The 113002-nt window shown below is 68.3% G+C and carries 110 protein-coding genes, 1 tRNA gene, 1 pseudogene and 1 riboswitch; of the genes and pseudogenes, 65 read left to right on the plus strand and 47 right to left on the minus strand.

The window, feature by feature from the left end; translation table 11 throughout:
• From U0R18_RS07190 to U0R18_RS07210, 5 genes are all read left to right on the plus strand, one after another.
• Positions 1-2212: cadherin-like domain-containing protein (locus U0R18_RS07190; protein ID WP_526367519.1), on the plus strand; the 2212-nt coding region annotated here is incomplete at its 5' end.
• Positions 2213-2356: 144 nt separating this feature from the next.
• Positions 2357-2770 (plus strand): Zn-ribbon domain-containing OB-fold protein, encoded by a 414-nt coding sequence (locus U0R18_RS07195; RefSeq protein WP_526367521.1) that lies wholly within the window; start codon positions 2357-2359, stop codon positions 2768-2770.
• Between the two features lie 18 nt (positions 2771-2788).
• A complete protein-coding gene (locus tag U0R18_RS07200) occupies positions 2789-3934 on the plus strand; it encodes a thiolase family protein (RefSeq protein WP_526367523.1) in 1146 nt (381 codons plus the stop codon).
• Between the two features lie 337 nt (positions 3935-4271).
• Positions 4272-10337, plus strand: a complete 6066-nt coding sequence (locus U0R18_RS07205; protein WP_526367525.1) for a beta strand repeat-containing protein — start codon at positions 4272-4274, stop codon at positions 10335-10337.
• A gap of 82 nt (positions 10338-10419) precedes the next feature.
• On the plus strand, positions 10420-10896 hold the full coding sequence (locus tag U0R18_RS07210) for a VOC family protein (RefSeq protein WP_526367527.1): 477 nt from the start codon (positions 10420-10422) through the stop codon (positions 10894-10896).
• Between the two features lies 1 nt (position 10897).
• On the opposite strand, the gene U0R18_RS07215 is transcribed toward U0R18_RS07210, so the two are convergent.
• Together U0R18_RS07215 and U0R18_RS07220 are read right to left on the minus strand one after the other, a co-directional pair.
• Positions 10898-12547, minus strand: a complete 1650-nt coding sequence (locus U0R18_RS07215) for a DNA repair helicase XPB (protein ID WP_526367529.1) — start codon at positions 12545-12547, stop codon at positions 10898-10900.
• Positions 12548-12576: 29 nt separating this feature from the next.
• A complete protein-coding gene (locus tag U0R18_RS07220; RefSeq protein ID WP_526367531.1) occupies positions 12577-14847 on the minus strand; it encodes a helicase-associated domain-containing protein in 2271 nt (756 codons plus the stop codon).
• Between the two features lie 64 nt (positions 14848-14911).
• Here U0R18_RS07220 and U0R18_RS07225 point away from each other — a divergent pair, with 64 nt between their 5' ends.
• The 4 genes from U0R18_RS07225 to U0R18_RS07240 are packed head-to-tail and all read left to right on the plus strand — an operon-like array spanning position 14912 to position 16494.
• Positions 14912-15106, plus strand: coding sequence for a hypothetical protein (locus tag U0R18_RS07225; protein ID WP_526367533.1), 195 nt, complete (start codon positions 14912-14914; stop codon positions 15104-15106).
• 4 nt (positions 15107-15110) lie between these two features.
• Positions 15111-15596 carry a cyclic pyranopterin monophosphate synthase MoaC gene (moaC, locus tag U0R18_RS07230; RefSeq protein WP_526367535.1) on the plus strand — a complete coding sequence of 162 codons (486 nt, stop codon included), beginning with the start codon at positions 15111-15113 and terminating at the stop codon, positions 15594-15596.
• The gene (locus U0R18_RS07235; protein ID WP_526367537.1) at positions 15593-16072 is read left to right on the plus strand and encodes a MogA/MoaB family molybdenum cofactor biosynthesis protein; all 480 of its coding nucleotides are present in this window, start codon (positions 15593-15595) and stop codon (positions 16070-16072) included. The genes moaC and U0R18_RS07235 overlap by 4 nt, the downstream gene beginning before the upstream one ends.
• Positions 16069-16494, plus strand: coding sequence for a molybdenum cofactor biosynthesis protein MoaE (locus U0R18_RS07240; protein ID WP_526367539.1), 426 nt, complete (start codon positions 16069-16071; stop codon positions 16492-16494). The genes U0R18_RS07235 and U0R18_RS07240 overlap by 4 nt, the downstream gene beginning before the upstream one ends.
• A 75-nt stretch (positions 16495-16569) precedes the next feature.
• Here U0R18_RS07240 and U0R18_RS07245 read toward each other — a convergent pair whose 3' ends face one another.
• From U0R18_RS07245 to U0R18_RS07260, 4 genes are all read right to left on the minus strand, one after another.
• The gene (locus U0R18_RS07245; RefSeq protein WP_526367541.1) at positions 16570-17856 is read right to left on the minus strand and encodes a transglycosylase family protein; all 1287 of its coding nucleotides are present in this window, start codon (positions 17854-17856) and stop codon (positions 16570-16572) included.
• 8 nt (positions 17857-17864) lie between these two features.
• Positions 17865-18011, minus strand: a riboswitch (cyclic di-AMP (ydaO/yuaA leader).
• 290 nt (positions 18012-18301) lie between these two features.
• On the minus strand, positions 18302-18550 hold the full coding sequence (locus U0R18_RS07250) for a MoaD/ThiS family protein (protein ID WP_526367543.1): 249 nt from the start codon (positions 18548-18550) through the stop codon (positions 18302-18304).
• A gap of 1 nt (position 18551) precedes the next feature.
• Positions 18552-19604, minus strand: a complete 1053-nt coding sequence (moaA, locus tag U0R18_RS07255) for a GTP 3',8-cyclase MoaA (RefSeq protein ID WP_526367545.1) — start codon at positions 19602-19604, stop codon at positions 18552-18554.
• On the minus strand, positions 19601-20008 hold the full coding sequence (locus U0R18_RS07260; RefSeq protein ID WP_526367547.1) for a YccF domain-containing protein: 408 nt from the start codon (positions 20006-20008) through the stop codon (positions 19601-19603). Before U0R18_RS07260 ends, moaA begins: the two co-directional genes overlap by 4 nt.
• 155 nt (positions 20009-20163) lie before the next feature.
• Here U0R18_RS07260 and U0R18_RS07265 point away from each other — a divergent pair, with 155 nt between their 5' ends.
• From U0R18_RS07265 to U0R18_RS07275, 3 genes are read left to right on the plus strand one after another with little or no spacing between them, the layout of a single operon-like run.
• A complete protein-coding gene (locus U0R18_RS07265) occupies positions 20164-20577 on the plus strand; it encodes a cold-shock protein (protein WP_526367549.1) in 414 nt (137 codons plus the stop codon).
• A 24-nt stretch (positions 20578-20601) separates the two neighbouring features.
• Positions 20602-21609 carry a glutathione S-transferase family protein gene (locus tag U0R18_RS07270; protein WP_526367551.1) on the plus strand — a complete coding sequence of 336 codons (1008 nt, stop codon included), beginning with the start codon at positions 20602-20604 and terminating at the stop codon, positions 21607-21609.
• A gap of 10 nt (positions 21610-21619) precedes the next feature.
• Entirely contained in the window at positions 21620-22396 is a 777-nt protein-coding gene (locus U0R18_RS07275; protein ID WP_526367553.1) for a deoxyribonuclease IV, read from the plus strand.
• A 5-nt stretch (positions 22397-22401) separates the two neighbouring features.
• Here U0R18_RS07275 and U0R18_RS07280 read toward each other — a convergent pair whose 3' ends face one another.
• Both U0R18_RS07280 and U0R18_RS07285 read right to left on the minus strand, forming a co-directional pair.
• Positions 22402-22842 carry a DUF2771 family protein gene (locus tag U0R18_RS07280; protein WP_526368251.1) on the minus strand — a complete coding sequence of 147 codons (441 nt, stop codon included), beginning with the start codon at positions 22840-22842 and terminating at the stop codon, positions 22402-22404.
• Positions 22843-22892: 50 nt separating this feature from the next.
• Positions 22893-24455 (minus strand): MFS transporter, encoded by a 1563-nt coding sequence (locus U0R18_RS07285; RefSeq protein WP_526367554.1) that lies wholly within the window; start codon positions 24453-24455, stop codon positions 22893-22895.
• Between the two features lie 128 nt (positions 24456-24583).
• Between U0R18_RS07285 and U0R18_RS07290 the strand changes: the two genes are divergently transcribed.
• Positions 24584-25453 (plus strand): DUF3027 domain-containing protein, encoded by an 870-nt coding sequence (locus U0R18_RS07290; RefSeq protein WP_526367555.1) that lies wholly within the window; start codon positions 24584-24586, stop codon positions 25451-25453.
• A 79-nt stretch (positions 25454-25532) separates the two neighbouring features.
• Here the strand turns inward: U0R18_RS07290 and U0R18_RS07295 are convergent, their stop codons facing one another.
• Together U0R18_RS07295 and U0R18_RS07300 are read right to left on the minus strand one after the other, a co-directional pair.
• Positions 25533-25991, minus strand: coding sequence for an SRPBCC family protein (locus U0R18_RS07295; protein WP_526367556.1), 459 nt, complete (start codon positions 25989-25991; stop codon positions 25533-25535).
• A 47-nt stretch (positions 25992-26038) separates the two neighbouring features.
• Positions 26039-26332 (minus strand): DUF2530 domain-containing protein, encoded by a 294-nt coding sequence (locus tag U0R18_RS07300; RefSeq protein WP_526367557.1) that lies wholly within the window; start codon positions 26330-26332, stop codon positions 26039-26041.
• A gap of 78 nt (positions 26333-26410) precedes the next feature.
• Here U0R18_RS07300 and U0R18_RS07305 point away from each other — a divergent pair, with 78 nt between their 5' ends.
• The 3 genes from U0R18_RS07305 to U0R18_RS07315 are packed head-to-tail and all read left to right on the plus strand — an operon-like array spanning position 26411 to position 27964.
• Positions 26411-26842, plus strand: coding sequence for a MarR family winged helix-turn-helix transcriptional regulator (locus tag U0R18_RS07305; protein WP_526367558.1), 432 nt, complete (start codon positions 26411-26413; stop codon positions 26840-26842).
• A gap of 31 nt (positions 26843-26873) precedes the next feature.
• Positions 26874-27689: a TrmH family RNA methyltransferase gene (locus tag U0R18_RS07310; protein ID WP_526367559.1), complete on the plus strand. Its 816-nt coding sequence runs from the start codon at positions 26874-26876 to the stop codon at positions 27687-27689.
• Positions 27686-27964: a DUF2537 domain-containing protein gene (locus U0R18_RS07315; protein WP_526367560.1), complete on the plus strand. Its 279-nt coding sequence runs from the start codon at positions 27686-27688 to the stop codon at positions 27962-27964. Before U0R18_RS07310 ends, U0R18_RS07315 begins: the two co-directional genes overlap by 4 nt.
• 9 nt (positions 27965-27973) lie before the next feature.
• Here the strand turns inward: U0R18_RS07315 and sepH are convergent, their stop codons facing one another.
• Together sepH and serC are read right to left on the minus strand one after the other, a co-directional pair.
• Positions 27974-28831 carry a septation protein SepH gene (gene sepH, locus U0R18_RS07320; RefSeq protein ID WP_526367561.1) on the minus strand — a complete coding sequence of 286 codons (858 nt, stop codon included), beginning with the start codon at positions 28829-28831 and terminating at the stop codon, positions 27974-27976.
• 255 nt (positions 28832-29086) lie between these two features.
• Complete coding sequence (gene serC / locus U0R18_RS07325; RefSeq protein WP_526367562.1) at positions 29087-30205, minus strand: phosphoserine transaminase; 1119 nt, start codon at positions 30203-30205, stop codon at positions 29087-29089.
• A gap of 163 nt (positions 30206-30368) precedes the next feature.
• Here serC and U0R18_RS07330 point away from each other — a divergent pair, with 163 nt between their 5' ends.
• Together U0R18_RS07330 and U0R18_RS07335 are read left to right on the plus strand one after the other, a co-directional pair.
• Positions 30369-31421 carry a diiron oxygenase gene (locus U0R18_RS07330; RefSeq protein WP_526367563.1) on the plus strand — a complete coding sequence of 351 codons (1053 nt, stop codon included), beginning with the start codon at positions 30369-30371 and terminating at the stop codon, positions 31419-31421.
• Positions 31422-31430: 9 nt separating this feature from the next.
• On the plus strand, positions 31431-33095 hold the full coding sequence (locus tag U0R18_RS07335; RefSeq protein ID WP_526367564.1) for an FAD-dependent oxidoreductase: 1665 nt from the start codon (positions 31431-31433) through the stop codon (positions 33093-33095).
• A gap of 52 nt (positions 33096-33147) precedes the next feature.
• Here U0R18_RS07335 and U0R18_RS07340 read toward each other — a convergent pair whose 3' ends face one another.
• Entirely contained in the window at positions 33148-34266 is a 1119-nt protein-coding gene (locus U0R18_RS07340) for a citrate synthase (RefSeq protein WP_526367565.1), read from the minus strand.
• A gap of 73 nt (positions 34267-34339) precedes the next feature.
• Between U0R18_RS07340 and pdxH the strand changes: the two genes are divergently transcribed.
• The 6 genes from pdxH (at position 34340) to U0R18_RS07370 (ending at position 40375) form a co-directional block, all read left to right on the plus strand.
• Positions 34340-35011: a pyridoxamine 5'-phosphate oxidase gene (gene pdxH / locus U0R18_RS07345; protein WP_526367566.1), complete on the plus strand. Its 672-nt coding sequence runs from the start codon at positions 34340-34342 to the stop codon at positions 35009-35011.
• Entirely contained in the window at positions 35008-36276 is a 1269-nt protein-coding gene (locus tag U0R18_RS07350) for an MFS transporter (RefSeq protein WP_526367567.1), read from the plus strand. The genes pdxH and U0R18_RS07350 overlap by 4 nt, the downstream gene beginning before the upstream one ends.
• 76 nt (positions 36277-36352) lie before the next feature.
• A complete protein-coding gene (locus U0R18_RS07355) occupies positions 36353-36991 on the plus strand; it encodes a TetR/AcrR family transcriptional regulator (protein ID WP_526367568.1) in 639 nt (212 codons plus the stop codon).
• A gap of 87 nt (positions 36992-37078) precedes the next feature.
• Entirely contained in the window at positions 37079-38380 is a 1302-nt protein-coding gene (locus U0R18_RS07360) for a citrate synthase (RefSeq protein ID WP_526367569.1), read from the plus strand.
• A 125-nt stretch (positions 38381-38505) separates the two neighbouring features.
• Entirely contained in the window at positions 38506-39960 is a 1455-nt protein-coding gene (locus tag U0R18_RS07365; protein ID WP_526367570.1) for an MFS transporter, read from the plus strand.
• Positions 39941-40375 carry a MarR family winged helix-turn-helix transcriptional regulator gene (locus tag U0R18_RS07370; RefSeq protein WP_526367571.1) on the plus strand — a complete coding sequence of 145 codons (435 nt, stop codon included), beginning with the start codon at positions 39941-39943 and terminating at the stop codon, positions 40373-40375. Before U0R18_RS07365 ends, U0R18_RS07370 begins: the two co-directional genes overlap by 20 nt.
• On the opposite strand, the gene U0R18_RS07375 is transcribed toward U0R18_RS07370, so the two are convergent.
• Complete coding sequence (locus tag U0R18_RS07375; RefSeq protein ID WP_526367572.1) at positions 40372-41937, minus strand: phytoene desaturase family protein; 1566 nt, start codon at positions 41935-41937, stop codon at positions 40372-40374. The genes U0R18_RS07370 and U0R18_RS07375 overlap by 4 nt on opposite strands.
• An 88-nt stretch (positions 41938-42025) precedes the next feature.
• Here U0R18_RS07375 and U0R18_RS07380 point away from each other — a divergent pair, with 88 nt between their 5' ends.
• The 4 genes from U0R18_RS07380 to arfC all read left to right on the plus strand — a co-directional run bounded on the left by U0R18_RS07380 (position 42026) and on the right by arfC (position 44416).
• Positions 42026-42388 carry an FKBP-type peptidyl-prolyl cis-trans isomerase gene (locus U0R18_RS07380; RefSeq protein ID WP_526367573.1) on the plus strand — a complete coding sequence of 121 codons (363 nt, stop codon included), beginning with the start codon at positions 42026-42028 and terminating at the stop codon, positions 42386-42388.
• 133 nt (positions 42389-42521) lie between these two features.
• A complete protein-coding gene (gene arfA, locus U0R18_RS07385; RefSeq protein WP_526367574.1) occupies positions 42522-43511 on the plus strand; it encodes a channel-forming protein ArfA/OmpATb in 990 nt (329 codons plus the stop codon).
• 12 nt (positions 43512-43523) lie between these two features.
• On the plus strand, positions 43524-43676 hold the full coding sequence (gene arfB, locus U0R18_RS07390) for a channel accessory protein ArfB (protein ID WP_526367575.1): 153 nt from the start codon (positions 43524-43526) through the stop codon (positions 43674-43676).
• Positions 43676-44416: a channel accessory protein ArfC, sunset domain variant gene (arfC, locus tag U0R18_RS07395; protein WP_526367576.1), complete on the plus strand. Its 741-nt coding sequence runs from the start codon at positions 43676-43678 to the stop codon at positions 44414-44416. The genes arfB and arfC overlap by 1 nt, the downstream gene beginning before the upstream one ends.
• 161 nt (positions 44417-44577) lie before the next feature.
• On the opposite strand, the gene prrA is transcribed toward arfC, so the two are convergent.
• A complete protein-coding gene (gene prrA / locus U0R18_RS07400) occupies positions 44578-45279 on the minus strand; it encodes a two-component system response regulator PrrA (RefSeq protein WP_526367577.1) in 702 nt (233 codons plus the stop codon).
• 145 nt (positions 45280-45424) lie between these two features.
• Between prrA and U0R18_RS07405 the strand changes: the two genes are divergently transcribed.
• From U0R18_RS07405 to U0R18_RS07430, 6 genes are all read left to right on the plus strand, one after another.
• The gene (locus U0R18_RS07405) at positions 45425-46414 is read left to right on the plus strand and encodes a phospholipase D-like domain-containing protein (protein WP_526367578.1); all 990 of its coding nucleotides are present in this window, start codon (positions 45425-45427) and stop codon (positions 46412-46414) included.
• The gene (locus U0R18_RS07410) at positions 46407-46967 is read left to right on the plus strand and encodes a chromate transporter (RefSeq protein ID WP_526367579.1); all 561 of its coding nucleotides are present in this window, start codon (positions 46407-46409) and stop codon (positions 46965-46967) included. Before U0R18_RS07405 ends, U0R18_RS07410 begins: the two co-directional genes overlap by 8 nt.
• A complete protein-coding gene (locus U0R18_RS07415) occupies positions 46964-47509 on the plus strand; it encodes a chromate transporter (RefSeq protein ID WP_526367580.1) in 546 nt (181 codons plus the stop codon). Before U0R18_RS07410 ends, U0R18_RS07415 begins: the two co-directional genes overlap by 4 nt.
• 180 nt (positions 47510-47689) lie before the next feature.
• Positions 47690-49603 (plus strand): ABC transporter ATP-binding protein, encoded by a 1914-nt coding sequence (locus U0R18_RS07420; protein WP_526367581.1) that lies wholly within the window; start codon positions 47690-47692, stop codon positions 49601-49603.
• Positions 49557-51392: an ABC transporter ATP-binding protein gene (locus tag U0R18_RS07425; protein ID WP_526367582.1), complete on the plus strand. Its 1836-nt coding sequence runs from the start codon at positions 49557-49559 to the stop codon at positions 51390-51392. Before U0R18_RS07420 ends, U0R18_RS07425 begins: the two co-directional genes overlap by 47 nt.
• 76 nt (positions 51393-51468) lie before the next feature.
• Positions 51469-51657 (plus strand): hypothetical protein, encoded by a 189-nt coding sequence (locus U0R18_RS07430; RefSeq protein WP_526367583.1) that lies wholly within the window; start codon positions 51469-51471, stop codon positions 51655-51657.
• A 31-nt stretch (positions 51658-51688) separates the two neighbouring features.
• On the opposite strand, the gene U0R18_RS07435 is transcribed toward U0R18_RS07430, so the two are convergent.
• Positions 51689-53224 carry a carboxyl transferase domain-containing protein gene (locus U0R18_RS07435; protein ID WP_526367584.1) on the minus strand — a complete coding sequence of 512 codons (1536 nt, stop codon included), beginning with the start codon at positions 53222-53224 and terminating at the stop codon, positions 51689-51691.
• A 111-nt stretch (positions 53225-53335) separates the two neighbouring features.
• Here U0R18_RS07435 and U0R18_RS07440 point away from each other — a divergent pair, with 111 nt between their 5' ends.
• The 7 genes from U0R18_RS07440 to U0R18_RS07470 all read left to right on the plus strand — a co-directional run bounded on the left by U0R18_RS07440 (position 53336) and on the right by U0R18_RS07470 (position 60293).
• Positions 53336-54070 carry an enoyl-CoA hydratase gene (locus U0R18_RS07440; protein WP_526367585.1) on the plus strand — a complete coding sequence of 245 codons (735 nt, stop codon included), beginning with the start codon at positions 53336-53338 and terminating at the stop codon, positions 54068-54070.
• Positions 54071-54078: 8 nt separating this feature from the next.
• The gene (locus tag U0R18_RS07445; RefSeq protein WP_526367586.1) at positions 54079-55206 is read left to right on the plus strand and encodes an MBL fold metallo-hydrolase; all 1128 of its coding nucleotides are present in this window, start codon (positions 54079-54081) and stop codon (positions 55204-55206) included.
• Complete coding sequence (locus U0R18_RS07450) at positions 55194-56801, plus strand: serine hydrolase domain-containing protein (RefSeq protein WP_526367587.1); 1608 nt, start codon at positions 55194-55196, stop codon at positions 56799-56801. Before U0R18_RS07445 ends, U0R18_RS07450 begins: the two co-directional genes overlap by 13 nt.
• A complete protein-coding gene (locus U0R18_RS07455) occupies positions 56798-59194 on the plus strand; it encodes a cation-translocating P-type ATPase (protein ID WP_526367588.1) in 2397 nt (798 codons plus the stop codon). Before U0R18_RS07450 ends, U0R18_RS07455 begins: the two co-directional genes overlap by 4 nt.
• 87 nt (positions 59195-59281) lie before the next feature.
• Positions 59282-59545 (plus strand): hypothetical protein, encoded by a 264-nt coding sequence (locus tag U0R18_RS07460; protein ID WP_526367589.1) that lies wholly within the window; start codon positions 59282-59284, stop codon positions 59543-59545.
• Between the two features lie 109 nt (positions 59546-59654).
• Positions 59655-59837, plus strand: a complete 183-nt coding sequence (locus tag U0R18_RS07465; protein WP_526367590.1) for an Rv0909 family putative TA system antitoxin — start codon at positions 59655-59657, stop codon at positions 59835-59837.
• Between the two features lie 18 nt (positions 59838-59855).
• The gene (locus U0R18_RS07470; RefSeq protein ID WP_526367591.1) at positions 59856-60293 is read left to right on the plus strand and encodes a type II toxin-antitoxin system Rv0910 family toxin; all 438 of its coding nucleotides are present in this window, start codon (positions 59856-59858) and stop codon (positions 60291-60293) included.
• A 38-nt stretch (positions 60294-60331) separates the two neighbouring features.
• Here the strand turns inward: U0R18_RS07470 and U0R18_RS07475 are convergent, their stop codons facing one another.
• Together U0R18_RS07475 and U0R18_RS07480 are read right to left on the minus strand one after the other, a co-directional pair.
• Complete coding sequence (locus U0R18_RS07475; protein ID WP_526367592.1) at positions 60332-61912, minus strand: GAF domain-containing sensor histidine kinase; 1581 nt, start codon at positions 61910-61912, stop codon at positions 60332-60334.
• Complete coding sequence (locus U0R18_RS07480) at positions 61905-62561, minus strand: response regulator transcription factor (RefSeq protein WP_526367593.1); 657 nt, start codon at positions 62559-62561, stop codon at positions 61905-61907. The genes U0R18_RS07475 and U0R18_RS07480 overlap by 8 nt, the downstream gene beginning before the upstream one ends.
• Positions 62562-62598: 37 nt before the next feature.
• Between U0R18_RS07480 and U0R18_RS07485 the strand changes: the two genes are divergently transcribed.
• Complete coding sequence (locus U0R18_RS07485; RefSeq protein WP_526367594.1) at positions 62599-62976, plus strand: phage holin family protein; 378 nt, start codon at positions 62599-62601, stop codon at positions 62974-62976.
• Positions 62977-63029: 53 nt separating this feature from the next.
• On the opposite strand, the gene U0R18_RS07490 is transcribed toward U0R18_RS07485, so the two are convergent.
• Positions 63030-64724 (minus strand): NAD-binding protein, encoded by a 1695-nt coding sequence (locus U0R18_RS07490; RefSeq protein WP_526367595.1) that lies wholly within the window; start codon positions 64722-64724, stop codon positions 63030-63032.
• 106 nt (positions 64725-64830) lie between these two features.
• On the minus strand, positions 64831-65268 hold the full coding sequence (locus tag U0R18_RS07495; protein ID WP_526367596.1) for a cupin domain-containing protein: 438 nt from the start codon (positions 65266-65268) through the stop codon (positions 64831-64833).
• A gap of 36 nt (positions 65269-65304) precedes the next feature.
• Here U0R18_RS07495 and U0R18_RS07500 point away from each other — a divergent pair, with 36 nt between their 5' ends.
• Positions 65305-65748, plus strand: a complete 444-nt coding sequence (locus tag U0R18_RS07500; protein ID WP_526367597.1) for a hypothetical protein — start codon at positions 65305-65307, stop codon at positions 65746-65748.
• On the plus strand, positions 65745-66359 hold the full coding sequence (locus U0R18_RS07505; RefSeq protein ID WP_526367598.1) for a GNAT family N-acetyltransferase: 615 nt from the start codon (positions 65745-65747) through the stop codon (positions 66357-66359). The genes U0R18_RS07500 and U0R18_RS07505 overlap by 4 nt, the downstream gene beginning before the upstream one ends.
• On the opposite strand, the gene U0R18_RS07510 is transcribed toward U0R18_RS07505, so the two are convergent.
• Positions 66329-67879: a carotenoid oxygenase family protein gene (locus U0R18_RS07510; protein WP_526367599.1), complete on the minus strand. Its 1551-nt coding sequence runs from the start codon at positions 67877-67879 to the stop codon at positions 66329-66331. The genes U0R18_RS07505 and U0R18_RS07510 overlap by 31 nt on opposite strands.
• A gap of 159 nt (positions 67880-68038) precedes the next feature.
• Between U0R18_RS07510 and U0R18_RS07515 the strand changes: the two genes are divergently transcribed.
• Positions 68039-68722, plus strand: a complete 684-nt coding sequence (locus U0R18_RS07515) for an ANTAR domain-containing protein (protein WP_526367600.1) — start codon at positions 68039-68041, stop codon at positions 68720-68722.
• An 80-nt stretch (positions 68723-68802) separates the two neighbouring features.
• Here the strand turns inward: U0R18_RS07515 and U0R18_RS07520 are convergent, their stop codons facing one another.
• Positions 68803-70365: a PTS transporter subunit EIIC gene (locus U0R18_RS07520; RefSeq protein WP_526367601.1), complete on the minus strand. Its 1563-nt coding sequence runs from the start codon at positions 70363-70365 to the stop codon at positions 68803-68805.
• Between the two features lie 106 nt (positions 70366-70471).
• Here U0R18_RS07520 and U0R18_RS07525 point away from each other — a divergent pair, with 106 nt between their 5' ends.
• Genes U0R18_RS07525 through U0R18_RS07540 form a run of 4 tightly spaced genes read left to right on the plus strand, consistent with a single transcriptional unit; the run spans position 70472 to position 73423 of the window.
• The gene (locus tag U0R18_RS07525) at positions 70472-70942 is read left to right on the plus strand and encodes a PTS sugar transporter subunit IIA (RefSeq protein ID WP_526367602.1); all 471 of its coding nucleotides are present in this window, start codon (positions 70472-70474) and stop codon (positions 70940-70942) included.
• A complete protein-coding gene (nagB, locus tag U0R18_RS07530; protein ID WP_526367603.1) occupies positions 70942-71727 on the plus strand; it encodes a glucosamine-6-phosphate deaminase in 786 nt (261 codons plus the stop codon). Before U0R18_RS07525 ends, nagB begins: the two co-directional genes overlap by 1 nt.
• Positions 71728-72870 (plus strand): N-acetylglucosamine-6-phosphate deacetylase, encoded by a 1143-nt coding sequence (nagA, locus tag U0R18_RS07535; RefSeq protein ID WP_526367604.1) that lies wholly within the window; start codon positions 71728-71730, stop codon positions 72868-72870. It abuts the gene before it with no gap.
• A gap of 46 nt (positions 72871-72916) precedes the next feature.
• Complete coding sequence (locus U0R18_RS07540) at positions 72917-73423, plus strand: hypothetical protein (RefSeq protein WP_526367605.1); 507 nt, start codon at positions 72917-72919, stop codon at positions 73421-73423.
• Positions 73424-73434: 11 nt separating this feature from the next.
• Here the strand turns inward: U0R18_RS07540 and U0R18_RS07545 are convergent, their stop codons facing one another.
• Positions 73435-74166: a hypothetical protein gene (locus tag U0R18_RS07545; RefSeq protein ID WP_526367606.1), complete on the minus strand. Its 732-nt coding sequence runs from the start codon at positions 74164-74166 to the stop codon at positions 73435-73437.
• 763 nt (positions 74167-74929) lie between these two features.
• Here U0R18_RS07545 and U0R18_RS07550 point away from each other — a divergent pair.
• The gene (locus U0R18_RS07550) at positions 74930-76231 is read left to right on the plus strand and encodes a hypothetical protein (protein WP_526367607.1); all 1302 of its coding nucleotides are present in this window, start codon (positions 74930-74932) and stop codon (positions 76229-76231) included.
• Positions 76232-76794: 563 nt separating this feature from the next.
• Here the strand turns inward: U0R18_RS07550 and U0R18_RS07555 are convergent.
• A tRNA-Arg gene (locus U0R18_RS07555) sits at positions 76795-76870 on the minus strand.
• 182 nt (positions 76871-77052) lie between these two features.
• Between U0R18_RS07555 and U0R18_RS07560 the strand changes: the two genes are divergently transcribed.
• Positions 77053-78420: a TIGR01777 family oxidoreductase gene (locus tag U0R18_RS07560; protein WP_526367608.1), complete on the plus strand. Its 1368-nt coding sequence runs from the start codon at positions 77053-77055 to the stop codon at positions 78418-78420.
• On the opposite strand, the gene U0R18_RS07565 is transcribed toward U0R18_RS07560, so the two are convergent.
• Complete coding sequence (locus U0R18_RS07565) at positions 78407-78892, minus strand: TspO/MBR family protein (protein ID WP_526367609.1); 486 nt, start codon at positions 78890-78892, stop codon at positions 78407-78409. The genes U0R18_RS07560 and U0R18_RS07565 overlap by 14 nt on opposite strands.
• Positions 78893-78927: 35 nt before the next feature.
• Positions 78928-79542, minus strand: coding sequence for a heme-binding protein (locus U0R18_RS07570; RefSeq protein ID WP_526367610.1), 615 nt, complete (start codon positions 79540-79542; stop codon positions 78928-78930).
• Between the two features lie 177 nt (positions 79543-79719).
• Between U0R18_RS07570 and U0R18_RS07575 the strand changes: the two genes are divergently transcribed.
• Positions 79720-80301, plus strand: coding sequence for a fasciclin domain-containing protein (locus U0R18_RS07575; RefSeq protein ID WP_526367611.1), 582 nt, complete (start codon positions 79720-79722; stop codon positions 80299-80301).
• 35 nt (positions 80302-80336) lie between these two features.
• Here the strand turns inward: U0R18_RS07575 and U0R18_RS07580 are convergent, their stop codons facing one another.
• The 9 genes from U0R18_RS07580 to U0R18_RS07620 all read right to left on the minus strand — a co-directional run bounded on the left by U0R18_RS07580 (position 80337) and on the right by U0R18_RS07620 (position 88891).
• Positions 80337-81158, minus strand: a complete 822-nt coding sequence (locus tag U0R18_RS07580; protein WP_526367612.1) for a TIGR03621 family F420-dependent LLM class oxidoreductase — start codon at positions 81156-81158, stop codon at positions 80337-80339.
• Between the two features lie 345 nt (positions 81159-81503).
• On the minus strand, positions 81504-82190 hold the full coding sequence (locus U0R18_RS07585; RefSeq protein WP_526367613.1) for an anti-sigma factor: 687 nt from the start codon (positions 82188-82190) through the stop codon (positions 81504-81506).
• Positions 82187-82762: an RNA polymerase sigma factor gene (locus tag U0R18_RS07590; protein ID WP_526367614.1), complete on the minus strand. Its 576-nt coding sequence runs from the start codon at positions 82760-82762 to the stop codon at positions 82187-82189. Before U0R18_RS07590 ends, U0R18_RS07585 begins: the two co-directional genes overlap by 4 nt.
• Positions 82759-83535, minus strand: coding sequence for a DUF1295 domain-containing protein (locus tag U0R18_RS07595; RefSeq protein WP_526367615.1), 777 nt, complete (start codon positions 83533-83535; stop codon positions 82759-82761). Before U0R18_RS07595 ends, U0R18_RS07590 begins: the two co-directional genes overlap by 4 nt.
• On the minus strand, positions 83529-84803 hold the full coding sequence (locus U0R18_RS07600) for an SAM-dependent methyltransferase (protein WP_526367616.1): 1275 nt from the start codon (positions 84801-84803) through the stop codon (positions 83529-83531). The genes U0R18_RS07595 and U0R18_RS07600 overlap by 7 nt, the downstream gene beginning before the upstream one ends.
• Positions 84800-85507 carry a DUF1365 domain-containing protein gene (locus tag U0R18_RS07605; protein ID WP_526367617.1) on the minus strand — a complete coding sequence of 236 codons (708 nt, stop codon included), beginning with the start codon at positions 85505-85507 and terminating at the stop codon, positions 84800-84802. Before U0R18_RS07605 ends, U0R18_RS07600 begins: the two co-directional genes overlap by 4 nt.
• Complete coding sequence (locus U0R18_RS07610; RefSeq protein ID WP_526367618.1) at positions 85504-86790, minus strand: NAD(P)/FAD-dependent oxidoreductase; 1287 nt, start codon at positions 86788-86790, stop codon at positions 85504-85506. Before U0R18_RS07610 ends, U0R18_RS07605 begins: the two co-directional genes overlap by 4 nt.
• Before the next feature lie 61 nt (positions 86791-86851).
• Positions 86852-88078 carry an Nramp family divalent metal transporter gene (locus U0R18_RS07615; protein WP_526367619.1) on the minus strand — a complete coding sequence of 409 codons (1227 nt, stop codon included), beginning with the start codon at positions 88076-88078 and terminating at the stop codon, positions 86852-86854.
• Positions 88079-88099: 21 nt separating this feature from the next.
• Entirely contained in the window at positions 88100-88891 is a 792-nt protein-coding gene (locus U0R18_RS07620; protein WP_526367620.1) for an SDR family oxidoreductase, read from the minus strand.
• A 58-nt stretch (positions 88892-88949) separates the two neighbouring features.
• On the opposite strand from U0R18_RS07620, the gene U0R18_RS07625 reads away from it, so the two are divergent.
• The 3 genes from U0R18_RS07625 to U0R18_RS07635 are packed head-to-tail and all read left to right on the plus strand — an operon-like array spanning position 88950 to position 91558.
• Positions 88950-90038 carry a type III polyketide synthase gene (locus U0R18_RS07625; protein ID WP_526367621.1) on the plus strand — a complete coding sequence of 363 codons (1089 nt, stop codon included), beginning with the start codon at positions 88950-88952 and terminating at the stop codon, positions 90036-90038.
• 4 nt (positions 90039-90042) lie between these two features.
• Positions 90043-90555, plus strand: a complete 513-nt coding sequence (locus U0R18_RS07630; RefSeq protein WP_526367622.1) for an isoprenylcysteine carboxyl methyltransferase family protein — start codon at positions 90043-90045, stop codon at positions 90553-90555.
• Positions 90542-91558, plus strand: coding sequence for an NAD(P)/FAD-dependent oxidoreductase (locus tag U0R18_RS07635; protein ID WP_526367623.1), 1017 nt, complete (start codon positions 90542-90544; stop codon positions 91556-91558). The genes U0R18_RS07630 and U0R18_RS07635 overlap by 14 nt, the downstream gene beginning before the upstream one ends.
• 38 nt (positions 91559-91596) lie before the next feature.
• Here U0R18_RS07635 and ku read toward each other — a convergent pair whose 3' ends face one another.
• Together ku and U0R18_RS07645 are read right to left on the minus strand one after the other, a co-directional pair.
• Positions 91597-92502 carry a non-homologous end joining protein Ku gene (gene ku, locus U0R18_RS07640; protein WP_526367624.1) on the minus strand — a complete coding sequence of 302 codons (906 nt, stop codon included), beginning with the start codon at positions 92500-92502 and terminating at the stop codon, positions 91597-91599.
• 20 nt (positions 92503-92522) lie between these two features.
• The gene (locus U0R18_RS07645) at positions 92523-92780 is read right to left on the minus strand and encodes a hypothetical protein (RefSeq protein WP_526367625.1); all 258 of its coding nucleotides are present in this window, start codon (positions 92778-92780) and stop codon (positions 92523-92525) included.
• Between the two features lie 34 nt (positions 92781-92814).
• Between U0R18_RS07645 and U0R18_RS07650 the strand changes: the two genes are divergently transcribed.
• A complete protein-coding gene (locus tag U0R18_RS07650; RefSeq protein WP_526367626.1) occupies positions 92815-95052 on the plus strand; it encodes an ATP-dependent DNA ligase in 2238 nt (745 codons plus the stop codon).
• Between the two features lie 6 nt (positions 95053-95058).
• Here U0R18_RS07650 and rnhA read toward each other — a convergent pair whose 3' ends face one another.
• The 3 genes from rnhA to U0R18_RS07665 are packed head-to-tail and all read right to left on the minus strand — an operon-like array spanning position 95059 to position 98130.
• Complete coding sequence (rnhA, locus tag U0R18_RS07655) at positions 95059-95589, minus strand: ribonuclease HI (protein WP_526367627.1); 531 nt, start codon at positions 95587-95589, stop codon at positions 95059-95061.
• Positions 95582-96250: a VOC family protein gene (locus U0R18_RS07660; protein ID WP_526367628.1), complete on the minus strand. Its 669-nt coding sequence runs from the start codon at positions 96248-96250 to the stop codon at positions 95582-95584. The genes rnhA and U0R18_RS07660 overlap by 8 nt, the downstream gene beginning before the upstream one ends.
• A 2-nt stretch (positions 96251-96252) precedes the next feature.
• Positions 96253-98130: a propionyl-CoA synthetase gene (locus tag U0R18_RS07665; protein WP_526367629.1), complete on the minus strand. Its 1878-nt coding sequence runs from the start codon at positions 98128-98130 to the stop codon at positions 96253-96255.
• 224 nt (positions 98131-98354) lie between these two features.
• Between U0R18_RS07665 and U0R18_RS07670 the strand changes: the two genes are divergently transcribed.
• Positions 98355-99602 carry an IS30 family transposase gene (locus U0R18_RS07670; protein WP_526366064.1) on the plus strand — a complete coding sequence of 416 codons (1248 nt, stop codon included), beginning with the start codon at positions 98355-98357 and terminating at the stop codon, positions 99600-99602.
• Between the two features lie 66 nt (positions 99603-99668).
• Here the strand turns inward: U0R18_RS07670 and U0R18_RS07675 are convergent, their stop codons facing one another.
• Together U0R18_RS07675 and U0R18_RS07680 are read right to left on the minus strand one after the other, a co-directional pair.
• Positions 99669-100538: a TIGR03619 family F420-dependent LLM class oxidoreductase gene (locus tag U0R18_RS07675; RefSeq protein WP_526367630.1), complete on the minus strand. Its 870-nt coding sequence runs from the start codon at positions 100536-100538 to the stop codon at positions 99669-99671.
• Between the two features lie 4 nt (positions 100539-100542).
• The gene (locus U0R18_RS07680; RefSeq protein ID WP_526367631.1) at positions 100543-101010 is read right to left on the minus strand and encodes a DUF2231 domain-containing protein; all 468 of its coding nucleotides are present in this window, start codon (positions 101008-101010) and stop codon (positions 100543-100545) included.
• Positions 101011-101146: 136 nt separating this feature from the next.
• Here U0R18_RS07680 and U0R18_RS07685 point away from each other — a divergent pair, with 136 nt between their 5' ends.
• A complete protein-coding gene (locus U0R18_RS07685; protein WP_526367632.1) occupies positions 101147-102319 on the plus strand; it encodes an MFS transporter in 1173 nt (390 codons plus the stop codon).
• Here U0R18_RS07685 and U0R18_RS07690 read toward each other — a convergent pair.
• Both U0R18_RS07690 and U0R18_RS07695 read right to left on the minus strand, forming a co-directional pair.
• Positions 102314-102949, minus strand: coding sequence for a DUF4873 domain-containing protein (locus tag U0R18_RS07690; protein WP_526367633.1), 636 nt, complete (start codon positions 102947-102949; stop codon positions 102314-102316). The two genes, U0R18_RS07685 and U0R18_RS07690, sit on opposite strands and share 6 nt — an antisense overlap.
• The gene (locus tag U0R18_RS07695) at positions 102946-103845 is read right to left on the minus strand and encodes a diiron oxygenase (protein WP_526367634.1); all 900 of its coding nucleotides are present in this window, start codon (positions 103843-103845) and stop codon (positions 102946-102948) included. The genes U0R18_RS07690 and U0R18_RS07695 overlap by 4 nt, the downstream gene beginning before the upstream one ends.
• Positions 103846-103965: 120 nt before the next feature.
• Here U0R18_RS07695 and cobF point away from each other — a divergent pair, with 120 nt between their 5' ends.
• Positions 103966-104709, plus strand: coding sequence for a precorrin-6A synthase (deacetylating) (cobF, locus tag U0R18_RS07700; protein ID WP_526367635.1), 744 nt, complete (start codon positions 103966-103968; stop codon positions 104707-104709).
• Here cobF and U0R18_RS07705 read toward each other — a convergent pair.
• The gene (locus tag U0R18_RS07705; protein ID WP_526368252.1) at positions 104686-105138 is read right to left on the minus strand and encodes a TetR/AcrR family transcriptional regulator; all 453 of its coding nucleotides are present in this window, start codon (positions 105136-105138) and stop codon (positions 104686-104688) included. The genes cobF and U0R18_RS07705 overlap by 24 nt on opposite strands.
• A gap of 71 nt (positions 105139-105209) precedes the next feature.
• On the opposite strand from U0R18_RS07705, the pseudogene U0R18_RS07710 reads away from it, so the two are divergent.
• Both U0R18_RS07710 and U0R18_RS07715 read left to right on the plus strand, forming a co-directional pair.
• A pseudogene (locus U0R18_RS07710) lies at positions 105210-105446 on the plus strand (DNA-formamidopyrimidine glycosylase family protein); the annotation flags it as partial.
• Positions 105447-105605: 159 nt separating this feature from the next.
• The gene (locus U0R18_RS07715; RefSeq protein ID WP_526368253.1) at positions 105606-106073 is read left to right on the plus strand and encodes a zinc finger domain-containing protein; all 468 of its coding nucleotides are present in this window, start codon (positions 105606-105608) and stop codon (positions 106071-106073) included.
• Here the strand turns inward: U0R18_RS07715 and U0R18_RS07720 are convergent.
• On the minus strand, positions 106066-106662 hold the full coding sequence (locus U0R18_RS07720) for a chorismate mutase (protein WP_526367636.1): 597 nt from the start codon (positions 106660-106662) through the stop codon (positions 106066-106068). The two genes, U0R18_RS07715 and U0R18_RS07720, sit on opposite strands and share 8 nt — an antisense overlap.
• Before the next feature lie 17 nt (positions 106663-106679).
• On the opposite strand from U0R18_RS07720, the gene U0R18_RS07725 reads away from it, so the two are divergent.
• Positions 106680-107429 (plus strand): SDR family oxidoreductase, encoded by a 750-nt coding sequence (locus tag U0R18_RS07725; RefSeq protein ID WP_526367637.1) that lies wholly within the window; start codon positions 106680-106682, stop codon positions 107427-107429.
• 43 nt (positions 107430-107472) lie between these two features.
• Complete coding sequence (locus tag U0R18_RS07730) at positions 107473-107889, plus strand: hypothetical protein (protein WP_526367638.1); 417 nt, start codon at positions 107473-107475, stop codon at positions 107887-107889.
• A gap of 82 nt (positions 107890-107971) precedes the next feature.
• Here U0R18_RS07730 and pgi read toward each other — a convergent pair whose 3' ends face one another.
• Positions 107972-109612 (minus strand): glucose-6-phosphate isomerase, encoded by a 1641-nt coding sequence (gene pgi / locus U0R18_RS07735; protein ID WP_526367639.1) that lies wholly within the window; start codon positions 109610-109612, stop codon positions 107972-107974.
• Between the two features lie 91 nt (positions 109613-109703).
• Here pgi and U0R18_RS07740 point away from each other — a divergent pair, with 91 nt between their 5' ends.
• Both U0R18_RS07740 and U0R18_RS07745 read left to right on the plus strand, forming a co-directional pair.
• Positions 109704-111152, plus strand: coding sequence for an NAD-dependent succinate-semialdehyde dehydrogenase (locus U0R18_RS07740; RefSeq protein WP_526367640.1), 1449 nt, complete (start codon positions 109704-109706; stop codon positions 111150-111152).
• A gap of 147 nt (positions 111153-111299) precedes the next feature.
• The gene (locus U0R18_RS07745; protein ID WP_526367641.1) at positions 111300-112946 is read left to right on the plus strand and encodes an ABC-F family ATP-binding cassette domain-containing protein; all 1647 of its coding nucleotides are present in this window, start codon (positions 111300-111302) and stop codon (positions 112944-112946) included.
• Positions 112947-113002: the final 56 nt, after the last annotated feature.

The following is a 113002-nucleotide window of genomic DNA, read 5'->3' on the forward strand; positions in this document are numbered from 1 at the left end:
CAATCAGGCTCCGACGGTGGCGGCCGCTGCGACGGTGACGAATCCGTCGACGGGCACGGCGAAGATCACGGCGGTGGCCTCCGATCCCGAGGGTGGTCCGGTGACGCTGTCGGCGTCGGTGGATCCGAGTCTGGGTTCGTTGACGTCCAACGCCGATGGGTCGTGGACGTTCGTGGCCTCGGATGCGGCGCGGCACGCGGCTGCGGACACGGGTCTGATCTCGGGGTTGTTCACGCCGAAGTCGGCGACCATCACGGTCACCGCCACCGATGACAAGGGCGTCTCGAAGTCGGCGTCGGTGTCGGTGGATCTTGTTGCGCTGAACACGAATCCGACGTTGACGCTGGGCAGCGGGCCGGCGCTGAACGCGTTGCACACCTCGTTTACGGGCACCGTGAGTGGTGCTGACGCGGACGGTGATTCGTTGTCGTACGGCGGCTCGACGATCACGAGCACGGGTGGGACCGTGCTGGTCCTGGGCAACACGTACACCTACACCCCGTTGGGGTCGGCGTGGTTCAACGGTGGCTCGGATTCGTTCAACGTCACCGTTGATGACGGACACGGCGGCACCGCGACGGTGACGGTGGTCATCAACGGCGCGAACAAGGCGCCGACGTTCACGACGCCGGCGACGGCGACGGTGACCAATACCTCGACGGGGACGGCGAAGATCACTGCGGTGGCCACCGATCCCGATGGTGACCCGGTGACCTACACGGCCCAGGCCGACAACGGCCGGGGCACCGTGACGGCCAATGCGGACGGGTCGTGGACATTCGTGGCCTCGGATGCCGCGCGGCACGCGGCGGCGGACACGGGTCTGATCTCGGGACTGTTGGCGCCCAAGACCGAGACGATCACGATCACCGCGACCGACAGCTATGGCGCGTCGAAGACCTCGAGCGTGACGGTGAATCTGGTTGCGTCGAACACCAATCCGACGTTGACGCTGGGCAGTGGTCCGGCACTGAACGCGTTGCACACCTCGTATACGGGCACGGTGAATGGTGCTGACGCGGACGGTGACTCGCTGTCCTACGGTGGTTCTACCATCACCAGCGCCGGTGGGACGGTCGTCGTGCTGGGTAACACCTACACCTACACCCCGTTCGGGTTGGCGTGGTTCAACGGTGGCTCGGATTCCTTCAACGTCAACGTCGATGACGGACACGGCGGCACTGCGACGGTGACGGTGGTCATCAACGGGGCGAACAAGGCGCCGACGTTCACGACGCCGGCGACGGCGACCGTGACGGATTCGTCGACGGGGACGGTGAAGATCACTGCGGTGGCCACCGATCCCGATGGTGACCCGGTGACCTACACGGCAACGGCCGACAACGGCCGGGGCACGGTGACGGCCAATGCGGATGGGTCGTGGACGTTCGTGGCCTCGGATGCGGCGCGGCATGCCGTGGCGGACACGGGTCTGATCTCCGGGTTGTTGGCGCCCAAGACCGAGACGATCACTGTCACCGCGACCGACTCCAGAGGTGCGTCGAAGACGTCGAGTGTGACAGTGGACATCGTGGCGAAGAACGCCCTGCCGGCAGCCACCGTCACCACCACGATCACGAGCACCAGTCCGGGCGATCCGGAAACCATCAAGGGCAAGGTCGTCGGGTCTGACACCGACGGCGACTCGCTCTCATATGCTTCCGGCATTCTCGGATTCGACACCCGGTCCACGGCCAAGGGCGGCAGCGTCACCATCTATTCGGACGGCACGTTCACCTATACCTCCGACAGTGGCGACACCCACGCCGCGTCGTTGCCCACGGCGACCGCCGCCGACAAGCAGGACTCGTTCGTGGTCACCATCACCGACGGACACGGCGGCAGCCGGGACGTCACGGTGAACGTCAACCTGGATCCGTACAACCGGGCGCCGTCGGCATCGAGCAGTGATTCCAGTACCCGGGATGTCAACTACGTGCTGTTCCACACGTACAGCAACAGCACCACGTACCACGTGACGGTCAACGACGCTGATTCCGATGGCATTACCTACACGGGAGTGAGCGCGACGTCCAAGGGCACCGTGTCGGTGGTGGCCAACACCACGCTCGGCGACTCCATCCTGGGGCTGAAGGGCTTCGACGTCACGTACACGTCGAACACCAACAACAAGCCGAATCCGACGGAGACGTTCACCGTCTCGTTCTCCGACGGACATGGTGGCACCACGTCGCAGACGCTCACGTACTAGCCGCAACAAGAGGCCGTTCGCCGGGCACGAACTCGGTGAGCGGCCTCTTGTCGATCCCGATGAGAATGACCTTTCCACTTTTTGCCAATGCTGTTGTACGATCCGGAAAACGCATTATTGGCCCATGACTGCGGAGGACCGTCCATGCAAAAGGCGCTGGCGCCCGAGATCTCGACCTGGCCCGAGGAGAACCCGCAGCTGATCGGCAGTCAGTGCGCCACCTGTTCGGCCACCGTCTTCCCGGCCCAGGACCACTGCCCGAAGTGCAGCGGCAGCGACATGGGCGAGGTCAAGCTGCCGCGCCGCGGCACCGTGATCGCCTGGACCACGCAGGGCTTCGCCCCGGGAGCCCCGTACGCCGGGCCCACCGGCAAGGAGTTCGTCCCGTTCGGGGTGGGCCTGGTGCAACTCGGCGACGTGATCCGCGTCGAGGGCCGGCTGACCGAGAACGACCCCGCCAAACTGAAGTTCGGCCAGGAGGTCGAGCTGACCATGATCCCGTTCACCACCGACGCCGACGGCAATGAGGTCGTCACGTTCGCGTTCAAGCCGGTCTAGACCGAAGAGGTAGCCAATATGACCAACGACGTTGCCATCATCGGTGTCGGCCTGCACCCCTTCGGCCGGTTCGACAAACCTGCCGTCCAGATGGGGGCGGAGGCAATTCGGTTGGCGCTCACCGACGCCGGGGTGGAATGGAAGGACATCCAGTTCGGCTTCGGCGGCAGCTATGAGGTGTCCAACCCGGATTCGGTGACTCGACTGGTCGGCCTGACCGGCATCACCTTCACCAACGTCTTCAACGCGTGCGCCACCTCGGCCAGCGCCATCCAGCAGACCGCCGACACCATTCGGCTGGGTAAGTACGACATCGGTGTGGCGGTCGGTCTCGACAAGCATCCGCGGGGTGCCTTCACCGACGATCCGGCCAAACTGGCCCTGCCGCAGTGGTACGCCGAGAACGGCCAGTTCGTCACCACCAAGTTCTTCGGCATGAAGGCCAACAAGTACATCCACGACCACAACATCAGCCAGGAGACCCTGGCCCGGGTGGCCAACAAGAACTTCCGCAACGGGGCCCTGAATCCGAATGCGTTCCGCCGCAAGGAGATCAGTGTCGAGGAGATCCTCAACTCGCCGGCCCTGAACTACCCGTTGACGCAGTACATGTTCTGCGCCCCCGACGAGGGTGCGGCCGCGGTGATCATGTGCCGGGCCGACATCGCGCACAAGTTCACCGACAAGCCGGTGTATGTGCGGGCCAGCGAGATCCGTACGCGGACGTTCGGCGCCTACGAGGTGCACGCGACGTCGGCGCCGCTGGACGAGGATCCCTCGCCGACGGTGTACGCCGCCAATGCCGCCTACGAGGCCGCCGGCATCGGGCCCGAGGACGTGGACATCGCCCAACTGCAGGACACCGACGCCGGTGCCGAGGTCATCCATATGGCCGAAACCGGTCTGTGCAAGGACGGTGAGCAGGAGAAGCTGCTGGCCGACGGTGCCACCGAGATTCACGGTTCCATCCCCGTCAACACCGACGGCGGCCTGATCGCCAACGGTGAGCCCATCGGTGCGTCGGGCCTGCGGCAGGTGCACGAGCTGGTCCGCCAGTTGCGCGGCGAGGCCGGCGAGCGCCAGGTGCCGGGGCAGCCCCGCGTCGGCCTGGCACAGGTCTACGGCGCGCCCGGCACCGCCTCGGCGACCATCCTCAGCGTGTAGGCGCCGACCCGGTTATCGGGACACCAATCGAGTGAATTGCTCGATTGGTGTCTCTGCCTGCAAATTCACATTGGCTGCTATTTTAGAATTTTATTCTAAAAGCAGTATCACGGCGCCCCTGACCACTTAGGCTGCCGACAAGCTGTGTGGTGGCTGATCGCTGTCGCCACCCACGGCCCGTCAATAATCAGCACGGCCGTCGGGGAGCGTGATGACAATGCGGTTGGTCCTGCGTGGACTCAGCATGTGTTTCCCGTCGATTCTCTTGCCGCCCTTGGGGTGAGCGGCGCAATGGCGAAATGGTCGGGGGACCGCTCGCCCGAACGAAGGGAACACCATGTCTGCACGTCCGGCGAGGCACAACGCCGCCCGTATCACCGACGGCCGCGAAGTAGGACGGTCGTTCTGGGCGGCGAGTGACCTGGTTGGGTCCGCCGAGCAGAGCAGTGGCCCCCGGCATGCGCGTCAGTCATCCGCCTCGAAGTACGCCGCCCACATCGGGCGGGTCGGCGCGCTGGCGGTGTTCCTCGGCGTAGGGCTGGCCGCGGCCAACGGCCCCGGCATCGCGGTCGCGTTCGCCAGTTCCGACGCGGATTCGGCGTCGGGCGCGGCGTCGGGTGGTACTGCCGGCGGCAGCGGTTCGTCGGACTCCGGTAGCGCCGGCACGGCCGGCGGCTCCGGTGCGGGCGGAGCATCCGACGCCGGAGACGGGTCGGGCACCTCGGCCGGCGCCAGTGGCTCCGGGTCGACCTCCGATTCGGATTCCGGTGACACGGCCGGCGCGGACGCGGACGCGGGTGCGGCCGATCAGGACACGGACACGGGTGCCTCGGGCTCGGATGATGCGGATGGCGGCGGTTCCACGGCCGACGATGGCGCGTCAGCCGGCGGCAGCGGGACAACCGAAGAGTCGACGGATCCGCAGGAGCCCGACAGTTCGGTCGATCCGGAAACGCCGTCGGCGGTGGCCACGCCGGACGCGCATTCGGGAAGTGCCGCGGACGCCGGCCAACCGCAGGCGACGGGCTCGACCGGTGCCACCGCCGCGGCCACTGACGCCGCTGACGACGCCGACGCCGCGGACAAGGCGCCCGCGCAGGTCGACGAGCAGGTTTCGGCGGCGAGCGCACCGACGAAGGAAACCGTCGCGGCCGTGAGTGCCCTGTCGGTGGAGCCCACCAGCATCGAGAGCGCGGCTCCGGAGCAAGCTGCCAGGGCCCTGGTGGTTGCCGCCGCACTCGACCCCATCTTCGTGCCCTACACGTTGCCCTCGATCCCGACCGGAGGATCGTGGCTCGACGTGCTGATCGCGTCGGTGTGGCGCGACATTTCGCACACCTGGTTCAACAAGAAGCCGGTGGCGACGTACACCAGCGAACAGGTGCTGCTGACCACCACGTACACGGTGGACGTCGTTGACCCCAATGGTGATCCGCTGAGTTTTGCCATCATTCAGCCTGAGCACGGGCTTGTCACCTGGGTGCCCTTCACGAACAAATTCCTCTATACCCCGGACCTGTTCTACACCGGCGACCCGGTGACCGAGACGTTCCAGATCATCTTCAGCGACTCGGTACAGAACGACAAGACCGACTGGCTCCACACGTTCTCCCACAGCCTGGCCCGCAGCTGGGGTCTCGCTGAGGAGGACGACCTGACCCTGACCATCCCGGTCACCGTCACGCCGCTCTACGCGGCGCCGTTGGTGACCACCTTGGGCGCTCCGAGCTTCATACTTCAGGGCAACCCGGTGAAGGTGCTGTCCGCGGTGTCGATCGCCGATGCGGATTCCGACGAGATGTCGGGTGCGGTGGTGAAGCTGACGACGCTGTCGCAGGACGGCGATGTGTTGGGTTACACCGCGCCGGAGGACAATCCGATCACCGGGACCTGGGATGCGGCGACCAAGACGTTGACGCTGACCGGCGCGGGAACCAAGGCCCAGTACGAGGAGGCGCTGAAGGCGGTGACCTTCAGCGCGACACAGGGCCCGCTGTTGGTGCGTGGGGTCGAGTTCTGGGTCACCGACGATACGCAGACCAAGAGTCTGACGCCGGGCATCGCGTTGGTGAACGTGTTCAATCCCCTTGCGCCGGCGGTGGGCGTGCTGGGTACGCCGACGTTCACCCTCGAGGGTGAACCGGTGAAGGTGCTGTATTCGGTGACCATCACCGACGCGGATTCCGACACCCTGTCTTCGGCAGCGGTGAAGCTCACAACGTTGTCGCAGGACGGCGATACGCTGAGTTACACTGCGCCGCAGGATAATCCGATCACCGGGACCTGGGATGCGTCGACCAGGATATTGACGTTGAGCGGAACGGGCACGATCGACCAGTACGAGGAGGCACTGAAGGCGGTGACCTTCAGCGCGACCCAGGGTGCCCTGCTGGTACGCGGCGTCGAGGTATGGGTCACCGACTCGACCCATATGACGAGTCTGCTCCCGGGCATCGCCTTGATCAATGTGTCCGCTGCCCCGCTGATCCCGTTGGTGAGCACCCTGGGGGCCCCGAACTACGTTATCGGCAAGGACCCGGTCACGCTGCTCGCGTCGGCCACGATCGCCGACCTCGATTCGGAGACCATGTCCGGTGCGGTGGTGAAGATCAATACGTTTGGCCAGACCGGTGATGTACTGGGTTACACTGCGCCGCAGGACAATCCGATCACCGGCACCTGGGATGCGGCGACCAAGACGTTGACGCTGAGCGGCGCGGGAACCAAGGCGCAGTACGAGGAGGCGCTCGAGGCGGTGACGTTCAGCGCCACCACGGGTGCGGGCCTGGTCCGTGGCTTCCTGATCTCGGTGACCGACAGCACGGGGATGAGCAGCGGGTGGAGCGGTGCGGCCACCGCAACCGTGTCCACCCCGTTGCCGCCGGCGATCGGGACCCTGGGCGCGCCGACCTTCACCATCAGCGGTGCCCCGGTGACCGTGCTCGCATCGGTGACGATCACCGACCTCGACTCGGATACCCTCTCGGGTGCCACGGTGAGGATCAACACGCTGGGTCAGACTGGTGATGTGCTGGGATACACTGCGCCGCAGGATAATCCGATCACAGGCGTCTGGGATGCGGCAACCAAGACGTTGACGTTGAGCGGAACGGGCACGATCGACCAGTACGAGGCGGCACTGAAGGCGGTGACCTTCACCGCCACGCAGGGTGCCGGCCTGGTCCGCGGCCTACTGATCAATGTCACCGATGACATGGGTGTGCAGAGTCTGGCGGCCGGTGTCGCGACGATCATCGTGAACGCGCCGCTGATCCCGTTGGTGAGCACCCTGGGTGCCCCGAACTACGTGATCGGGAAGGACCCGGTCACGCTGCTCGCATCGGTGACGATCACCGACCTCGACTCGGACAACATGTCCGGTGCGGTGGTGAAGATCAACACCCTGGGCCAAACCGGTGACGTGCTGGGTTATACCGCGCCACAAGATAATCCGATCACGGCCACCTGGGATGCGGCGACCAAGACGCTGACACTGACCGGTACGGGAACCAAGGCGCAGTACGAGGAGGCGCTGAAGGCGGTGACGTTCAGCGCCACCACGGGTGCGGGCCTGGTTCGCGGCTTCCTGATCTCGGTGACCGACAACACGGGGATGAGCAGCGGGTGGAGCGGTGCGGCCACCGCGACCGTGTCCACCCCGTTGCCGCCGGCGATCGGGACCCTGGGCGCTCCGACGTTCACCATCGACGGTGACCCGGTGACCGTGCTGGCGTCGGTGACGATCACCGACGGTGACTCGACCTCGCTGTCGGGTGCGACGGTGAAGATCAACACGCTGGGTCAGACCGGTGATGTACTGGGATACACTGCGCCGCAAGACAATCCGATCACAGCGACCTGGGATGCCGGCTCGAAGACGCTGACACTGACCGGCGCGGGGACGATCGATCAGTATGAGGCGGCACTGAAGGCGGTGACCTTCACCGCGACGCAGGGCGCCGGTCTGGTCCGCGGTCTGCTGATCAACGTCACCGATGACATGGGTGTGCAGAGCCTGGCGGCCGGCATCGCGACGATCGTCGTGAATGCGGCTCCGCTGATCCCGTTGGTGAGCACCCTGGGCGCCCCGAACTACATCATCGGGAAGAGCCCGGTGCAGCTGCTGGCGTCGGTGACGGTCACCGATCTCGATTCGGACAATATGGCCAGCGCCACGGTGAAGATCAACACCTTCGGCCAGACCGGTGATGTACTGGGTTACACAGCGCCGCAAGGAAATCCGATCACAGCCACCTGGGATGCCGCGTCGAAGACGTTGACGCTCAGCGGTACGGCGACCAAGGCGCAGTACGAGGAGGCGCTGAAGGCGGTGACGTTCAGCGCCACCACGGGTGCGGGCCTGGTTCGTGGCTTCCTGATCTCGGTGACCGACAGCACCGGTCTGAGCAGCGGGTGGAGCGGCGCGGCCACCGCAACCGTGGCCACCCCGTTGCCGCCGGCGATCGCAACCCTGGGCTCGCCGACGTTCACGATCGGCGGTTCGTCGGTGACGGTGTTGGCGTCGGTGACGATCACCGACGGTGATTCGGCCACCCTGTCGGGTGGCACGGTTAAGATCAACACGTTGGGTCAGGGTGGTGATGTGCTGGGTTACACTGCGCCGCAGGGCAATCCGATCACGGCCAGCTGGGACGCCTCATCGATGACGCTGACGTTGTCGGGAACCGGAACCATCGCTCAGTACGAGGCGGCGCTGAAAGCGGTGACCTTCACCGCCACGCAGGGTGTGGCCCTGGTCCGCGGGCTCCTGATCAATGTCACCGATGAGATGGGAGTGCAGAGCCTGCTTCCCGGTGTCGCGACCGTCAACGTCACAGGGCTGACCCCGTTGGTGAGCACGCTGGGTGCCCCGAATTACGTCATCGGGAAGCCTGCCGTTCAACTGCTCGGCTCGGTCACGGTGACCGACGGTGATTCGGCCACCATGTCGGGCGCCAAGGTGAAGATCAATACGCTGGGCCAGCCGGGTGATGTGCTGGGTTACACTGCGCCGCAGGGTAATCCGGTCACCGGCGTCTGGGATTCCTCGTCGATGACGCTCACCCTGTCCGGCACGGCCACCAAGGCGCAGTACGAGGAGGCGCTGAAGGCGATCACGTTCAGCGCGACCCAGGGTGCGGCGCTGGTGCGTGGGTTCCTGATCTCGGTGACCGACAGCACCGGGTTGAGCAGCGGGTGGAGCGGTGCGGCCACCGCAACCGTGGCCAACCCCGTCGGCCCGGCGATCGCGACGCTGGGCGCGCCGACATTCACGCTCTTCGGTTCGCCGGTGACGGTGTTGGCGTCGGTGACGATCACCGATTTGGACTCGGACACCTTGTCGGGGGCCGCGGTGAAGATCAACACGTTGGGTCAGGGCGGTGATGTGCTGGGTTACACTGCGCCGCAGGGCAATCCGATCACGGCCAGCTGGGACGCGTCATCGCTGACGCTGACGTTGTCGGGAACCGGAACCATCGCTCAGTATGAGGCGGCGCTGAAAGCGGTGACCTTCACCGCCACGCAGGGCGCCGGTCTGGTTCGCGGTCTGCTGATCAATGTCACCGATGACACCGGCCTGCAGAGCGCGGCCGGTATCGCGACCGTCAACGTCAATGCGCCGCTGATCCCGTTGGTGAGCACGCTGGGTGCCCCGAACTACGTCATCGGGAAGCCTGCCGTTCAACTGCTCGGCTCGGTCACGGTGACCGACGGTGATTCGGCCACCATGTCGAGTGCCCGGGTGAAGATCAATACGTTCGGTCAGCCCGGTGATGTGCTGGGTTACACCGCGCCACAGGGCAATCCGATCACGGCCAGCTGGGACGCGTCGTCGATGACGATCACCCTGTCCGGTACGGCGACCAAGGCCCAGTACGAGGCGGCGCTGAGGGCGGTGACCTTCAGTGCCACTCAGGGTGCCGGCCTGGTGCGTGGGTTCCTGATCTCGGTGACCGATAACACCGGGATGAGCAGTGGGTGGAGCGGTGCGGCCACCGCAACCGTGGCCAACCCGGTCGGGCCGGCAATCGGAGTCTTGACGGGGCCCAGCGGATCCTTGGGCGGCGCCAAGACGAATCTGTTCAGCAGTGTGACCATCACCGATCTGGACTCGGACTACATGACCGGGGCCACCGTCAAGATCACGGTGTCTGCGCAGAGCAACGACAAGCTGTACTTCGACGGCATCTCCGGGATCCCGGTCAGTGCCTCGTACGACTCGGGTAGCAAGACGCTGACGCTGACCGGGACAGCGACCAAGGCGCAGTATGAGCAGGTGCTCCGAGCAGTCACCTGGTCATCGACGCAATGGTGGGGCGTCGTTCGTAGCTTCGAGGTCAGGGTTACCGATGACTCCGGCCTGACCAGTCCGTTCGGGTTCGTCTCGCTCGCGCCGTACTGATGGTCGGCTCGCTGGGAGTCAGCTCGCAGAACGAGGTGACTCCCAGCGATGAGTTCGCAACGCCGTGACAGTCTGTATCAGCATGCCCACAATCACACCCTGCCTCTGGTTCGACAACGACCTCGAAGAGGCCGCGCAGTTCTACGTCTCGGTCTTTCCCAACTCGTCCATCGAGGGGTTCGCGCCGTACACCGAGGCCGGTCCGGGCGAAACCGGTTCCGTTGCCTACGGCACCTTCGTGCTCGACGGCCAGCGCTTCATGGGGATCAACGGCGGTCCGCATTTCCAGTTCACCGAGGCGGTGTCCTTCGAGGTCCGGTGCGCCGACCAGGCCGAGGTCGACTACTACTGGGATGCGCTGCGCGCAGACGGCGGCGAGGAATCGCAGTGCGGCTGGCTGAAGGACCGTTTCGGCCTGAGCTGGCAGATCGTGCCGGAACGCCTGTACGAACTGGTCAGCGATCCCGACCACGCCAGGGCCGACGCCGCCAACAAGGCGATGTACGGGATGCGCAAGATCGTCGTCGCCGACCTCGAGGCGGCCGTCGCCGCGGTGTAGGTCAGATCGCCGGACCCAGCAGGTCGTCGGCGTCCTTGATGACGTAGCCGTAACCCTGCTCGGCCAGGAATCGCTGCCGGTGCGCGGCGTACTCGGCGTCCAGGCTGTCGCGGGCCACCACCGAGTAGAACACCGCGCCGCCGCCGTCGGCCTTGGGGCGCAACAGCCGTCCGAGCCGCTGTGCCTCTTCCTGGCGCGAGCCGAAGGTACCCGAAACCTGCACGGCCACAGATGCTTCCGGCAGGTCGATGGAGAAGTTGGCCACCTTCGACACCACCAGCCGGCGGATCTCACCACGCCGGAACGCATCGAAGAGGGCTTCGCGTTCGGCGTTCTTGGTGGCCCCCTGGATCACCGGGGCATCCAGTTCGGCACCCAATTCGTCGAGCTGATCGAGGTACGCGCCGATCACCAGCGTCGGCTCGTCGGGGTGGCGTTCCAGGATCGACTTGACCACCGCGATCTTCGAATGCGCGGTGGAGCACAACTTGTAGCGCTCCTCGGGTTCGGCCGTCGCGTACGTCATCCGCTCGTTGTCGGTCATCGTGACCCGGACCTCGATGCACTCGGCGGGGGCGATCCAGCCCTGGGCCTCGATGTCCTTCCACGGCGCGTCGTAGCGTTTCGGCCCGATCAGGGAGAAGACGTCGCCCTCGCGGCCGTCCTCGCGGATCAGCGTCGCGGTCAGGCCGAGCCGGCGACGCGACTGCAGATCGGCGGTCATCCGGAACACCGGTGCGGGCAGCAGGTGCACCTCGTCGTAGATGATCAGGCCCCAGTCCCGGCTGTCGAACAGCTCGAGGTGCTTGTATTCACCCTTGGTGCGCCGGGTGATCACCTGGTAGGTCGCGATGGTGACCGGGCGGATCTCCTTGCGTTCACCCGAGTACTCGCCGATCTCCTCCTCGGTCAGTGAGGTGCGGGCGATCAACTCCCGCTTCCACTGCCGGCCGGCGACGGTGTTGGTGACCAGGATCAGCGTCGTGGCTCCCGCCTTGGCCATGGCCGCGGCGCCGACGATGGTCTTGCCCGCGCCGCACGGCAGCACCACCACACCCGAGCCGCCCGCCCAGAACGAATCGGCGGCCATCTCCTGATAGTCGCGCAACTCCCAGCCGTCCTGGCGGAGGCTGATGGCGTGGGCCTCGCCGTCGACGTACCCGGCGAGATCCTCTGCCGGCCAACCGATCTTGAGCAGCATCTGCTTGACCCGGCCGCGCTCGGAGGGGTGCACGATCACGGTGTCGTCGTCGATGCGGGCGCCGAGCATCGGTGTGATCTTCTTGTTCCGCAGCACCTCTTCGAGGACCGCGCGATCCAGGCTGACCAGCGTCAGGCCGTGCGCCGGATGCTTGATCAGCTGCAGGCGGCCGTACCGGGCCATGGTGTCGACGATGTCGACCAGCAGCGGCTGCGGAACTGCGTACCGGGAGAAGCTGACCAGCGCGTCGACCACCTGCTCGGCATCGTGGCCGGCGGCGCGGGCGTTCCACAGCGCCAGCGGCGTGATGCGGTAGGTGTGCACATGCTCGGGAGCCCGCTCGAGCTCGGCGAACGGGGCGATGGCGGCCCGGGCGGCACCGGCCTGCTCATGGTCCACCTCGAGCAGGACGGTCTTGTCGGACTGGACGATCAGCGGTCCGTCGGTCATCTGAACACTATATTTGCGATCCCGACAAGCTAACCGTCCGCGGCGACCACCGAGGTCACCCGGTGTACGGCGAAGTCCCGCACCCGCCCGGAGGCCGAATCGAAGGCCACCAGCTGACCGCCCCGGACGTTGATCGGGGACACCACCCGCTGGGTCGCGACGCCGGCGGCGTCGGTATAGCCGATCACCACATCGGCCTGCTGCAGGGCCGCTTGCTGCAGCAACGTCATGGCGCGCGACGGATCGAGCTTGCCGTTGCCGAACGGTGCGGTCACCACCTTGCGCAGCACGGCCACCACGCCGGCCAGGGTGTCGCGATTGGGCGTGGTCGGCGTGGGCCGGTACAGCCGGCGGTACTGCGGAGTGGGCACCCGGGCGCCGCGGGGCCGCAGATCGACGACCGCGCCGGTGGAGTCCTCGGCCGCCGGGGCCAGGCCCGCCGACCGCAGCGCGGCGAGGACGTCACCGATCGGCGCCTGCGAGACCGCCACGGTGGGGGCCAGCAACCGCAGCTGCAGGGCCTGCGCGGCCGGGGTCGCGATCGCCTGCGTCAGCAACGCGGGATCCTCACAGCGCACGAACGACGAGGCCATTCCCACCCGCAGCTGGCCGTGCCGGCGCGCCACGTCGTCGATCAGATAGGTCAGCCCCTGCGGCACGGGGGTCCGGGAATGCTTCTTGAAGAACGCGTGCAGCAGCCCGGCACTGCGCCCGGTATCCAGGGCGTGCCGGATCGACGCCTCGCTGATTCGGTAAACCCTTGCCGCACCGGCAGATTCGATGGTCGCGACCACGTCGAGTTCGTCGGCCAGATCGCGGATCAGCGGACCCGGGACCACCACTGTGAGGTCGGCCTGCAGCAGGAAGTGGTTGATCGGTGCGGGCAGCGCTCTGGTCATCGCCGTCACCGCTGCATCCGTGTCGCCGGCCAGCAGGGCGCGCGCCGGCGTGCTGATCGCGCCGCGGCCGACGACGCCCAGGGCGTGCGCTTCGTCGAGCAGATGGCCGACGGGTTCGGGTTGCAGCCGCGCCGCCCACCGGGGGCGCCGCCAGATTATCGCACGGGAGGCGGCCTCGGCGTCGGTGGCGGTGCCGGGCGGCAGGTCGGCCAGCAGCGTCAGCAGCAGCCGGCGATCCAGCGGCGCGGCCGTCGAGTACAGCGAATCCGACAGTGCCCCATAGGGTTTACCCTCGGGGTTGCGGCTCCCGATCAGCCCCGGCCGGGCCGGAAGATCCAGCCAGGTGTCGGCCAGCAGCTGCCAGCGCTCGGCCGTCGGAGCCTCGGCGAACCGATCGGCGGCCACCGTCGGGGCCCAGTAGGGGCCGGCGCCGGCGGGGCCGTCCCGGGGCTCCGGATCGGGAATGCCGCTGTGGATCAATCCTGCGGCAGAAGCGATTTCGAGGATCAGCCCCAGCCGGCCCTCGTCGATCCCCGTGGTCTTCGCAAGTCGTTTGAGGTCCCGCACACCGAGGCCGCCGTTGCGCAGCTCGGCGATGGGCGCCGCGCCCAGCGCCTCGATCACGACCTCGAACTGGTGCAGGATCTCGATCACCGCCCCGGCGGCCGTCGCGTCGGCGTCGTGGGCCGCCTTGGCGCCGGCGGTACCGGTGGCCGGGTCCGGCGCGCTGAATCGCACCGGTCCGGCGAGGTCGCCGCGCAGCACCTGCGCGACCTGCCGGGGCAGGATCACCGTTTCCTCGTCGACGGCCCGCAGCAGCCCGGCCGCCAGCAGGCGCTGCACCGGTCGGTCCCCGGGCGTGCCGGGGGCCGCGTCGCGGGTACGCCCGACCGGCGAGCCTTCCAGCAGCCTGTGCAGCAGCTCGGTCTCCGGCGCGTCCAGCCCTGCGATCCGCTCGGCGATCTCGGTGGGGTCGGCCGACGGATCCTCGAGCACCACCTGCCCGGGGTACCAGGGCAGGCCCGCGCTGGCCTCTGCGGCCACCCGCAGCAGTTCGTCGCCCCAGACCAGGGCCCGGTCGCGCAGGTCGGCGACGGCGGCGGCCACCGCGGGCTCCTCGGCCCGGCTGCCGATCAGGTCGACCAGCGCGGGGAAGGCGACGGGCTGGACGTTGGCGTGCAGGGTCAGCAAGGCATCCAGTACCGCGAGTCGCAGAAAGTCCAGGTCATCGGCGGCAGCTTTGACCGACTGGCGCGCCTGGGCGCGCGCGGCCAGCGCCGAGATGCTGCCCGGGGGCGGCTGGGTGAGATCGGGCCGAAGCTCGAGCAGCCGGATCAGCCGATCGTCGGGAAGGTCGGCCAGCCAGGCGCCGAGGGGCACACCCGTGGTGTGTTTGGTCATTGCCGACCAGCGTAAAACAGCCTCTGTTACGCGCCGGTGCTTCATAACTGTCACAATGACTGCCGTGGCTGACATTGTTGAGACCAAGACGGGGCGCTACGTCGATCCAGGCTGGCCCACCACCGACCCCGACGACCACGCGGTGAGCGAGCTCGTCGCCGATCGCGTGGGAGCGCTGTCACCGTTCGGGGAGACCACCTTCCCGCTGCCGGCCGACGAACTGCCGTATCTGCACCCGGTCACCGTCGTCAACAAGTAACCGCGTGGTCAGGGTGCCGGGCTCCCAGCCGCTGTCGCATCTCGACGAGCAGGGTGCCGCGCACATGGTGGACGTCTCGGAGAAGGCGGTCACCAAGCGGACGGCGGTCGCTGCCGGCACGCTGCACACCACCGCCGAGGTGATCACGCTGATCTCCGCCGGCGGCCTGCCCAAGGGCGATGCCCTGGCAACCGCGCGGGTGGCCGCGATCCTGGCCGCCAAACGCACCAGCGAACTGATTCCGTTGTGCCACCATCTCGCGCTCACCGGGGTCGACATCGAATTCGAGATCGGTGCCGCCGACATCGCGATCACCGCGACGGTGAAGACCACCGACCGAACGGGCGTCGAGATGGAGGCGCTGACGGCCGTCAGCGTGGCCGCGCTGACGCTCTACGACATGATCAAGGCGGTCGACCGGGCAGCGCGCATCGACGACATCCGCATCCTGAGCAAGGCGGGCGGACGTACCGGAGAATGGACCAGATGACCCGCACTGGCCGAATCATCATCGCCTCCACCCGCGCCGCCGCCGGCATCTACGACGACCGCAGTGGTCCGATGATCGCCGAATGGTTTGTGGATCAAGGGTTTTCGAATCCTGGTGTGGTTGTGGTCCCCGACGGCGATCCGGTGGGCCGGGCGCTGCGCATCGCGGTTGCCGACGGCGTCGACGTGGTGATCACCTCCGGCGGCACCGGCATCTCGCCCACCGACGAGACGCCGGCCCAGACCAAGCCGCTGCTGGACTTCGAACTCCCCGGACTGGCCGAGGCGATCCGCCGCAGCGGGCTGCCCAAGGTGCCGACGGCCATTCTGTCCCGCGGGCTGGCCGGGGTGTCGGGTCAGACGCTGATCGTGAACCTGCCCGGCTCGCCGGGCGGCGTGCGCGACGGCCTGGACGTGCTCACCGGCGTCGTGCACCACGCGCTGGATCAGTTGGGCGGCGGGGATCACCCGCGATGACGGTGGTCCTGCGCAGTGCGCTGAGTCACGAGCCGATCTCCCTGATCGAGCACGAACGGCTCGTCGCTCACCCGGCCGCCGGCGCAGTGGTCGGGTTCGCCGGTGTGGTGCGCGATCACGATGGGGGCCGTCAGGTCATCCGTCTCGAATATTCCGCGCATCCCAGTGCCGAGCAGACCCTGGCCGAGGTACTCGCCGAGATCGGCGGTCGGGCGGCCGGGGTGCGGGCGATCGCCGCCAGCCACCGGGTGGGCACCTTGCAGATCGGCGATGCCGCCCTGGTTGCCGCGGTCTCCGCCGACCACCGGGGCGCGGCGTTCGAGACGTGCGCACGGCTGGTGGATGCGGTCAAGGAGCGGCTACCGGTGTGGAAGCACCAGTTCTTCGTCGACGGCACCGACGAATGGGTCAACTCGGCCTGAAATCCAATCAGCGCCCACTGCGACGAACTTCGAGTTCGCGTCGCGGTAGGCGCTGACTGGATTCGGGGTGAGGCGTCAGGCCGGCGGCAGCGGCACCAGCGGCGCATCGCCGGGTGCTGCGGGCGCATCGCCGGGGGCCGGTGCAGCCGGAACCAGTGGGGTGTTCGGCGCCGGCGGTCCGGCCGGCGCGGGCCCCTGTGCCGTCAGCGGCCGCTGGGCGATGGCCAGCAGCAGGGCATCCTTGCCGCTGATCTCCTGGGTCTGCACGGCCTGCCACAGTTCCTGCGCGTAGCTGCGGTACGGGCTGTCCTGCGGACCGGTCGGCTCGCCGGTGGTGCCGGGCGGCAGGTTCTCCGGGCTCGCCAGATGCGGCACGCCGTCCTGCGGTGCGGCCAGCGGCGCGAGCGGGTCGGGAGCGGCCACCGGCGCGGGGGCGGCCGCATCGGGACCGGGCAGCGGAGCGGGGACCGGGGTGGTCGGATCGGCCGGTGCGGGCGCCAGCGGGGCCCACAGCGCCGTGCTGACGACGACGGGTTCCTCGCCGGGCGGGGGAGCGTCGACCGGCAGCGGCGCGTCCGCCGGCGGCGGAGCGTCGGCGGGTACGGGTGCGGGCGCATCGGCTACCGGAGCCGGCAGGTCGGCCGGTGCGGGCGCGGGGGCTTCGGGAGCCGGGGCCGCGTCCAACGGTGCGGGCGCTTCCGGCAGCACGGGGGCGTCCGGCAGAACCGGTGCGGGCGCGTCGGGGGCCGGGGCGGCGTCCAGTGGTGCGGGTGCTTCCGGGGCGGGCGCGATGTCGACGGGCGCGGGGGCCTCCGGCAGCACGGCGTCGACCGGTGCCACCTCGGGGGCCGGGGCAGGGGCTTCCGGGACCGGCAGGTCGACCGGGGCCGGGGCCTCGGGAGCCGGGATGTCCATGGCGGCCGGGGTGACCACGGGGGCGTCCTGCGCCGGGGCCTCGTTGGTGGCGGGTGCGGCGGTCACATTGCGGGGACTGGCTCCGGAGAGTCCGGTGCCGCACACCGGCCACGCGCCGCGGCCCTGCGAGGCCAGGACGCGCTCGGCGACGGCGATCTGCTCGTCCTTGGAGGCCAGGTTCGCCGCGGAGGCGTACTGGCCGCCGCCGTGGGCCGACCAGGTGCCCGGCGAGAACTGCAGGCCGCCCTGGTAGCCGTTGCCGGTGTTGATCGCCCAGTTGCCGCCGGACTCGCAGCGGGCGACGGTGTCCCACTCTGCGTCGGTTGCCGCCGCCGCGTGGCCCGCCAGGGCCATGCCGCCGCCGCCCAGGACCGCGCCGGTGACGGCGATCTTGGCGGCCTGCTTGGCCGGGGCTGATGTCGTGGGCTTGCGATGCCGTCCACTCATAGGTCAGCGAATCCTCTCTGCACACGCCTGCGAGGTCAGCTGTCGGGTTCGGGCTGGAGAGGTTGCCCGGCCGGTGGCTCCCGAGGGAACTGCTCGGCTTCACCCCGAGAAGGAACGGCCTCGTTCCTTCGGGTCGATCTCGGCGGACCGGTTGGGTCCCCCGCCTCCATCCGCGATGGTTCGGTGGTGCCCCTGCCGTTACGGATGGAGTTCGGCGCGTACGGAGGGGAGGCCTGCCGCTGACTGACTTCGCAGCTGGCTTGGCAGTGACGGTATCGGCTGCCCGGGGGTCCGTCATCTTTTGACAAACCGGGCGATTCTCGCTACGGCAAAACCTAAAGGGCTTCTAAAACGCCATTTGGGCGTCGCGTTTCACCTGCTCACGGAAGCCCGCTACCGCGGCGTAGCCAGCTCGTTATGGAAATGTTATGTGAGGTAAATCACATCAACCGCCGGCGAATGGCGGAAGGATATCGACAATCTGCCCGGACTCCAGCTCAACGTGCAGATCGCGCACCGCGAGGCCGTCCCGAAGGTAAGAACACTTCTGCAACACCCGCCCCAACTGTCCATCGCGTCTCGTGAGAAGGTCGGTCAGATCGGCCAGGGTGGCACCCGTCGGGAGCGCCATGTCCTCCTCGTCGAGGCCGGCCGCGTCGCGCGCCGCGGCGAAGTACCGCACGGTCACCGTCACCTCAGCCGCCGATCGCACTCATCGGCCGGGTGGGCTGGACGAAGGCGGGATCGTTGATGCCGTGGCCGGCCGCCTTGGCCCACATCGCCGCCCGCCAGGCCGCCTCGAGCTCGTCGTCGCTGCCGCCCCCGCGCAGCAACCCCCGCAGATCGGTCTCCGTCGAGGCGAACAGGCAGTTCCGTACCTGACCGTCGGCGGTCAGGCGGGTGCGGTCGCAGGCCCCGCAGAACGGCTGCGACACCGACGCGATGATGCCGACCGTCGCCGGTCCGCCGTCGATCAGCCACAGCTGGGCCGGCGCCGACCCGCGCGGGCGTGGGTCGGGCGTCAGCGTGAAGTGCCGTCCCAGCACGGCCAGGATCTCGTCGGCCATCAGCGCGGTGCCGCGGTCCCACCGATGCTCGGCGTCCAGCGGCATCTGTTCGATCACCCGGAGGTGATATCCGCCGTCCCGGCTGAACCGCACCAGCGGCACGACGTCGTCGCGCCCCGTGACCGGATCGAGCACGGCGTTGAGTTTCACCGGGTTCAGCCCGGCCGCGGTGGCGGCGCGCAACCCGGCCAGGACGTCGTCGAGCCGGTCCCGGCGGGTGATGGCCGCGAAGTGCACGGGATCGACGCTGTCGAGCGAGACGTTGACGCGGTCCAGACCGGCGGCGGCCAGGGCCGCCGCGCGATGCCGCAGACCGATTCCGTTGGTGGTCAACGAGATCTCGGGCCGGGGCCGCAGGGCCGCCGTGGCCGACACGATGTCCTCGAGGTCCCGCGCCAACAACGGCTCGCCGCCGGTGAAGCGCACCGCAGTGATCCCCAGCCGGGTCACGGCGATGCGCAGCAACCGGGCAAGTTCGGCCGGGGCCAGCAGCTGATCGCCCGGCAGCCAGTCCAGCCCCTCGGCGGGCATGCAGTAGGTGCAACGCAGATTGCACCGGTCGGTCAACGACACCCGCAGGTCGGTGGCGATCCGGCCGAACGTGTCGACCAGGGGCCCCGTGCGGGGTGCGGGGACGGTCGGGCGGGCCGGCGACGGCAGGCCCAGTGCGGTCACCGTCATCGCGGCACGCCGATCCGGTCGTCGCGAACCTGGCCGACCGGGACGATCTCCTTGCCCAGGGGCATGAGTGAAACCGGGATCAGCTTCAGGTCGGCCAGCGCCAATGGGATGCCGACGATGGTCACGGCCATCGCCACCGCGCTGACCAGATGACCCAGCGCCAACCACCAGCCGAACAGGATCACCCAGATGATGTTGCCGACCAGGGCACCCGCACGGGTGCCGGGCTTGTCGATGATCGTCCGGCCGAACGGCCACAACGCGAACGACGCGATCCGCAGCGACGCGAATCCGAACGGGATGGTCACGATCAGAACGAAGCAGATCAGCGCCGCGAGCAGGTAGCCCAGCGCCAGCCACAGGCCGCCGAAGACCAACCAGATGACATTCAGGATCAGGCGCATCTCTCCTCCAGCGGTACGGCAAGCGTACCGAGCAAACTGGCGTGCTGGGCGCCGGGCCGTCCGAGTAGGATCGGTGCGCGATGCGTCCTGCGATGGCGGGGCGCTCAACTTTGTTGCCCGACCGGGGCAACCCGTGAGACAAGCAGGTGAGACCAGTGCCTACCGGCCGGGTGAAGTGGTACGACGCCGAGAAGGGGTTCGGCTTCCTGTCCCAGGAAGAGGGAGAGGACGTCTACGTCCGTTCGTCGTCGCTGCCCGACGGTGTCACCGAACTCAAGGCCGGCCAGAAGGTCGAGTTCGGCCTCGCGTCGGGCCGGCGCGGCCCGCAGGCATTGAGCCTCAAGCTGATCGACCCGCCGCCGAGTCTGACCCGGACCCGCCGCGAGGCCGCCGGCCCGGCCGAGCACAAGCACACGCCCGACGAACTGCACGGCATGGTCGAGGACATGATCACGCTGCTCGAGGGCACCGTGCAGCCGGAACTGCGCAAGGGCCGCTACCCCGACCGCAAGGTGGCGCGCCGCGTCTCCGACGTGGTCAAGGCCGTCGCCCGCGAACTCGACGCGTAGCCACCGGCGGGGCACCCTGGGGTCATGGCCCCGTCATACGTCGCTTCCGGCGGTGAGTTCAACCGCGATACCGCCTACATCACCACCCGCATCACCGCGGACGGCCGCGACGGCTTCCCCGTCGAGCCCGGACGCTATCGACTGGTGGTCGCCCGGGCGTGCCCCTGGGCGAACCGGGCGATCATCGTGCGGCGGCTGCTGGGTCTCGAGGACGCGCTCTCGATCGGCTTCTGCGGCCCCACGCACGATGCGCGCAGCTGGACCTTCGACCTGGACCCCGGTGGCGTCGACCCGGTGCTGGGCATCCACTGGCTGCGCGACGCGTACGACAAGCGCATCCCCGATTACCCCAAGGGCGTCACCGTGCCCGCGATCGTCGACGTGACCACCGGCGCCGTGGTGACCAACGACTTCGCGCAGCTGACCCTGGATCTGTCCACCGAGTGGACCGCCCTCCACCGAGCCGGCGCCCCGCAGCTGTACCCCGAACCGCTGCGCGCCGAGATCGACGAGGTCGCACGGCACATCTACACCGAGATCAACAACGGCGTGTACCGCTGTGGATTCGCCGGTTCGCAAGAGGCGTACGACGCTGCCTTCGAGCGGCTGTTCGCTGCCCTGGACCAAGTGTCGGCCCGGCTGGCGACCCGGCGCTACCTGGTGGGCGACACGATCACCGAGGCCGACGTCCGGTTGTTCACCACGCTGGTGCGGTTCGACCCGGTCTATCACGGCCACTTCAAGTGCAACCGGCAGAAGCTCAGCGAGATGCCGGTGCTGTGGGCATACGCACGCGACCTCTTCCAGACCCCCGGCTTCGGCGACACCGTGGACTTCGCGCAGATCAAACGCCACTACTACGTGGTGCACGCCGATATCAACCCCACCCGGATCGTGCCCGCGGGGCCGGATCTGACCAACTGGCTCTCACCGCACGGCCGGGAAGCGTTGGGCGGCAATCCGTTCGGTGACCGCACCCCGCCCGGACCGCCGCGCGAGGGGGAACAGGTGCCGGTCGGGCACGGCGCCTAGGCTGCACGGCATGGCTCTGATAGGCGCGCACGTCGACTCCGAGGATCCGCTGGACGCCGCCGCCGCGGCCGGCGCCGAGGTGATCCAGTTCTTCCTCGGTGACCCGCAGAGCTGGAAGAAGCCCGTCGAGCACCAGTTCGCCGACGACCTGCGCGGGACGGATCTGGCGATCTACATCCACGCCCCTTATCTGATCAACGTCGCCTCCTCCAACAACAAGATCCGCATCCCCAGCCGCAAGATCATGCAGCAGCACGCCGAGGCCGCGGCGGCCATCGGCGCCCGCGGCCTGGTTGTGCACGGCGGTCACGTCACCGCCAAGGAGGATCCCGGGGTCGGAGTGGAGAACTGGCGCAAGGTATTCGAGCGGGCGGAGGAGGCCGGCGGCTTTCCGCTGCCGATCCTGATCGAGAACACCGCCGGCGGCGAGAATGCGATGGCGCGCAAGTTCGACCGGTTGGCGATGCTGTGGGACGCCGTCGGTGATTACGGCCCGGGCTTCGTGCTCGACACCTGCCACGCGTGGGCCGGCGGTGAAGAACTGCACGACGTCGTCGACCGGGTCATGGCGATCACCGGACGCATCGATCTGGTGCACGCCAACAACTCTCGTGATGCGTTCGACTCCGGGGCCGACCGGCACGCGAACTTCGACGCGGGCACCTTCGACTCCGAACTGATTGCGGCGGTGTGCCGCGATGCGGGGTGTGACGTGATCATCGAGACCCCGTCGGACGGCCACCTGACCGATTTAGCGTTTTTGCGAAAGCGGCTGCGCGAGAACTGAATTCGTCAGTTCCAGGCGGTCCGGACCGACCATTCGGCGTGTGGCAGGTCGTGCAGTTCGCCCTTCTCGTCGACGCCGAGGGTCATCAGCTGGACGACGAACCCGTGCAGCCGGCCGCGTTGCGCGTCCACCGTCGGGATGGTGACCGCCAACCGGGCATGCGGCCGGAACACCGCGGTGGTGGTGTCGGCGGGGTCGTCGTAGACCAGCATCAGTCGCCACGGCGCGGCGCCGATGGCCGACGGCACCGACAGCTGTATCGGGTGACGCTCGTCGACCACGAGTTCGCCCTGGGTGCCCGGGTTCTGGCAGTCCGCGAGGTTGAGCACGTTGCAGTAGAAGTACGGCCCGACCCGGGTGGTCCTGTTGTGCGAGAACGCGCTGATCTCGGGGAGATCCGAGCCGCCGTGCCCGGCCCACGCCCAGGCGCCGACGCCGGCGGCCATGGCGGCCAGCAGGACCAGCACGGCGGCCAGCGCCGTCACGGTGCGCTTCGTCACGGTCGCGGCACCGCCGTCGCGGCGCTGGCTTGCGGGCCGACTTCCTGGCCCACCATGACCGGTCGATTGCCGCCGAGACCCGGGATCAGCGACGCGCCGCGGAAACTGAGGACGGTCTGGGCCAGTCCCGGGATCAGCAGGGCAGTCACCGCGGTGAAGCCGATGAACAACACGGGATGGACCAGCACCCCCAGGGCGCCGCCGAGCACCCACGCCAGCTGCAGTGCGGACTCCGAGCGCCCGAACGCCGACGCGCGGGACTCCTCGGGCAGGTCGTCCTGCAGGGAGGCGTCCAGCGACGCCTTGGCGATGGCGCTCGCACCGGCCGTGATCAGTGCGGCCAGTGCGGCGACGAGCAACTTGCCGGAGACGGCCGCGGCCAGCGCCGCCACCGTCACCGCAATGGTGCAGCGGACCACCAGAACGGACGGCCGACCCAGTTTCAGACGCGCCGCGGTGAAGTTTCCGGCGAAGTTGCCGATCGCCGCGGCAGCGCCGATGAGGCCCAGCATCTGGAGCTGTTGCCAGCCGCTGGCGTCATGGGTCTTGGCGACGAACGCGGGGTACAGGAACAGGAACCCGACCATGGCCTTGATGGTGCAGTTTCCCCACAGGGCGGTGATGATGTTGCGGCCCAAGGGTTGTCGGACGGCCTCGGGGGCGCGCTGGCGGTGGATCGGCCGCGTGGCGGTGTCGTGATAGCTCAGCGTTGCCGGGACCTCGCCGGCGGTGATCTCGACCCAGCTCGGGATTCGCATCGACAGCCAGACACCGGCGATCGTGACCGCGATGACCACGAGCAGGGCGCCGGGCAGGCCGAACAACGTGGTGCAGGCGAACTCGAGGCCCGAGGCCACGGCCCCGCCCACCATGGTGCCGCCCAGCAGCCCGAACATGGTCAGCCGTGAATTGACCCGGACCAGATCGATGGTGGGCGGCATGACGCGCGGGGTGACGGCGCTGCGCAGCACCGAGAACGACTTGGACAGCACCATCATCCCCAGGGCGCACGGGTAGAGCACCCAGGGCGGGAAACTGCCGGTGGCGCCGTCGTAGTTGAGGATGAGCACGACGGCGAGCAGGGTGCGCAGCCCGAACGAGGCGGCCAGCGCGACCCGGCGCCCGTGCTGCAGCCGGTCCAGCGCGGGTCCGATCAGCGGTGCGATGACGGCGAACGGCGCGATGGTGATCAGCAGGTACAGCGCGACCTTGCCCTTGCTCTCGGACGTGGCGGCCGCGAAGAACAGCGTGTTGGCCAGCGCGACCGCCATGGCCGCGTCGACGGCGAAGTTGGCCACCACCGGCCAGGTCAGCGCGGTCAGGCCGGACTTGTCGGCACCGTCGGCGGTGGCCGCGCGGTGGACCAGGCCGTACATCTTGGAGCCCATCTCCCGGCTGCGGTACGCCGCGGCTCGGGTCACGGTGATGCGGGGCTGCTCCTCGCCGTGGGGGCGTCGGTCGTCGTCCTGCCCGGCCGGTTCGGGTCGCCTGCGGCGGGCGTCTTCCAGCGGGGGCAGATAGCGGTTCGAGCTGGACTCGGCGCTGGGGTAACTGGTCATGCCCGGATGTTCGCGGGAAGCGTCCGATGCCCCGGAGCGTTGGCCCGGGGCCGGCCGTCCACGCCGCGGTCCTGACACGTCATCGATTCTTCCCTATCCGGGGACCGGCGGAGGTATCGGCGACCGGTGTGGCTCGACCGCGTCATGTTCGGGCAGTATGTGAGGCGATGGACACCGCAACCCCAATCGCCGATACCTGGACCGGCCCGTCGTCCGAGGATCTGACGGCCGTGCTCGACGCGGCCGTCGATGCCGCGCGGGCGGCGGTCGTCGAGTTCAGCGGTGAGACGGTCGGGGAGTACCTGGGTGTCACCCACGAGGACGCCAACGCGGCGACGCATCGCTTCCTGGCGGAGGTGCCCGGCTACGGCGGCTGGCAGTGGGCGGTGGTGGTCGCGGCGTACCCGGGTTCCGGCCACGCCACGATCAGCGAAGTGGTGCTGGTGCCGGGGCCGACGGCCCTGCTGGCGCCGGAGTGGGTGCCCTGGGACCAGCGGATCAGGCCCGGCGACCTGAGCCCCGGTGATCTGCTCGCCCCGCCGGCCGAGGATCCTCGGCTGGTCCCCGGATACGTGCTCAGCGGCGATCCGGCCGTCGATGACGTCGCTGCGGAAGTCGGTTTCGGGCGCCGACAGGTGCTCAGTGAATGGGGGCGTGCCGACGCCGCCCAGCGGTGGCACGACGGTGACCACGGTCCGGAGTCCGCGATGGCACGCGGCACCCGGCGGGTCTGCCGCGACTGCGGCTACCTGCTGCCGCTCGCTGGGACGCTGGGCACGATGTTCGGTGTGTGCGCCAACGAGTTCGCCGCCGACGGTCAGGTGGTCGATTTCACCTACGGCTGTGGTGCACATTCGGACACCCCGGCTCCCGCCGGTGCGGGCTCACCGCTGTACGACCCTTACGACGACGGGGTCCTCGACGTCTCCGAGAACCCCGAAAGTCCCCTGCCGCCGGAGCCGGTGGCCGCCGAGGGCGCTGAGCCCGGCGACAGCTGACCCCTCACCCTCGCGAACGTCCGCGTTTGTACGGAGACACGCCGTGCGTCATGTACAAAGGCGGACGCTCGCGGCTGAATCATCGTCGCTCGGCGGCCGCCTTGATCCGGGACAGTGACGCGTTCATCCCGTCCACGAGTTCGTGTTCGAAAACATCCATGCCGCCGAGCACCGTCCGCGTGAGGAAGGCCGAGATCGGCTTGACGACACCGTTGGCGGCGCGCCGGGTCTCGGTGACGCGGGTTCCGGTGGCCGTCGGCTCCAACTCGTAGCTCCACTCGGTGCCGTTCTCGTTGACCACGAACGCCAACTTCTTCTCCGGTGTCACCTCGGTGAGGACCGACGTGGTCGGCCAGAACAGCATCCCGCGGCGATTGAGGTTGATGGTCTTGGTGCCCGCCCGCAACGGTCCCCGAGCCTTCATCCGCCGGCACTGCGGGCTCCACTCGGGCATCCGGTTGAAATCGCTGATCAGATTCCACACCGTGGCGACGGGGGCATCAATATCAATCTGGGCCTGCAAAAGTGGCGCTGCCATTTACGCTCCTCGATCCTTTTATCGACGGGTCAGAAAATTTGCTGTATTTACGTATTTGTACGCTTTTCCCCAATGGGGAGGCCTGTTTGGGCCCCCCGCGCACCGCGCTGTGCCGCGCGGCGCTGCCACAGGAAGATGGATGTCCCCACCACGCCGGTGGCCAGCCCGGCCAGGCTCACCGGCCGCCAGCCCTGCATTGCCGGAATCGCGAAGGCCAAGCCTGTGACGACCAGCCAGGCAACCGCGCCGACGGCGATAACCCGCCAGGGCTCGAGCAGACCTGGCGACAGTGGCGGCGGAACGGGTTCGTCCGGCCCGCCGGCGGGACCCTCCGGAGTCATTGCGGACCAACGTAACCCATTGGGCCACTCACCGGATTGGCAGGTGGCGGGGAGGGAATGTGCGTATTGTTTTGTGACGTGAGGGATGGGGACAATCAGCTTGCTAGCGACCTTTCGCTCGCGGTTGTCCGACTGGCGCGCCAATTACGTTTTCGGCGAAATGAATCGGCCATATCGTTGTCGCAATTGTCCGTTCTCATGACGCTGCAGAAGGAGGGCCCGCTGACGCCGGGTGCACTGGCACTGCGCGAGCGGGTTCGTCCGCCGTCGATGACGCGGGTGATCGCGGCGCTGGCCGAACAGGGCCTGGTCGTGCGTGCCGCCGACCCGCAGGATCGTCGTCAGATCGTCGTCTCGGTCTCGAGCGCCGGACGCGATCTGGTGGATGCCGAACAACGCGCCAGCCAGGAGTGGCTGCAGCGGCGCTTGGGCGAACTCGACGGCGACCAACGCGACACCCTGCTGCGCGCGGCCGGCCTGATCTCTGCTTTGATTGACGAAAGTGCTTGATTCCAGCCGTATTCCAGCAGCGTAGCCAATTTTGACGAACATCGTAGACATCACCGATCCGGGTGATCCGCGCCTGGACGACTTTCGCGACCTCAACAGTGTCGACCGTCGACCGGATCTGCCGACCGGCAAGGGTCTGGTGATCGCCGAGGGCGTGCTGGTGGTGCAGCGAATGCTGGCCTCGCGATTCGTTCCGCACGCGATGCTCGGCACCGATCGGCGATCTGTCGAACTCGCAGGCGATCTGACCGACGTGTCCGCGCCGTACTACCGCGCCAGCGCCGAGGTGATGGCGGACGTGGTCGGGTTCCATCTCAACCGTGGTGTGCTCGCGGCGGCCCGGCGCCCGGTGGAGCTGACGCTGCCCGAGGCCCTGGCGGGTGCGCGCACGGTGGCGGTGCTCGAAGGTGTCAACGACCACGAGAACCTCGGTTCGATCTTCCGCAACGCGGCCGGCCTGGGTGTCGACGCCGTGATCTTCGGCGCGGGGTGTGCCGATCCGCTGTACCGGCGGGCTGTCCGGGTATCCATGGGCCATGCGCTGCTGGTTCCCTTCGCCCGCACACCCGAATGGCCCGCCTCATTGAACATATTGCGCGACAAAGGATTTCAGATTCTGGCGATGACCCCGAGCGCCGGCGCGGTTCCGCTGCCCGACGCGATCGTCGCCGTCGGCGACGCCAAGGTCGCGATCCTGGTCGGAGCGGAGGGCCCTGGCCTGACGGAGACGGTGATGCGGGCCAGTGACCTACGTGTGCGGATCCCGATGTCGCGCGGGACGGACTCGCTCAACGTCGCGACGGCGGCGGCGCTCGCGTTCTACGAACGCATTAGGCTCGCGCCGTGACCGACGAGCCGACACCCTGGGGCACCGGGCTGACCGTGGCCGGTTTTGTGGCAGCGATCCTGGGTGCGGCCGTGGTGGTTCTCGGCCTGGGTCTCATCCGGGTGCACCCGCTGTTGGCGGTCGGACTCAACCTCGTCGCCGTCGGCGGGCTGGCGCCGACCATCTGGGGTTGGCGGTCGATCCCGGTGCGCCGCTGGTTCGCCCTGGGCGCCCTCGCCGGCGTTGCCGTCGGCTGGGTGGTGCTGCTGGCGCTGGGGCTGGGCGGAGTTCGATAGGCGAACCGGTCAGCGGTCGCCGGCCGAACGGACCCCGAGCAGGACGTCCTCCCACCCGGGCACGGTCGGGCGAGACCGCTTGGCCCGGGCCGGACGTGCCGCCCGCTGTGGTTCGGGCTCGTCGGCGAAGAGTTCCGGCTGGTGATCCGGCTCGGGCTGGACCGTCTCGGCGCGTTCGACGACCGGGGGCGCCGGCTCGGGCTCGGGAACGATCGCCGGCTCCTCGGCGAGTACCAGCTCGGGGACCGCCGGGTGGAGCCTCGGCGCTACCCGCAACGGACGTTCGAAGCGGGGGTTCACCAACTCACCCGCCGCTTCGTCGATGGGGCTGACGGTGCCACCGTGGGCGCCGGGTGCGTAACGGAAGTGGGCGAAGTTCTCCGAGCAGCCCGCCTTCCAGGCGATCTGGACCGTCCACCGGCCGTCCTCGTTGCGCCACGAGTCCCACTGCGTGTCGTCGGGATCCAGACCGCGGGACACCAGGGCGGCGGTGATGGTCTCGAGCAGGGTCAGCACCGAGGGTCCGTCGTCGAGCACCGGATGTGCCGCCGAGGCGAGTTCCGCCGCGCGGGCCCGTTCGAGAAGCACCGGGTTGGCGAACCGGGCGATTCGCGAGACGTCGACCCCGGCGGCGCGCGCGAGTTGTTCGACGGAGGCGCCGGCGCGGATGCGGGCCTGGATGTCGCGGGGCCGCAGCGTGTTCTTCGGCTCCGGCTCTATGGGGGTGTGTCGGACGCGGATCCCGTCGCCGCGCACGGCCGCGCGCAACTGGTCTTCGACCAACAGCTTGTAGCGGTCCTGCTGGTCGTCCTCGCACAACACGTGCTTGCCGTCGACGTCGAGTCCGACGACCGTGAGTTCCCGCATGACGACCCTCCTCTGGGCTACCGCGCCGAGCCCGATTGATCGGCACCCTACGCGCGCCGGGCCCTCATCCGAGGTTGACACGCGGGCCGCGGGCCAGCGCATTTGGGTTTTTCAGCGGGTGAACGACGGCGCGACGGAATCAACTGTCACATGCGTCACAGTCGATGGCCGTGTTGGCGGATCTGCTCAGCGCTCATCGACAAGAACGGCGAGTGGACAGCGCACGGAGTTCTGGACAGATCGCTCGGCGGCGCACTAGAGCCGTTCGACGACCCAGTCGACGCATGCGGTCAGCGCGGAGACGTCGTCGGGTTCGATCGCCGGGAACATCGCGACCCGCAATTGGTTGCGGCCCAGCTTGCGATAGGGCTCGGTGTCGACGATGCCGTTGGCGCGCAATGTTGCCGCCACCGCTGCTGCATCGACCTCCTCGGAGAAGTCGATCGTGCCGACCACCTGGGAGCGCAACGCCGGGTCGGCCACGAACGGCGTCGTGAACGATGCGGCCTCGGCCCAGGAGTACAGCCGCGACGACGAATCGGCGGTGCGCTCGACGGCCCAGTCCAGCCCGCCGTTACCGTTGAGCCAGTCCAGCTGCTCGGCCATCAGCACCAGCGTGCCGATCGCCGGGGTGTTGTAGGTCTGGTTCTTGGTGCTGTTGTCGATCGCGATCGGCAGCGACAGGAACTCGGGGACCCAGCGGCCGGAGGCCGAGATGCTCTCGACGCGCGCCAGGGCCGCCGGGCTCATGATCGCGATCCAGAGCCCACCGTCGCTGGCGAAGTTCTTCTGCGGCGCAAAGTAATAGGTGTCGACGTCGTTGATGTCGACGGGCAGCCCGCCCGCGCCGGAGGTGGCGTCGATGACGATCAGCTTGCCGTCGGAGCCGGCGGGCCGCCGGACCGGTACGGCAACGCCCGTCGAGGTTTCGTTGTGCGCCCAGGCGATCAGGTCGACCGAGGGGTCCGACTGGGGCTCGGGAGCGCTGCCGGCATCGGCCTTGATGACGATGGGATCGCCGACGAACGGGTTGTTGGCGACGGCCGAGGCGAACTTGGAGCTGAATTCGCCGTAGGTCAGGTGCAGCGACCGCTGATCCACCAGGCCGAATGCGGCGGCGTCCCAGAATGCCGTCGACCCGCCATTGCCGAGGACGACCTCGTAACCATCGGGGACGGTGAACAGTTCGCGCAGCCCGGTGCGGACGCGCCCGACGAGGTCCTTGACGGGGGCCTGACGGTGGGACGTGCCGAACAGGGCCGCGCCCTTGCTGACCAGTGCGTCCAATTGCTCGGGGCGGACCTTGGACGGCCCACACCCGAAACGCCCGTCCGCGGGTTTGAGCGAATCGGGGATCGTCAATCCATCAGCCATGCCGGCAAGCCTAATGAGCGGCGTTCGGGCGGGGCGAATCGCCTGTTCGCAGGGCATTCCGCGGCCGATCGAACGCGCTATGGCTTTTACCCGGTACCTCCGGTACCGTTGGACACCACGCACCTGTATGTAAACCTCAACCCGAGGCTCTGGAGGGCAACGAATGGCTCGCACCAAGATGATTCGCCGGTGGCGGCGCAACATGGACGTCACCGACGACCAGGTATACGTCGACAAGCTGATGACGCTGTCCGAGGGTTCGGTGCGGCGCAACTTCAACCCCTACACCGACATCGACTGGGATTCCCCCGAGTTCGCGGTGACGCCCAACGACCCCCGCTGGGTGTTGCCGGCCACCGATGCCTTCGGTCAGCACCCCTGGTACCAGGCCCAGTCGCTGGAGCGCCAGATCGAGATCGGCATGTGGCGTCAGGCCAATGTCGCCAAGGTCGGTCTGCACTTCGAGTCGATCCTCATCCGCGGCCTGATGAACTACGCGTTCTGGGTGCCCAACGGCTCTCCGGAGTATCGCTACTGCCTGCACGAGTCGGTCGAAGAGTGCAACCACACCATGATGTTCCAGGAGATGGTCAACCACATCGGGGTGGACGTCCCCGGCATGCCGCGCCTGCTCAAGTGGGTCTCGGCACTGATCCCGATGGCCGCCGGGCCGGCGCCCATTCCGTTCTTCTTCGGCGTGCTCGCCGGTGAGGAGCCCATCGACCACACCCAGAAAGCCGTTCTGCGCGAGGGCAAGTCGCTGCACCCGATCATGGAGCGGGTGATGGCGATCCACGTCGCCGAGGAGGCCCGACACATCTCCTTCGCACACGAGTACCTGCACAAGCGGGTGCCCAACCTGCCGCGCCGCAAGCGATTCATGCTGTCGCTGTACGTCCCGGTGGTGATGCGGTTGCTCGCCTCGGCGATCCTGGTTCCGCCGCGCGCGTTCTGGAAGGAGTTCGACATCCCGCGTTCGGTGCGCAAGGACGTCTTCTTCAAGTCCGCGTCCTCGCGGAAGTGGTTGTCGGACATGTTCTCCGACGTTCGGATGCTGTGCCATGACACGGGCTTGATGAACCCGCTGGCCAAGGTCATCTGGCGGATCTGCAAGATCAACGGCGCGCCGTCACGGTTCCGCAGCGAGCCGCAGCGTCAGCATCTGGTATCCGTTCCGGAGATCGCCGAGCAACGGCGCGAGCCCGTTTCGGCCTGAGCGAACCAGATGCCTCACGTCATCACCCAGTCGTGTTGCAGCGACGGGTCCTGTGTCTATGCCTGTCCGGTCAACTGCATCCATCCCTCGCCGGATGAACCGGGCTTCGCCACCGCCGAAATGCTCTACATCGACCCGGTGGCATGCGTCGACTGCGGCGCGTGCGTCAGCGCCTGTCCGGTGGGTGCGATCGCGGCCGACACCAGGCTGACCGAGCAGCAGCTGCCGTTCGTCGAGCTGAACGCGGCCTACTATCCAGTGCGCCCGGCGGGCGAAAAGTTACCGCCCACTTCGAAACTGGCTCCGGTGCTGCCCGCGCCGGTGGTGCGACACGATATCCGGCCGTTGACGGTGGCGATCGTGGGCTCCGGACCGGCCGCCATGTATGCCGCCGACGAACTGCTCACCCAGCGCGGTGTGCGGGTGAACGTCTTCGAGAAATTGCCGACGCCGTACGGTCTGGTGCGCGCCGGTGTCGCCCCGGACCATCAGAGCACCAAACGCGTCACCCGGCTGTTCGACGCCATGTCGCAAGAGCGTGGGTTCACCTTCTACTTGAATATCGAAGTAGGAGAGCATCTTTCACACCAGGATCTCATCGCGCATCATCACGCGGTGCTGTATGCGGTGGGCGCGCCCAACGATCGACGGCTGGCCGTCGACGGGATGGATCTGCCCGGTACTGCGACGGCCACCGAGGTGGTGGCCTGGTACAACGGACACCCGGACCAGGCGGCGCTGCCGGTGCGGCTGGATCATGAGCGGGTGGTGATCATCGGTAACGGCAACGTCGCACTCGATGTCGCCCGGATCCTCACCGCTGACCCGGATACCTTGGCGCGCACGGACATCGCCGATCACGCACTGGTGGCGCTGCGCGAATCAAGAGTGCGTGAAGTGGTCGTCGCCGCCCGGCGGGGACCCGCCCATTCGGCGTTCACCCTGCCCGAACTGATCGGCCTGACGGCCACCGCCGACGTGGTGCTGGACGCGGCCGACCATCAGCTGGTGCAACAGGATCTGGCTGCCGCCGAGGATCCGCTGGTGCGCGCCAAGCTGGAGATCCTGGCCAAGCTGGGCGACGCCGGTGCGGTGTCGTCACGACCGAGGATCCGGCTGGCCTACCGTCGCACCCCGATCCGGGTCACCGGGACCGAGCGGGTCGACGGGGTCGACTTCAACCACACCGGCACCGATGCCGTCGAGCACCTCGGGGCGGGCCTGCTGCTGACCTCGATCGGCTACCACGGCAAGGCTATTCGCGATCTTCCGTTCGACGAGGACGCCGGTGTGGTGCCCAACGAGAACGGTCGTGTGATCGGCGCGCCGGGCACCTATGTGGCCGGCTGGATCAAACGTGGCCCGACGGGCTTCATCGGCACCAACAAGTCCTGTGCCATGCAGACCGTGCACGAGTTGGCCGCCGACTACAACGCGGGACGGCTGACCGATCCCGGGCACCGGGCTGCGGCACTGGACAAGTTCGTCCGGGAGCGCTGCCCATCCGTCGTCGACGCCGCCGGGTGGCGCGCCATCGACGCCGCGGAGATCTCGCGCGGCGCGACCGCCGGGCGGCCCCGGAACAAGTTCACCAACGTCGCCGACATGCTCACCGCCGCTGCCATGGCTCCGAAACCCACTGTGCGGGAACGGATTCTCGCCGGTCTTCGCTAGACCACGGGGGCCCCGGCGGGAAGTCCCGCCCAACCGGTGAAAGCGTCGGCACTCATGCGTGCGTGATGTCGTCCCATCCCGCCACCGACGACGGACTGCGCGGGCCGGGCCCGATGTAGATGGCTGCCGGGCGCACCAGTTTGCCCAGTCGCTTCTGCTCGAGGATGTGCGCGCACCAGCCCGCGGTTCGCCCGCAGGTGAACATCGCCGGCATCATCGCCGGCGGAACACCGGCGAAGTCGAGGATCACCGCGGCCCAGAATTCCACGTTGGTCTCGATCGCGCGGTCCGGTCGCCGCTCGCGCAGTTCGGTGAGTGCGGCCTGCTCGAGGGCGGCGGCCGCCTGATACCGCGGTGCATCCAGTCGCTCGGCGGTGGCGCGCAGGACCCGCGCGCGGGGATCCTCGGCGCGGTACACTCGGTGGCCGAACCCCATCAGCTTCTCGCCCCGGTCCAGGATCCCGGTGATGACCGCCCGGGCGTCGCCGGTTCGCTCGGCCTCGGCGATCATCGGGAGCACCCGTGCGGGGGCGCCGCCGTGCAGCGGTCCGCTCATGGCCCCGACCGCGCCAGAGAGCGCGGCCGCCACATCGGCCCCGGTGGAAGCGATGACGCGGGCGGTGAACGTCGAGGCGTTCATTCCGTGCTCGGCGGCCGACACCCAGTAAGCGTCGATGGCCTCGATGTGGCGAGGGTCCGGCTCGCCCTGCCAGCGCGTCATGAATCGTGCTGTGACCGTGGAGCATTCGTCGATCAAGCGCTGCGGTACCGCGGGTTGATAGATGCCGCGCGCCGACTGGGCGACGTAGGACAGCGCCATCACGGATGCGCGGGCCAGCTGATCGCGGGCGGTGTCGTCGGTGATGTCGAGCAACGGCTGGTAGCCCCAGATGGGTGCCAGCATCGCCAGGCCGGCCTGAACGTCGACGCGCACATCGCCGGTGTGGATGGGCAGGGGGAACGGTTCGGCCGGCGTCAGGCCGTGCCCGAACCGGCCGTCCACGAGCAGACTCCAGACGTCGCCGAAGGTGACCCGGAGGTCGACCAGGTCCTCGATGTTGACGCCGCGGTAGCGCAGGGCTCCGCCGTCCTTGTCCGGTTCGGCGATCTCGGTCTCGAATGCCACCACGCCGGCCAGGCCCGGGGCGAAGTCCTTGGGAATCGCGGTCATGGTGTGGATTCTCGCACCCGAGCCTGTTGGGTCCGGCGGCCCCCGGGCAACCGGCGGGCGTAGCGTTGGCCCGATGGTGGAACCGGACAGGGCGGATCTGGCGGGCATGCGCGTCGAATACGGTTCGGTGGAGAAGGACGGCAGCGCCGACCTCGACGTCGACTGGTTGGTGGACGGCTGGCTTGTGCTGCTGCACAAGTGGATTGACGACGCGCATCGCGCGGGCCTGGCCGAACCCAACGCCATGGTGTTGGCCACGGTGCGCGACGGCAGGCCGGTCACGCGGTCGGTGCTGTGCAAGAGCGTGGACGAGACCGGGGTCACCTTCTACACCAACTACGACTCGGCCAAGGGCGCCGAGATCGCGCAGACACCCCAGGCGGCGGTGACGTTCCCGTGGTACGGGCTGGGCCGGCAGGTGCATGTGCGGGGCCCGGTGACCAAGGTCACGCCGCAGGAGACGGCCGAGTACTGGTCGAAGCGGCCCCGCGGTTCTCAGCTGGGGGCCTGGGCGTCGCAGCAGTCCCAGCCCATCGAATCCAGGGCGGCGCTGCTCGATCGGCTCGCCGAGGTCACCGAGCGCTTTGCCGGCCAGGACGCCGTACCGGTGCCGCCGAACTGGGGTGGCTACCGTGTCGCGCCGGAGGTCGTCGAATTCTGGCAGGGCCGGGAGAACCGGGTGCACAACAGGATTCGGGTCTACCCGGCGCAGCGAGCGGGGCATCCCGAACGCCTCCAACCGTGAGGCGGCTGTTCGCCGACACCACACCGCTGCAACAACCTGATTTCCGGCGCCTGTGGTGGGCGGGCATCCCGACGGTCATCGGGGCCAACCTGACCATCTTCGCCGTTCCCGTTCAGCTGTACGCCCTGACCGAGAGTTCGGCCTATGTCGGCCTGGCCGGCGTCTTCGGGTTGGTGCCGCTGGTCGTGTTCGGGTTATGGGGCGGCGCCTGGGCCGACGCCATGGATCGGCGCACCCTGCTGATCATCGCGTCGTGTGGTCTGGCGCTGGCGTCGGCCCTGCTGTGGCTGCAGGCCGCACTGGCGGTGAACAACGTGTGGGTGGTGCTCTGTCTGCTGGCGGTCCAGCAGGCGTTCTTCGCGATCAACTCGCCGACCCGATCGGCGGCCATTCCCCGGATGCTGCCGGATGAGCAGCTGCCGGCAGCGAACTCGCTGAACATGACCGTGCAGCAGTTCGGCGCCATCGTCGGCCCGCTATTGGCCGGCCTGCTGCTCTCGTGGGTCGATCTGTCGACGCTGTATCTGCTGGACATGTTCACCTGCCTGCTGCCCATCTGGGCGACGGTCCGCCTGACGGCGATGCCGCCCACGGAAGCCGCGGCGCTCACCGGTGGGTCGCGCTGGGGGCTGGCGTCGGTGCTCGACGGTTTCCGCCACCTGGCCGGCAACACCGTCGTGCTGATGTCGTTCGTCGTGGATCTGATCGCGATGATCTTCGGCATGCCGCGGGCGCTGTTCCCGCAGATGGCCCATCAGAGCTTCGGCGGCCCCGTCGACGGGGGCACGACCATGGCGGTGCTGGCGGCGGCCATGTCGGTGGGTGCGGTGCTGGGCGGGGTGTTCTCGGGCTGGTTGCCGCGGGTTCGCCGGCAGGGCCTGACCGTGGTGGCGTGCATCGTGATCTGGGGTCTGGCGATGATCGGCTTCGGACTGGCCGGTGGCATGGCGCACGGCCGTACTGGATCGTGGTTGTGGGTGGCGGTGGTGTTCCTGGCGGTCGGCGGTGCGGCCGACATGGTTTCCGCGGCGTTCCGGTCGACCATCCTGCAGCAGGCGGCTGCCGACGACCTGCGGGGCCGTTTGCAGGGCGTGTTCACTGTGGTCGTGGCCGGTGGTCCGCGGGTGGCCGACACGTTGCACGGCACCGCGGCGGCGCTGGTCGGGACCACGGCCGCCGCGGCGGGCGGCGGTGTTCTCGTGGTCGTCGGCGTGATCATCGCGGCGGTGGCGGTGCCGGCATTCGTGCGTTACCGCGTCGCGTGACGGGCTCCGGTGAATTGGTGGCAGTCGCTGAAAAAATGCGGTGGTTCGGGCACCCCGGGCCGCTACGATGACCGATGTGGGCGACGTCGGGGCGGGGTCCGAACTCGGATTACGGGAGCGCAAGAAGCAGCGCACCCGTGCAACGCTGATCAATGCGGCCGTCCAACTCTGCCTGGAGCAGGGGTACGAGAAGACCACCGTCGACCAGATTGCCGCCGCCGCGGATGTCTCGTCCCGGACATTCAGCCGGTACTTCGCCACCAAGGACGCCGTCTATCTGGCGCTGCTGGACGCGCTCATCCAGGGGGTGGCCGCCGAGCTGAAGACCATCCCGGCGGATGTATCGCCGCTGCGGGCCCTGCGTGACGCCCACCTGGCCACCCTGGGGAAGGTCAGGTCCGGCGGGGTGCCGGGGCTCAACAGCACCGGCGTGGCGCTGACGCTGCAGATCCTCAACTCGACCGACGACCTCAAACTGGCCGCCGGCCAGATCCAGGACCCGGTGGTGTTCCGCGCGCTGGCCGATCGGATGGGCGTGGATCCGGCCCATCGGCGCCTGCGGATGGTCAACGCGGTGTGGTCGGCGATCATCGTGACCGCGTGCGGCGATCTGACCCCGGGGACCACCTCGGGTCCGCTCGGACCCGAGCTCATGGCCGAGCGAATCAGCGAGTCCTACGACCAGTTCAGGGCGCTGGCGACCATCGCCCCCTGACGGGGTGACCAACCCCCCCGCAGGCGCGCGGATGAGTTAGCGACTACCTTCCCTATTGCAAGCTCGTATCGCTCAGAAGGGGTTTCCGTGGCCAGCAGTTCTTCCTCAGACGAGACCGCGACTCTCCAGTATCCCGGGGGATCGATCGACCTCGACATCGTCAAGGCGACCGAGGGCTCCGATGCGATCGCGCTGGGCTCCCTGTTGGCCAAGACCGGCTACACCACCTTCGACGGCGGATTCGTCAACACCTCGTCCACCAAGTCCGCGATCACCTACATCGACGGCGACGCCGGCATCCTGCGGTATCGCGGGTACCCGATCGAGCAACTGGCGGAGAAGTCGACCTTCATCGAGGTCTCCTACCTGCTCATCTACGGCGAGCTGCCGACCGCGGAGCAGTTGGACACGTTCACCGATCAGATCCAGCGGCACACCATGCTGCACGAGGACCTCAAGCGGTTCTTCGACGGCTTCCCGCGCAACGCGCACCCGATGCCGGTGCTCTCGAGTGCCGTCAACGCGTTGAGCGCCTACTACCCGGATTCCCTCGACCCGCTGGACAAGGCGCAGGTCGAGCTCTCCTCGATCCGGCTGCTGGCCAAGCTGCCCACCATCGCGGCGTACGCCTACAAGAAGTCCGAGGGGCAGCCGTTCCTGTACCCGGACAACTCGCTGTCGCTGGTGGAGAACTTCCTGCGGATGACGTTCGGGGTGCCGGCCGAGCCGTACGTGCTGGATCCCGAGATCGTCCGCGCCCTGGACATGCTGTTCATCCTGCATGCCGATCATGAGCAGAACTGCTCGACATCCACGGTCCGGTTGGTGGGCTCTTCCCAGGCCAACCTGTTCACGTCGATCTCCGGCGGGATCAACGCGCTGTGGGGGCCGCTGCACGGCGGCGCGAACCAGGCGGTGCTGGAGATGCTCGAGAAGATCCGTGCCGGCGACGACGACGTCAAGACGTTCGTCCGCCGGGTCAAGGATCGCGAGGACGGCGTGAAGCTGATGGGCTTCGGCCACCGCGTCTACAAGAACTATGACCCGCGGGCGCGCATCGTCAAGGAGCAGGCCGACAAGATCCTCAGCAAGCTCGGCGGCGACGACCAGCTGCTCGACATCGCCAAGGAACTCGAGGAGATCGCGCTCACCGACGACTTCTTCGTCGAGCGCAAGCTGTACCCGAATGTGGACTACTACACCGGCGTGATCTACCGCGCGATGGGCTTCCCGACGCGGATGTTCACCGTGCTGTTCGCACTCGGCCGGCTGCCCGGGTGGATCGCCCACTGGCGTGAGATGCATTCCGAACCGGGCAAGATCGGCCGGCCGCGGCAGGTCTACACCGGATACACCGAGCGCGACTACGCCGCCATCGGCGCCCGCTGACCCCAACCCCAAACCACGCCGAAACGCACGTTTCGGCGGGGTTTGTTCGAGTCGCGGCCGCCATTTCGCTGGTTTCGGGGTGAGAGCACTTGCCAACGCAACTGTTGTAGATTAACAATAGTTGTATGAATGCAGCTGTTGACCAACCGACGCGCGGGCGCAAGCTCGTCATCCTCGCGTCGTGTTGTCTGAGTCTGCTCATCGTCACGATGGACATGACCATCGTGAACGTCGCGATCCCGTCGATCCGCGCCGAGTTCGGCGCCACCGGTCCGCAGCTGCAATGGGTGATCGACATCTACACCCTGGTCCTGGCCTCGCTGCTGTTGCTCGCGGGCGCGGCGGGCGACCGGTGGGGCCGGCGCAGTGTGTTCCAGACAGGGTTGGTCGTCTTCGCCGCGGGGTCGTTGCTGTGCAGCGTGGCGCCCAGCATCGGGATGCTCATCGCCGCCCGGTTCGTCCAGGCGATCGGCGGCTCGATGCTCAACCCGGTCGCGATGTCGATCATCACCCAGGTGTTCACCGACCGCGTCGAACGTGCCCGCGCGATCGGTGTCTGGGGGGCCGTGGTCGGGATCTCGATGTCGTTGGGGCCCATCATCGGCGGCGCCCTCATCCAGTACGTCGGTTGGCGGTCGGTGTTCTGGGTCAACCTGCCCATCTGCGCCCTGGCGGTCGTGCTGACGGCACTGTTCGTGCCGCAGAGCCGCTCGCAGTATGCGCGGTCCTTCGACCCGCTGGGTCAATTGCTGGGTATGGCAACCCTTTTCGGTCTGGTCTTCGTGCTGATCGAGGCGCCGACGAAGGGCTGGACCGATCCGGCGATGCTGACGACCATCGCACTGGCCGCGACCGCCTTCGTCGTATTCCTGCGTCATGAGTCGCGGCGCGACGACCCGTTCATCGACCTCAGGTTCTTCCGCAGCATCCCCTTCGCCTCGGCCACGGCGATCGCGGTCTGCGCGTTCGCGGCCTACGGCGCCTTCCTGTTCATGATGTCGCTGTACCTGCAGGGCTACCGCGGATATTCGGCGATGCACACCGGTCTGTTGTATCTGCCGCTGGCGATCGGCGCCCTGGTGTTCTCGCCGCTGTCGGGACGTCTGGTCGGCCGGTACGGGTCACGCCCGTCGCTGGTGTCCGCCGGAGTGCTGCTGACCGCTGCGACCATCCTGATGTCGTTGATGGGCGCCGACACCCCTGTCTGGCAGCTGATCGTCACCTTCGCGATCTTCGGGATCGGCTTCTCGATGGTCAACGCACCCGTCACCACTACCGCGGTCAGCGGAATGCCGTTGGACCGGGCGGGTGCGGCATCGGCGGTGGCATCCACCAGCCGGCAGGTGGGCGTCAGTCTTGGTGTGGCACTGTGCGGTTCGATGGCCGCATCGGCCATCGCGACACCCGACTCGTCATTCGTGGCCGACGCGCGGCCGTTGTGGATCGTGTGTGCGGCGCTGGGCCTGCTGGTACTCGGCCTGGGTCTGTACTCGACCACGCCGCGGGCGCTACGCTCCGCAGAACGATTGGCGCCATTGATCGGTCACCCGGGGAGGGATCATGCCGACGTCCACGCGTAACCGGCTCGCCGACACGGTGTGGGCCGACCTGACCCGCATCGTGCTGGACAACAAGGACACCTGGCGGCGCGCGGCCGTCGCGGCAGCCGGACTGCCGTTCAGCCGGATCCGGATCCTGCTGCGGCTGGCACGAAATCCCATGACGGTCAAAGAGGTTGCCCTGGCGGCCACGATCGACGCCCCGGCCGCGACGGTCGCCGTCAATGATCTCGAGGACCGCGGTCTGGTGGTGCGCGAGGTCGATCCCAACAACCGGCGGAGCAAACTGGTCTCCCTGACCGACGCCGGCCGTGCGCTGGTGAACACGGTGCGGGCCATTGACGATCCGGCCCCGGCCGCCCTGGCCGGGCTCGCCGACGACGACCTGGCCGTCCTGGCCGCGCTGGTCGCCAAGATCATGGCGGCCGAGAGTTAGGTTTTCGCCAGGACCGCCATCGCCGCATTGTGGCCGCCGATCCCCGAGACTGCGCCACCACGGCGAGAACCGGATCCGCACAACAGGATTCGCTCGTGCTCGGTCTGCACGCCCCATCGCTGAGCGGGGGTGTCCAGGGGCGTTCCCGCCTCGGCGAAAGGCCATTGCAGGGCGCCGTGAAAGATGTTCCCCGCCGTCATGCGCAGGGTGTTCTCCAGGTCCAGGGTGGTCTTCGCCTCCACGCATGGCGTGCCGTCGGCGTCGTGCAGAATGACATCTCGGATGGGTTCGGCCAGAACGGAATCCAACGACCCGAGCACGGCGTCGGTGAGCGCCCCCCGCATCCGGTCGTGATCGCCGTCCGACACCAGGGCATGGGGGGTGTGCAGTCCGAACACGGTGAGGGTCTGCGCGCCGGCGGCGCGCAGCTGCGGCGACAGGATGCTCGGGTCGGCCAGTGAATGGCAGTAGATCTCGCACGGTAGCGGCGACGGGATCCGGCCCGCGAGGGCCTGCGCGTGGGCGTGGTCCAGCTGGGTCAGCGTCTCGTTGATGTGGAACGTGCCGCCGAATGCCTGCTCCGGCGTGACCGCGCCGTCGCGCAGCCGGGGGAGCCTGCGCAGCATCAGATTGACCTTGATCTGCGCGCCCTGGACGAATGGCGGGGCCGATTCGCCGAGCAGTTCGGCCAGCACCACCGGTGTGACGCCCGCCAGCACCGTCCGCGCGCGGAGCCGGTGTTCGTCGTCGCCGTGGCGGTATGACACCTCGCCGTCGGGTGTTATCGCGAAAACGTCTGTCCCGGTCTGGATCTCGGCGCCGTGTCGGCGCGCCGCCGCGGCCAGTCCGGTGGTCAGGGCGCCCATGCCGCCGACCGGTACGTCCCAGTCCCCGGTGCCGTTGCCGAGCAGGTGGTAGAGGAAGCAGATGTTCTGGCGCAGCGATTCGTCGTCGGTGCGGGCGAACGTCCCGATCAACGCGTCGGTGGCCAGCACGCCGCGCACCAGATCGTGGTCGACGGCTGCGTTGATCGCGGCACCGATCGGGGTCTCGACGATGTCCGCCCAGGCGTCGGCGGCGTCGGCACCCCCACCGGCGAGCACTCGCGCCCGCGCCTGGGTGCGGGTGGGCAACGGTTCGGTCAGGCTGGGCCACAACGCTTCTGTGACCAGCCGGGTCCGCCGGTAGAAGTCGGCGAACCCGTCGGCGTCGGCCTGCGCACCGATGGCGTCGAAGGTCGACCGCGGCCCGATCAGTAGTCCGGTCCGGCCTGCGGTCGACGGATCCGGTGTGTACGAAGAATACCGGCGTCGCACCAGCTCGAGCGGAACCCCGAGGTCGTCGAGGATCCGCCGGGGGAACAGGCTGACCAGGTACGAGTACCGCGACAAGCGCGCCGCCACACCGGAAAACGCCTCGGCCGATACCGCCGCGCCGCCGACGTGATCCTGCCGTTCGAGCAGTCGGACGCGCAGCCCGGCGCGGGCCAGATACGCGGCGGCCACCAGACCGTTGTGACCGCCGCCGACCACGGCGACGTCGACGTCATCGCTGGGGAGCATGGCGCCAGTCTGCCCGAGTGTGCGCGTCCTGCCGCGGGGTTTTGCGCGCACGGCACCACGGGTCGGTGCCGTCGATTAGCCTCGCCCTGTGACGACAAAACCTGAGATCGAATTCCCCGACGGCCCGGCGCCCGATGCCCTCGTGATCGAGGACGTAGTGGTGGGCGACGGCGCCGAAGCGGTACCCGGCGGCACCGTCACGGTGCATTACGTCGGAGTCGAGTACGACACCGGAGAAGAGTTCGACAGTTCTTGGAATCGAGGCGAATCGATCGAGTTCCCGCTCCGCGGCCTGATCCAGGGTTGGCAGGATGGAATTCCCGGAATGCGGGTGGGGGGCCGCAGGAAACTCACCATTCCGCCCGCGCAGGCATATGGACCCGCCGGTTCCGGACACCGTTTGTCGGGGAAGACGCTGATCTTCGTAATCGATTTGCTCGGTGTGCGTTAGCGCGTAATGCCCCCGCTGGGCGGTTCTGGCAAATGTCGTGTTGGTGGCACAACCCGGCCCGACCACCGCGCAACTGTTCTAGGCTCGACATGTTCGCAAGATCGATTGAAATCGATCATCACATGGAGGATTCATGCCGGGTTCTGATGAAACTCGCACAATTACGGGATGGCGGCCGGCCAGTAGGTACTACCGGCGTCGGCTGGGCCTGGTCTGGTTGCTCGCGCTGCTGGCGATCCCGCTGCTGCTGGGCCTGTTGGGCTGGGGAGTGCTCGACAAGGGCAAGAAGGACGTCGATCTGACGCTGCCGACGGTCAGCCCGACCGTGACGGTGCCGGACGTGACGGCGCCGAACGTCAACGTGCCCAACCTTTCCTGGGGCGCGCTGTCCGTGCTGCGCAACGGTAACGACCTCACCTTGACCGGTGTGCTGCCGAGCGACGCCGCCAAGACGGCGTTCCTCGATGCCATCAAGGGCCTGTTCGGGCCGTCGGTCAACGTGATCGACAACCTGACGGTCCGCGACGGCGCCAGCGTCCCGGATCTGTCGGGTATCGCCGCCGCGCTCAAGCCGGATGTCGACATCCCCGACTTCGCGTGGAAGGTCGAGGGTGACACCATCACGCTGACGGGCACCGCGCCGTCCGAGGACGTCAAGGCCGCGGCCGAGGCCGCCGCCAAGACCGCGTGGCCGGACGCCAAGATCGACAACCAGATCGTGGTCGCCGGCGCGAGCCCGACGCCGGCTCCGGCTCCGAACCGGTGCGCCGATGTTCAGGCCGACATCAACAGCATCCTGAAGACGCCGATCAACTTCGTCACCGACGGGTACGCCGTGGCCGACAGCTCACAGCAGATGCTGAGCCAGATCGCGGCCAAGATCAAGGATTGCCCCGACGCGAAGGTTGCGGTCAAGGGCTTCACCGACAACACGGGCAACGACGCGATCAACCAGCCGCTCAGTGAGAGCCGTGCGAAAGCCGTTGCGGATGTTCTGGTTTCGCAGGGCATCGCCGCCGGCAATGTCACCTCGCAGGGGTTCGGCTCGGCCAACCCGGTCGCGAGCAATGACACGCCGGAGGGCAAGGCTCAGAACCGTCGCGTCGAGATCGCAGTGAGCTAAGGAGAATTCGACATGGCATTTCTCGCCCAATGGTTGTGGTACCTGCTGGCATTCGTCGTGGGGTCCGCGGTCGCATGGATCATCACAATGGTTTCCATCAAGCGGACATCCGAAGAAGAGGCCATCGCCGACCTCCCCGGCTCGCGTGAGATTGGAGCTCGATGATGCATGACGTGAACTGGTGGCTGATGGCACTGGCGTTCCTGCTGGGCCTGGTGCTGACGTTCCTCCTCATGATCGGTCGCGTCACCCGTGAGGTACCGATCTACGCGGCCCTGGGCCGCGGGCCCAAGGTGGACGTGAAGGCGCCGGCCGTGGACGTCAAGAAGCCGGCGGTGGACGTGAAAGCGCCCGACGTCGACGTGAAGAAGGGCGCACCGGTGGCAGCCGCCGCTGCCGCCGCCCCCGTGGTGGCCAAGGTCATCAAGGACGAGCCCTACGGCGCCGGCTCGGTGCGGTTCGCCAAGTCGGTGGCTCCGCCGCGCGCGGAGTACCTCGTGAAGGGCGACGAGGACACCATGCGGTACTTCACCGTGGAGAGCCCGGACTACGAGAAGGTCGGCGCCGAGGTGTGGTTCAAGGACACCGACTCCGCCGAGCGGGCCGGCTTCCTGCGCTGGGATGCGGTTGCCAAGGGTGCCGCTGCGACGGCGGCCGCGGCCACGGGGGCGGCCACGGCGGCCACGGTGGCGTCGGTCGCGGGTTCCGAGGACGGCCCCTACGGTGCGGGGTCGGCCAGGTCCGGCGAAGGCGGTGTGGGTCCGGCAGGGTGGCTGATCAAGGGCAACGAGGATTCGGGGCTCTATCACACCCCGGCCAGTCCGTCCTACGAGGTGACCATCGCCGAGCTCTGGTTCGTCGACGAGGCCACCGCCGAGGCGGCCGGTTTCAAGAAGTACAAGTAGCAGCCGCGTCGGAACGCCGGTCGTGCATCGCACGGCCGGCGTTCTGCGTTGCGGTGCCGACCGAGTGTCAATCCCAGATCTGTTCAACGCGTGCTGCGAGATCTACTCGCACATCGTGTCGGTGCAGGCTGAGCAGATCGGGGTGGGGGTGGGTCCGAAACTTATTGCGTGCGTAGAACGAAACCAACCCCGCGGACGGTGTGCAGTAGCCGAGGGGCGCCGCCCGCCTCCAGCTTGCGGCGCAGGTATCCGATGAACACGTCGACCACGTTGGTGTCGGCGGCGAAGTCGTAGCCCCACACCAGCTCGAGCAGCTGCGCACGTGACAGCACGGCCGTCTTGTGCTCGGCGAGCACGGCCAGCAGGTCGAACTCGCGCTTGGTCAGGTCGACGTCGACGCCGTTGACGCGGGCGCGCCGGCCCGGAATGTCGACCTCGAGCGGCCCGACGGTGATGGTCTCCGACGAGAACGTCGCCGTCGCGCCGCGTCGTCGCAGCAGCGCCTTGACCCGCGCCACCAACTCGGCCAGGACGAACGGCTTGACCAGATAGTCGTCGGCGCCCGCTTCCAGCCCGGCGACGCGGTCGTCGACCGAGGACCGGGCCGAGAGCACACAGACCGGCACATCGTTGTCCATCGCGCGCAGCGCGGTCACCACGCTGACCCCGTCCAGGACGGGCATGTTGATGTCGAGCACGATGGCGTCCGGACGGGTCTCGGTGGCGCTGCGCAGTGCCTCGGCGCCGTCCACGGCGGTGGTCACGTCGAAGCCGGACAGTCGCAGCCCACGCTCCAGCGAGGCGAGTACGTCGGGATCGTCATCGACCACGAGCACCCGGGTCGATCCGTTGGCACTGTCCATGGAGCCATCTTGCCTGATCGACACCCGTTGACGCGGGAGGCGCGAGTCACGGCACTTTCGGCTGCGGGCCCTGATCCTCTCGCTCCTTCGCGGCCGCATCGTCGACTCGACCACGGGGACGGCACGGTGCTAGCGTCCGTGGTTTGTGCAGCCCAATACGCCGCAGCTCATCGTGGAACCCGACGACGGGGTGGCCCCCGTCCTGAAGTTCATCCTGGGGGCGCAGCGCTCGGTGCTGATGAAGCAGTTCACGTTCACCGAAGCGAGCGTGGTCGATGCCGTGATCGACCGCCACCGGGCCGGCGTCGACGTTCGCGTCATGCTCAACCCCGCCCGGTCCGGCGGTGACCGCGCCAACGACGAGACGTTCGCCCGACTGTCCGACGCCGGGGTCAACGTCGCCTGGTCGAACCCGAAATTCTATGTGACCCACGAGAAGTCGATCGTCGTCGACGGCAGTTCGGCGCTGGTCGCCACGTTCAACCTGTGCGAGAAGTACTTCACGCTGACCCGCGATTACGGCGTCATCACCCATGAGCCGCATCACGTCGCGCAGATCGTCGAGGTGTTCGAGGCCGACTGGGCGCAGGGGGACTGGCAGCCCCACGCCTACCAGGGTCTGCTGTGGAGCAACTCGAATTCGCGTTACCACATGGCGCAGTTCATCGATTCGGCCCAGCACCGCCTCGATGTGCAGCACCCCAAGTACGTCGACGTGGCGATTCTGGACCGCATCGCCGAAGCCGCCGAGCGGGGGGTGAAGGTGCACGTGCTCTGCGGGGGAAAGCACGGCATCAGCGACTGGGATGTCCTGGACACCTTCGCCTCGCTGCGCACCCTGCGCCGGCTCGGGGTCAAGGTCCACAAGCAGAAGAACCTACGGCTGCACGCCAAACTGTTGATCGCCGACAGCGCGCGGGCCCTGGTGGGTTCGATGAACATCGACCGCAGCGCCTTCGATCTGCGCCGCGAGCTGGGTATCACGCTCGACGACCCGGGGATCGTCGCGCGGTTGAAGCAGGTGTTCGACTCCGACTGGGAGATGTCGCACCACTACGAACCCCCGGACCCGCTGGACCCCTCCAAGCACACCGAGAACGATTTCCCGCACGATCCCGAACTCGTCCATGAGTGAACCCATCCCGCGCGTCTCGTTGTTCGAGCTGGCGCTGACGTTCAACCACATTGCCCTGGCCTCGTTCGGCGGCGGGCTGTCGGCCTGGTCGCGCGAGGTGATCGTGGTGGAGAAGCACTGGATGGGCGAGGAGGAGTTCCTCTCGGCCATGACGATGTGCCGAATCCTGCCCGGCGCCAACCAGATCAACATGGCGGTGTTCACCGGGACCAAGATGCGCGGCGGCCCCGGCGCGGTGGTCGCCGTCCTCGGACTGTGCTGTGTGCCGGTGCTGCTGATGCTGACGGCGGCCTTCTTCTACTTCCGATTCAAGGAGGTGCCGGCGGTCAAGGGGGTGCTGCACGGCGCGTCGACGGCCGCAGTGGCGCTCACCGTGGCGATGGTGATCAAGACCGGGCAGAAATGCCTGACCGGGCTGGTGCCGGTGGCATTGTGCGCGGCCGCGTTCGTGCTCAACGGTGTGCTGCGCTGGCCCCTGCTGCTGACCCTGGCGCTGCTCGCCCCGCTGTGTCTGATCTGGGCCTGGCCCCGGCGCCGGAGCGCCCCCGCGTGAGCACCTATCTGCAGCTGGCGGGTCTGTTCGGAATGTTGTCGCTGCTGTCGATCGGCGGCGGCAACGTGGTGCTTCCCGAGATGCATCTGCGTGCGGTCAACGACCACCACTGGGTCAGCAGCGGGCAGTTCGCCGATCTGTTCTCCATCTCGCAGTCGGCGCCCGGGCCGAGCATCCTGATCGTGACGCTGGTGGGCTATGGCGCCGGCTTGCACCTGGGCGGGGTGCAATGGGCGATCCTCGGCGGTCTGGTGGCCACCCTGTCGATGATCCTGCCGGCCATGTCGCTGACCTACGTCATCACGCTGTTCTGGCAGAAGGCCGAGCAGTCCCGGTGGCGGATCGCGGTGGAGAAGGGTCTGCCGCCGCTGACCGTCGGCCTGATCATGGCGACCGCCCTGGTGATGAGCCGCGCCGCCGATCACGATTGGCGGGCCTATCTGGTGACCGCCATCTGCACCGTCATCTTCGTGCGGACCTCGCTCAATCCGCTGTATCTGGTCGCCGCCGCCGGCCTGCTCGGCTACTTCGGCATCATCTGATCGTCCCCCCACCCCTGCCGAAAGTGCGTGTCGGTCCGCCGACACGCCGTCCGGGACGGGATTCCATGCACGCTCGTCGAGCCGATCACCGATTGCCCGGCATGCGAACATCGGAATGAGGGTATGGAGCGCCTTGTTGTCCCTCGCGGATGAAATCGAACCGGACGGCAGGTGAATGGGATGCACGGTGAATCGCGGCGGTCCGCGATCGCCGCACCCCCGCCGCATCCCCGCGGATGGTCCGATCTGGCGCGGCTGCTGCCCTATCTGTTGCCGTACCGGACCCGCTGGATCGCGATGATCGTCGCCGCCATCCTGAGTGTGTTGGCCACCATCGGCATTCCGCTGATGACCAAGGCCGTCATCGACGGACCGGTCCGCCACCAGGACCAGCGGGGTCTGTGGGTGCTGGGCACCGCGGCCCTGGCCATCGGCGTCGCTGAGGCGGTGTTGTGGTTCATCCGGCGCTGGCTGGTGGCCCGCTCGACGATGGGCGTCGAGGCCGACATCCGCAAGGACCTCTATGCGCGACTGCAGATCCTGCCGATGTCCTTCCACGGCCGGTGGCAGTCGGGTCAGCTGCTCTCCCGGGTGATGAACGACCTCGCCACCATTCGCCGCTTGCTGTCCTTCGGCCTGATCTTCCTGGTGCTCAACGGGATTCAGATCACTATTGTCACCGCGATCCTGCTCGTCATGTACTGGCCGCTCGGCGTGGTGGTGTTGCTGTCCGTGCTGCCGATCACCATGACGGTGCTGCACTTCGAGCGTGAGTTCACCCGGCTGTCCCGGCAGGCGCAGGACCGGTCGGGGGTGGTGGCCACCCATGTCGAGGAGGCGGCGCTGGGGGTTCGGGTGGTCAAGTCCTTCGGCCGCGAGGATTACGTCTTCGACCGGTTCGACCAGCAGGTGACCGACCTGTACGACATCCAGGTCCGCAAGGTCGCCGTGTCCGCGCGGTTCTGGACCCTGTTGGAGGTCATCCCGAATCTCACCCTCATCGTGGTGCTCGGATTCGGCGCCTACGCGGCGGGGCAGGGGCTGGTCACGATGGGCACCCTCGTCGCGTTCATCACGATGATGTTGTCGCTGGTGTGGCCGATCGCGTCGCTGGGGTTCCTGCTGTCGATGACCCAGGAGTCGATGACGGCGGCCAACCGGGTCGCCGAGATCTTCGACGCACCGGTGGAGATCACCGACGGCCCGCGCACCGAGACGCCCCGCGGCGGGCGTCTCGAACTGGTCGACGTCGGGTTCCGGTTCGGATCCCAGGATGACGGGAACGACGATGCCAATTGGGCGCTGCGGCAGGTGAATCTGACCATCGAACCGGGGGAGACGGTCGCACTCGTCGGGGCAACCGGATCGGGCAAGTCGGTGCTGACCGCGCTGCTCTCACGACTCTACGACGTCACCGAGGGCGCCATCCGCATCGACGGCACGGACATCCGCGACCTGACGCTGTCGGCGTTGCGGGCCGCGGTGGCAACCGCGTTCGAGGACCCGGCGTTGTTCTCGATGTCAGTGGCCGAGAATCTGCGGCTGGGCCGCTCGGACGCGTCCGACGACGACGTCGCCGCCGCCATCGACATTGCCGCGGCCGGATTCGTGTACGACCTGCCGTTCGGGCTGGACACCCGCATCGGCGAACAGGGCATGAGTCTGTCGGGCGGTCAGCGCCAACGACTTTCGCTGGCGCGGGCCATCGTCGCCGACCCCGCGATCCTGGTACTCGACGACACGCTGTCCGCGCTGGACGTGCACACCGAGGCGGCCGTCACCGACGCGCTGCGCACTGCGCTGCACGGGGTCACCGGCGTCGTCGTCGCGCACCGGGCGTCCACGGTGCTGCTGGCCGACCGGGTCGCCCTGCTCGAGCACGGCACCATCACGCACGTCGGCACCCACGCCGAGTTGCTGGCCACCGTGCCGCGCTACCGGTACCTGCTCTCCGCGGACGACGAACTCGACGACGGGTGTGAACGCAACGAACCGTGGCAGGCCGACGAGGCCTGGCAGCGGGCACGACGGGAGGAGGTGATGGAGGATGACGAGTACCGACTGGCGCGGGCGCCTCGACGAGATTCCCGATGACGTTCCCGCCGAGGACCTGCCGGTGGACGAGGCGTTGCCGCGCCGCCGCGAGGCCCGGCAGCTGCTGACCTCCCTGCTGTTGCCGCACCGCTCGGCGGTCATTCTGCTGGCCGTCGTGGTGGTGCTGGAAAATGTTGCCCGCCTGAGTGTTCCGATCCTGGTTCAGCGTGGCATCGACCACGGAATTCCGCCCATCGCGGCGAGTGGTTCGACGCGCGAGCTGCTGGTGATCGTCGGGATCCTGTGTGTGGTGGTGGCCGTTCAGGCCACCAGTCGACTGTTCTTCCTGCGCCGCTCCGGCCAGGTCGGCCAGACGGTGCTCCTCGAGTTGCGGCGCAGGGTGTTCCGGCATTTCGGCCGCCTCGACATCGCGTTCCACGATCGCTACACCTCGGGCCGGGTGGTCAGTCGCTCCACCAACGACGTCGAGGCGATCCAGGAAATGCTGGAGACCGGTTTCGACAGTCTGATCACGGCGGTGCTGACGTTGTTCGGTACGGCAGCGCTGCTGATCTACCTGGACTGGCGGCTCGGCCTGATGTGCCTGGTGGCCTTCCCGATCCTCGTCGCGCTGGCGGCGTGGTTCCGCGCCGAGTCGGCCAGGACCTACCGGGAGGTGCGCGACAGCGCCGCGCTGGTGATCGTCCAGTTCGTCGAGACGATGACGGGGATCAAGGCGGTGCAGGCCTACCGGCGCGAGCCGCGCAATCAGGAGATCTTCGATTCCGTCGCCGACCGTTATCGCAATATCAACGAGAAGACCTTCAAGCTGCTCGCCGTCTTCATGCCGGGCGTCAAGCTGGTCGGCAACGTCACCACCGGTGCGGTGCTGCTCTACGGCGGCTACCGCGTGCTGCACGGCGAGATGACCATCGGCACCCTGGCCGCGTTCCTGCTCTATCTGCGGATGTTCTTCGAGCCGATGCAGGAGATCACCCAGTTCTTCAACACTTTTCAGTCGGCGTCGTCGGCGCTGGAGAAGCTGGCCGGGGTGCTGGCGGTCCGGCCGGCGATCGCGGACCCGCAGCGTCCTGTCCCGCCCGCCGAACCCGTTCGGGGAGCGCTGAGCTTGCAGGACGTCACCTTCGGCTATGTGCCCGACCGGGTCGTCCTGCCGGGGCTCGATCTGGAGATCCCGGGCGGGCAGACGGTCGCGCTCGTCGGCACCACCGGGGCCGGCAAGACCACCATCGCCAAGCTCATCGCCCGGTTCTACGACCCGCTCTCGGGGGTGGTGCGCCTCGACGGCGTGGATGTCCGGACGCTGGCCCAGGCCGATCTGCGCCGACGGGTGGTGATGGTGACGCAGGAGAACTTCATGTTCGACGGAACCGTCGCCGACAACATCCGGTTCGGGTGTCCCGACGCCACCGACGCGCAGATCCGGGCCGCAGCGAAAGCCGTCGGCGCCGACGGGTTCATCGACGCGCTGCCCGACGGGTACGACACCGATGTGGCCAAGCGCGGCAGTCGGCTGTCCGCGGGACAGCGTCAGCTCGTGGCGTTCGCGCGGGCCTTTCTGGCCGATCCGGCGGTGCTGATCCTCGACGAGGCGACGTCGTCGCTGGACATCCCGAGCGAGCGGATGGTGCAGCGCGCCCTGAAGACGGTGCTGGCCAACCGCACCGCGCTGGTGATCGCGCACCGGCTCTCGACGGTCGAGATCGCCGACCGGGTGCTGGTGCTCGAACACGGCCGCATCGTGGAGGACGGTCCGCCGGCCGACCTCATTTCGGGCGACGGGCAGTACGCCGCCCTGCACGAGGCCTGGCTGCGGTCCCTGGCCTAACGGGGATTTCGGTCCAATGGCCGTCGCTCGCCGACGGTTGCTGCACCGAAATCACCTGGAGTTCTACAATCGGCCAATGCTCGAGCAGCGTTCACGCCTGCAGCTCCTGGTCGAACTGCGCCGCCTGGATCAGGAGCACACCGGCGCCCCGATCGGCCCCGCGTTCGATGAGCTGATGGAGCGGTATTCGTACGGCGAGCTCCAGGTGATCGCCGACTTCCTGGCCGCCGACACCGACCGGCTGAGAGGGACTTCGGTGCGCTGACCGTCGCTGGGCGACGGTTATTGCACCGAAATCACCCGGGCGGCAGCCCGAGGCGCCGGTAGCGCTGCAGCCGGGCCGTCATCCGCCCCTCGTCGGGGGTTGACCGGAGCGCGGCCACCTCCGCGGCGATCACCCCGGCGAGCCGTTGACAGAACTCGACCGGCTCGTCGGCGGCGTCGGGATTCTCGGGCACGATCACGTCGACGATCCCGTTGCGGAGCAGGTCGGCCGATCGAACTCCTTGTGCCGCAGCGAGTTCCGGTGCGTGGTCGGTGTCGCGGAAGACGATCGCGCTGGCGCCCTCCGGTGGCAGCGGGGCCAGCCAGCCGTGCAGCGCGGCCAGCACCCGGTCGGCGGGCACCATCGCGAGTGCCGGGCCGCCGCTGCCCTGACCGAGCAGCACCGAGACCGTGGGGACGTCCAGGGTGACCAGATCGGAAAGGCACCGCGCGATCTCGCCGGCCAGGCCGCCCTCCTCGGCCTCCTCCGAGAGCGCCGGCCCGGCGGTGTCGATCACCAGCACCAGCGGCAGCCGCAATCCCGCGGCCAGGGCCATCCCGCGGCGGGCCTCCCGCAGCGCGCCGGGACCGACCAGTCCGCCGCTTTCGTTGTCGGCGGGCCTCGTGCTCGCGGAACCCCACCGCTCGCCGAACCCGCCGGTTTGGCGGCGCTGGCCGAGCAGCACCAGGGGCTGGCCACCGAATCGGGCCAGGGCCAACAGGGTGGTGGCGGCCTCGCCCTCGCCCGTACCCGACAACAGGACGCGTTCGCTGGCGCCGTGGCGCAATAGTTCGGCGACGCCGGGACGGTCGGGACGGCGTGACGCCTCGACCGACACCCAGGCGGGGACGTCGGCCACGGCCTCGGCGGGTGGCAGCGCCGGCGGCTCCCCGGGTGGATCGGCCACCACCCGCAACGCCCAGTCCAGGGTGGGCCGCAGCTGGTCGAGGGCCACCACGCCGTCGATCACGCCGTGGTGTCGGAGGTTCTCGGCGGTCTGCACGCCGGGTGGGAACGGCCGCCCGTAGAGCTGTTCGTAGACCCGCGGTCCGAGGAAGCCGACCAGCGCGCCCGGTTCGGCCACGGTGATATGCCCCAGCGACCCCCAGGAGGCGAACACGCCGCCGGTGGTCGGATGTCGCAAATAGACCAGGTAGGGCAGGTGGGCCCGCTTGTGCAGGGTGACGGCAGCGGCGATCTTGACCATCTGCAGGAACGCCACCGTCCCCTCCTGCATCCGGGTCCCGCCGGAGCTGGGGGAGGCCAACAGCGGAAGACCTTCCGCGGTAGCCCTCTCAATGGCCGCGGTGACGCGTTCGGCGGCGGCGACGCCGATCGATCCGGCCAGGAAGTCGAATTCGCAGGCGACGACGGCCACCGGCCGGCCCGCCACGGTGCCCGCGCCCGTGAGCACGGACTCATCCAGGCCGGTTTTCTCCCGTGCCTCAGCAAGTTCCGCGGCGTATTGCGGGGACGGCTCGACATCGATCGGAGCGGCGTCCCAGCTGACGAACGATCCGGGATCCAGGATGGTGTCGCGCAGCTGGGCAGCGCTGATCCGGCTCACCTGATGAAGCGTAGCCAGCCGCGGTTCGCCGAGCGCTCAATCACGTACGTTCTGACCTGCGGTTCACGTACCTCACTGAGCGCTCGGCGGTGGAGTTACTAAGGTGGCGGAATGATCGGTATCACCCGCAATGGCCCTGTCATGACCATCGAGATGCAGCGTGCCGACCGCCGCAACGCGCTGAACGTCGAGCTCGTCGACGGCCTCCGCGAAACCATCGAGCATGCCGCCGAGCAGGACGTGCGGGCCATCGTGCTCACGGGTGCGGGGCCGGTGTTCAGTTCCGGTGCGGATCTCACCGATGCCGCCGGGATGGCGGAGAAGCTGCCGGACAAGGCGCTGGCGCTCAACCTGGCGATCGACCGGGCCCCGGCCCCGGTGATCGGCGCGATCAACGGGCCGGCGATCGGCGCCGGCGTGATCCTGGCGATGATCTGCGATCTGCGGGTGGTTTCCCCGGATGCCTACTTCCAGTTCCCGGTTGCCAAATATGGTCTGGCACTGGATAACTGGAGTATCCGGCGGCTCACGTCGCTGGTCGGCGCCGGCCGGGCCCGTGGCATGCTGCTGGCCGCCGAGCGGCTGAGCTCCGAGACCGCGTTGCACACCGGGATGGCGAACCGGATCGGCGATCTGGTGGATGCGCAGGCCTGGGCCGCCGAGATCGCCGGTTACGCGCCGCTGGCCCTGCAGCACGCCAAGCGGGTGCTCAACGACGACGGCGCTTACGAGGAGTCGCGGCCCGAGCACAAGGCGATGTTCGACCGCGCCTGGAGCAGTCACGACGTCGTCGAGGCCCAGGTCGCGCGCATCGAGAAACGCGCGCCGATCTTCCAGGGCGCCTAGGGCGCCCCGTGATCAGGCAGGTGATGCGGCTCGCCGGCGGCGGTGCGGCGCTGGCTGCCGGCGGGTGGGTCCTGCGGGCCGCGCACGGCGCGCCGGTGGCACTGGGCGCCGACGCCGACGCGATCGAGGCGGCCGCCGGGGATTCCCCGAATTTCCGGGACGGTGTCTTCGTCAACCTCGAGTCCTCGTCGTCGATCAGTCTGAGCGCCGAGGAACGCCGCATGCTGCTGCGTGACCTGGTGCTGGGGCGTGACACTGCGCGGCCGTCGGCGCCGATCCCGTTGGCGCGCCCCGACTTCACGGGGCCGGCCGTCGATCTGGGTGTCACCTGGTTCGGGCATTCCAGTGTCCTGATCGAGATCGACGGTTACCGGGTGCTCGCCGATCCGGTGTGGAGCGAGCGCTGTTCGCCGTCGCACACCGTCGGCCCGCAGCGCCTGCACCCGGTGCCGGCCGAACTCGACGCGTTGCCGGCGCTGGACGCCGTGATCATCAGCCACGACCATTACGACCACCTCGACGTCGACACCATCTGGTCGCTGGCCCGCACGCAGCGGTGCCGGTTCTTCGTGCCGCTGGGCGTGGGCGCGCACCTACGGCACTGGGGCATCGCCCCGGAACGTGTCGTCGAGCTGGACTGGGAGGCCGAGGCGCGGGTCGGCGACCTGCGCATCGTCTGCACACCGGCGCGCCATTTCTCCGGCCGGTTCCTCACCCGCAACACCACGCTGTGGTCGTCGTGGGCGATGATCGGGCCGCGGCATCGCGCGTTCTTCGGCGGTGACACGGGCTACACCGGTAGTTTCGCCGACATCGGCAATCAGTACGGGCCCTTCGACCTCACCCTGATGCCGGTGGGTGCCTACCACCCCGGCTGGCCGGACATCCACATGAACCCCGAGGAGGCGGTGCGTGCACACCTCGACGTCACCGACGTCGACGCCGGCGTGTTCGTGCCGATTCACTGGGCCACCTTCCGGTTGGCGCCGCACCCGTGGTCCGAACCCGTCGAGCGATTGCTCGCGGCGGCCCGGTCGGCGGGCGTGAAGGTGGCGGTGCCGATGCCCGGCGGTCAGGTCCGGGCGGGATCGACCGGCCCGCAGCCGGGTTCGGCGGAAGACTGGTGGAATCTGTGATTCGAGCCGGGGCGGTGCTGGCAGCCGCCGTTGCGCTGGTGCTCAGTGGATGCGGCCCGGACGAACCGGTTGGACCACCCCCGGCGATCCCCACCTCGCTGGCCGGGCAGTCCCCACAACTGGCGGTGGACAACACGATCGGGCCCGACGCCGTTCAGCACGCGGTCGACAGCATCGACCAGCTGGCGGCCGATCTGATGAGGGCCTCCGGAATCCCGGGGCTGGCCGTGGCCGTCGTTCACGGCGGTAAGACGTTGTACGCCAAGGGTTTCGGTGTCAGGGACATCCGCGCGGGCGACGGCCAGCAGAACCGGGTCGACGCCGACACGGTGTTCCAGCTGGCCTCGCTGTCAAAGCCGTTGGGGGCCACGGTGGTGGCGCACCAGGTCGGTGTCGGGGCGATCGGCTGGGACACCCCGGTGGCGTCGAAACTCCCGTGGTTCCAGCTGTCGAACCCCGACATCACCCGGATGGTCACCATCGGTGACATGTATGCGCATCGCTCCGGACTGCCCGACCACGCGGGCGATCTGCTCGAGGATCTCGGTTACGATCGTCGCTACGTGCTCGATCATCTGCGTGACCTGCCGTTGGATCCGTTTCGAATTTCGTACGCCTACACCAACTTCGGTGTGACGGCAGCGGCCGAGGCGGTGGCCGCCGGCGCGGGCGAGAAGTGGGCGGACCTGTCCGACGAGGTGCTCTACCGGCCGCTGGGGATGGCGTCGACCAGTTCGCGGTTCGCCGACTATGCGGCCCGGTCCGATCGTGCGGTCGGGCACATCCACGTCGACGGACGGTATGAACCGGCGGCCGGGAACACGGTGCGCGACGCCGACGCCCAGTCACCCGCCGGCGGGGTGAGTTCCTCGGTGAACGACATGGCGCGGTGGATGACGATGCTGCTCGGTGACGGCTCCTTCGGCGGCCATCAGATCGTGGACCCCAAGGCGCTGCTGCCGGCGCTGACGCCGCAGATCACCTCCGACCGGGCCTCCGATCCGGCCATGCGCTCGGGCTTCTACGGGTACGGCTTCAATGTGGGCACCAACGCGGCGGGCCGGGTGCAGCTGAGTCATTCCGGCGCATTCGAACTCGGCGCCGGCAGCAACTTCCTCATGATCCCGGCGGCCGACGTCGCGATCGTGGCGCTGACCAACGCGACCCCGAGCGGTGTCGCCGAAGCGCTGACCGCCCAGTTCGCCGATCTGGTTCAGTTCGGCCAGGTCCGCCAGAACTGGTACCAGCTCTACCACGACAACGCCTTCGCCCCGATGGAGCGCCCGGTCGGATCGTTGGCGGGCCGGACGCCACCGGCCAAACCGGTTCCGCCGCAACCGCTCCCGTCCTACGCGGGTACCTATGCGAACCCGTACTGGGGGCCGGCGCGCGTCAGTGAGAGCGGCGGCGGGTTGACGCTGACGCTGGGGCCCAAACTCGTTGCGCCACTGGCCCATTGGGATGGCAACGTGTTCACCTTCTCGATGGTGACCGAGAACTCGCCGCCGGGCAGCATCTCCACGGCGACGTTCGACGGCAACCGGCTGGTCCTGGAGTACTTCGACGCCGACGGCAAGGGGACGTTCACGCGATGACCGCCGCAACCAGCACGGGTCTGTCCGATGCCGAAGTGGCCCAGCGGATCGCGGCCGGCAGGACCAACGATGTCCCCAACCGGGCGTCGCGCACGGTGCAGGAGATCGTCCGGGCCAACGTCTTCACGCGGATCAACGCCATCCTCGGTGTGCTGTTCCTCATCGTGCTGGCCACCGGCTCCCTGATCAACGGGCTGTTCGGGCTGCTCATCATCGCCAACAGCGCCATCGGCATAATCCAGGAGATCCGGGCCAAGGCCACCCTGGACAAGCTGGCGATCGTGGGACAGGCGCGTCCGACGGTGCGCCGGCAGTCGGGGACCGCCGCCCTGCCGGCCAACGAGGTGGTGCTCGACGACATCATCGAACTGGGCCCCGGTGATCAGATCGTGGTCGATGGTGAACTCGTCGAGGAGACCAACATCGAGGTCGACGAATCGCTGCTGACCGGGGAGGCCGATCCGATCGACAAGGACGCCGGCGATCCGGTGATGTCGGGCAGTTTCGTCGTCGCCGGCACCGGCGCCTATCGCGCCACCAAGGTCGGTCGCGAGGCCTACGCCGCCCGGCTGGCCGAGGAGGCCAGCAAGTTCACCCTGGTGGATTCCGAACTGCGTACCGGTGTCAACAAGATCCTCCGGTTCATCACCTACCTGCTGTGGCCGGCGGGCCTGCTGACCATCTACACCCAGCTGTTCACCACGCACGTCGGGTGGCGTGAATCGCTGCTGCGGATGGTCGGTGCGCTGGTGCCGATGGTGCCCGAAGGCCTGGTGCTGATGATGTCGCTGGCCTTCGCCGTCGGGGTCATCCGGCTGGGCCGCCGCCAGTGCCTGGTGAACGAGCTGCCTGCCATCGAGGGTCTGGCCCGGGTGGACGTGGTGTGCGCCGACAAGACCGGCACGCTGACCGAGAACGGCATGCGGCTGTCGAACGTCACCCCGGTGGAGGGTGCCGACGCGGGGGACGGCGGGGTGGACGCCGCCGACGTCCTGGCGTCGCTGGCCGCCGACGACGCCCGGCCCAACGCCAGCATGCAGGCCATCGCCGAGGCGTACGCCACGAAACCCGGCTGGACGGCCACTGCGACGGCCGCGTTCCGATCGGCCACCAAGTGGAGCGGCGCCTCCTATGCGGGGCAGGGCAATTGGGTCATCGGAGCCCCGGATGTGTTGGCACCGGCCGGCTCGCCGGTGGCTGCGCAGGCCGAACAGATCGGCGCCAAGGGCCTGCGGGTGCTGCTGCTGGGTGCCAGCGACCGCCCGGTGGATGCGCCGGATGCCCCGGGCGAGGTGACGCCCGTCGCGCTGGTGGTTCTCGAGCAGCGGGTGCGGCCGGACGCCCAGCAGACATTGGAATACTTTGCCGAACAAAATGTTTCGGTCAAGGTCATCTCGGGGGACAATGCCGTCTCGGTGGGTGCGGTGGCCGGCTCCCTGGGTCTGCACGGCGAGGTGATGGATGCCCGCCGGCTGCCCGGCGAGCCCGCCGCGCTGGCCGACACGATGCAGGAGTACACCGTCTTCGGCCGGGTCCGCCCGGATCAGAAGCGCTCCATGGTGCATGCGCTGCAGGCCCGTGATCACACCGTGGCGATGACCGGCGACGGCGTGAACGACGTCCTGGCGCTCAAGGATGCCGACATCGGTGTGGCCATGGGGTCGGGTAGCCCCGCGGCCCGTTCCGTCGCCCAGATCGTATTGCTGGACAACAAGTTCGCGACCCTGCCCTATGTGGTGGGTGAGGGCCGCCGCGTCATCGGCAACATCGAGCGGGTTTCCAATCTGTTCCTCACCAAGACGGTGTACTCCGTCTGGCTGGCGCTGTTGGTGGGCATCTGGGGATTGGTGGCGGCGCTGACCCACAGCACCCCACTGCTGTTCCCGTTCCAGCCCATCCACGTCACCATCGCGGCCTGGTTCACCATCGGTATCCCGGCATTCGTCCTGTCGTTGGCTCCCAACAATGAACGCGCCCACTCCGGGTTCGTGCGCCGGGTCATGCTCGCCGCCCTGCCCTCGGGGCTGACGGTGGGGATCGCGACGTTCATCTGCTACCTGATCGCGTACCCCTGGCACGGCGTGACGCCCGAGCGTCAGACGCAGGCGTCCACCGCGGCCCTGATCACGCTGCTGATCTCGGCGTTGTGGGTGCTGGCGACCGTGGCCCGGCCGTACCAGTGGTGGCGCATCGCGCTGGTGGTGACCTCCGGCCTGGCCTACGTGGTGATCTTCTCGATCCCCTTGGCCCGCACGAAATTCATGCTCGATCCATCGAATGTTGCGCTGACGGTCACCGCGATCGCTATCGGGTTTGCCGGAGCTGTCGTGATCGAAATCCTGTGGTGGATGCAGGGCAGGTGGCTCGGGGAGTCCAGGAAACTGTTCCAGTAGCCGAAACCCCTTGTGGTGTTAGCTGAACGCCGCAACAATCAGGTGCGCAAACCTCGGCACGGTGCCGTGGAACAGAAGGGGCGAACCATGTCATCCCTGGACAAGGCCAAGGATGCGGTGTCGGGTGCGGTGTCGGATGCCAAAGAGGCGCTGGACAAGGCGGGCGATTTCGTCGAGGAGAAGGTCGCCGACGCGCGCGACGCCGCCACCGGCGCGGTGGACAAGGCCAAGGACGCCGCCACCGATGCGGTGGACAAGGCCAAGGACGCCGCCAGCGGTGCGGTGGACAAGGCCAAGGATCTGGCCGGCGACGCGAAGACCGACGTCAAGGGCGCGGCCGACCAGGCGTAGCGGGTCGGTGGGCCGCCGTACTGGCGGCCCACCATTGCGCCATCGGGTGCGTCTCCCGGTGGTATGAATGGACCAGTATTGCCGTCTACTAGCTGAGAGGAGTCCGGACATGTCGTTCCTGGACAAGGCGAAGGAAGCCGTCGAGAAGAACATCGACAAGGTCGGCGAGGCCATCGACAAGGCCGGAGACATCGTCGACGAGAAGACCGGCGGCAAGTTCGCCGCCGCCGTCGACAAGGCGCAGGACGCCGCAAAGGGTGCCGCGGACAAGTTCGCCGGCGACGAGAAGTAGGCGGGCTCCGGCTGAAATATGGCGAAACTCTCTGTCTCCGTTGATGTTCCACTGCCGCCGGAACAGGCCTGGGCGGCCGCGTCCGACCTCCCCCGGTTCAAGGACTGGCTGACCATCCACCGGGTCTGGCGCAGCACGCTGCCCGAGACGCTGGAAAAAGGCACCACGATCGAATCGATCGTCGAGGTCAAGGGCATGGCCAATCGGGTGAAGTGGAACATCGTGCACTACAAGCCACCGGAGGGGATGACGCTCAACGGCGACGGTCGCGGTGGGGTCAAGATCAAGCTGATGGCCAAGATCAAGCCGAGCGGAGACGGCTCGACGGTCATCTTCGATGTCCACCTCGGTGGGCCCGCGCTGTTCGGGCCCATCGGGATGGTGGTCGCCGGTGCGCTCAAGGGCGACATTCGGGAATCACTCAACAATTTCGTGACGGTTTTCTCTCCCGCCTGACCGTCTTGGTATTCAGTTCGGCTGTAGGACAAGCGGGCTCAGGGCAGCGGGGCCGTCCACATCAGGCGGCTCCCACCGCCCGGCCCGGCGCCGGTCTCGAGTCGCCCGCCGCATTCGCGGGCCCGCGCGGCCAGGTTGGCCAGCCCGCTGCGGGTGGTCTCGGTGGGGAAGCCCGCGCCGTCGTCGGTGACCGTGATGGTCAGGTTGTCGTCGACCGTGACGCCGACGGACACCGTCGATCCCCCGGAATGACGGACCGCATTGCTGACAGCCTCGCGTACCACCGCCTCGGCATGGTCGGCCAGCACCGCGTCCACCACCGAGAGCGGGCCGCTGACGTGCAGCGTCGGGCGCACCACGGAATCGGCGGTCATCTGCGTCACCGCCTGTTCGAGCCGCTGGCGCAGTCGGGTGACGCTGCCGCCGTGCAGGTCGAAGATCGCGGTCCGGATCTCCTGCACCACCTCCTGCAGGTCATCGAGGGCCCTGGAGATGCGCTGGTTGTTGCGGTCGGAGTCGACACTCATCGCGCCCTGCAGCGACAGCCCGATGGCGAACAGTCGCTGGATGACGTGGTCGTGCAGGTCGCGCGCGATGCGGTCGCGGTCGGTGAGCACGTCGAGTTTGCGCAGTGAGGCGACGGCATCGGCCTGGGACTGCGCCAGATGCAGGGCCAGGCCGGACTGGTCGGCGAATGCGGCCAGCGTCGCGAGCTGATCGGCGGTGTACGCCGCTCCGTCGGATGCGACGGACACCAGCACGCCCGACGCCGCATCGGGCTCGCGCATCGGCAACACCAGCGCGTCCGCACCACTCCCACCGAGATCCCGGAAGTCCTTGACGTGCAATGGGGTTCGTTCCCGGAATGCCTGGCCGGCGGCGGAGTCGGCGATCGCGACGCTGACTCCGATGAGGTCGGCGCGGGTGGACGCGGTGACGCGCAGCTCGTCGTCGGTCTCGTCGCCGACCGGCATCAGCAGCGCGCTGTAGGCGCTGCCGGTCAGCCCGGTGGCCTGCTCGGCGATCTGGCCGTGCACGGTCACCGGGTCGGCGCCGGCGAGCAGGTCGGTGGAGATGTCGCGCGTCGCCTCGATCCAGATCTGGCGGGTTCGCGCCGCCTGGTACAGCCGGGCGTTGTCGATCGCGATGCCCGCGGCGCCGGCCAGGGCCAGCACCAGGACCTCGTCGTCCTCGGTGAACTCGCGGCCATCGGCTTTCTCGGTCAGGTACAGGTTGCCGTACACCTGGTCGCGGATCCGGATCGGCACCCCCAGGAAGGTGTGCATCGGCGGATGGTGCGCGGGGAACCCCACCGAGGCGGGATGACTCGAAAGTTCTTTGATGCGAACGGGTTTCTCGAAGAGCACACCCAGGACGCCGTGCCCGTCGGGCAGCGCGCCGATGCGGGCGCGGGTCGCGTCGTCGATACCCCGGTAGACGAAGCGGTCGAGACCGCCGCGTACATCGGAGGCCAGGACTCCCAGCGCGCCGTAGCGCGCGTCGACCAGATGCATCGCGGTGCGCACGACGGTCGGCAACGTCCGTTCGAGGTCGAGGCCCGACGTGACCGCCAGCATGGCGTCGATCAGGCCGTCGCGGACGTGCAGGTTCTCAGTCATCGCGCCGCTGGCGCAGCTCGGCGGCCAGCAGGGCCGCCTGGGTACGCCGGTGCAGTCCGAGCTTGGCCAGCAGTCGCGACACGTAGTTCTTCACGGTCTTCTCCGCCAGGAACATCCGCTCGCCGATCTCACGGTTGGTCAGACCCTCACCGAGCAGTTCGAGCAGGGTCCGTTCGGTGGCCGACAGGTCGTGCACGCGGGGGTCCTCGCCGGCCTCGTGCTCGGAGGTCTCCTGGCGCAGTTTGGACATCAACGCGGCCGCGGCGCGATTGTCCAGCAGCGACTTGCCCGAGCCGACCGACTTGATGGCCTGCGCCAGTTCCATGCCCCGGATGTCCTTGACCACGTAGCCGCTGGCGCCGGCCAGGATGGCGTCGAGCATCGACTGCTCGTCGGTGAAGGAGGTCAGGATCAGACAGCGCAGCCCGTCGTGGGTGGCCAGCAGGTCCCGGCACAGATCGATACCGCTGCCGTCGGGCAGGCGCACGTCCAGCACCGCCACATCGGGCCGTGCCGCCGGGATGCGGGCCTTGGCCTCGGCGATCGAACCCGCCTCGCCGACGACGGTCAGTTCGGGGTCGCCGCTGAGCAGGTCGACGAGGCCGCGGCGAACGACCTCATGGTCGTCGACGAGGAAGACGGAGATCACGGACCAACCCTAATCCGAAAGTGGCTACGCTCGGCGGATGGTTCGCTTCCTGTTGCGCACAATTGTCTTCCTGGCCTCGGCGGCGATCGGCCTGCTGGTCGCCTCGCTGATCGTTCCCGGTATGACGGTCAGGCCGCTGGGATTCGTCGTCGCGGTCATCATCTTCGCCGTGGCCCAGGCCATCCTGGCGCCCTTCTTCCTGAAGATGGCCAGCCGGTACGCGTCGGCGTTCCTCGGCGGGATCGGGCTGGTCTCGACGCTGACGGCGCTGATCCTGGCGTCGCTGTTCAGCAGCGGGTTGTCGATCCGGGGCCTGGGATCGTGGGTGGCCGCGACGGTGGTGGTGTGGCTGGTGACGGCGCTGGCGACGCTGGTCCTGCCGAAGCTGGTGCTCACCCGCGCTGTTCAGCGCTGACGGACACGAACGTCGAGGCGGTCTCGCGGCCGCCGCTGAGCAGATCGGTCGGTTCAGTCCGCGTGCTCGGGATCCGAACTGCCGCGCCGCAGCGTGGCCAGCAGTTCCCGGTACGGACCCACCAGATAGGCGGTGTCGCCGGCGTTGAGCACCGTATCGCGCCGCGGATGCATCTCCCGCCCGCCGCCCGCGCGGGCGATCGCGACCACCCGCGTCTGGGTGGCCAGGTCGATCATCCGGATGCCGTCGAGCTGGCTGCCCCGATCGACCCGCACACCGCCGACCATGAACGAGCGCTGACCCACCGAGAAGGTGCCGAACACCTGCAGCCCCATCGCCGCGCCGATGAACCACGGTGCGGCCAGTTCGACGGTGGAACGCACGTTGGCGAACCCGAACCGACTGGACACCGCCGCCCCCAGAGTGCGGTCGAAGATTCGCAACACCACCGGAACACCCGGCTGATCCGGTGTGCGCGCCCAGCGATCGCCGAGCGATTCACGCACGACGATGCCGGTCTCGATGTTCACCATGTCGTTCTCGGTCAGGACGGCGATCGCCGAGGCGGTGCCCACCCGGGCGTCGTCCAGGGTCTGCCGCAGGGTCGCGTCGCCCAGGATCACGGGCACATCCAGCTCGGCCGCCGAGGACAGGAACCGGTTGTCGGGGTTGTTCTCGATGGCGACGACGTTGTGGCCGGCGGCCTCGAGGTCGCTGAGCACCCGGTGCCCGAACGAACCCAGGCCGACGACGATCACGTGCCCCGACAGGTAGCGGACCTGGCGTCGGGCCGCCGACTGGGCCAGCCGCCGGGACAGCAGCAGGTCGGCGACGAAGGCCACCACGATCGCCGTCGTCGTCACGCCGGCGAACATGAGCAGGATCGCGAACAACCGCAGCCAGGTCGGCTGGCCGATGAAGCTGAAGTCGCCGTAGCCCACGGTTGCGATGGTTTCGGTCGAAAAGTAAAGGGCATCAACGAAACTCATACCCGGCTTATGATAGGTGAAACGCAGCAGCACGGTGGCGAACAGCAGCAGCGAAATCGACACCCCCATGGCCTTGAAGAAGCCGGGGTTGACGTCCTCGCACAGCGACCGGATGCCGTTGCCGAACCTGCGCAGCGGGGTGCTCGTCATGCTGCCGCGGCGCCGCGGCGCGGCCACGGTGATGCCCTGCTCGAGCAGTTCCTCGGCGGTGCCGATCATCGCGGTCCAGTCGCCCTGCCGGACCATCTCGTCGCGGCCCGGACACGCGACGACCTCACCGGGGGTGTCCGAGTTGTCGCCGCGTACCACTGCAACCGGCGCGAGGTCGCCGAACAACTCGCGCAGACTGGCCTCCCGCGGTGCGTCGGCGCCGGACACGACGAAGTCGATGCCGGCGGCCGAGATGTCATGCGTGGTGCGTGCCAGACAGGCCTCGACCACCGACGACGCCGCCAGGTCGGCGACGTCGAGGACCGCGCCCTGGCCGTTCGCCTCGGCGACGGCGTCACGCAGGACGCTGTTGGCCAGCCGGGTGACGACGCGGACGTCGGGGTTGAGTTGCCGTGCCTGCAGCGAGATTTCGAGGTTGGTCGCATCGTCGGGACCGACGCAGACGATGGCGGTGGCGGTGGTGATCCCGGCCTGGTGCAGGCCGGCGGCGCTGTCCAGTCGCACGACCGTTGTTCCCGCGCTGTGCAGTTCCTCGGCAATGCGTTCCGCGAGGCCGTCATCGCCGCACACGATCATGTGACCCGGCATCCGCACACCCCCTCAAATCTGCTCGGCAACCACTGACACAACGTACGAGTGGCACCCGCAGCCTGCGCTGAGCAGAGCATCGGTGAGCAACACTACGACGCGGGGACTACCCGTGCATGGTGAAGTCGGCGAAGTCGAAGCCGGGCACCACTACGCAGCTCACCAGGCAGGGTTCTCCGGCGACGGGGCGGGCGCGCTGCCAGTGCCCGGGGGGGACGACGAACTGCGGCTGTTGGCCGGCGGCGATGTCACTACCGAGCAATTGCGTTGTGGCCGTGTCGCGTTCGGCGCCGACCTCCAACTCGAGTGGGCCGCCCCGGTGGAAGAACCAGAGCTCGGCGCTGCGCACGGTGTGCCAAGCGGACTGCTGGCCGGGCATCAACAGGAACAGGATCGCGGTGCCGGCGTGGCGCGGCCCGGAGTAGTCCGGGGGCAGCTCGGCGGCCGGGATCGTCAGGGCGCTCCGCCAGGTTTCACGGAACCAGCCGCCCTCGGGGTGCGGCTGCAGGTCCAGTTGCCGGGCCCAGCCGGGCAGTTCGGTCATGCCGACAGCGTAGGCGGAGTGGCGTATGGTCAGGCCGTGATCCGGCGGAGCACTCGCCTACGGCCCGGCTGGTTGGTCGCGCTGTCGGCAGCCGTACTGGCCGTCAGCGTCTGGCTGCCGTGGCTGACCACATCGGCGGGCGGCGGTGGCCGGGCCAACGCGATCGGCGGCACCCACGGCAGCCTCGAACTCCCCGCGCAATTCGGGCCCGGACAGCTCATCGTCCTGCTCGCCTCGGCCCTGCTGGTGGCCGGAGCCATGGCGGGCCGGGACATCTCGGCGCGCTGGGCGGCGGTGGCCGCGCTGCTCATCTCGGCGGGCGTGGCGGCGCTGACCGGCTGGTACTACCGGCTGCACGTTGCGCACGCCGTGGCCGCCGGGTATGGCCTCTACGTGGCGGTGGGCGCCGTCGCGGCCGCGATCGTCTGCTCGGTGTGGGCCCTGATCCATGCGCTGCGTTCCACCCGGACCGGACGATGAGCCGATTCGTCGAGCCGGTCGTCCTGACGGGCGATCAGTGGGTGGGGCTGGAACCACTACGAGCCGAACACATTCCCGACATCGAAGCCGCGGCGCGGGACAGCGACAACGGCGCGCTGTGGTTCACCAGCGCCCCCACCCCGGGGGCCGCCGAGGCGTGGGTGCACCGCATGATCGCGATGCAGGAGGGCGACTCCGGTGTGACGTTCGTGGTCCGGCGGCTCGACGGTGATCTCGCGGGGGCTGCGGTCGGATCGACCAGCATGTTCCACGTGGACGCGGCCAACCGGCGCCTCGAGGTCGGGCATACCTGGTACTCGTCGTCGGCCCGGCGCACCGGCGTGAACACCGAGACCAAGCTGGTGTTGCTGACCCACGCCTTCGAGACGCTCGGCTGCGTTGCCGTCGAATTCCGCACGCACTACCTCAACGCTGCCAGCCGGGCCGCGATCGAACGCCTGGGCGCCAAGCTCGACGGAATCCTGCGCAGTCACCAGCTGTTGCCCGACGGATCACGCCGGGACACCGCCGTGTATTCGATCCTGGACATCGAATGGCCGGCGGTGCGGGCGAATCTGCGTCACCGGTTGACGCGCGCGCGCTCGTCCTGAAGGCCGAGTGCGCCGGCGGCGGTGTCGGCGCTGTGCCATCGCCGAATGTCGGAGCCGGCCACCCAGGTGCTGTGCGTTCCGCTCGAGATCCGTTCCGGCAGAGCCAGTTTGCACACCGGACCGTCGGAGAGCCGGGCGGCGTCGAACACCAGGCAGTAGGACGCGTCGTCGTTCATGTCGGTGGTGAGCGTGACCAGGTAGCCGTCATCCTCGCCGGTTGAACCGGCCCGAGGCACCCTGGGAGCTACGGCTGTCTCGCTGCCGAATACCCCGTCGCCGAAGGAGAACCGTTGCTCGGCACCGGTTTCGAGGTCATGACGGACCAGGCCGTCGAACAGGAACCAGCCCGGCACCCCGCTGGCGGCATACACGTAGCGGTAGCCGGAGCCGGCCCGGTCCGGATTGATCATGCCGAACTCGGTGATGGAGTCGGTCAGGCGTTCCTCGCGGCAGGCTCCGGTCACCAGGTCGAACCGCCAGCGGTGCAGCCGGGTCTTCAGGTGGTCCAGGGCGAGGAAGCGAAATGCCTTCTGCCACTTGTCCCCGCTGGTATCGGTCGGCGACGGGTCCTCTTCGAAGAAGCCGTCGAGCACGATCTCGTCGCCGTCCTCGTAGGCGTTGGTGAAATGCAGCACGAAGGTGGGGTCGGCCTCGAACCACCGGAAGTCCCCGGCGTCGCCGCGGCGCGGAACCACCGCGAACCGCGACGGCATATCGCGGTGGAAGCCCGGCAGGTGGATGCCGGCCCCGAGCAGGGTGGGATCCCAGAACAGCGGAAAGTCGTTGAGTATCACATAGTTCGGGGTGAACGCCATGTCATGCGGCAGCCGCGGGCCGGGTAGTGGCACATCGGTGTAGTGCGTCAGGTTGTTGTCCGCGTCCACCACGCCGTAGCCCAGGTACGGCGCCTGCTTGCTGTAGTTGAAGAACAGCAACTCGCCCGTGGTGGCGTCGACCTTGGGATGCGCCGACACGCCCCATTCCTGCGGGAAGCCGCCGTTCCAGGTCTCCTTGCCCAGCGTCTCGCCGGTCAGCGGGTGCACGCGGTACAGGTCGCCACACTGATAGAAGCTGGTCAGCGCCATCCCGTTGTGCACCACCACGTCGGTGCTCGACGCATCCTTCATCAGGGTGCGCGCACCCCAGCCGTGGTCCACCTTGGCCAGTTCGATCGGTTCGGCCAGGCCCGGCCACAGCGGCCCGCCGGCGGAATTCTCCGCCGCGAACCCGTCGGTCCGGACGAATCTGTTGCGGTAGAACGCTTTTCCGTCGCGGAAGCCGACGATGTGGATCATTCCGTCGCCGTCGAACGGGTGGTAGAACCGCAGCGCCGGATGCAGCGGGTTCTCGGTGTTGCGCAGGTAGACCCCGTCGAGGTCGGCGGGCAATTCCCCGTCGACCACGGTCAGATCGTCGGCGGCCCACTCGGTGGTCTGCGGCCGCCATGGCCCCGTTCGGTACGGGTGATCGTCGTCCTCGGGCAGCGTCGCGAGGAACTTGCCGATGACCTCAACATCCATAGCGCTTCGACCGTACGTCAACCGGACCGGCGGCCGGGCCGGATCGGGGCGGTCTCGCCGGCTCGCGTTCTGAACCGGCGAGACCCTCCGGTCTGCATTGCCCCCAGCGCGACCGCACAAACGTCACCGCGGCGTGCCGTTTGTGCCAAAGTACTCTGCGTGACGCTCGACTCCGGTGACGATCTCGCCCCGCGGATGGCCGCCCTGGCGCGCCAGCTCGCGGTGCCGTTGAGCGTCGACCACGTGCTCGAAGGGGTCACCCGCACCGTTCTCGAGGTCATTCCGGGGGCCGACCACGCGGGCTTCCTGCTGTTCAACAAGTCCGAGAAGTTCGAGACCCAGGCGGCCACCTCCGACCTGATGTACGAGCTGGACCAGCTGCAGATCAAACACGGCGAGGGTCCGTGCATCGAGGCCGCCATCGACGAGTTGATCGTGCGGACCGACGACTTCCAGCGCGAGCAGCGCTGGCCGCACTACTCGGCGGAGGTGCTGGCGCTGGGTGTGCGCAGCGCCCTGTCCTTCAAGCTGTACACCTCCAACCGCAACGCCGGGGCGCTGAACATTTTCGCGATGCAGCCCGGGGCATTCGGCCCGGACGACGAGGGGGTGGGTCAGGTGCTCGCCGCGCACGCGGCGGCGGCCATCCTGGCCAGCCGGCAGGGCGAGCAGCTGCAGTCGGCGCTGAGCACCCGGGATCTGATCGGTCAGGCCAAGGGCATCATCATGGAGCGCTACAACGTCGATGCCGTCCGCGCGTTCGAGCTGCTGCGGGAACTGTCGCAGACCGAGAACGTCAAGCTCGTCGACATCGCCAAGCGGGTCATCGACACCCGGGGCTAACCACGCCGAAACGTACGTTTCGGTGCGAAAGTACGAGTAACTCGCGCCAAGACGTCGATCTCGGCGCCGGTGGGTGGCCGCTACAGCGCGTTGCGGATCTCGTCCTTGAGTACCTCGGACTGGGTGCCGAAGACGGCCTGCACGCTGTTGCCGACCTCGAGCACACCGGCGGCGCCCAGCGCCTTGAGCCGGGCTTGGTCCACCTTCGATTTGTCGGCCACCTCCATGCGCAGCCGGGTGATGCACGCGTCGACGTTCACCAGGTTTTCCCGGCCGCCGAACGCGGCGATCAGCTGTTCGGCCCGGGTGTCCGGGACGGTCGCCACGGCCCCGGTGCCGGCGACGATCGCGGTGGCCGATTCGGCGCCCTCGGTCAGGTTGGCCTGCTGCTCGGCGTCGAACTCGGCTTCCGGCTCGCGGCCCGGGGTGCGCAGGTTCCATTTCGTGATGGCGAACCGGAACAGCAGGTAGTAGAGGGCGAAGAACACCACGCCCATACCGATCAGCAGCGGGATGTTCTTGGCGGCCGGGGCCGTGCCGTAGAGCAGCAGGTCGATCAGGCCCGCCGAGAACGAGAAGCCCAGATGGATGTCCAGCAGGTAGGCGATCGCGAGCGACAGGCCGGTGAGCACCGCGTGGATCAGGTACAGCGGGAACGCCACGAACATGAAGGCGAATTCGAGCGGTTCGGTGACACCGGTCAGGAAGGCGGTCAGCCCGGCCGCCGCCAGGATGCCCAGTGCCACATTCTTCTGCTTCTTGTTGGCCACGTGGATCATCGCCAGCGCGGCGGCCGGCAGGCCGAACATCAGGATGGGGTAGAAGCCGGCCGTCAGGTGGCCGCCGGTGGGGTCGCCGGCCGCGAACCGGGTCAGTTCGCCGGTGACCACGGTGCCGTCGGGCTTGGTGTAGTCGCCGTAGAGGAACCACACAAAGGAGTTCAGGATGTGGTGCAGTCCGACCGGGATCAACATCCGATTGGCGAAGCCGTACACGAACGCGCCGAGGGCGCCGGAACCGCCGATGAACTTGCCCAGGCCGGTCAGGCCGGTGTTGAAGATCGGATAGAAGTAGCTCATCGCGAAGGCGATGAACAGGCAGGCCAGCGACACCACGATCGGCACGAACCGGCGGCCGCCGAAGAAGCCCAGATACGAGGGCAATTGGATGGTGTGATACCGGTCGAACAACCACGCGGTCAGCAGACCGACGATGATGCCGCTGAACACGCTGTAGTTGATCTGTGCCTGTTTGCCGGCCTTGTCCACGACATCGACGAGCACCACGGGCGACATCGTCTTGAAGACCGCCTGCATCACCAGGTAGCCGACCACCGCGGCCAGCGCGGTGGACCCATCGGCCTTGCGCGCGAAACCGATTGCCACGCCGACGGCGAACAACAGCGGCAGGTTGTCGAACAGCGCGCCGCCGGCGGCGCTCATGGCCTGGAAGAACGGGCCGATCACCGGCGCCTTGATCCGGCCCAGCAGATCGTCCTGACCGAGCCGCAGCAGGATGCCGGCGGCCGGCAGCACGGCGATCGGCAGCATGAGGCTCTTGCCGAGCCGTTGCAGCTGCGCGAAACCGGGTATACGCAGGCCCGATTTGCCTGCTGTGGCATCGGCTTTCGTGGCGTCGCTCATGCTGATCTCCCTCGGCGAAGTTCAGCCGAAGCCTAGAGGAGAAAGACCGACCGCGAGGTGTGCTCGCGTGCTTCGATGATCAAGAAGCCGCTCAAAGGAGACCGAAGTGAGTCAGACACCTGTGCTGGCACCCGTTTCGGGGCGCGCCGTGGCGCTCGCCGACGTTCCCGACCCAGTGTTCTCGGCCGGCATGGTCGGCTACGGTGCTGCCGTCGACCCGCCGCGCGGAGTCGTGGACGCGGTGGCGCCGGTGAGCGGCAAACTGCTCAAGCTGATGCCGCACGCCTACGTCATCATGACCGCCGACAACGTCGGTGTACTGGTGCACCTCGGGCTGGACACCGTCGCACTCGACGGCGCCGGCTTCACCACGCACGTGAATCAGGGTGACGATGTCACCGCGGGTCAGCTGATCACCACCTACGACGTGCCGGCCGTCGTGGCCAGGGGGCTCAATCCCATTGTGCCCGTGGTGGTCATGGACGAGCGTGAGCCGGGAAACGTGGTGGCCTCCGACGCCGTCCGAGCGAGTGCTGAAATCGGTTCCGGGACAGTTATTTTCACGGCGGTCAAGTAGTGGAAGTCATCATCCTGCCCGATGTCGCCGCCATCGGCGCCCTGGGGGCCGACGCGATCCAGGCGCTACTGGAACGCAAACCGGATGCGGTGCTGGGGTTGGCCACCGGATCGTCGCCGCTGGCCATCTATGACGAACTGGCCGCGCGCCACGCCGCCGGCAACGTGTCCTTCGCGCAGGCGCGGGGCTTCACCCTCGACGAGTACGTCGGGCTGCCGGCCGATCATCCCGAGCGGTACCGGACGGTCATCGACACCGTCTTCGTCAACCGGGTCGACTTCGCACCCGGCGCGGTGCAGGGCCCCGACGGGTTGGCGTCCGACATCCCGGCGGCCTGCGCGGCCTACGAAGCGGCGATCAGTGCTGCCGGTGGGGTGGACCTGCAGATCCTCGGGATCGGCACCGACGGGCACATCGGGTTCAACGAACCCGGGTCGTCGCTGGCCTCGCGGACCCGCATCAAGACCCTGACGCACCAGACCCGGGTGGACAACGCCCGGTTCTTCGACGACGACGTCGACGCCGTTCCCACGCACTGCCTGACGCAGGGCCTGGGGACCATCATGTCGGCTCGGCACGTGGTGCTGGTGGCCACCGGGCGTGGCAAGGCCGAGGCCGTTCACCACATGGCCGAGGGTGCGGTCACCGCGATGTGGCCCGGATCGATCCTGCAGCACCACCCGCACGTGACCGTGCTGCTCGATGGCGCCGCCGCCAGTCGCCTGCAACTCATCGACTACTACCGCGAGGCGTACCGGTCCAAGCCCCAATGGCAGGGCATCTGAATGCTGCTCACCGCCGACGCCGTTCACACCGGCCGGGAACTGTTGCGGCCCGGCTGGATCGACGTTTCCGGCGCTGTGGTGGCCGCGGTCGGCACTGGGGTTCCACCGCGGGCGGCCGATCGGGCCCTCGGTCCGGTGACGGTGGTGCCCGGCTTCGTCGACACCCACTTCCATGGCGGTGGCGGGGCGAACTTCACCGCGGCGGATCCCGCGGAGACGTCGGCCGCGGCGGACACGCACGCGATGCACGGGACCACCACCGCCGTCGCCTCGCTGGTGACCGCTGGCCCCGACGAATTACTGCGCCAGGTAACGGGTTTGGCCGCCGATGTGCGGGCCGGCGTGGTCGCGGGGATCCACCTCGAGGGTCCGTGGATCTCGGCAGCGCGCTGCGGTGCCCATGACCCCGCGCTCATGCGCGACCCCGACGCCGCCGAGATCGACCGTCTGCTGAACGCGGGCGACGGCACCATCCGGATGGTGACCATCGCCCCCGAACGCGACGGAGTCATGGCGGCGATTTCACAGCTGGTCGACGCCGGAGTTGTTGTGGCCGTTGGTCATACGGAGGCGTCGTACGACCAGACCCGGGCTGCCATCGACGCCGGCGCCACCGTGGGCACCCATCTCTTCAACGCGATGCGGCCGATCCATCACCGTGAGCCGGGACCCATCGTCGCGCTGCTGGAGGACCCTCGGGTGACGGTGGAGATCATCGACGACGGCGTGCACGTCCACCCGGCGCTGTACCGGCAGGTGTCCCGCAGCGCCGGCCCGGATCGGGTGTCGCTGATCACCGATGCGATGGCGGCGGCCGGGATGAGCGACGGGCCGTACACGCTGGGGGCGCTGACCGTCGACGTGGTCGACGCGGTGGCGAGGATCGCCGGGACGGACACCATCGCGGGCAGCACCGCGACCATGGACCGGGTGTTCCGATTCGCCGTCGAGAACAGCGGACTGTCCCGTGACGAGGCGCTGTCACAAGCCGTCCGCCAGGCTTCGATCAACCCCGCGCGCGCCCTGGGGCTGCCCGTGGACGGCCTGGTCCCCGGTGGCCCCGCCGACCTGGTGGTGCTGGATGGCCAGCTGAACGTCGCGGGCGTCGTGCGGCGCGGGGAATGGCTGGTCAACCCTGGTTGAGCTGGGCGTTCAGGCTCTGCTCAGGTTGTCTGCCGACAATCGGGGCATGCACACCACACCCCTGTGGGTCGAACGCGACGCGGATCTGCGCAAGGCGATCCACGCCGTCGATCCCGAGGAGTTGACGACGGTGTTCTCGGCGGTACCTGCCGGCTCGCCCGTGTCGCCTCCGGAGAACACCCTCGAGCAGACCCGGGTGTTGCCGCCGGCGCTGGGCGCCGAAGAGCGCCGGACACTGGTGCTGGCGGCCGTTGGCGCGGTTGCCGGCCTCGGGCTGCTGGCCCTGCTGGTGGCGCTCGTCGTCAAGGCCTCGAACTCGTCGACCACCATCGTTCGGCCGCCGGTCACCGCGGTCACGAAAACGCCCACCGCACAGGCGATCACACCGTCATCGTTGCCGGAACCGGCGCCAGCGCAGGCGTTGGGTACCCCGCCCCCGTCGGCGGTGGTGTCCGCCGAGCGGATGGCCCCAGCGGCACCCGCGCCGACACCGGCGCAGCAGCGGCAGGTCCGGGAACGGCTGCATGAGATGTTCCCGCGGCTGTTTCCCTGACGCGGCGGGGTTCATGCCGAGTGGGTAGCCACCCAGCGCCGGGCTCCGTCGGCCGCTCTGGCGAGCGCGGCGTTCTCGCCAAAATATGTGACGATGGCGCCGAGGCCGGGCAGTATCGCCAACCTGCGGTACAGCCCCGTCGGATGCGGCCGTTTGGCGATCTCGTCGCTGAGGGCGTCGAACAGTCCGACGAGCCGCCACAGCACCTTGCCAATACCCCACGGCGTCGGTGAAATCGGCTCTGCCGGGGGATACACGATCGGTGCCGCGGTCGACGGATCACGCTGGCAGAGCACTTCGGCAAGCATGCGGGCCTGCGTGTCCGGGCTCGTGACACCCAGTTCCCGTGCCACCGCGCACAACACGACGGCCTGGCTGACGAAGCCCAACAGGTCGCCGATCGGCAGTCGGCGTCCGACGGCCCCGAGCACGCCGGGGAACGCCACGGCGACGCTAGTCAGCGCACCGACCCGGCGAACCCACCAGCGGATCCGGGCGTCGATGTCGAGCTGGTCCCAACCCCGGGTACCGGGCAGATCAGCCGCGTTGAGGGTCCACGCGAGCCCGTCGGCCACCTTGTCCAACGGTCCGCCGTCGAAGTCGGGATCCCGGCGTTTCAGGTGCAGCGGATCGCTGCGCCACAGGACGTCGACCAGCGGATTGATGAGCCGCACGGCACGCGCCAGCACGTCTTCGACGTCGGCGTCATTGATGGTCACATGCGGCGTGGGCAGCAGTTTCACGGTTCCATGATGTCGCACGCAACGAAATCTGTGCTCCTACGCGAACCGTCACGGAGTCTGACGCCGTCCTCGATGAAAACCTCTTCATCGTCGATAACGCTCAGGAGATCTCCAACGGTGCGACCGTGCTGACTGCCGTGGCGGCTCTGGAGAGTCTCCTCGAGGATCTTGCACCTGGGGGGCGGCGCGTCTCGCGGTGGCCCGCATCGGCTTGTCGAAGAGTTTCTGCGCAGACACGATGCGTTGCCGAAACAACGGGACAGCGTCGTGGCCGTGGCCGCAAAGGTCGGTAGGTGCCGTACCGCGGTCGTGAATTCGCCCGCGGCAGGCCGGTGATCCAAAAGGGCAAACACCGATGCTATCGGGGTTTCCGGACCCGGTTCGCAACGACCAGATCGCCGAGGGATCAACGACCGACGCAGTGATCATTTGCCGGTGTAGCTATCTGACGAACTGTTCAAAAAATTTGCTGTAGGTGGCATCGAGCGTCCAATGACTGCTACGGTCCCCGTCGGAATATCCACCCTGGCGCCGCTGACCGCGCTGTGATTCGTAGGACGGTTTCATGTCGAAGCATCGCAAGCATCCCAAGCATCGCAAGCCGACGGCAGGACGCGTGGAAGCAGTCTTGAGCGCCGGTGTAGCGGGATCCGCGATGGTTGGCGTCGGGATGTGGGTGGCCTGCCCACCGGGAGCGCCCTCGCCGGTGTCATTCGACGTGCAGTTGGCGTCATCGGAAACTGATTGCTCGACCGCGAACGCCGTGGGCTGCACAGCGCTGTCCGGTACCGGCGCCACGACCCCCACCACCTCGGCGGCGGCCGCCGCAGCGGCACCACCGGTGTTCATGCTGATCGGCAATGGCGCGGATGCGGCCGCCGACTGCACCGGCAGCGCCTGCAACGGCGGCAACGCTGGGCTGCTGTGGGGCAATGGCGGCGCCGGGGCCAATGGTGGACGTGGCGGCAACGCGGGGTTGATCTTCGGAATCGGAGGGAACGGCGGGAATGCGGGCAACGGCGTGATCAACGGTGGTGACGCCGGCCAAGCCATCCTGTTCGGCGTCGGAGGCCGCGGGGGCGACGGAGGCGTCGGGGGCAACGGAGGCCGCGGTGGTGACGGGGCGATCATATTCGGCACCGGCGGCGTCGGGGGCAACGGCGGCGTCGGGGGCAACGGTGGTGAGGGGGGCCTGGGCGCGTACTTGTTCGGCACCGGTGGCGCCGGGGGCGTCGGAGGTGCCGGGGGCGACGGGGGCCGCGGTGGTGACGGGGCGTTCATATTCGGCACCGGCGGCAACGGCGGTGCCGGTGGTGATGCCACGGTGGCCGGTGGTGACGGCGGTGACGGCGGCGCTGGCGGTTCGGCCGGCGTGGGTGCATGGGCGGCCGGAGTCGGCGGGGCCGGCGGGGCCGGCGGGGCCGGTGCGGACGGCGCCGACGCCACGACAGCAGGAGCCAATGGTCAGGCCGGCGGTTCCGGTGGCGCCGGGGGCAAAGGCGGCGGCGGGGCGCTGTTGTTCGGATTACCCGGTTTGGGGACGCTCGGGATCGGCGGTACGGGTGGTAACGGCGGTGCTGGCGGCGACGGCGGGTCCGGCGTTGTAGGCGGTTCCGGCGGCATGGGCGGTGTAGGCGGTGCCGGCGGCGACTGGGGCGTGTTGAGTACCCCTGGCATCCCCGGTGCCAATGGTCCCGACGGCGAGGCCGGCGCCAGCACCGGCGGTGCCGCGGTTCTCAGCAAGGTCGGAACCTACGCCGCTAGCAGCGACACGTTGGGCGGTGCCGGCGACGCAGATGGAAACGGTTTGACCGACACCGACGACGATTCCGGGTCGAGTGCGAACGACAGTGGCAGCACCGGCAGCACCGGCGGAAAGGCCGACACCGGCGCCGACGACGATTCCGGGTCGAGCACCAACAACAGTGGCGCTACCGGCGGCGCGTCTACCGGAGGTACCCAGGACACCAGCGGGGCCAAGGCCACCACCGGGACGGTCGGCACCCACGACGCCGCCGGCAGCACGGGTAGCAGCGGGAGCGCCGGCACTGCCGGCACGTCGTGATTCGGGGTGCGATCAGGCGGTACACGTACCGCCCGTAGAGCAGGCCCGCGCCGCGACCGGTCGCACACACCTTGACCGGCTCGTACCTGGGCGACCGAGAAGCCGGAGTTCACGTTCGACCTGGCCAACTGTCGAGGACACACTGTTCACGGTCGGCGAGATCGCACTCGCGCTCGAAGAGGTTGCGCAGGGCTGAATCAAACATCCACTGGTCACGCGCGAGGCTGCGTGATGAACTGCGCACCTCGTGGCGCTTCGGCGTCCTGCTGAAAGCCCGCGTGATCATCGAGGGCTGCCGCCGCGACCACACCGCCAACCGGCTCCACACCGCCCACGGCGATCTCACCCCGACCGAGTTTGCCCTCCGGTGGGCCAACCGAATGTCGCACACGACTGGACCACCGAACGGGTCCCTCCCGGTCATCGGAAGACGGCAGACGGCAAGCAACGCGCGATTCTCATCGCGCGTCTCGCGGAGTCGATCGAAGGGGAATGCCGGCGCTTGCAGATGCACCCCGACCTTCCGCCGGGACCACCTCTCAACGGTGTCCCGGGACATCACATGGTGCCCCCGGCATGATTCGAACATGCGACACCGGCTTTAGGAGAGCCGTGCTCTATCCCCTGAGCTACGGGGGCGGACCGGCGTGCGGTTCCTCCGGGCTGCCGCCCGGATCAGGGATTCCGGGTGCATAGCCTACCGCTCGCACCGACATCGCCCTGCCAGCAAGCCGTCGCACCCGGGAAATCCCGGCACGAACCATCCGCCGGACGGTTGTTTCCGAATAGCCAATCATGGAGATACCGGGTGGGGAGGTGCCGTGACCGTAGTGCACAGCAGTGTGGTGGATGCGCCACGCGAGGAGGTCTTCGCCTGGCACGCACGCCCGGGTGCGATCCATCGGCTCATGCCGCCGTGGCAGCCGATGAAAGTCATCGCCGAGGCAGCCTCGCTGGCCGACGGGCGCGCCGTGCTCGGGCTGCCCGGCGGTCTCCGCTGGGTCGCGCAACACGACCCCGACTGTTACGACGCTCCGGCGCGCTTCGTCGATGAGTTGAAGCATGACGGCTGGCACTCGGTGCCGCCGGCGCTGGTCGGCCACTGGCGTCACGAGCACCACTTCGAGGCGGTCGATGCCGGGCACACCCGACTCACCGACCGTGTCGAGACGCCGGTTCCGGCGCCCCTGTTCCGGCAGATGTTCCGATACCGGCACCGCCAGCTCGCCGACGACCTCGCCGGCCATCAGTGGTCCCACGTCCACGGTCGGCGCCCCGGCACCGTCGCGATCACCGGAGCGAGCGGGCTGGTCGGTACTGCCCTGGCCGCATTCCTGTCCACGGGTGGCTACCGGGTGATCCGCCTGGTGCGCCGCGAGCCGCGCACCGACACCGAACGCCGGTGGGAACCTGATTCGCCGGATGAGCGACTGCTCGACGGCGTGGACGCGGTCGTGCATCTGGCCGGTGCATCGATCGCGGACCGGTTCACCGAGGCACACAAGAAGGCGGTGCGCGACAGCCGGATAGCGCCGACGCGGCGCCTGGCCGAGTGCGCTGCCGCCGCGGCCGACGGGCCCGCGACCTTTGTGTGCGCGTCGGCGATCGGGATCTACGGATACGACCGCGCTGATGCGGACTTGGACGAATCCGCGTCGCACGGCGAAGGCTTTCTCGCCGACGTCGTCGCCGACTGGGAGGACGCGACAGGCCCGGCAGCGACCGCCGGCCTGCGCGTGGTGACCGTGCGTACCGGCATCGTGCAGTCCCCGCGCGGCGGAACCCTGCGGCTGATGCGTCCGTTGTTCGCGGCCGGTCTCGGCGGACGCCTGGGCAGTGGGCGGCAGTGGTTGTCGTGGATCGACATCGACGACCTGGTCGACATCTACCACCGCGCGCTGGTCGACCCCGCGCTGTCCGGTCCCGTCAATGCGGTTGCGCCCCAACCGGTCCGCAACATCGACTACACCACGACCCTGGCGCGGGTCCTGCACCGTCCGGCGTTGTTGCCGGTTCCCGATGTCGGTCCGTCGATGTTGCTCGGCCGGCAGGGGGCTCGTGAGCTGGCCCTGGCGAGTCAGCGCGTGGTGCCGGCCCGGCTGCTCGGGGCCGGTCACCGGTTCCGCCGCCCCACCCTCGAGCAGTGCCTGCGGCACCAGCTCGGACACCTCGGCGTCAGCGTCGGTTGAGCCACCAGATGTGCGTGGACAGCACGGCGGCGAACGCACACCAGGCCGGGTAGGCCGCCAATGGCGCTGCGCGCCTACCGCGGACTGCGACCGCCCGGCGGGTCAGGTCGGCGCTACTGGCGGCGAGCGCCCCCGCGGTCAGTGCCGCGAGTCCGAGCCGGCGGCGGCCGAAGAACACCCACGACCAACTTGCGTTGAGGCCCAAGTTGATCGCGAGTGCGGTGGAGAATCGGCGGGCGGCATCGGTGTCGCCGTCCTCGATCAGGTGGTCGACGGTGTCGGCGGACACCACGGCGATGTCCGCGTAGAGCAGTGGCCAGACGATCGGGAACACCTGCCGCGGCGGCTGGTAGGCCGGCTTGCACAGGCGCTGGTACCACACCGAGTCGACGCTGCTGCGGGATGCCGCACCACCGGTGAGGGCGGTCGTCGCCACCGCTGCCGCGGTGGCTCCGATCAACCTGATTTCCATACTGTTTCGCTCCTCCAGAGTTGTCGGCATGCTGCTCAGGCTTCTATGGAAACTGCGACCTCGTTGCGGCGCAGGAACGGCAGCGTCCAGGGCGGGTCGTAGAACCATGCCGTCGGTTCGCCGATCGTCAGGAATCCATAGGCCCGCAGGGTCGCACGCAGCCGTCTGGTGTGGTCGGCAATGCTGCGGGCACCCCGGTCGCCGCTGAACCTCAGCACCGCAACGGTTTCCGGCGGAAGGTCAACCAACGCGACACGCTGGTCGTCCGGTGTCGGCAACGATTGCAGCGTCCACCCCGTGGGCATGTAGAACCGGACCACCCAGCCCTGATCCCCACCGGCCTGTTGCGAGACCGGTGCCGTCATCTCGATCTTCTGGCCGACCGGCGCGGTCATCGCAATCCGGTCGGACCGATGATTGGCGCCGAAGATGTAGCCGGCGAGGCGGCGGAAGGCGACGGTGCGGGCCGTCTCCTCATCGGCGACCACTGTCGTCTCGGCCGCGATTCGTGGCCCGTACCTGCGGATCTCCACGCCGTCGGCCAACGTTTCCACGCTGTGCAGCGGTTCCTCGACACCCGCGCGAATGCCCACACTCGACGCGGCGAAACCGACGAACTGGCCCAGGGCCGTTCGCAACTGAGTAATCACAGCGAGTCCTTCCCGGTGCAGCGTGCATCCCGTCAGCGGTGATTCGTCGCCGCGGATTCAGCGGATGGTTCACGGGCCCCGACTCGGCGCGAATCGTCAGGCGCTCACCCATCCGATGTCCTCCCGGAACCGAACCCCTACCGACCGAAACATCCGGATACACGGAGGGAAGTACACATGAAGATCACACGCGCCGCCGCATCGGCTGCCGCGGTCGGTATCGCCGCGGCGGGGATGCTCTCGCTGTCGGCGGGTATCGCGGTCGCCGGCCCGAGCGGCCCCGGTTGCGCCGCCTACACCAGCCAGGTGCCGTCCGGCCCGGGTTCGGTGGCGGCGATGGCAACCGAACCGGTGGCCACCGCCGCCGCGAGCAGTCCTGTCCTGACGACGCTCGCCTCGGCGCTGTCCGGCAAGCTGAATCCGAATGTCAACCTGGTCGACACGCTCAACCACGGGCAGTTCACGGTTTTCGCGCCGACCGATGACGCGTTCGCCAAGCTCCCCGCGGCCACCGTCGATTCCTTGAAGTCCGATTCGGCAATGCTGACAAGCATTCTGACCTACCACGTGGTGCCGGGCCGGGTCGATCCCATGAAGGTGGCGGGCACCCACACCACGGTGCAGGGCGCACCCCTGACCGTCGCCGGTACGCCGGATTCCCTGAAGGTCAACGATGCGTCCGTCGTGTGCGGCGGCATCGAAACGGCCAACGGGACCGTGTATCTGATCGACCGGGTGCTGATGCCGCCGGCGCGCTGAGCGCCGGCTATTGGATCGACGAAACACGTTGTATTTCAGCGTAGTTCGGTGATCACTCCGGCGAAGTACTCGGCGTGATGGTGCTGCAGGCTGAACGAGGTGACCCCGTAGGTGTCGCGCAGCAACCGGATCTTGTCGGCGATGTCACGCGGGGTTCCGGCCAGCGCGGCGGGCAGCGCCAGTAGCTGCGCGTCGGACAGTTCCGGCGCGTACCGGCGGATCATCGTCAGGTCCGGGCGGCCGGAGTCGTCGGTCGGGCAGGCGGTGATCGCCAGGTTCAATTCCAGCGCATCGAATCGGTCGCCGGCGGCATTGCGTACGAAGGCGATTCGCTCGGCCAGCGCGTCCTGGGCGTTCTTGCCGGCGTCGGAGCCCGTCAACCCGATGATGTCGGCGTGCTGAGCGGCAACCGTCAGTACCCGGTCGCCGTTGCCGGCGATCAGGACCGGGATCGAGGGGTGGTTGGCCTTCACGAATTCGGTGACGTGCTGGAGGTGACGGACCCGCTGCCCGGCGGTGGGGAACGGGATCTCGGCGAGCTCGAACTCTTCGCGGACGTACCCGGCGCCCAGCCCCAGATCCAGCCGCCCGTCGCTGAGTAGGTCGACGTCGGCGGCGTCGCGCGCCAGCAGCGCCGGCGAGTAGAACGCCGCGTTGAGCACGTAGGTACCCAGCCGGATCCGTGACGTCGCCTGCGCGGCGGCGGCCAACACCGGGAACGGCGCCGGCCCGCCGAGGTGATCGGCGACGTTGTACACGTCGAACCCGAAATCCTCGAAACGCCTTGCCGTGTCGATGAATCGCTGCCGCGATTTGGCTCCCCAGACGCCGATGCCGAACCGGAATTCTGAACTCACGGCGCCGATGCTACCCCGGCGAGTCGACGATGCTGCCGCGGAACGCGGCAGAGGAGGAGCGAGCCACTTGGACCCGGCGAGTCGACGATGCTGCCGCGGAACGCGGCAGAGGAGGAGCGAGCCAGTACAGCCAGTGCTCGTCGGACTGGCCCACCACGTCGTGCCGGGTTGCGCCGTACGCAATCAGGCGGAGAGGCCGCCGAACGTGGTTGCTGTGGACGAATATTCGACCGCGCACCGGCCGCGCATCTCGCCGAGTGTGGGCCCGGGGCACGGAAATCGAGCTCGCAACGTCCATAAGGGCCACGCTCGGCGAAGAACAACCCGTCGCCACGCCGGCGTCCGTCAGACCAGCGGCAGGGTGGCGAAGACCTTCCCGGTGGGCTGCGCCGACCCGGTGCCGGGTTCGACGGTGAAGTTCAGCGCGGTGGAGTCGCCCAGCTCGGGCAGCACGGCCGTGGTCGACGGCGACACCGCCGCGGCGTCCATCGTGCCTGCCGACCGCATACCGGCCGGGTCGACGAGCCACATCTGATACACCGTGCCCTCCGATGGGGGAGGCACGTTGTTCATCACCAGCACGCCGGCGTGCTCGTCGCGGGAGAACACCAGGGTGGCCGTCCCGCCGGTCGGCAGATCCCCGCTGACCGTGCGGACGTCCGGCGCGGCGAAGATCTGTTGTTCGGTGCTGGGTGCGGGCGTTGGACGCAGCGCGATACCGACACCGACAGCGCCCAGCCCGATGGCGATGGCCGCGGCGGCGGCCAGTGCAACCCCGCGCCAACGCCGGTCGGGTCGGCGGGTCGCGGCGAGTACCCGGGTCCGCAGCGCCGCCGGGGGTTCGACCGCGTGCGCCGAGGACAGGACAGCCAGTGCTTCGCGGACCGCGCGCACCTCGCCGTAGAAGGACTCGGCCTGGTCGGCGTCGGATGTGGCGAGCCGGGTGTCGATGGCGTCGCGCTCCTCGTCGGCGAGCGCGTGAAGTGCATAGGGCACCGCCAGATCGGCCAGCGTGTGCTCGGGCTCGGTCATCGAACCCCCAGACAGTTGCGCAAGGATCGCAGTCCGTCCCGCATGCGGGACTTCACGGTGGCCAGGTTCGCCGACAACCGCTCGGATACCTGCGGGTACGTCAGACCGTCGTAGTAGGCCAGCTCGATGCATTCCCGCTGGAGGTCGGTCAGCCCGTCCAGGCAGGCCGCCACCCGCCGCTGTTCGTCGGAGACGATCACCGTGTCACTGACGATGTCGACCGCGGGTTCGAGGCTGGCCGCGCCGTAGCGGGATTCACGCGCGCCGGCCGCCTGTTCGGAGCGGACCCGGTCGACCGCCCGCCGGTGGGCCAGGGTCATCAGCCAGGACAACGGGGTGCCCGCGGCCGGGTCATAGGTATCGGCGCTCCGCCAGACCTGCAGGTAGACCTCCTGGGTGGTCTCCTCGCTGTAACCGCGGTCCCGCAGCACGCGTGTCACCAGCCCGAACACCCGGGATCGGGTGGCGTCGTAGAGAGCGGCGAACGCATCGGCATCGCGGCGCGCAACCCGGCGTAGCAGGACGTCGAGGTCGGCGGTCACAGACAGGAGCGTAGCCGCCGGGTTGGTCATCGCGGTGGTCGTGGAACGAAAAACGCCGTACGTGAGCAGTATTCGCTGAAACCGGGACGCCCGGCCATGTGCTTCTCGGCGACCCGCGCGCCGGTGCCGTACACCAGGAAATACGTCATCAGTACCGGTGAGAGCACCGTCGCCAGCGCCGGCCAACCGGTGATGGTGACCAGCCACAGCCCCCACCACACACAGGCGTCGCCGAAATAGTTGGGATGCCGCGTCCACGACCACAGACCGCGGTCCATGATCGCGCCCCGATTGGCCGGATCCGCCTTGAACACCTCGAGCTGGTGGTCGCCGACGGCCTCGAAGAACACGCCGAGCAGCCAGAGTGCGACGCCGATCCCCAGCACCGGCAGCAGCGCCGCCGGCGTCGGGCCGGTGGTGGCCGACAGTTGCAGCGGTAGCGAGACGAACCAGGCCGCGGCGGCCTGCACGGCGAAGATCTTGCGCAGCACGGTTGCGGTGGAGAAGTCGCCCCGCAGATGCGCCTCATAGCGGGGGTCCTCGCCCTTGCCCCGCAGCTTGACCGTCAGATGCCACGCCAGCCGCAGCCCCCATACCGACACCAACGCCAGCAACAGCAGGCGGCGACGCAGATCGCCGGTGCCCAGTGCCGCGGCGATCGCGGCCACCACGACGAACGAGAGGCCCCAGGTGACGTCGACGACGTTGTACCGACCGATCCGTCTGCCGATCAGGAAGGTGACACCGAATACGACGACGACGGCGGCGAGCGAAATCGCGGACAATGCAGGAAAATTCACCATCGGCCTCCCGTCGGGGCGAATGCCCACTGGTAGACATCAAGATAGCCGGATCGGAATCCGGCCTCGGAGTGGGCCAGGTAGAGTTCCCACATTCGGCTGAACACGTCGTCGAACCCCAAGTCCGACACCGCATCCCGGTTGGCGGTGAACCGCTCACGCCAGAGCCGGAGCGTCTCGGCGTAGTGCGGTCGCAGGGAATACATGTCGACGGTTCGCAACGAGGTCTGATCACCGGTGATACCCAGAATCGCTTCGGTCGACGGCAGCAGTCCGCCCGGGAAGATGTACTTCTGGATCCAGGTGTGCGTGTTGCGGCTGGCCAGCATCCGGGAGTGCGGCATCGTGATCGCCTGGATCGCCACCCGGCCGCCGGGTGCCACCAGGGTGTCCAGGGCGCGAAAATACGTCGGCCAGAACTCGTAACCCACCGCTTCGATCATCTCGACGGAAATCACGGCGTCGTAGCGGCCGGCAACGTCGCGGTAGTCGCACAGTTCGATCTCGACCCGATCGCTGTATCCGGCAGCAGCGACGCGCTGGGTGGCCAATCGGCGCTGTTCGCCGGACAGCGTCACCGATCGCACCTGTGCGCCGCGGGCCGCGGCCCGCAGACACAATTCGCCCCAGCCGGTGCCGATTTCGAGCACCCGGGTGCCCGCGCCCACCCGGGCCACGTCGAGCAGGCGGTCGATCTTGCGGCGCTGCGCGTCGGCCAGGTTGTCGAATGTTGCTGGTGCACCGCCGAACAACGCGCTGGAGTACGTCATCGTCTCGTCGAGGAATTCGGCGAACAACTCGTTGGACAGGTCATAGTGCTCGGAGACGTTGCGGCGGGCCTGATGCCGGCTGTTGTACTGGGACCGCGGTTGGCGGACCAGCGCGATCGGGCGCATGCGTTGCAGTGCCCGCGGAATCAGATCGGACACCGAGGTCGCGAACACGGTCAGGACTTCGGCCAGATCGTCGGAGGTCCATTCGCCGGCCATGTAGGACTCACCGAAACCGATCAGCCCACTCCGGCCGATCCGGCGGGCGAGGCGTTCGGGGTGCAGGACCCGCAGCGTCGGCAGCGTCGGGTCCGCCGCGCCGATCACCGAACCGTCGGGATGAACCAGCCGAAGTGGAAGCTGTTGCACCGCACGGTGCAACAGGGCCGTGGCGATCCGGGCCGCTGCCGCGTTCAACGGGCCCCGGGGCGCCCGGTGCACATCCGGCCAGCGTTCCGCGTCGATACCGGCAATGTCCCGGTCCGGAGTGCCGATGGTCATCGGGGTACCACCGGGACGCCGCGGAGCCACAGCGCGACACCCTGCAGCCGGATCCGTGCGGCGCCGACCAGGGGGGCCAGCGGAGCGACCAGTTGCAGTCGCGCGAGTTGGGCTGCGCTGGAGGGCAATCGGCTGCCGTTCATGGTCGCGGTGAACGGCAACTGTCCCTTGCGGTGTAGGGTGATCGCGACCGAGAGCGACTCGCCGGGCCGCGGCGCGCGTACCCGGTAGTGCCCGTCGACGTCGTTGAACGGGGACACGTACATCTTCTTGGCAGTGCTGACGGGCTGATTCTCTTCTGCGGGAAGCAGATACGCGTGCCGATTGCCGTAGGTGTTGTGCACTTCGGCGATCACCGCGCGCACCGTGCCCTCGGCGTCGTGGCACCAGAACAGGCTCAACGGATTGAACACATAGCCCAGAACCCGGGCCTGCAGCAGAGCGGTGATCCGACCGCCGGGCAGCGGCAGACCCTGCGCCGCCAGATAGGCGTCCAGCCGCTGGCGCAGGCTGTCCTGCGCGGCGCCGGTGAAATGGTCGCGCGCCTCGACCCGGGCGAACGGGCGCAGCCACCACGGCGGTCGCGGTAGGGCGTCGACATCGACGTACCAGAAGTAGCCGCGGTAGGTGAAGCGGTGGCGCACCGGGGCGCGCCGCACATGGGTGATGGTGGTCCGATACAGCGCGGGTGTCAGCTCGTTCATGTGAACGCCCCGACGGTGTTTCGGTCGGCATCCCGCTGCAGTCGGGCAGCCGCCCGAGCGCCGGACGCGGCGCCGTCCTCATGGAATCCCCAGCCGTGATAGGCCCCCGCGAAGACGATTCGGTTGTCGTCGAGAGCGAGCAATAACTGTTGTGCCGCCAGGGATTCCGTGGTGTACAGCGGATGGTGGTAGGTCATCTCCGCAAGCACGCTCGCCGGGTCCAGCCGATCTGCGGCACTCAAGGTCACCAGGAACCGTTTCGGAGTGCGCAGGCCCATCAGCCGGCTGATGTCGTAGGTGACGGCGACGTCGTCGTTGCCGTCGATCAGGTAGTTCCACGAGGCGCGCGCCCTGCGGTGGGTGGGCAACACGGACTCGTCGCTGTGCAGCCGGGCGTGGTTGGTCGAGTACGGAATGGCGCCCAGCGCCGCGCGCTCGCGGGCGGTGGGTTCGGCCAACAGCGCCAGCGCCTGATCGGAATGGGTGGCCACGACGGCGGCGTCGAACCGGTGCGTCCGCGCTCCGGCACGAAATCGGACGCCGTCGGGTACCCGGCGCAGGTCGTGTACGAGGCTGCCGGTGCGGACCTCGTGCAACCCGGCCGCGATCGCGTCGACATAGGTGACCGAGCCGCCGACGACGGTCCGCCAGACCGGCGATCCGAACACGGTCAGCATGCCGTGGTGGCCGAGGAAGGTGAACAGGTAGCGGGCCGGGTAGTCCAGTGCGGCCGCGGGCGGGCAGGACCAGACCGCCGCGACCAGCGGGGTCAGGAAATTCTCGACGAAGTACGGCGAAAAGTTGTGCCGGGCAAGGAATTCCCGGAGCGGCTCGGGCCAGGGGTCCGCCGCGGCCAGCAAGCGGGTGGCGGCCCGGTGGAACTTCTTCACCTCCGCGAGCATCGCCAGGTACCGCGGACGGGCCAGGTTTCCCAATGTCGGGAACAGGCCACCGAGGCCGCGTGCCCCGGCGTACTGCAGACCAGAGCCGCAGTGGCGCACCGACATCGACATCTCGGTATCGCGGGTGGCGACGCCGAGTTCGTCGAACAGCCGGCACAGCGTCGGATAGGTACGGTCGTTGTGGACGAGGAATGCGGAGTCGACGGACACCATCGTCCCGTCGCCGCCGTCCACCCGATGTGTGTGCGCATGGCCGCCCAACCGCGGATCGGCTTCGAAAAGGGTGACGTCATTGCGCTTGGCCAGTTCGTGGGCGGCCACCAGGCCCGCAACGCCGCTGCCGATGACGGCGATCGACCGGCGGGTGTTGATCGGGTTCACATACCGAATTCGGTGCGGCCGTGTCGGCGGATGGGTGGTGGCCGCCTGCCGGCCGCGCCCGTCAGCCCCGCACGGTCAGATAGATCAGCACAGCGTTGAGCACCGTGATCACCGCGGCGATCAGCCAGCCCAGTGCGGTGGTGACCCGACGGTTGGCGTCCTCACCCATCAGGGTGGCGTCGTTGGTCAGCTGGACCAATGGGACCAGCGCGAACGGAATGCCGAACGACAGCACCACCTGCGAGAGCACCAGCGCGCGGCTGGGATCGAACCCGATCCCGAGGATCACCAGCGCAGGAATCAGCGTGACGACCCGGCGGGTCAGCAGCGGTATCCGGACGTTCAGCAGCCCGTCCATGATCATCGACCCCGCGTACGCGCCGACGGACGTCGACGCCAACCCCGACGCGAGCAGTCCGATCGCGAACAGCAGGGCGACGCCGGCGCCCAGGGTGTCACGGACGGCGTAGTACGCGCCCTCGATCGAATCGGTGTTCTCCCGGCCCTGCAGATGGGTCGCGGCCACCAGCAGCATCGCGATGTTCACCGCTCCGGCCAGCAGCATGGCGACCGCGACGTCGGCGCGGGTCGCCTGCAGCAGTCGCCGGCGCGGGGCCCCGGGTTCGGGCCGGCCATGCCGATCGCGGGTCAGCCCGGAATGCAGGTAGACGGCGTGCGGCATGACCGTCGCGCCCAGCATGGCAGTGGCCAGCAACACGCTCTCGGCGCCGTCGAATCGGGGCACCAGTCCCGAAGCGACCTCCGACGCGGCCGGTGGGTCGACGAACAGGCTGGACAGGAACCCGATCGCGATCACCGCCAGCAGTCCGACGATCACCCGTTCGAAGGCCCGTTGCCCGCGGCGGTTCTGGATCGCCAGCAGCGCCAGCGACACCGCGCCGGTGATGACCCCGCCCCACAGCAGCGGCAGCCCGAACAACAGGTAGAGGGCGATCGCACCGCCGACCACCTCGGCGACGTCGGTGGCCATGGCGACCAGTTCGGCCTGGGTCCAATAGGCCAGCCGGGTGGACCGACGGGCGCGCAGGGCAACCGCCTCCGGCAGCGACAGGCCGGTCACCAGGCCGAGCTTGGCCGACAGGTACTGCACCAGGCTGGCCATCAGATTGGCCACCACGATCACCCACAACAGCAGGAACCCGAACTGTGAACCCGCGCTGACGTTGGCCGCGACGTTGCCCGGGTCGACGTAGGCGATGGCGGCCACGAACGCCGGGCCCAGCAGGTAGACGGGCGGTAGGCGAGGTACCCGCCGGGTCTCGTGCACGAACAGTGAGGCTAACGGAGACTACAGATCGGGGAGCGGCAGGTCCAGGTTCGGGAAGGTGATGCCGCCGTCGACCTCGAGGGTCTTGCCGGTCAGGTAGCTGCCGGCGGGGGAGGCCAGGTAGACGGCGGCGGCGGCGATGTCTGGGGGTTCGCCGAGGCGCCGCATCGGCGTCGCCTTCTCCATCGGTTCACGCAGCGCGTCGTTGGAGGCGACGATGTCCAGGGCCGACGTCAGGATCGAACCCGGGGCGATGGCGTTGACCCGGATGCGCGGACACAGATCGAGGGCGGCCAGGCGGGTGTAGTGCGCCAGCGCGGCCTTGGCGGTGCCGTAGGCGGCGAACCCCCGGCCGGCGACCCGGCCCATGGTCGAGGTGATGTTGATGATGCTGCCGCCGCCGGAATGCTCGAGCATCAGCGGCACCGCGGCCGCGGTGAGGGCGTGCGCGGTGGACACGTTGAAGGTGAACGCGTCGCGCAGGTCCTTGGTCGAGGTGTTCAGCAGCGGGCCGGGCATGGTCCCACCGACGTTGTTGACGACGATGTCGAGCTTCCCGAACTCGGCCACGGCGGCGGCGGCCAGTTCCGCGGTGGCCTCCGGATGTGCGAGGTCGCCGGTGACGACGTGCGCCCGTCGGCCGGTGTCGCGGATCTGCGCGGCCACCTCGTCGAGTTGCGAACGGGTGCGTGCGGCGATGACGACGTCGGCGCCCACCTCGGCGAACGCCAGCGCGATGGCGGCACCCAGGCCGCGCCCCGCACCGGTCACCACGGCCACCTGATTGTCGAGCCGGAATCTGTCGAGGATCATCGCGGCCACCGTAGCAAGGCGGTTGAACTGTCCGGAGCGGTTGAACGTAGATGTCCATATGAGCAGCGAACGTCCTACCATTTCCCAGGTGAGCGACGACAACAGGGCGCCGGTGATCACCGCCACGGCGGTCGAGTTCCCGCCGCACCGGCACGCGCAGGACGAGGTCGTCGCCGCGCTCGTCGACGCCGCCGGGGAGGACTTCCTGCGCTTCGCGGCATCCAGCGGGGTCGGCTACCGCCAGCTCGCCCTGCCGATGGATCGCTACCCGCAGCTGACCGGCTTCACCGAGGCCAACGCCGCCTACCTCGAGGTGGCACTGGAACTGGGCGACCGGGCGATCCGGTCGGCGCTGGACGCCGCAGGACTCACTCCCGCCGACGTCGACATCGTCTTCTCCACCACCGTCACCGGGGCGGCCGTCCCGACCGTGGAGGCCAGGCTGGCCGCCGAACTCGGGATGCGGCCCGACGTCAAGCGGGTCCCGCTGTTCGGGCTGGGCTGCGTGGCCGGCGCCGCCGGAGTGGCCCGGATGAACGACTACCTGCGGGCCTATCCGGACCACGTTGCGGTGCTGCTGGCCGTCGAACTGTGTTCATTGACCATCCAGCGCGACGACCATTCGATCGCAAACCTGGTGGCCACGAGCCTCTTCGGGGACGGCGCGGCGGCGGTGGTCGCCGTCGGTGCGCAGCGTGCCCCGGCAGGCCGCGGCCGGCCCCGGGTGCTGGCGTCGCGCAGCCGGCTCTACCCCGACACCACCGAGATGATGGGCTGGCAGATCGGCAGCGACGGATTCCGCATCGTGCTCTCCGCCGACGTCCCGACGGTGGCGGACAAGTATCTCGGTGAGGACGTCCGGCTGTTCCTCTCCGAATTCGGGCTCACCACAACCGATATCGCCACCTGGGTGTGTCATCCGGGCGGGCCGAAGGTGATCGAGGCGGTGGAGAGCGTGCTGGACCTGCCGGACGACGCGCTCGACCGGACGCGGGCGTCGTTGTGGGAGAACGGCAACCTCTCGTCGGTGTCGGTGCTCGACGTACTGGCGGCCAATCTGGCGGATCCGCCGGATGAGGGCGAGCTGGGGATGATGATCGCGATGGGGCCGGGGTTCTGCTCCGAGCTCGTGCTGCTCGGCTGGTAGGCGCGTGTACTACCTGCTGATCCTGGCGGTTGCCGTCGAGCGCCTCGCCGAGCTGGTGGTGTCGAAACGCAACGCGCAGTGGGCAATGTCTCGCGGTGGCCGCGAGTACGGCCGTCGGCACTACCCGGTGATGGTCGTCATCCATACGCTGCTGTTGGTGGGTTGCGTGGCCGAGGTGTGGTTGCTGCACCGTCCGTTCCTACCGTGGCTGGGCTGGCCGATGCTGGCGCTCGTCGTTGTCGCGCAAGCACTTCGGTGGTGGTGCATCACCACCCTGGGCCACCGGTGGAACACCCGCGTGATCGTCGTACCCGACGCCCCGCTGGTGAATGCCGGTCCGTATCGCTGGCTGCACCATCCCAACTATGTGGCCGTCGTGATCGAGGGCATCGCGCTGCCGCTGGTCCACACCGCCTGGGTGACCGCCCTGTGTTTCACCGTGGCCAACGCGTTGCTGCTGGCCGTGCGCATCCGCGTCGAGAACGCCGCGCTGGGCTACGCCGATGCCCGGGTATGACACCGACCTGCTGATCGTCGGCGGCGGTCCCGCCGGCCTGGCCACGGCGATACATGCACGTGCGCAAGGGCTTTCGGTGCTCATCGCCGAACCCCGCGATGCGTCCATCGACAAGGCGTGCGGTGAGGGACTGATGCCCGGCGGTCTGGCCGAACTCGCCGAGCTGGGAGTGGACCCGGTGGGAATGCCGTTCCACGGCATCGTCTACGACGACGGGAGGCGCCGTGCGAAGGCCCGATTCCGGGCCGGACCCGGCCGCGGGGTGCGGCGGACCACCCTGCACGCGGCGCTCGCGCAACAGGCCAAACAGTCCGACGCGGAATGGATTTCGGTGAAGGTGACCGAGGTTCGGCAGGACCCCACGGGGGTGTGCGCCGCCGGGGTCCGGGCGCGCTATCTGATCGGCGCCGACGGGCTGCACTCCGCGGTGCGGCGCGGCGCCGGGATCGCGGCCACCGTGGGCGCGCCGCGGCGGGTCGGTCTGCGCCGGCACTACCGGGTGGCGCCGTGGTCGGAATTCGTGGAGGTGCACTGGTCGCCGTGGGGAGAGGCCTACGTGACGCCGGTCGAGCCCGACCTCGTGGGCGTCGCGATCCTCAGCCGGCATCGGCACGACCTCGCGTGGTTCCCGTGGCTGGAGCGCCGGCTCGCCGGGGTGCCGCACGGCGCCGAGCGCGGCTGCGGCCCGCTGCGTCAGGTGGTGTCGCGCCGCGTCAGCGGACGAGTGCTGCTCGTCGGTGATGCTGCCGGATACGAGGACGCGCTGACCGGAGAGGGGGTCAGCCTGGCCGTCAAACAGGCCCGCGCCGCCGTCGCCGCGATCGTCGCCGACCGCCCGCAGGCCTATGAGCGGGACTGGCAGCTCATCACCCGCCGCTACCGGTGGCTGACCCGCGGCCTGGTGTTGGCCACCCAACCAGCGCTGGGCCGGCGGTCCCTGGTGCCCGCCTGCGCTGCGGTGCCCGCGGTCTTCGGCCGCGCCGTCGACATCCTCGCGGGCTGAACCCAACTTTCCCGATCTGTTCCGCGTTGGCTGCGACGCTATTTCTTGGCAGCGGTCTTCTTGGCCGCCGTCTTCTTGGCGGGCGTCTTCTTGGCCGCCGCCTTCTTGGCGGGTGCCTTCCTCGCCGGTGCAGGCTCGTCGGCCGCGGCGGCGCCCTGACGCTTCTTCACACTGGCCTCGAGCTTGGCCAACAGGTCCGAGACGTCATCGGACTCATCGAGGTCGGTGGGTTTCTCCTCGACGGTGAACGCCTCGTCGCCCTCGAGCTTGGCCGCCACCAGTTCCTTGAGCTGATCCTGATAGTCGTCGCGGAAGTTGTCCGGGTGGAAATCCTCGCTCATCGATTCGACCACCTGGCCGGCCATCTTCAGCTCGGCGGGTTTGATCTCGACCTTGGTGTCGAGCACCGGGAAATCGGGATCGCGGATCTCGTCGGGCCACAGCAGGGTGGTGATCACCATGACGTCGCGCTTGCTGAAATCCTTCACCCGCAGCGCCGCCAGCCGCGTCTTGCTCCGCAGCGCGAAGTGGACGATCGCGACGCGGTCGGTCTCGGCGAGCGTCTTGGCAAGCAGCACATACGATTTGGTCGACTTTCCCTCGGGCTCGAGGAAGTAGCTCTTGTCGTACATGATCGGGTCGATGTCGCCGGCCGGGACGAACTCGACCACCTCGATCTCGCGGCTGCGTTCCTCGGGCAGGGTGGCGATGTCCTCGTCGGTGATGACCACGCTGCGGCCGTCGTCGGCCTCGAACGCCCGCGCGATGTCGCTGTAGTCCACCACCTCGCCGCACACCTCGCAGACCCGCTTGTAGCGGATCCGGCCGTTGTCCTTGGCATGCACCTGATGGAACTTCAGATCGTGGTCCTCGGTGGCGCTGTAGACCTTGACCGGGACGTTCACCAGACCGAAGGAGATCGAACCTTTCCAGATGGAGCGCATGGGCCCAGTATGGCCCACGGTCAGGGCGACTGGCCCGTAACGGCATCCAGACCGGGGGTCAGGCCCAGCGGCACATCGGGGTTGGCCCCCGGCGCATTGCTGGTCTGCTGGTCGTATGGATTGGCCCGGCAGTTGGAATCGGCGGGTGTCTCGTTGCCGGTGCACCAGGGCACCCAATCGCGTGGATCCGCGCCGGCAGACGGAGCGCACACGATCACGCAGGCGACCGTGAGTCCGGACCCTGCCGCCACCCATCGGTTGCGCCACGCGCGCGGCATGATTCAACGGTACCAAGGTATAGCGTGGTCGGGGATGGATTCGTCTGCGCCCACGGTCACGCTGACCAATGCCGACAAGGTGCTGTACCCCGCGACAGGCACCACCAAGGCCGATGTCTTCGACTACTACACCGCCATCGCCCCGGTGATGGTGCCGCACATCGCGGGCCGGCCGGTAACCCGGAAACGCTGGCCCAACGGGGTGGAGCGGCCGGAGTTCTTCGAGAAGCAACTGGCCTCGTCGGCTCCGGCGTGGCTGGAACGAGGCACGGTCGTACACAAATCCGGGACCACGACGTATCCGGTGATCGACAGCGTTGCCGGGTTGGCGTGGATCGCCCAGCAGGCGGCTCTGGAAGTTCATGTGCCGCAATGGCGGTTCGTCTCCGGCGAGCCGGGCCCGGCCACCCGGCTGGTGTTCGATCTGGACCCCGGCGACGACGTCACGATGAGCCAGCTGTGTGAAGTGGCTTGTGCGGTGCGGGATCTCATGGATGACATCGGCCTGGTGACCTTCCCGCTGACCAGCGGCAGCAAGGGCCTGCACCTCTACGCCCGCTTCGACTCGCCGGTCACTTCGCGCGGAGCCTCCACTCTCGCCAAACGGGTTGCACAGCAACTCGAACAGGCGATGCCCAGCCTGGTCACCGCGACCATGACGAAGAGCCTGCGACAGGGCCGGATCCTGGTGGACTGGAGCCAGAACAGTGCGGCGAAGACGACCATCGCGCCCTATTCGCTCCGGGGACGTGCCCAACCGACCGTCGCAGCCCCGCGCAGCTGGGCCGAGATCGAGGGTGCCGGCCTTTCACAGCTGCGCTACGACGAGGTCCTCGACCGGGTGGCCCGCGATGGCGACCTGCTCGACGGCCTCGACGCGGCCGCCGATCTGCCCGACCGGCTGACCGTCTACCGCAGCAAGCGGGACGCCGGGAAAACACCGGAGCCGGTTCCCACCGTCAAACCCGTTGCGGGGAACAATGATACGTTCGTCATCCAGGAGCACCACGCCCGTCGGCTGCACTACGACTTCCGGCTCGAGCGGGCCGGCGTGCTGGTGTCCTGGGCGGTGCCGAAGAACCTGCCGACCACACCGGCGGTGAATCACCTGGCCGTGCAGACCGAGGACCATCCGCTGGAGTACGGCGGCTTCGAGGGCACCATCCCGGCCGGCGAGTACGGTGGCGGCCAGGTCCGGATCTGGGATTCGGGTACGTATGACACCGAGAAGTGGCTACCGGACGAAGTCATCGTGACGTTGCACGGACAGCAGATCTCCGGGCGCTACGCGCTGATCCGGACCGACGGCAAGAACTGGCTGGCGCACCGCACCAAGGAGCAGCCCGAGCAGCTGCCGCGAGATATCGCGCCGATGCTGGCGACGCATGGGTCGGTGGCCAACCTCGAGGGGGCGCAGTGGGCCTTCGAGGGAAAGTGGGACGGCTACCGGCTGCTGTTCGAATCCGATCGCGGAGAACTGCGGCTGCGCTCGCGCAGTGGACGCGATATGACCGCGGACTTCCCGCAGCTGGCGGCGATCGCCGGTGACCTCGCCGAGCACCGGCTGATCATCGATGGCGAGGTGGTCGCCCTCGATGAGTCCGGTGTGCCGAGCTTCGAGGAGTTGCAGAACCGGGCGCGTGCGACGCGGGTCGAGTTCTGGGCGTTCGACCTGCTGTTCCTCGACGGCCGCTCGTTGCTGAAGGTCAAGTACCGGGATCGGCGCGCACTGCTCGAAGTGCTCGCCAGGGGGACGAATCTCATTGTTCCCGAACAGATCCCCGGCGACGGCATGGCGGCCCTGGTGTACTCGCGCAAGCATCGGTGGGAGGGCGTGGTCGCCAAGAAGTGGGATTCCATCTATCAGCCGGGTGTCCGGTCGTCGGCGTGGATCAAGGACAAGGTGTGGCACACCCAGGAGATCGTGATCGGCGGTTGGCGCCGGGGCGAGGGCGGGCGCTCCAGTGGAATCGGAGCGCTGCTGATGGGGATTCCCAACCGCGGCGGCCTGGACTTCGTCGGCCGGGTCGGTACCGGGTTCACGGAGAAGGAACTGGCGAAACTCGGGCGGATTCTGGCGCCGCTGGAAACCGCCGAATCACCCTTCAACAAACAACTTTCGCGGGTCGATGTGAAGAACGTGACATTCGTGCGGCCGGAGTTGGTCGGCGAGGTCCGCTACGGCGAGTGGACCGGCGACGGGCACCTGCGGCACCCGAGCTGGCGTGGGTTGCGGCCCGACAAGGCGCCGTCGGACGTCGTACGGGAGTGACCGCTCTTACTGCATCTGCTCAGTGCTCACCGACATGTTTTGCGAGTGGATCTCGCAGTAACCGCTGAGCAGATGGGTTTTTGCTGACGGCCCATCAATGGCCTCCAGCAGACCGCGGGTTGCCAGTTCGTCGGCCAACTCATTGTCGGCCACGCCCGCGTGACCCTTGATCCAGAACCACTCGACCCGGTGCCGCGCTTGGGCCGCCCGCAGCCGCTGCCATAGATCGACGTTCTTGACCGGCTGCTTGGCGGCCGTCAGCCATCCGTTGCGTTCCCAGCCCAGCACCCACGTGGTGATGCCGTTGCGGACGTAGGTGCTGTCGGTGTAGAGGTGCACCGACATCGGCCTGGTGAGGGCCTCGAGCGCCATGATGGGCGCGGTCAGTTCCATCCGGTTGTTGCTCGTCCGGCCGGAATCGCCGCCGCACATCTCGCGGACGTGCTCGCGGTGCCGCAGCACCGCGCCCCAGCCGCCGGGTCCCGGGTTGGGGCGGCATCCGCCGTCGGTGTGGATCACCACGACGTCGTCAGCCATGGCTCGATGTCCCGTCGGTCATGCGCCGAGGATAAGAGATCAACGCGGTCCGGACCGACATCCCGAACTCCTGGTGTCGCAATGTGGTGATCCGGCGGCCGGGCTGTATCGCATCCTTCACCGGCGCGGTGCGGTCACCGAAATACGCAGCGGTGGCGTCGATGTCCGCGACGGCGAAAGTGATTCCCCACAGGGTGGACGGTCCCGGCGTCGCGGATCCCGGGGTGCCGACCACCTCGATGATCACCTCGCCCATACGGAAGAAAACCTGCCGGATGGGTCGTCCACCGAGTTCCGCGTCGCGCTCGCGGCGGGCATGGGCGCCCGCGGCTCCCAACGAGGCAACCGTGCGGTCCAGATCGGGTGACAGCAGCACGACGTGGTCGACCGACGTCACGCCGTTCCGGTGCTCGGCGCGAGCGTTCGGCGTCGGACCGGCGGTCGATCGTGTGGTCGGGATTCCGTCGAGCTCATCGCACCGGAAGTCATGTGGGAGCCCGCGCAACGACCACCCGACAATGCCGGTGGCCCGCTGTCGACCGACCAGCCGGATGCCGACGTCGCCGACGCGGCAGACGCCGTCCGTGCCCACCTCGAAACCCGCCGCCGTCCAGGCGTCGGCCGGATCGGCAACCTCGAGTTCATCGAGGGCCAACGCCATACCTAGGCCTGCGCAACAAGAATGGGCCGCAGCGCGTCCAGCACCGAGGCATCCTCGATGGTCGACGGGACGGGCTCGTCGCGGCCGGCGGCGATGCCGCGCAACGTCTTGCGCAGGATCTTGCCCGACCGTGTCTTCGGCAGCGCCGGAACCACATCCACCAACCGGAAGGCCGCGACGGCGCCGATCTCGGTGCGCACCAGATCGATCAGGTCCTCGGCCAGGCCGTCGGCCGACGCGCCGGCCTTGAGCACCACCAAGCCCCGCGGCGCCTGGCCCTTGATCTCGTCGGCCACACCGATCACCGCACACTCGGCCACGGCCGGATGGGTGGCCAGCACCTCTTCGATGGCGCCGGTGGAAAGCCGGTGCCCCGCAACGTTGATCACGTCATCGATGCGACCCATCACGAACAGGTAGCCGTCCTCGTCGATCCGGCCGCCGTCGCCGGTCAGGTAGTAGCCGGGGTGCTCGCTGAGATACGACGCCTCGTAGCGCGCGTCGGCATCCCACAGCGTCGGCAGGGTGCCGGGCGGCAGCGGCAGCGAAATACAGATCGCACCCTCCTCGCCGGCCCGGCACCGGTAGCCGTCGTCGTGCAGGATGTGCACGTCGTAACCCGGCATCGGCACTGTCGGAGAACCGGCCTTGATCGGAAGTGTTTGCAGGCCCATCGGATTGGCGGCAATGGGCCAACCCGTCTCGGTCTGCCACCAATGGTCGATCACCGGCACCCCGAGCTTATCGGCCGCCCAGTGGTAGGTGTCGGGGTCGAGTCGCTCGCCGGCGACGAAGAGGTAGTTCAAGCTCGACGTGTCATGGTGGGCCAGGTGGGTGGCCTCCGGATCCTCCTTGCGGATCACCCGGATCGCGGTCGGCGCGGTGAAGAGGGCCTTCACGTGGTGCTCGGCGATCACCCGCCAGAACGCGCCCGGGTCCGGGGTGCCCACCGGCTTCCCCTCGTAGAGCACCGTGGTGGCCCCCAGGAGCAGCGGCGCGTAGACGATGTAGGAGTGGCCGACCACCCAGCCGACATCCGAAGCGGCCCAGAACACTTCGCCCGGGGCCAGGTCGTAGATATGCCGCATCGTCCACAGCAACGCCACCGCGTGCCCACCGTTGTCGCGGACGATGCCCTTGGGCTTGCCGGTGGTGCCCGAGGTGTAGAGCACGTACAGCGGGTCGGTGGCCGCCACCGGAACCGCATCGACCGGCTCGGCGGTGGCCATTGCCTCCTGCCACTCCACGTCCCGACCCTTCACGACGTCGCAGTGGTGCCGGTCGCGTTGCACCACAACGCAATGCAGCGGCGGATGGGCGCACATGGCGATGGCGTCCTCGAGCATCGGCATGTATTCCACGATGCGGGTGGGCTCGATTCCGCACGAGGCCGTGACCACGACGGTGGGCCGCACGTCGTCGATACGCACGGCCAGTTCGTGCGGGGCGAAGCCGCCGAACACCACCGAATGCACGGCACCGAGTCGGGCGCAGGCCAGCATCGAGATGACCGCTTCCGGGATCATCGGCAGGTAGATGACCACCCGGTCGCCCTTGCCCACACCGAGGCCGCGCAGCACGCCGGCGAACCGGGCGGTCTCGTCGAGCAACTCGGCGTAGGTGTACACCCGCTTGGTGCCGGTGACCGGGGAGTCGTAGATCAACGCCGGCTGATCGGCGCGGCCGTCGGCCACGTGGCGGTCCAGGGCGTTGGCGCACGTGTTCAGTTCGGCATCCGGGAACCAGCGGTAGAACGGCGGATTGGCGTCGTCGAGGATGCGTTCCGGCTCCCGGGTCCAGGTGACTGCCTTGGCGGCCTCGGCCCAGAAGCCGGCCGGATCGCTGATGCTCTGGTCGAACACGTCGTGGTATGCGCCCATCCGGGCACCGTACAACTTCGGTCGCCCATCGTCGGCGGCATGAGTGACGTGGTTCAGATCAAACCTCTGAGTGGCCCGGAATCTGCGCCGAGTGGCATCGGTGGTCACCCTGGACCCCCCCGACAAGCCCAATTTCTCCGGCGAGCGGCCGGGTCTGTACGGGACACGCCGGTGCGATTTCCAGGGATCTTTGCAACACCCCTTCTGTTTGAGGAGTGTTGTCGGTGGCTGGAGTTCTGTCGAGTGTGAAGCGTAGGCAGTTCTGGGAGTTGGTTCGCTCGGGGTTGACGCCCGCTGAAGCTGGGGTGGCTGCCGGTGTGTCGGGTCATACCGGGCGGCGCTGGTTCCGTGACGCTGGTGGGGTGAAACCGTATGTGGGCAAACCCAAGAGCGATGGGCCCCGGCCCCGGCTGACTCTCGAGGAACGTATCCAGATCCAGGTCGGTGTGGGCCGCAACGAGTCGATGCGTTCGATCGGCCGACGCCTGGGTCGGCACGCCTCGACGATCAAGCACGAGCTCGATGTCAATGCTCGCCACCACAATGACGGCCGCGGGTCGGGGTATCGGCGCAAGGAGGCCTTCGGGGCCCGTCAGAGTGGCAACAGCGCCACCGTGCGCTACGACGCGGTGGCCGCCCACGACGCGGCGGCGCGGCGGGCCAGCCGGCCCAAGGACCGCAAGCTGGCCGGCAGTGACAGGCTGCGTGAGCAGGTGCAGACTCGGCTGGAACAGCGGCACAGTCCCCGGCAGATCTCGGAGCGGCTGCGCCGTGATTTCCCCGACGAGCCGGAGATGTGGGTGTCCCCTGAGGCGATCTATCAGGCGATTTACGTGCAGGGCAGGGGCGCGTTGCGCCGCGAGTTGCATCAGTGTCTGCGCAGCGGACGTGCGGTGCGCCGACCGCAGCATCAGCAGGGCACCCGGCGTACCCGGATCCCGGACATGATCAACATCGCCGACCGACCGCCGACCGTCGCTGACCGTGCCGTGCCTGGGCATTGGGAGGGTGATCTGATCCTGGGCAGCACGGCCTCGGCCTCGGCGATCGGCACCCTGGTGGAGCGGCAGACCCGGTTCGTGATGCTGCTGCACCTGCCGGCTGATCACGGTGCGCTGGCCGTTCAGGAGGCCATCATCGACAAGATCACTCAGTTGCCCGCGCACCTGCGGCGCTCACTGACCTGGGATCAGGGCATCGAAATGGCCAACCACAAAGCGATCGCCAAAGCCGCAGAACTCGACATCTACTTCTGCGATCCGCACTCGCCCTGGCAACGCGGAACCAACGAGAACACCAACGGCCTGTTACGCCAATACTTTCCGAAAGGCACCGACCTCAGGATCTACAGCACGCACTACCTCGACTACGTCGCAGCCGAACTCAACGGCCGCCCCCGCCAAACACTGAACTGGAAAACACCCGCCGAAGCACTCAACGAACTACTGTCCCAACCACCCCTTGTTGCATAGACCGCTTGAAACCGCCCGGGCGCGGACGTACAAAGGCGGACGCTCGCGGGAAGGTATTCAGCGGACTCACATCTTCGAGATCACCTTGTCGGCGTACTTCTCCAGGTTGCGGATCTTGTTCTCCAGCGGCTCGGTGTCCGGGCCGATGATGTAAGGCAGCCGGAAGCCGACCATCACGTCCGTCACGCCCTTGTCCTCGAGCCGCCTGATGCCGTCGGGCTTGTAGGCGTCCATCGAGATGACGTGCACCTGGTAGTCGTCACCCGTGCGGCCCTCCGCCCGGCGGTACTCCTGCAGTTTCGCCAGCAGGTCGTCGAGTTCTTCGGCGGGCCCGCCGCCGTGCATCCAGCCGTCGTTGCGCGATGCCCGGCGCAGCGCGAGGTCGGCGTGGCCGCCGATCAGGATCGGGATCGGCCTGCTGGGCGCGGGTGTCATCTTGGTCCTGGCGATGTCGTAGAACTCGCCGTGGAATTCGAAGTACTCGCCGGTGGTCAGGCCGCGGATGATCTCGATGCACTCGTCCATTCGCTTACCCCGCCGCGCGAACGGCACACCCATGAGGTCGTAGTCCTCGGGCCAGGGGCTGGTGCCCACGCCCAGCCCGAGCCGATTGCCGAACAGCGCGGCGATCGAGCCGGCCTGCTTGGCCACCAGGGCCGGCGGGCGGATCGGCAGCTTGAGGACGAAGAAGTTGAAGTGCAGTGTCGTGGTGACCGCACTCAGCGCCGAGGCCAGCACGAACGCCTCGATCATCTCCTTGCCGTCCAGGAACTCGCGGTCGCCGTCGGGGGTGTAGGGATACTTCGCGTCCGACTCCAACGGATACGCGACGCTGTCGGCGATGGTCATCGCATCGAAGCCCGCGCGTTCGGCGGCCTGAGCCAGCGGGATGTAGAACGACGAATCGGTCATGGACTCCGCGTATGTGAACCGCATGCCGCTAGTCGTCGTTCTGTGGCTGGTTCGCCGCGACATCGCCCCAGGTGGCGCGTGCCCCGCTGTCGCCGATCCGGACCACCTGCACGATGGTGGCCGCGCTGGCGACGACGACGACCACGCTGAGGATCACCGCGGCTGCGGTGCCCGGTTCCCGTCGATGCAGCACCACGAGGAGCACCGCGGCCACCAACAGTGCGATGGCGAAGTAGAGCATCGTGTCACCGAGGCCCGCGTGGGTTTCCACCGCCGGTGATTCGCCGACGCGGTGTTCGAGCCATTCGCCGGCCTCGGTGGTCAACGGCGTCAGCGCCAGCACCGCGACGGACAGGGCGAGCACGAGCCACACCAGTCGCCGGCGCGCGGCGGGCCACACCGCACACAGGATCGCCAGCACTGCGGTCAGGGGTGCCAGGACGACGACGAAATGCACGAGCAGGGCGTGGGCCGGAAGGCCGTTGATCATCGACACTGGCGTCCTCTCCGAGAGGTCAAGGCGACGGTCGCACCGAGTACCAAGCGACTGTAATGGACGCCGTGCGCAAGAATTCATCAGTGACCGCAATCTCCGAGCGGGTGTCGCGCGCGCCCGACCTCGGCCACCGGCGTTGAGCAGTTCGGCCGCGGACGCGCAGCACTGGCTGACGCGCAACGTCAAAGTGCTGTCGGCGGTCTCGCTGCTGCAGGACACCGCGAGTGAACTGTTGTATCCGCTGCTTCCCATCTACCTCACCGCCGTCCTCGGTGCGCCGACCGCCGTGGTGGGCGCCGTCGAAGGGATCGCCGAGGGTGCGGCCTCGCTGACCAAACTCGGTGCGGGCCCGATGTCGGACCGGTTCGCGCGACGCCCGCTGGTCGCCACCGGGTACGGGTTGGCGGCGCTGGGAAAGGTGGTCGTCGCCGCGGCGACGGCGTGGCACGGCGTCCTGGCGGGGCGGGTCGTCGACCGGCTGGGCAAGGGAATCCGTGGCGCACCGCGCGATGCGCTGTTGGTCGACGGCGTGCCGGAGACCGCGCGGGCACGCGTGTTCGGGTTCCACCGGGCCATGGATACCTGTGGGGCGGTGCTCGGCCCACTGATCGGGCTCGCCGGCTACGAACTGCTGGACCACCGGATCGCTCCGCTGCTGTGGATCGCAGTGGTTCCGGCCGTGCTCAGCGTGGCGCTGGTGTTCCTGGCCCGGGAAACCCGGGTTCCGCCGGCCCCGGAGCGCCGCCGGATCTTCGCCAATATCGGCGCACTGCCCCGGCGGTACTGGCGCACGGTCGCGGTCCTGGTCGTCTTCGGCCTGGCCAACTTCCCCGACGCGCTGCTGTTGTTGCGGCTCAACGAGATCGGCTTCTCCGTCGTCGAGATCATCCTGGCCTACGTCACCTACAACCTGGTCTACGCGGCGGCCAGCTATCCCGCCGGCGCGCTGGCCGATCGCGTCGCACCGCCGGTGGTGTTCGGCGTGGGTGTCATGTTCTTCGCCGTCGGTTATGTGGGTCTGGGCCTGACCGCCGATCGCGGCGTCGCCTGGCTGCTGATCGGCAGCTATGGATTGTTCACCGCCTGCACCGACGGCGTGGGCAAGGCGTGGGTCTCCCGCCTTGCCGACGACTCCTGCCAGGGCAGCGCCCAGGGCGTATTCCAGGGGCTCAGCGGGATGGCAGTGTTGGCCGCGGGTGTGTGGGCCGGTCTGCTGTGGGGAGTCGACGGTCGGCTGCCGCTGCTGATCTCCGGCGGTGTCGCCGCTGTTCTGGCGGCAGTGCTGCTCTCTGCCGGCCGCCGGCTATGAGACGGTGATGGGGAACGGCGGTGTGCCCGAACCGGTGACGGTATAGCCACCCCACGGAGTGCGCTCGGCGAGCCGCGCTGGGGCCGCGTGGCCCTCGACCGAAACGGTTACGGCGCGTTGACCTTTGAGGGCGTCGTCGGGCAGATCGCCGGTGACGGTTCCGCGCCAGTGGTAACGCCCGTCGATGGCCGCGACGTGGCCCCCGAGTCGGGCCCGGACCGCGATGTCCCGGTCGCCGAAGGTGAGGACGGCATGCCCATCGTAGAGATCCGGGGAGAGGTCCCCATCCTCGAAAACCGTTGCGCTGAGATAGAAGTGGTCGGCCACCCGTTGGGGCCGCCAGCGGCCCACCACGATCCGGGACTTCGCCTCCATCCGGGTGTAACCGGATCGGCCCAGGAGTTCCAGGCAGCGGTCAACGTAGCGGACCTGGCGTTCGATGTGCGGTCCCGGAATCCGGAAGTAGTTGGGCAGACCGTGCACGGCCACCGCGTCGTCGTCGGAGCGGCGCGCGTCGATCACCGCGCGGGCCGAACTGGACCGGCCGTCCGCCCGGGTGACCGTCCAGGTGTCGGTGTTGCTGTCGAACCGCGCCTGGTCACCGTCCTCCCGAATGACGATGACGGTCACAGGAATCCGGCCCGGCGCCACATCCGCCGACCGACGCGGCCCATCAGACCGACCTCCTCGAAGAACGCGGCCAGCGGCGCGAACGACGTCACACAGGCCCGGTGGAAATTCGGATTGGCCCGGGCGGCGCGGCGCATCTCGGCTCCGTCCAGACCAGCCCGGTGGTACTGGATCGGCAGAGTGAACAACATCCGGTAGAACGGGCCGCCGGCGCCGTGCAGGTTGGCCATGATCATCCGGCGATAGCGCGGCATCGTCGGCACCGCCTTGCGCAATCCGTCCCGGGCGAACTGGATGTGCCGAGCCTCCTCGGTGACGTGGATTCGCATGAGCCGCTGCACGATCGGCTGGAGTTCGGGGTCGTCCATGATCTGGCGCTGCAGTGAATCGAAGATCTCCTCGCCGACCAGCGCGGCCGCCCACAGCACACTGCCGCGGAACAGGAACGGCAGCGAGTTGATTATCATGCGCTGGGAGAGCTTGGGGCGCACCGGGATTCCACCGATCCGGGCGATGGTCTTTCCGAACATCACCATGTGTCGCGTCTCGTCGCCGAGTTCGGTGAGCGCGTAGTGCGTCGTGCTGGCGGTTGGGTTCTTGTGCATGAGGTCGCGCAGCAGGGCCTGGTTGAGGATGTTCTCGAACCAGATTCCCGCCGAGAGGATGTTGATCAGTTCCTGCCGGGACAACTCGATCTGCTGTTCACGGGTCATCGCATCCCAGGCGGGTGTGCCGTGCAGCGTGACCATCCGTGGTGGCAGGAAGTACTTGTCCGGATCGATCGGGGCGTCCCAGTCGATGTCCACCGCCGGGGCGTAGGACTTCTTGACCGACCCGCTGAGCAGGCGTTCGGAGAACTCTTCGCGGGTCACCGATGTGGTGGGCGTCGCTGCCATGTTCAAAAGGTAGGAAGCGAATGCCGATTAGTCAATACCCGCGGTACCGGATACTCGAAGTCACGGCACGCGCCACCGTACCGCGCTGAACAGATCGGGTGGTGGCATACCCTGCGGAACATGCGGACCATCCACGTCATCGGCATCGGCGCCGGCGACCCCGACTACGTCACCGCCCAGGCCGTCGGCGCGCTCAACGGCACCGATGTGTTCTTCGCGATGGACAAGGGCGAGCACAAGAGCGATCTCGTCGCGTTGCGCCGCACCATCTGCGAGCGGTTCATCTCGCGCCCCGGCTACCGGTTCGTCGAACTGGCGGACCCCAAACGGGCCGGTGACGGCGACTACCTGCAGACTGTGGCCGACTGGCACGAGGCGCGCGCCGCGGTCTGGGCCGACGCCATCGAGGCCGAACTCGGACCCGACGGCGTCGGTGCCTTTCTGGCCTGGGGCGACCCGTCGCTCTACGACAGCACCCTGCGAATTCTCGAACTCGTGCGTCGCCGCATCGACATCGACTACGACGTCGTCCCGGGAATCACCGCCATCCAGGCGCTGACGGCACGACACCGGATCCCGCTCAACGATGTCGGCGAACCGGTTCTCATCACCACCGGCCGGCGGCTGCGGGAAACCGGCCTGGACGGCGCGGCAGTGGTGATGCTCGACGCGGACTGCACGTTCCTGGAATGCCCGCCGGCCACCCGGATCTGGTGGGGCGCCTACCTCGGCACGACCGATGAACTGCTGGTGTCCGGGACCGTCGGCGACGTCGGCGACGATATCTTCCGGCTCCGTGCCGAGGCCCGCGCCCGCCACGGCTGGATCATGGACACCTACCTACTTCGTGATGTCACCCAGTAGGTAGCGCTGCAGCGTCGGCGCCACCGCGTCGGCGAGTTCCTCCGGTGACATCGAGTGAATGGGGTCGGCGCGCGCGACGTAGCGCACCACACCGATGCCCACCAGCTGGGTGGCGCACAGTGCCGCGCGGACGGTGATCTGGTCGGCACCAATGGCTTTCAGGATCGGCCCGAACACCGGGCCGATCAGGTAGTCGTAGACCACGTCGACGGTCTTGGCCATTCCGGTGGCCGAGATGGCGCTGGCCGCGAACGGCCCGCCGTCGGCGATGTCCCACGTGGTGATCAGCGTCTGCAGCGTCCGCTTGCCGGTGGTGTCGATGCTGCCCCGCACGATCTTGTTGATGAAGTCCGGTGTGCGAAACGGCAACCGGAGGAAGCGGGCCACCGGATCGAAGACGCCGTCGGCCTCGTCGTGAGCATTCACCAGTTCAGCGTGGCCGTCCGGGCCGGTCAGCACAAGGTGGACACGCCGCGAACTTCACGGGCAGACTTGACGTCGTGCCCGAACTCCCGGAGGTCGAAGCGCTCGCCGACTATCTGCGTCAACACGCCACCGGACTTCCGGTGGGTCGCATCGACGTCGCGGCGCTGTCGGTCCTCAAGACCTTCGACCCGCCGCTGACCGCCCTGTACGGGCAGACCGTGACCGGTGCGTCGCGCTGGGGAAAGTACCTCGGCCTCGATGTCGGCGATCTGCATCTGATCACGCATCTGTCGCGGGCCGGCTGGCTGCGGTGGTCGGAGAAGCTGGCCGCAGCCCCGCTCAAACCGGGCAAGGGGCCCATCGGCTTGCGGGTGCACCTCGGAACGCCCGGCGAAGCACCCGGTTTCGACCTCACCGAGGCGGGAACCCAGAAGCGGCTCGCGGTCTGGCTGGTGACCGATCCCGCCGCGGTGCCCGGGATCGCCACCCTGGGGCCGGATGCGCTCGCGCTGGACGCCGATGGCCTGGCGGCCGTGCTGGCGGGCAATACGGGCCGGATCAAGACCGTGATCACCGATCAGAAGGTGATCGCCGGGATCGGCAATGCATACAGCGACGAGATCCTGCACACCGCACGGCTGTCGCCGTTCGCCACCGCGGGCAAGCTGACCGACGCGCAACTGGATGCCCTGTACGAGGCTATGATCACCGTGCTGACCGATGCGGTCCGGCGGTCCGTCGGTCAGCAGGCGGCGACGTTGAAGGGCGAGAAGCGATCCGGGCTGCAGGTGCACGCCCGCACCGGCCTGCCCTGCCCGGTGTGCGGAGACACGGTGCGCGAAGTGTCCTTCGCCGACAAGTCCTTCCAGTACTGCCCCACCTGCCAGACCGGCGGCAAGGTTCTCGCCGACCGGCGAATGTCCAAGCTGCTCAAGTGATCCGGCAGTAGGAGCGCGTCGCCGCCGTCAGCGCCTGCTGGTAGAGCGGGTCCAGGCCGCGCGCCGCGACCACCGAGTCGCGGGCTGCCTCGAGGTCGGTGACGCACTGCGGTGAATGCAACGAATCCCAATGCAGGGCAATCTGTTCCACCATCGTGCGGTTGTATCCGTCGATCTGGGTCCGCGAACTCGCCAGGTCGGGGGCGGCCGAGGGCGCGCCGGCGGGGTCGAACTTCCACTGCGCGAACCGGGTGTACTCGATGGCCTCGGTGACGTTGATCTGGTCGGTGAAGATATCCCGCACGTAACCCGGGTCGACGTGGTGTCCCACCGCGTCGGCGCCGACCGCGTCGAGCACCTGCGCGGCCCGGGCGGGGTCGGTGATGGAGCCGCCGTCGAGCCATTTGACCGCGGCAACCGGTTCGGCAACCTGAAGACGCAGCGCCGCCGCGTCGACGAGGTCGTGGAGTGCGCCGGCGGGGTGCGCCCCAGCCATCGGGGCCGGAATGAGCAGGGCGATCGGGAGGGCGGCAACTGCAACGAGGATGGGAACCAGGAGTCGGATACGCATGCCGTCATCTTCGTCCACCCGGATAGGCTGCACCGATGATCCGGCAGAAGATCCTCATCACCGGCGCGAGTTCAGGCCTGGGCGAGGGCATGGCCCGCGCGTTCGCGGCCAAGGGTCGCGACCTGGCCCTGTGTGCGCGGCGCACCGAGCGTCTGGATGCCCTCAAAGCCGAACTGACACAGCGTCATCCCGGTATCACCGTCGCCGTGGCCGAACTCGACGTCAACGATCACGACCAGGTGCCCACGGTGTTCGGTGAGCTGTCGGACGCGCTCGGCGGCATCGACCGGGTGATCGTCAACGCCGGTATCGGCAAGGGCGCCCCGCTGGGTTCGGGCAAACTGTGGGCCAACAAGGCCACGCTCGAGACCAATCTCGTTGCCGCCCTTGTCCAGATCGAAGCGGCGCTGGAAATGTTCAAGGCCTCTGGACGCGGTCACCTGGTGCTGGTGTCCTCGGTGCTGGCCAACAAGGGGGTGCCGGGCGTGAAAGCATCGTATGCGGCCAGCAAGGCCGGGTTGTCGTCGCTCGGCGAGTCGCTGCGGGCCGAATACGGGCGCGGCCCGATCCGGGTCACGGTGCTCGAACCCGGCTACATCGAATCGGAGATGACCGCCAAGGCGAACAAGACCTCGCTGATGGTGGACAACGCCACCGGCGTACGCGCGATGGTCGACGCCATCGAGGGCGAACGTGGTCATGCCGCAGTCCCCGGCTGGCCGTGGACCCCGATGGTGGCCCTGATGAAACTGACCCCCACCCGGCTCGCCAAGCTGTTCGCCTGAACCGGGGTTTATCCGATCGGGCGCAGTGGGTAGCCGAATCGGCATGAGGTACTCAAAACTGTCTCCCGCACTTTTCGCGGGCGTTGCCGCGGCCGCGACGCTCGCCTTCACCCCCGTTGCGATGGCCGATCCGATGCCGCCGCCGTGCGTCAATCCCGACGGCACGCCGTGTGCCAGCCTCGGCACGGCCGGACCGGGCGGTGCTGCCGGCGCTATCCCCGGCGGCCCCGGCGGTGAAGCCGGTCCCGGCGGTGCCAGTGGCGTGATCCCGGGCGGTCCCGGCGGTGCAGCCGGTCCCGGCGGCGCGACCGGCAGTATCCCCGGTGGTCCGGCCGGCACGGCAGGCCCGGGCGGTGCGTCCGGCAGCCTGGCTCCGGGCGGCCCCAGCGGTAGCGCCGGACCCGGTGGCGCCGCAGGCTGCATCCCCGGCGTGGGCTGCGCGACGATCCCCGTCGGCTGACTTCATGTCGCCGACAGTGATGTTGTTCGCGCCCCTTCCTGGGCGAACGCGATAACAACCTCACTCTCGGCGGATCGGGAGGTCAGCCCGCCCGGCCGCGTTCCTCGCGGTAACGGCGCACCAGCGCGTCCGTCGAGCTGTCCGACTGCGGTGCCGGAGCGGCGTCATCGGTGATGACCGGCAACAGCGCGATCGCCTGCTTCTTGCCCAGCTCCACGCCCCACTGGTCGAACGAGTCGATTCCCCAGATCACGCCCTCGGTGAATACCTGATGTTCATAGAGGGCGATCAACTGGCCGACCACCGACGGCGTCAGCCGGGTCGCCAGGATCGACGTGGAGGGCCGGTTGCCCGGCATCACCTTGTGCGGTACCACATTCGCCGGTGTTCCCTCCCCGGCGATCTCCTCGGCAGTCTTGCCGAATGCCAGCACCTGGGTCTGTGCGAAGAAGTTGCTCATCAAGAGGTCGTGCATGCTGCCCGACCCGTCCGCGGTGGCCAGATCGTCCACCGGCTGACTGAACCCGATGAAGTCGGCCGGCACCAGCCGCGTGCCCTGGTGCAGCAGTTGATAGAACGCATGCTGACCATTGGTGCCGGGTTCGCCCCAGAAGATCTCGCCGGTGTCGCTGTCGACGGGTGAGCCGTCCGCCCGCACCGACTTGCCGTTGGACTCCATGGTCAGCTGCTGCAGGTACGCGGCGAACCGACCCAGGTCATTCGAGTACGGCAGCACCGCACGTGACTGTGCGCCAAAGAAATTCGAGTACCACAGTCCGATCAGCCCCAGTAGTGCCGGGGCGTTCGCGGTCAGTGGGGCCGTCCGGAAGTGTTCGTCCATCAGATGGAAGCCCGCCAGGAATTCGGCGAAGCGTTCCCGGCCGATGACCGCCATCACCGACAGCCCGATCGCCGAATCCACCGAGTATCGACCGCCGACCCAGTCCCAGAAGCCGAACATGTTCGCGGTGTCGATGCCGAACTCCTCGACCAGCTTGGCGTTGGTCGAGACCGCGACGAAATGCTTGCTCACCGCATCCTCGCCCAGTGCACCGACCAGCCAGCGACGTGCCGCTGTCGCGTTGGTCAACGTCTCCAGTGTCGAGAACGTCTTCGATGCGACGATGAAAAGCGTTGTGGCCGGGTCCAATCCGTCCAGCTTGGCGACCAGGTCGGCCGGATCGACATTGGAGACGAACCGGGCGGAGATCCCGGCGTCGGCGTAGTGGCGCAGCGCGTCGTACACCATCACCGGGCCCAGGTCCGAACCGCCGATGCCGATGTTGACGACGGTCCTGATCGCCTGCCCCGTCGCACCCGTCCACTCCCCGGAGCGCAACCGGTCGGTGAAGGCGCCCATCTTGCCGAGCACCTCGTGCACGTCGGCGACGACGTCCTGGCCGTCGACGGTCAGGGTGGCCCCGACCGGCAGGCGCAACGCGGTGTGCAGGACGGCGCGGTCCTCCGAGGTGTTGATGTGCTCGCCGGCGAACATCGCCGCGCGCCGCTGTTCGAGGCCGGCCGCGCGGGCCAGGTCGATCAGCAGGTCCAGCGTCTCCCGGGTCACCCGGTGCTTGCTGTAGTCGATGTACAGGTCGCCCACGGTCAGCGTCAGTTCGCGGCCGCGGTCGGGATCCACGGCGAAGAACTCACGCAGATGCGTGTCACCGATCTGTTCGTAATGACGGGAGAGGGCGGACCAGGCGGGCGTCTCGGCGATCATGTCTTGACCCTAGTGCCGCGGCGACGCCGACGAGCGGCCAGATTTCGACGACGAGCTTCGGGGACACCGCCGCCTTTGCAAGGATGGGCGGATGGATACCGCCAAGCTGCTCGCCTCAGTGCCCACCGGTTTGTGGATCGGGGGTGCGGAACGCGCCGGCACCTCCACGTTCGACGTGCTCAACCCGGCGACCGGGGAGGTCATCACCGCCGTTGCCGACGCCACCGCCGCCGACGGCATCGCCGCGCTGGACGCCGCCGCCGCCGTGGAAGGGGACTGGGCGGCGACCCCGGCGCGGGACCGCGGCGAGATCCTGCGTTCGGTGTTCGAGACCATCAGCGCGCACACCGAGGACATCGCGACGCTGATGACCCTCGAGATGGGCAAGGTGCTGGCCGAGAGCCGCGGGGAGGTCAAGTACGGCGCCGAGTTCTTCCGGTGGTTCGCCGAGGAGGCGGTGCGCATCGACGGCCGCTACACCCACGCCCCGGCCGGCACCGGCCGGATCCTGGTGACCAAATCGCCAGTGGGGCAATGCTATGCGATCACGCCGTGGAACTTTCCGCTGGCGATGGGCACCCGCAAGATCGGCCCCGCGGTGGCCGCGGGCTGCACCATGATCGTCAAGCCGGCCCAGGAGACCCCGCTGACCATGCTGCTGCTGGCCAAGCTGATGGACGACGCCGGCCTGCCCAAGGGCGTGCTCTCGGTGCTGCCGACATCCCGGCCCGGCGACGTGACCACTGCGCTCATCGACGACGGGCGGCTGCGCAAACTGACGTTCACCGGCTCGACGGGCGTGGGCAAGGCGCTGGTCAAGCAGTCCTCGGACAAGCTGCTGCGCACGTCGATGGAACTGGGGGGCAACGCGCCGTTCATCGTCTTCGACGACGCCGACGTCGATGCCGCCGTCGACGGCGCGATCCTGGCCAAGATGCGCAACGGCGGCGAGGCCTGCACCGCGGCCAACCGGTTCCACGTCGCCAACTCCGTGCGCGCCGAGTTCACCGAGAAACTGGTGAAACGGATGGGGGAGTTCACCCTGGGTAACGGTCTGGACGATGGCTCGACACTCGGGCCGCTGATCAACGCCAAACAGGTCGGCACGGTCGAGGATCTGGTCTCCGACGCCGTCGCCCGCGGTGCCACGGTGGCCGTCGGGGGTGTCGCGCCCGAGGGTGCCGGGCACTTCTACCCGGCCACCGTGCTGGCCGACGTGCCCGCGGATGCCCGCATCCTCAAGGAGGAGGTGTTCGGCCCGGTCGCTCCGATCACCGGATTCGACAGCGAAGAGGAGGGGATCAGGGCCGCCAACGACACCGAGTACGGCCTGGCGTCCTACATCTACACGCAGTCGCTGGACCGCGCGCTGCGCGTCGCCGAATCCATCGAGTCGGGCATGGTCGGCGTCAATCGTGGCGTCATCTCGGATGCCGCGGCACCGTTCGGCGGCATCAAGGAATCCGGGTTCGGCCGCGAGGGCGGTGTCGAGGGCATCGAGGAGTATCTCGACACCAAGTACATCGCCCTGACCCAGTAACCCCATACGCCGAAAGGTACGTACGGGTGGGAAAGTTCGAGTGGACCGCGCCCTTTCGTCGGGTTCGGCGAGCGGCGTGGTTCTGCGAGCACGAGGCCCGGCGATCGGGACACCGTCGGGTCCGGGGCGCAATGCGACCATGAAGCCATGACCGCAACACTCGTCGCCAAGGGCGTCGCCGGCGGGTACGCGCATCGCACCCTGTTCGAGAACGTCAACCTGACCGTGGCCGCGGGTGACGTGGTCGGCGTCGTCGGCGCCAACGGCGCCGGCAAGAGCACGCTGCTGCGGATCCTGGCGGGTGAGCTCGCACCGCTCGCGGGCACGGTGAGCGTCGCACCGGCCGACGCGTTCGTCGGCTGGCTTCCGCAGGAGCACGAGCGGGTGCCCGGCGAGACCGTCGCCGGCTACATCGCGCGCCGCACCGGGTGCGCGGCGGCGGCCCGAGCGATGGATGCCGCGGCCGTGGCGCTGGCCGAGGGGGACGGCGACGCCGACGTCTACTCGACGGCCCTGGATCACTGGCTGGCCGCCGGCGCGGCCGACCTCGACGAGCGGATGCCGGTGGTGCTCGCGGAACTGGGTCTCGACTCGGCGGTGGTGCGGCCGGATGCAACCCCGATGACGTCGCTGTCCGGCGGCCAGGCGGCCCGCGTCGGACTCGCCGCGCTGATGCTGTCGCGCTTCGACGTTGTCCTGCTCGATGAGCCCACCAACGATCTCGATCTGGACGGGCTGGAACGGCTGGAGACGCTGGTCGGCGATCTGCGCGGCGGCGTGGTGCTGGTGAGTCATGATCGAGAGTTCTTGGCGCGCAGCGTGACTCGGGTCCTCGAACTCGACCTTGCGCAGCACACCACCACGGTGTTCGGCGGCGGGTACGAGAGCTATCTGGAAGAGCGCGAGATCGGCCGACGGCACCGGCGCGAGCAGTACGAGGAGTTCGCGGAGAAGAAGGCCGACCTGGTGGCCCGCGCCCGCGTTCAGCGGGAATGGTCCAGTCAGGGGGTGCGCAACGCGATCCGCAAGGCCCCGGACAACGACAAGATCCGGCGTCGGGCGGCCACCGAGTCCAGCGAGAAGCAGGCGCAGAAGGTCCGCCAGATGGAGAGCCGGATCGCGCGGCTCGAAGAGGTCGAGGAACCCCGGAAGGAATGGAGCCTGCAGTTCACCATCGGCCGGGCACCACGATCGAGCTCGGTGGTCGCCACGCTCGCGAATGCCGTTGTGCGACAAGGCGACTTTGTCCTGGGTCCCGTTTCGTTGCAGGTCGACGCGGGCGAACGCATCGGAATCACCGGGCCCAACGGCGCGGGCAAGTCCACGTTGCTGAAACTGCTACTGGGGCGGCTGGCGCCCGACGAGGGCCGCGCTTCCCTGGGCGCCAGCGTCGCCGTCGGCGAGATCGACCAGGCCCGCGCGGAGTTCGCCGGGACGGCACGCCTGGTCGACCGGTTCGAGCAGCAGGTGCCGACCTGGTCGACGGCGGACGTGCGGACCCTGCTGGCGAAGTTCGGTCTGGGCGCCGACCACGTCGAACGTCCCGTCGACGACCTCTCGCCCGGTGAGCGGACCCGCGCGGGTCTGGCGCTGCTGCAGGCCGTCGGGACCAACGTGCTGGTCCTCGACGAACCCACCAACCACCTCGATCTGCCCGCCATCGAGCAGTTGGAAGCGGCGCTGGACTCCTACGACGGTGCGCTGCTGCTGGTGACCCACGACCGCCGGATGCTGGCCAACGTGCGGTTGGATCGGACCTGGCTGGTCGACAACGGCCGGGTGGTCGAGCGCTGACTGACCTGGACCGCGAGTGTGCAGGTATATGCGTCTCGAGCCCGTCGATCTACATA

The sequence above is a fragment of the Mycobacterium sp. genome (assembly GCF_046330795.1).
Classification (GTDB): domain Bacteria; phylum Actinomycetota; class Actinomycetes; order Mycobacteriales; family Mycobacteriaceae; genus Mycobacterium.

Bases quoted from the DNA above. Each gene is read 5' to 3' on its own strand.
- U0R18_RS07195 (WP_526367521.1), top strand. From the start codon at position 2,357: ATGCAAAAGGCGCTGGCGCCCGAGATCTCGACCTGGCCCGAGGAGAAC.
- U0R18_RS07200 (WP_526367523.1), top strand. From the start codon at position 2,789: ATGACCAACGACGTTGCCATCATCGGTGTCGGCCTGCACCCCTTCGGC.
- U0R18_RS07205 (WP_526367525.1), top strand. From the start codon at position 4,272: ATGTCTGCACGTCCGGCGAGGCACAACGCCGCCCGTATCACCGACGGC.
- U0R18_RS07210 (WP_526367527.1), top strand. From the start codon at position 10,420: ATGCCCACAATCACACCCTGCCTCTGGTTCGACAACGACCTCGAAGAG.
- U0R18_RS07215 (WP_526367529.1), bottom strand. From the start codon at position 12,547: ATGACCGACGGACCGCTGATCGTCCAGTCCGACAAGACCGTCCTGCTC.
- U0R18_RS07220 (WP_526367531.1), bottom strand. From the start codon at position 14,847: ATGACCAAACACACCACGGGTGTGCCCCTCGGCGCCTGGCTGGCCGAC.
- U0R18_RS07235 (WP_526367537.1), top strand. From the start codon at position 15,593: ATGACCCGCACTGGCCGAATCATCATCGCCTCCACCCGCGCCGCCGCC.
- U0R18_RS07240 (WP_526367539.1), top strand. From the start codon at position 16,069: ATGACGGTGGTCCTGCGCAGTGCGCTGAGTCACGAGCCGATCTCCCTG.
- U0R18_RS07245 (WP_526367541.1), bottom strand. From the start codon at position 17,856: ATGAGTGGACGGCATCGCAAGCCCACGACATCAGCCCCGGCCAAGCAG.
- moaA (WP_526367545.1), bottom strand. From the start codon at position 19,604: ATGACGGTGACCGCACTGGGCCTGCCGTCGCCGGCCCGCCCGACCGTC.
- U0R18_RS07260 (WP_526367547.1), bottom strand. From the start codon at position 20,008: ATGCGCCTGATCCTGAATGTCATCTGGTTGGTCTTCGGCGGCCTGTGG.
- U0R18_RS07270 (WP_526367551.1), top strand. From the start codon at position 20,602: ATGGCCCCGTCATACGTCGCTTCCGGCGGTGAGTTCAACCGCGATACC.
- U0R18_RS07275 (WP_526367553.1), top strand. From the start codon at position 21,620: ATGGCTCTGATAGGCGCGCACGTCGACTCCGAGGATCCGCTGGACGCC.
- U0R18_RS07280 (WP_526368251.1), bottom strand. From the start codon at position 22,842: ATGGCCGCCGGCGTCGGCGCCTGGGCGTGGGCCGGGCACGGCGGCTCG.
- U0R18_RS07285 (WP_526367554.1), bottom strand. From the start codon at position 24,455: ATGACCAGTTACCCCAGCGCCGAGTCCAGCTCGAACCGCTATCTGCCC.
- U0R18_RS07295 (WP_526367556.1), bottom strand. From the start codon at position 25,991: ATGGCAGCGCCACTTTTGCAGGCCCAGATTGATATTGATGCCCCCGTC.
- U0R18_RS07300 (WP_526367557.1), bottom strand. From the start codon at position 26,332: ATGACTCCGGAGGGTCCCGCCGGCGGGCCGGACGAACCCGTTCCGCCG.
- sepH (WP_526367561.1), bottom strand. From the start codon at position 28,831: ATGCGGGAACTCACGGTCGTCGGACTCGACGTCGACGGCAAGCACGTG.
- serC (WP_526367562.1), bottom strand. From the start codon at position 30,205: ATGGCTGATGGATTGACGATCCCCGATTCGCTCAAACCCGCGGACGGG.
- U0R18_RS07330 (WP_526367563.1), top strand. From the start codon at position 30,369: ATGGCTCGCACCAAGATGATTCGCCGGTGGCGGCGCAACATGGACGTC.
- U0R18_RS07335 (WP_526367564.1), top strand. From the start codon at position 31,431: ATGCCTCACGTCATCACCCAGTCGTGTTGCAGCGACGGGTCCTGTGTC.
- U0R18_RS07340 (WP_526367565.1), bottom strand. From the start codon at position 34,266: ATGACCGCGATTCCCAAGGACTTCGCCCCGGGCCTGGCCGGCGTGGTG.
- pdxH (WP_526367566.1), top strand. From the start codon at position 34,340: ATGGTGGAACCGGACAGGGCGGATCTGGCGGGCATGCGCGTCGAATAC.
- U0R18_RS07365 (WP_526367570.1), top strand. From the start codon at position 38,506: ATGAATGCAGCTGTTGACCAACCGACGCGCGGGCGCAAGCTCGTCATC.
- U0R18_RS07370 (WP_526367571.1), top strand. From the start codon at position 39,941: ATGCCGACGTCCACGCGTAACCGGCTCGCCGACACGGTGTGGGCCGAC.
- U0R18_RS07375 (WP_526367572.1), bottom strand. From the start codon at position 41,937: ATGCTCCCCAGCGATGACGTCGACGTCGCCGTGGTCGGCGGCGGTCAC.
- arfA (WP_526367574.1), top strand. From the start codon at position 42,522: ATGCCGGGTTCTGATGAAACTCGCACAATTACGGGATGGCGGCCGGCC.
- arfB (WP_526367575.1), top strand. From the start codon at position 43,524: ATGGCATTTCTCGCCCAATGGTTGTGGTACCTGCTGGCATTCGTCGTG.
- arfC (WP_526367576.1), top strand. From the start codon at position 43,676: ATGCATGACGTGAACTGGTGGCTGATGGCACTGGCGTTCCTGCTGGGC.
- prrA (WP_526367577.1), bottom strand. From the start codon at position 45,279: ATGGACAGTGCCAACGGATCGACCCGGGTGCTCGTGGTCGATGACGAT.
- U0R18_RS07410 (WP_526367579.1), top strand. From the start codon at position 46,407: ATGAGTGAACCCATCCCGCGCGTCTCGTTGTTCGAGCTGGCGCTGACG.
- U0R18_RS07420 (WP_526367581.1), top strand. From the start codon at position 47,690: ATGCACGGTGAATCGCGGCGGTCCGCGATCGCCGCACCCCCGCCGCAT.
- U0R18_RS07425 (WP_526367582.1), top strand. From the start codon at position 49,557: ATGACGAGTACCGACTGGCGCGGGCGCCTCGACGAGATTCCCGATGAC.
- U0R18_RS07430 (WP_526367583.1), top strand. From the start codon at position 51,469: ATGCTCGAGCAGCGTTCACGCCTGCAGCTCCTGGTCGAACTGCGCCGC.
- U0R18_RS07440 (WP_526367585.1), top strand. From the start codon at position 53,336: ATGATCGGTATCACCCGCAATGGCCCTGTCATGACCATCGAGATGCAG.
- U0R18_RS07455 (WP_526367588.1), top strand. From the start codon at position 56,798: ATGACCGCCGCAACCAGCACGGGTCTGTCCGATGCCGAAGTGGCCCAG.
- U0R18_RS07460 (WP_526367589.1), top strand. From the start codon at position 59,282: ATGTCATCCCTGGACAAGGCCAAGGATGCGGTGTCGGGTGCGGTGTCG.
- U0R18_RS07465 (WP_526367590.1), top strand. From the start codon at position 59,655: ATGTCGTTCCTGGACAAGGCGAAGGAAGCCGTCGAGAAGAACATCGAC.
- U0R18_RS07470 (WP_526367591.1), top strand. From the start codon at position 59,856: ATGGCGAAACTCTCTGTCTCCGTTGATGTTCCACTGCCGCCGGAACAG.
- U0R18_RS07475 (WP_526367592.1), bottom strand. From the start codon at position 61,912: ATGACTGAGAACCTGCACGTCCGCGACGGCCTGATCGACGCCATGCTG.
- U0R18_RS07485 (WP_526367594.1), top strand. From the start codon at position 62,599: ATGGTTCGCTTCCTGTTGCGCACAATTGTCTTCCTGGCCTCGGCGGCG.
- U0R18_RS07490 (WP_526367595.1), bottom strand. From the start codon at position 64,724: ATGCCGGGTCACATGATCGTGTGCGGCGATGACGGCCTCGCGGAACGC.
- U0R18_RS07495 (WP_526367596.1), bottom strand. From the start codon at position 65,268: ATGACCGAACTGCCCGGCTGGGCCCGGCAACTGGACCTGCAGCCGCAC.
- U0R18_RS07505 (WP_526367598.1), top strand. From the start codon at position 65,745: ATGAGCCGATTCGTCGAGCCGGTCGTCCTGACGGGCGATCAGTGGGTG.
- U0R18_RS07510 (WP_526367599.1), bottom strand. From the start codon at position 67,879: ATGGATGTTGAGGTCATCGGCAAGTTCCTCGCGACGCTGCCCGAGGAC.
- U0R18_RS07520 (WP_526367601.1), bottom strand. From the start codon at position 70,365: ATGAGCGACGCCACGAAAGCCGATGCCACAGCAGGCAAATCGGGCCTG.
- nagA (WP_526367604.1), top strand. From the start codon at position 71,728: ATGCTGCTCACCGCCGACGCCGTTCACACCGGCCGGGAACTGTTGCGG.
- U0R18_RS07540 (WP_526367605.1), top strand. From the start codon at position 72,917: ATGCACACCACACCCCTGTGGGTCGAACGCGACGCGGATCTGCGCAAG.
- U0R18_RS07565 (WP_526367609.1), bottom strand. From the start codon at position 78,892: ATGGAAATCAGGTTGATCGGAGCCACCGCGGCAGCGGTGGCGACGACC.
- U0R18_RS07575 (WP_526367611.1), top strand. From the start codon at position 79,720: ATGAAGATCACACGCGCCGCCGCATCGGCTGCCGCGGTCGGTATCGCC.
- U0R18_RS07585 (WP_526367613.1), bottom strand. From the start codon at position 82,190: ATGACCGAGCCCGAGCACACGCTGGCCGATCTGGCGGTGCCCTATGCA.
- U0R18_RS07590 (WP_526367614.1), bottom strand. From the start codon at position 82,762: ATGACCAACCCGGCGGCTACGCTCCTGTCTGTGACCGCCGACCTCGAC.
- U0R18_RS07595 (WP_526367615.1), bottom strand. From the start codon at position 83,535: ATGGTGAATTTTCCTGCATTGTCCGCGATTTCGCTCGCCGCCGTCGTC.
- U0R18_RS07600 (WP_526367616.1), bottom strand. From the start codon at position 84,803: ATGACCATCGGCACTCCGGACCGGGACATTGCCGGTATCGACGCGGAA.
- U0R18_RS07605 (WP_526367617.1), bottom strand. From the start codon at position 85,507: ATGAACGAGCTGACACCCGCGCTGTATCGGACCACCATCACCCATGTG.
- U0R18_RS07620 (WP_526367620.1), bottom strand. From the start codon at position 88,891: ATGATCCTCGACAGATTCCGGCTCGACAATCAGGTGGCCGTGGTGACC.
- U0R18_RS07625 (WP_526367621.1), top strand. From the start codon at position 88,950: ATGAGCAGCGAACGTCCTACCATTTCCCAGGTGAGCGACGACAACAGG.
- U0R18_RS07635 (WP_526367623.1), top strand. From the start codon at position 90,542: ATGCCCGGGTATGACACCGACCTGCTGATCGTCGGCGGCGGTCCCGCC.
- ku (WP_526367624.1), bottom strand. From the start codon at position 92,502: ATGCGCTCCATCTGGAAAGGTTCGATCTCCTTCGGTCTGGTGAACGTC.
- U0R18_RS07645 (WP_526367625.1), bottom strand. From the start codon at position 92,780: ATGCCGCGCGCGTGGCGCAACCGATGGGTGGCGGCAGGGTCCGGACTC.
- U0R18_RS07650 (WP_526367626.1), top strand. From the start codon at position 92,815: ATGGATTCGTCTGCGCCCACGGTCACGCTGACCAATGCCGACAAGGTG.
- rnhA (WP_526367627.1), bottom strand. From the start codon at position 95,589: ATGGCTGACGACGTCGTGGTGATCCACACCGACGGCGGATGCCGCCCC.
- U0R18_RS07660 (WP_526367628.1), bottom strand. From the start codon at position 96,250: ATGGCGTTGGCCCTCGATGAACTCGAGGTTGCCGATCCGGCCGACGCC.
- U0R18_RS07665 (WP_526367629.1), bottom strand. From the start codon at position 98,130: ATGGGCGCATACCACGACGTGTTCGACCAGAGCATCAGCGATCCGGCC.
- U0R18_RS07675 (WP_526367630.1), bottom strand. From the start codon at position 100,538: ATGCGGTTCACATACGCGGAGTCCATGACCGATTCGTCGTTCTACATC.
- U0R18_RS07695 (WP_526367634.1), bottom strand. From the start codon at position 103,845: ATGGCAGCGACGCCCACCACATCGGTGACCCGCGAAGAGTTCTCCGAA.
- cobF (WP_526367635.1), top strand. From the start codon at position 103,966: ATGCGGACCATCCACGTCATCGGCATCGGCGCCGGCGACCCCGACTAC.
- U0R18_RS07725 (WP_526367637.1), top strand. From the start codon at position 106,680: ATGATCCGGCAGAAGATCCTCATCACCGGCGCGAGTTCAGGCCTGGGC.
- U0R18_RS07730 (WP_526367638.1), top strand. From the start codon at position 107,473: ATGAGGTACTCAAAACTGTCTCCCGCACTTTTCGCGGGCGTTGCCGCG.
- pgi (WP_526367639.1), bottom strand. From the start codon at position 109,612: ATGATCGCCGAGACGCCCGCCTGGTCCGCCCTCTCCCGTCATTACGAA.
- U0R18_RS07740 (WP_526367640.1), top strand. From the start codon at position 109,704: ATGGATACCGCCAAGCTGCTCGCCTCAGTGCCCACCGGTTTGTGGATC.
- U0R18_RS07745 (WP_526367641.1), top strand. From the start codon at position 111,300: ATGACCGCAACACTCGTCGCCAAGGGCGTCGCCGGCGGGTACGCGCAT.